This window comes from Metallosphaera tengchongensis, assembly GCF_013343295.1.
Taxonomy (GTDB): domain Archaea; phylum Thermoproteota; class Thermoprotei_A; order Sulfolobales; family Sulfolobaceae; genus Metallosphaera; species Metallosphaera tengchongensis.
Genome location: NZ_CP049074.1, coordinates 1,326,929 through 1,442,271, shown reverse-complemented (window position 1 = coordinate 1,442,271; position 115,343 = coordinate 1,326,929). Strand labels below are relative to the sequence as shown.

The 115,343-nt window shown below is 45.7% G+C and carries 114 protein-coding genes and 1 pseudogene (1 of these 115 cut by a window edge); 50 read left to right on the top strand and 65 right to left on the bottom strand.

The window, feature by feature from the left end:
• From GWK48_RS07840 to GWK48_RS07830, 3 genes are all read right to left on the bottom strand, one after another.
• Nucleotides 1-1,435 carry the 5' portion of an MFS transporter gene (locus GWK48_RS07840; RefSeq protein ID WP_174631141.1) on the bottom strand. Its footprint begins 5 nt before the window's first position, so the window shows 1,435 of its 1,440 coding nt (coding positions 1-1,435); the start codon lies at nt 1,433-1,435; the stop codon falls past the left edge of the window.
• A gap of 245 nt (nt 1,436-1,680) precedes the next feature.
• Nucleotides 1,681-1,941, bottom strand: a complete 261-nt coding sequence (locus GWK48_RS07835; protein ID WP_174631139.1) for a hypothetical protein — start codon at nt 1,939-1,941, stop codon at nt 1,681-1,683.
• Nucleotides 1,938-3,038 (bottom strand): MFS transporter, encoded by a 1,101-nt coding sequence (locus GWK48_RS07830; protein ID WP_174631137.1) that lies wholly within the window; start codon nt 3,036-3,038, stop codon nt 1,938-1,940. The genes GWK48_RS07835 and GWK48_RS07830 overlap by 4 nt, the downstream gene beginning before the upstream one ends.
• Before the next feature lie 244 nt (nt 3,039-3,282).
• Between GWK48_RS07830 and GWK48_RS07825 the strand changes: the two genes are divergently transcribed.
• The 4 genes from GWK48_RS07825 to GWK48_RS07810 all read left to right on the top strand — a co-directional run bounded on the left by GWK48_RS07825 (nt 3,283) and on the right by GWK48_RS07810 (nt 4,862).
• The gene (locus tag GWK48_RS07825; protein ID WP_174631136.1) at nt 3,283-3,498 is read left to right on the top strand and encodes a hypothetical protein; all 216 of its coding nucleotides are present in this window, start codon (nt 3,283-3,285) and stop codon (nt 3,496-3,498) included.
• A gap of 58 nt (nt 3,499-3,556) precedes the next feature.
• Nucleotides 3,557-3,937 carry an IS200/IS605 family accessory protein TnpB-related protein gene (locus GWK48_RS07820; protein ID WP_174632681.1) on the top strand — a complete coding sequence of 127 codons (381 nt, stop codon included), beginning with the start codon at nt 3,557-3,559 and terminating at the stop codon, nt 3,935-3,937.
• Between the two features lie 285 nt (nt 3,938-4,222).
• Nucleotides 4,223-4,453 carry a type II toxin-antitoxin system VapB family antitoxin gene (vapB, locus tag GWK48_RS07815; RefSeq protein ID WP_174631134.1) on the top strand — a complete coding sequence of 77 codons (231 nt, stop codon included), beginning with the start codon at nt 4,223-4,225 and terminating at the stop codon, nt 4,451-4,453.
• Nucleotides 4,437-4,862 (top strand): type II toxin-antitoxin system VapC family toxin, encoded by a 426-nt coding sequence (locus GWK48_RS07810; RefSeq protein ID WP_174631133.1) that lies wholly within the window; start codon nt 4,437-4,439, stop codon nt 4,860-4,862. The genes vapB (GWK48_RS07815) and GWK48_RS07810 overlap by 17 nt, the downstream gene beginning before the upstream one ends.
• Nucleotides 4,863-5,134: 272 nt before the next feature.
• On the opposite strand, the gene GWK48_RS11695 is transcribed toward GWK48_RS07810, so the two are convergent.
• Nucleotides 5,135-5,257, bottom strand: a complete 123-nt coding sequence (locus tag GWK48_RS11695; RefSeq protein ID WP_281359966.1) for a hypothetical protein — start codon at nt 5,255-5,257, stop codon at nt 5,135-5,137.
• Between the two features lie 299 nt (nt 5,258-5,556).
• Here GWK48_RS11695 and GWK48_RS07805 point away from each other — a divergent pair, with 299 nt between their 5' ends.
• The gene (locus GWK48_RS07805; RefSeq protein WP_174631131.1) at nt 5,557-6,885 is read left to right on the top strand and encodes an ATP-binding protein; all 1,329 of its coding nucleotides are present in this window, start codon (nt 5,557-5,559) and stop codon (nt 6,883-6,885) included.
• Between the two features lie 193 nt (nt 6,886-7,078).
• Here GWK48_RS07805 and GWK48_RS07800 read toward each other — a convergent pair whose 3' ends face one another.
• The 3 genes from GWK48_RS07800 to GWK48_RS07790 all read right to left on the bottom strand — a co-directional run bounded on the left by GWK48_RS07800 (nt 7,079) and on the right by GWK48_RS07790 (nt 8,672).
• The gene (locus GWK48_RS07800; RefSeq protein WP_174631130.1) at nt 7,079-7,483 is read right to left on the bottom strand and encodes a type II toxin-antitoxin system VapC family toxin; all 405 of its coding nucleotides are present in this window, start codon (nt 7,481-7,483) and stop codon (nt 7,079-7,081) included.
• The gene (vapB, locus tag GWK48_RS07795; RefSeq protein WP_246263779.1) at nt 7,470-7,748 is read right to left on the bottom strand and encodes a type II toxin-antitoxin system VapB family antitoxin; all 279 of its coding nucleotides are present in this window, start codon (nt 7,746-7,748) and stop codon (nt 7,470-7,472) included. The genes GWK48_RS07800 and vapB (GWK48_RS07795) overlap by 14 nt, the downstream gene beginning before the upstream one ends.
• A gap of 723 nt (nt 7,749-8,471) precedes the next feature.
• Nucleotides 8,472-8,672, bottom strand: a complete 201-nt coding sequence (locus GWK48_RS07790; protein WP_174631128.1) for a DUF1059 domain-containing protein — start codon at nt 8,670-8,672, stop codon at nt 8,472-8,474.
• A gap of 92 nt (nt 8,673-8,764) precedes the next feature.
• Here GWK48_RS07790 and GWK48_RS07785 point away from each other — a divergent pair, with 92 nt between their 5' ends.
• Nucleotides 8,765-9,124, top strand: a complete 360-nt coding sequence (locus tag GWK48_RS07785) for a DUF1059 domain-containing protein (RefSeq protein WP_174631126.1) — start codon at nt 8,765-8,767, stop codon at nt 9,122-9,124.
• Between the two features lie 940 nt (nt 9,125-10,064).
• A complete protein-coding gene (locus tag GWK48_RS07780) occupies nt 10,065-11,387 on the top strand; it encodes an APC family permease (RefSeq protein ID WP_174631124.1) in 1,323 nt (440 codons plus the stop codon).
• A 25-nt stretch (nt 11,388-11,412) separates the two neighbouring features.
• Here the strand turns inward: GWK48_RS07780 and GWK48_RS07775 are convergent, their stop codons facing one another.
• From GWK48_RS07775 to GWK48_RS07760, 4 genes are all read right to left on the bottom strand, one after another.
• Nucleotides 11,413-11,976, bottom strand: a complete 564-nt coding sequence (locus GWK48_RS07775; RefSeq protein ID WP_174631122.1) for a hypothetical protein — start codon at nt 11,974-11,976, stop codon at nt 11,413-11,415.
• A complete protein-coding gene (locus GWK48_RS07770) occupies nt 11,948-13,642 on the bottom strand; it encodes a DNA polymerase domain-containing protein (protein ID WP_174631120.1) in 1,695 nt (564 codons plus the stop codon). Before GWK48_RS07770 ends, GWK48_RS07775 begins: the two co-directional genes overlap by 29 nt.
• A complete protein-coding gene (locus tag GWK48_RS07765) occupies nt 13,623-13,862 on the bottom strand; it encodes a DNA polymerase II (protein WP_174631119.1) in 240 nt (79 codons plus the stop codon). Before GWK48_RS07765 ends, GWK48_RS07770 begins: the two co-directional genes overlap by 20 nt.
• Before the next feature lie 192 nt (nt 13,863-14,054).
• A complete protein-coding gene (locus GWK48_RS07760; protein WP_174631117.1) occupies nt 14,055-14,570 on the bottom strand; it encodes a TRASH domain-containing protein in 516 nt (171 codons plus the stop codon).
• A 115-nt stretch (nt 14,571-14,685) separates the two neighbouring features.
• Here GWK48_RS07760 and GWK48_RS07755 point away from each other — a divergent pair, with 115 nt between their 5' ends.
• Genes GWK48_RS07755 through GWK48_RS11690 form a run of 3 tightly spaced genes read left to right on the top strand, consistent with a single transcriptional unit; the run spans nt 14,686 to nt 17,209 of the window.
• Nucleotides 14,686-14,847, top strand: a complete 162-nt coding sequence (locus tag GWK48_RS07755) for a YHS domain-containing protein (protein ID WP_174632677.1) — start codon at nt 14,686-14,688, stop codon at nt 14,845-14,847.
• Nucleotides 14,844-17,081 carry a heavy metal translocating P-type ATPase gene (locus GWK48_RS07750; RefSeq protein WP_174631115.1) on the top strand — a complete coding sequence of 746 codons (2,238 nt, stop codon included), beginning with the start codon at nt 14,844-14,846 and terminating at the stop codon, nt 17,079-17,081. Before GWK48_RS07755 ends, GWK48_RS07750 begins: the two co-directional genes overlap by 4 nt.
• Complete coding sequence (locus GWK48_RS11690) at nt 17,078-17,209, top strand: hypothetical protein (protein WP_281359965.1); 132 nt, start codon at nt 17,078-17,080, stop codon at nt 17,207-17,209. The genes GWK48_RS07750 and GWK48_RS11690 overlap by 4 nt, the downstream gene beginning before the upstream one ends.
• A 12-nt stretch (nt 17,210-17,221) precedes the next feature.
• Here GWK48_RS11690 and GWK48_RS11685 read toward each other — a convergent pair whose 3' ends face one another.
• On the bottom strand, nt 17,222-17,350 hold the full coding sequence (locus tag GWK48_RS11685; RefSeq protein ID WP_281359964.1) for a PIN domain-containing protein: 129 nt from the start codon (nt 17,348-17,350) through the stop codon (nt 17,222-17,224).
• A 169-nt stretch (nt 17,351-17,519) separates the two neighbouring features.
• Between GWK48_RS11685 and GWK48_RS07745 the strand changes: the two genes are divergently transcribed.
• Nucleotides 17,520-19,325, top strand: coding sequence for a S53 family peptidase (locus GWK48_RS07745; protein ID WP_174631114.1), 1,806 nt, complete (start codon nt 17,520-17,522; stop codon nt 19,323-19,325).
• Between the two features lie 159 nt (nt 19,326-19,484).
• Here the strand turns inward: GWK48_RS07745 and GWK48_RS07740 are convergent, their stop codons facing one another.
• The 6 genes from GWK48_RS07740 to GWK48_RS07715 all read right to left on the bottom strand — a co-directional run bounded on the left by GWK48_RS07740 (nt 19,485) and on the right by GWK48_RS07715 (nt 24,062).
• A complete protein-coding gene (locus tag GWK48_RS07740) occupies nt 19,485-20,222 on the bottom strand; it encodes a hypothetical protein (protein ID WP_174631112.1) in 738 nt (245 codons plus the stop codon).
• Nucleotides 20,223-20,234: 12 nt separating this feature from the next.
• Entirely contained in the window at nt 20,235-20,672 is a 438-nt protein-coding gene (locus GWK48_RS07735; protein ID WP_174631110.1) for a hypothetical protein, read from the bottom strand.
• 4 nt (nt 20,673-20,676) lie between these two features.
• Nucleotides 20,677-21,120 (bottom strand): cytochrome c oxidase subunit II, encoded by a 444-nt coding sequence (locus GWK48_RS07730; protein ID WP_174631108.1) that lies wholly within the window; start codon nt 21,118-21,120, stop codon nt 20,677-20,679.
• Entirely contained in the window at nt 21,117-22,643 is a 1,527-nt protein-coding gene (locus GWK48_RS07725; RefSeq protein ID WP_174631106.1) for a cytochrome b, read from the bottom strand. The genes GWK48_RS07730 and GWK48_RS07725 overlap by 4 nt, the downstream gene beginning before the upstream one ends.
• On the bottom strand, nt 22,643-23,410 hold the full coding sequence (locus tag GWK48_RS07720; RefSeq protein ID WP_174631104.1) for a Rieske 2Fe-2S domain-containing protein: 768 nt from the start codon (nt 23,408-23,410) through the stop codon (nt 22,643-22,645). Before GWK48_RS07720 ends, GWK48_RS07725 begins: the two co-directional genes overlap by 1 nt.
• Nucleotides 23,411-23,474: 64 nt before the next feature.
• Complete coding sequence (locus tag GWK48_RS07715; protein WP_174631095.1) at nt 23,475-24,062, bottom strand: sulfocyanin; 588 nt, start codon at nt 24,060-24,062, stop codon at nt 23,475-23,477.
• Nucleotides 24,063-24,504: 442 nt separating this feature from the next.
• Here GWK48_RS07715 and GWK48_RS07710 point away from each other — a divergent pair, with 442 nt between their 5' ends.
• Together GWK48_RS07710 and GWK48_RS07705 are read left to right on the top strand one after the other, a co-directional pair.
• Nucleotides 24,505-26,916: a cbb3-type cytochrome c oxidase subunit I gene (locus GWK48_RS07710; RefSeq protein ID WP_174631093.1), complete on the top strand. Its 2,412-nt coding sequence runs from the start codon at nt 24,505-24,507 to the stop codon at nt 26,914-26,916.
• A gap of 4 nt (nt 26,917-26,920) precedes the next feature.
• Entirely contained in the window at nt 26,921-27,460 is a 540-nt protein-coding gene (locus GWK48_RS07705; RefSeq protein WP_174631091.1) for a DUF1404 family protein, read from the top strand.
• A 33-nt stretch (nt 27,461-27,493) separates the two neighbouring features.
• Here the strand turns inward: GWK48_RS07705 and GWK48_RS07700 are convergent, their stop codons facing one another.
• Together GWK48_RS07700 and GWK48_RS07695 are read right to left on the bottom strand one after the other, a co-directional pair.
• Nucleotides 27,494-28,042: a DUF1404 domain-containing protein gene (locus tag GWK48_RS07700; protein ID WP_174631089.1), complete on the bottom strand. Its 549-nt coding sequence runs from the start codon at nt 28,040-28,042 to the stop codon at nt 27,494-27,496.
• Nucleotides 28,043-28,634: 592 nt separating this feature from the next.
• On the bottom strand, nt 28,635-28,916 hold the full coding sequence (locus GWK48_RS07695) for a DUF5658 family protein (protein WP_174631087.1): 282 nt from the start codon (nt 28,914-28,916) through the stop codon (nt 28,635-28,637).
• A gap of 130 nt (nt 28,917-29,046) precedes the next feature.
• Here GWK48_RS07695 and GWK48_RS07690 point away from each other — a divergent pair, with 130 nt between their 5' ends.
• On the top strand, nt 29,047-29,583 hold the full coding sequence (locus tag GWK48_RS07690; RefSeq protein ID WP_246263778.1) for a hypothetical protein: 537 nt from the start codon (nt 29,047-29,049) through the stop codon (nt 29,581-29,583).
• 55 nt (nt 29,584-29,638) lie between these two features.
• Here the strand turns inward: GWK48_RS07690 and GWK48_RS07685 are convergent, their stop codons facing one another.
• Nucleotides 29,639-29,968, bottom strand: coding sequence for a metal-sulfur cluster assembly factor (locus GWK48_RS07685; RefSeq protein ID WP_174632673.1), 330 nt, complete (start codon nt 29,966-29,968; stop codon nt 29,639-29,641).
• Between the two features lie 37 nt (nt 29,969-30,005).
• A complete protein-coding gene (locus GWK48_RS07680; protein ID WP_174631085.1) occupies nt 30,006-30,620 on the bottom strand; it encodes a DUF2249 domain-containing protein in 615 nt (204 codons plus the stop codon).
• A gap of 130 nt (nt 30,621-30,750) precedes the next feature.
• On the opposite strand from GWK48_RS07680, the gene GWK48_RS07675 reads away from it, so the two are divergent.
• Entirely contained in the window at nt 30,751-32,904 is a 2,154-nt protein-coding gene (locus tag GWK48_RS07675) for a hypothetical protein (protein ID WP_217451745.1), read from the top strand.
• Between the two features lie 36 nt (nt 32,905-32,940).
• Here GWK48_RS07675 and GWK48_RS07670 read toward each other — a convergent pair whose 3' ends face one another.
• Nucleotides 32,941-35,490, bottom strand: coding sequence for a protein kinase domain-containing protein (locus GWK48_RS07670; RefSeq protein ID WP_174631081.1), 2,550 nt, complete (start codon nt 35,488-35,490; stop codon nt 32,941-32,943).
• 280 nt (nt 35,491-35,770) lie between these two features.
• Between GWK48_RS07670 and GWK48_RS07665 the strand changes: the two genes are divergently transcribed.
• From GWK48_RS07665 to GWK48_RS07650, 4 genes are read left to right on the top strand one after another with little or no spacing between them, the layout of a single operon-like run.
• Nucleotides 35,771-36,493 carry an electron transfer flavoprotein subunit beta/FixA family protein gene (locus tag GWK48_RS07665; protein WP_174631079.1) on the top strand — a complete coding sequence of 241 codons (723 nt, stop codon included), beginning with the start codon at nt 35,771-35,773 and terminating at the stop codon, nt 36,491-36,493.
• Nucleotides 36,490-37,353 (top strand): electron transfer flavoprotein subunit alpha/FixB family protein, encoded by an 864-nt coding sequence (locus tag GWK48_RS07660; RefSeq protein ID WP_174631077.1) that lies wholly within the window; start codon nt 36,490-36,492, stop codon nt 37,351-37,353. Before GWK48_RS07665 ends, GWK48_RS07660 begins: the two co-directional genes overlap by 4 nt.
• Entirely contained in the window at nt 37,350-38,555 is a 1,206-nt protein-coding gene (locus GWK48_RS07655) for an FAD-dependent oxidoreductase (RefSeq protein WP_174631075.1), read from the top strand. Before GWK48_RS07660 ends, GWK48_RS07655 begins: the two co-directional genes overlap by 4 nt.
• Nucleotides 38,556-38,819: a ferredoxin family protein gene (locus GWK48_RS07650; RefSeq protein ID WP_174631073.1), complete on the top strand. Its 264-nt coding sequence runs from the start codon at nt 38,556-38,558 to the stop codon at nt 38,817-38,819.
• Nucleotides 38,820-39,002: 183 nt separating this feature from the next.
• Here GWK48_RS07650 and GWK48_RS07645 read toward each other — a convergent pair whose 3' ends face one another.
• Both GWK48_RS07645 and GWK48_RS07640 read right to left on the bottom strand, forming a co-directional pair.
• Complete coding sequence (locus tag GWK48_RS07645) at nt 39,003-39,581, bottom strand: alpha/beta hydrolase family protein (protein ID WP_174631071.1); 579 nt, start codon at nt 39,579-39,581, stop codon at nt 39,003-39,005.
• A gap of 175 nt (nt 39,582-39,756) precedes the next feature.
• Nucleotides 39,757-40,230 (bottom strand): STK_08120 family protein, encoded by a 474-nt coding sequence (locus GWK48_RS07640; protein ID WP_174631069.1) that lies wholly within the window; start codon nt 40,228-40,230, stop codon nt 39,757-39,759.
• A 227-nt stretch (nt 40,231-40,457) separates the two neighbouring features.
• Here GWK48_RS07640 and GWK48_RS07635 point away from each other — a divergent pair, with 227 nt between their 5' ends.
• From GWK48_RS07635 to GWK48_RS07620, 4 genes are all read left to right on the top strand, one after another.
• On the top strand, nt 40,458-40,826 hold the full coding sequence (locus GWK48_RS07635) for a hypothetical protein (protein ID WP_174631067.1): 369 nt from the start codon (nt 40,458-40,460) through the stop codon (nt 40,824-40,826).
• Nucleotides 40,798-41,022, top strand: a complete 225-nt coding sequence (locus tag GWK48_RS07630; RefSeq protein WP_174631065.1) for a hypothetical protein — start codon at nt 40,798-40,800, stop codon at nt 41,020-41,022. The genes GWK48_RS07635 and GWK48_RS07630 overlap by 29 nt, the downstream gene beginning before the upstream one ends.
• A gap of 400 nt (nt 41,023-41,422) precedes the next feature.
• Nucleotides 41,423-41,977 carry a DUF5591 domain-containing protein gene (locus tag GWK48_RS07625; protein ID WP_174631064.1) on the top strand — a complete coding sequence of 185 codons (555 nt, stop codon included), beginning with the start codon at nt 41,423-41,425 and terminating at the stop codon, nt 41,975-41,977.
• Nucleotides 41,978-42,647: 670 nt separating this feature from the next.
• Nucleotides 42,648-43,265 carry a Holliday junction resolvase-like protein gene (locus GWK48_RS07620; RefSeq protein WP_174631062.1) on the top strand — a complete coding sequence of 206 codons (618 nt, stop codon included), beginning with the start codon at nt 42,648-42,650 and terminating at the stop codon, nt 43,263-43,265.
• Between the two features lie 279 nt (nt 43,266-43,544).
• Here GWK48_RS07620 and GWK48_RS07615 read toward each other — a convergent pair whose 3' ends face one another.
• Both GWK48_RS07615 and GWK48_RS07610 read right to left on the bottom strand, forming a co-directional pair.
• Nucleotides 43,545-43,766 carry a hypothetical protein gene (locus GWK48_RS07615; protein ID WP_174631060.1) on the bottom strand — a complete coding sequence of 74 codons (222 nt, stop codon included), beginning with the start codon at nt 43,764-43,766 and terminating at the stop codon, nt 43,545-43,547.
• A 353-nt stretch (nt 43,767-44,119) separates the two neighbouring features.
• A complete protein-coding gene (locus tag GWK48_RS07610; RefSeq protein WP_174631058.1) occupies nt 44,120-45,124 on the bottom strand; it encodes a hypothetical protein in 1,005 nt (334 codons plus the stop codon).
• Between the two features lie 110 nt (nt 45,125-45,234).
• On the opposite strand from GWK48_RS07610, the gene GWK48_RS07605 reads away from it, so the two are divergent.
• Entirely contained in the window at nt 45,235-46,683 is a 1,449-nt protein-coding gene (locus tag GWK48_RS07605; RefSeq protein ID WP_174631056.1) for a carboxypeptidase M32, read from the top strand.
• Nucleotides 46,684-46,815: 132 nt separating this feature from the next.
• Here GWK48_RS07605 and GWK48_RS07600 read toward each other — a convergent pair whose 3' ends face one another.
• Both GWK48_RS07600 and GWK48_RS07595 read right to left on the bottom strand, forming a co-directional pair.
• The gene (locus tag GWK48_RS07600; RefSeq protein WP_174631055.1) at nt 46,816-48,156 is read right to left on the bottom strand and encodes a DUF711 family protein; all 1,341 of its coding nucleotides are present in this window, start codon (nt 48,154-48,156) and stop codon (nt 46,816-46,818) included.
• Nucleotides 48,157-48,429: an ACT domain-containing protein gene (locus GWK48_RS07595; RefSeq protein WP_174631053.1), complete on the bottom strand. Its 273-nt coding sequence runs from the start codon at nt 48,427-48,429 to the stop codon at nt 48,157-48,159. It lies immediately after the preceding gene.
• Between the two features lie 228 nt (nt 48,430-48,657).
• On the opposite strand from GWK48_RS07595, the gene GWK48_RS07590 reads away from it, so the two are divergent.
• Nucleotides 48,658-49,692, top strand: a complete 1,035-nt coding sequence (locus GWK48_RS07590) for a transporter (protein WP_174631051.1) — start codon at nt 48,658-48,660, stop codon at nt 49,690-49,692.
• Nucleotides 49,693-49,906: 214 nt separating this feature from the next.
• On the opposite strand, the gene GWK48_RS07585 is transcribed toward GWK48_RS07590, so the two are convergent.
• Nucleotides 49,907-50,662: an oxygen-binding di-iron domain-containing protein gene (locus GWK48_RS07585; protein ID WP_174631049.1), complete on the bottom strand. Its 756-nt coding sequence runs from the start codon at nt 50,660-50,662 to the stop codon at nt 49,907-49,909.
• Nucleotides 50,659-51,408 carry a hypothetical protein gene (locus GWK48_RS07580; protein WP_174631047.1) on the bottom strand — a complete coding sequence of 250 codons (750 nt, stop codon included), beginning with the start codon at nt 51,406-51,408 and terminating at the stop codon, nt 50,659-50,661. The genes GWK48_RS07585 and GWK48_RS07580 overlap by 4 nt, the downstream gene beginning before the upstream one ends.
• Before the next feature lie 297 nt (nt 51,409-51,705).
• On the opposite strand from GWK48_RS07580, the gene GWK48_RS07575 reads away from it, so the two are divergent.
• Entirely contained in the window at nt 51,706-52,542 is an 837-nt protein-coding gene (locus GWK48_RS07575) for a DMT family transporter (RefSeq protein WP_246263777.1), read from the top strand.
• On the opposite strand, the gene GWK48_RS07570 is transcribed toward GWK48_RS07575, so the two are convergent.
• On the bottom strand, nt 52,532-53,269 hold the full coding sequence (locus GWK48_RS07570; RefSeq protein WP_174631045.1) for an enoyl-CoA hydratase/isomerase family protein: 738 nt from the start codon (nt 53,267-53,269) through the stop codon (nt 52,532-52,534). The two genes, GWK48_RS07575 and GWK48_RS07570, sit on opposite strands and share 11 nt — an antisense overlap.
• Nucleotides 53,270-53,778: 509 nt before the next feature.
• Between GWK48_RS07570 and GWK48_RS07565 the strand changes: the two genes are divergently transcribed.
• Complete coding sequence (locus tag GWK48_RS07565) at nt 53,779-54,174, top strand: hypothetical protein (RefSeq protein WP_174631044.1); 396 nt, start codon at nt 53,779-53,781, stop codon at nt 54,172-54,174.
• 77 nt (nt 54,175-54,251) lie between these two features.
• Nucleotides 54,252-54,782, top strand: a complete 531-nt coding sequence (locus GWK48_RS07560) for a hypothetical protein (RefSeq protein ID WP_174631042.1) — start codon at nt 54,252-54,254, stop codon at nt 54,780-54,782.
• A gap of 97 nt (nt 54,783-54,879) precedes the next feature.
• On the opposite strand, the gene GWK48_RS07555 is transcribed toward GWK48_RS07560, so the two are convergent.
• From GWK48_RS07555 to GWK48_RS07545, 3 genes are all read right to left on the bottom strand, one after another.
• Entirely contained in the window at nt 54,880-55,602 is a 723-nt protein-coding gene (locus GWK48_RS07555; RefSeq protein WP_174631040.1) for an ABC transporter permease, read from the bottom strand.
• A complete protein-coding gene (locus GWK48_RS07550) occupies nt 55,599-56,420 on the bottom strand; it encodes an ABC transporter ATP-binding protein (RefSeq protein ID WP_174631038.1) in 822 nt (273 codons plus the stop codon). The genes GWK48_RS07555 and GWK48_RS07550 overlap by 4 nt, the downstream gene beginning before the upstream one ends.
• Before the next feature lie 385 nt (nt 56,421-56,805).
• A complete protein-coding gene (locus tag GWK48_RS07545) occupies nt 56,806-57,129 on the bottom strand; it encodes a hypothetical protein (protein ID WP_174631036.1) in 324 nt (107 codons plus the stop codon).
• 113 nt (nt 57,130-57,242) lie between these two features.
• Here GWK48_RS07545 and GWK48_RS07540 point away from each other — a divergent pair, with 113 nt between their 5' ends.
• From GWK48_RS07540 to GWK48_RS07525, 4 genes are all read left to right on the top strand, one after another.
• Complete coding sequence (locus GWK48_RS07540; protein WP_174632669.1) at nt 57,243-58,883, top strand: oxidoreductase; 1,641 nt, start codon at nt 57,243-57,245, stop codon at nt 58,881-58,883.
• 82 nt (nt 58,884-58,965) lie between these two features.
• Nucleotides 58,966-60,099, top strand: a complete 1,134-nt coding sequence (locus tag GWK48_RS07535) for an MFS transporter (protein WP_174631034.1) — start codon at nt 58,966-58,968, stop codon at nt 60,097-60,099.
• 22 nt (nt 60,100-60,121) lie between these two features.
• Nucleotides 60,122-60,358 (top strand): hypothetical protein, encoded by a 237-nt coding sequence (locus tag GWK48_RS07530; protein ID WP_174631033.1) that lies wholly within the window; start codon nt 60,122-60,124, stop codon nt 60,356-60,358.
• 231 nt (nt 60,359-60,589) lie between these two features.
• Complete coding sequence (locus GWK48_RS07525) at nt 60,590-61,261, top strand: sulfurtransferase TusA family protein (protein WP_174631031.1); 672 nt, start codon at nt 60,590-60,592, stop codon at nt 61,259-61,261.
• A gap of 16 nt (nt 61,262-61,277) precedes the next feature.
• On the opposite strand, the gene GWK48_RS07520 is transcribed toward GWK48_RS07525, so the two are convergent.
• The 3 genes from GWK48_RS07520 to GWK48_RS07510 form a co-directional block, all read right to left on the bottom strand.
• The gene (locus GWK48_RS07520) at nt 61,278-61,751 is read right to left on the bottom strand and encodes a hypothetical protein (protein ID WP_174631029.1); all 474 of its coding nucleotides are present in this window, start codon (nt 61,749-61,751) and stop codon (nt 61,278-61,280) included.
• Nucleotides 61,752-61,880: 129 nt separating this feature from the next.
• Nucleotides 61,881-63,125: an MFS transporter gene (locus GWK48_RS07515; protein WP_425487499.1), complete on the bottom strand. Its 1,245-nt coding sequence runs from the start codon at nt 63,123-63,125 to the stop codon at nt 61,881-61,883.
• A gap of 147 nt (nt 63,126-63,272) precedes the next feature.
• Entirely contained in the window at nt 63,273-65,033 is a 1,761-nt protein-coding gene (locus tag GWK48_RS07510) for a molybdopterin-dependent oxidoreductase (protein ID WP_174631026.1), read from the bottom strand.
• A gap of 51 nt (nt 65,034-65,084) precedes the next feature.
• Between GWK48_RS07510 and GWK48_RS07505 the strand changes: the two genes are divergently transcribed.
• Nucleotides 65,085-65,678, top strand: coding sequence for a 2-keto-4-pentenoate hydratase (locus GWK48_RS07505; RefSeq protein ID WP_174631024.1), 594 nt, complete (start codon nt 65,085-65,087; stop codon nt 65,676-65,678).
• 416 nt (nt 65,679-66,094) lie between these two features.
• Nucleotides 66,095-66,841, top strand: a complete 747-nt coding sequence (locus GWK48_RS07500) for a nucleotide-binding protein (protein ID WP_174631022.1) — start codon at nt 66,095-66,097, stop codon at nt 66,839-66,841.
• A gap of 77 nt (nt 66,842-66,918) precedes the next feature.
• Here GWK48_RS07500 and GWK48_RS07495 read toward each other — a convergent pair whose 3' ends face one another.
• Nucleotides 66,919-68,613, bottom strand: coding sequence for an acyl--CoA ligase (locus GWK48_RS07495; protein ID WP_174631020.1), 1,695 nt, complete (start codon nt 68,611-68,613; stop codon nt 66,919-66,921).
• Nucleotides 68,614-69,009: 396 nt separating this feature from the next.
• On the opposite strand from GWK48_RS07495, the gene GWK48_RS07490 reads away from it, so the two are divergent.
• The gene (locus GWK48_RS07490) at nt 69,010-70,380 is read left to right on the top strand and encodes a TldD/PmbA family protein (protein WP_174631018.1); all 1,371 of its coding nucleotides are present in this window, start codon (nt 69,010-69,012) and stop codon (nt 70,378-70,380) included.
• Nucleotides 70,381-71,619 (top strand): TldD/PmbA family protein, encoded by a 1,239-nt coding sequence (locus GWK48_RS07485; protein WP_174631016.1) that lies wholly within the window; start codon nt 70,381-70,383, stop codon nt 71,617-71,619.
• Between the two features lies 1 nt (nt 71,620).
• On the opposite strand, the gene GWK48_RS07480 is transcribed toward GWK48_RS07485, so the two are convergent.
• Nucleotides 71,621-73,225: a long-chain fatty acid--CoA ligase gene (locus GWK48_RS07480; RefSeq protein WP_174631014.1), complete on the bottom strand. Its 1,605-nt coding sequence runs from the start codon at nt 73,223-73,225 to the stop codon at nt 71,621-71,623.
• 350 nt (nt 73,226-73,575) lie between these two features.
• On the opposite strand from GWK48_RS07480, the gene GWK48_RS07475 reads away from it, so the two are divergent.
• Genes GWK48_RS07475 through GWK48_RS07465 form a run of 3 tightly spaced genes read left to right on the top strand, consistent with a single transcriptional unit; the run spans nt 73,576 to nt 77,698 of the window.
• The gene (locus GWK48_RS07475; protein WP_174631012.1) at nt 73,576-74,784 is read left to right on the top strand and encodes an acyl-CoA dehydrogenase family protein; all 1,209 of its coding nucleotides are present in this window, start codon (nt 73,576-73,578) and stop codon (nt 74,782-74,784) included.
• Nucleotides 74,785-74,799: 15 nt separating this feature from the next.
• A complete protein-coding gene (locus GWK48_RS07470) occupies nt 74,800-76,752 on the top strand; it encodes a 3-hydroxyacyl-CoA dehydrogenase/enoyl-CoA hydratase family protein (RefSeq protein WP_174631010.1) in 1,953 nt (650 codons plus the stop codon).
• A 1-nt stretch (nt 76,753) separates the two neighbouring features.
• A complete protein-coding gene (locus GWK48_RS07465; protein ID WP_174631008.1) occupies nt 76,754-77,698 on the top strand; it encodes an alcohol dehydrogenase catalytic domain-containing protein in 945 nt (314 codons plus the stop codon).
• Nucleotides 77,699-77,792: 94 nt separating this feature from the next.
• On the opposite strand, the gene GWK48_RS07460 is transcribed toward GWK48_RS07465, so the two are convergent.
• From GWK48_RS07460 to GWK48_RS07445, 4 genes are all read right to left on the bottom strand, one after another.
• Nucleotides 77,793-78,617 carry a hypothetical protein gene (locus GWK48_RS07460; RefSeq protein ID WP_246263776.1) on the bottom strand — a complete coding sequence of 275 codons (825 nt, stop codon included), beginning with the start codon at nt 78,615-78,617 and terminating at the stop codon, nt 77,793-77,795.
• Between the two features lie 80 nt (nt 78,618-78,697).
• The gene (locus GWK48_RS07455) at nt 78,698-79,111 is read right to left on the bottom strand and encodes a hypothetical protein (protein ID WP_174631004.1); all 414 of its coding nucleotides are present in this window, start codon (nt 79,109-79,111) and stop codon (nt 78,698-78,700) included.
• Between the two features lie 3 nt (nt 79,112-79,114).
• A complete protein-coding gene (locus GWK48_RS07450; protein WP_174631002.1) occupies nt 79,115-80,179 on the bottom strand; it encodes a S24/S26 family peptidase in 1,065 nt (354 codons plus the stop codon).
• 44 nt (nt 80,180-80,223) lie between these two features.
• Entirely contained in the window at nt 80,224-80,934 is a 711-nt protein-coding gene (locus GWK48_RS07445) for a hypothetical protein (RefSeq protein ID WP_246263775.1), read from the bottom strand.
• A 185-nt stretch (nt 80,935-81,119) separates the two neighbouring features.
• On the opposite strand from GWK48_RS07445, the gene GWK48_RS07440 reads away from it, so the two are divergent.
• On the top strand, nt 81,120-81,425 hold the full coding sequence (locus GWK48_RS07440; RefSeq protein WP_246263774.1) for a winged helix-turn-helix domain-containing protein: 306 nt from the start codon (nt 81,120-81,122) through the stop codon (nt 81,423-81,425).
• 145 nt (nt 81,426-81,570) lie between these two features.
• Complete coding sequence (locus tag GWK48_RS07435) at nt 81,571-82,092, top strand: hypothetical protein (protein WP_174631000.1); 522 nt, start codon at nt 81,571-81,573, stop codon at nt 82,090-82,092.
• 97 nt (nt 82,093-82,189) lie between these two features.
• Here the strand turns inward: GWK48_RS07435 and GWK48_RS07430 are convergent, their stop codons facing one another.
• Both GWK48_RS07430 and GWK48_RS07425 read right to left on the bottom strand, forming a co-directional pair.
• Complete coding sequence (locus tag GWK48_RS07430; RefSeq protein WP_174630998.1) at nt 82,190-82,723, bottom strand: Zn-ribbon domain-containing OB-fold protein; 534 nt, start codon at nt 82,721-82,723, stop codon at nt 82,190-82,192.
• Nucleotides 82,720-83,910 (bottom strand): thiolase domain-containing protein, encoded by a 1,191-nt coding sequence (locus tag GWK48_RS07425; protein WP_174630996.1) that lies wholly within the window; start codon nt 83,908-83,910, stop codon nt 82,720-82,722. Before GWK48_RS07425 ends, GWK48_RS07430 begins: the two co-directional genes overlap by 4 nt.
• 236 nt (nt 83,911-84,146) lie before the next feature.
• On the opposite strand from GWK48_RS07425, the gene GWK48_RS07420 reads away from it, so the two are divergent.
• From GWK48_RS07420 to GWK48_RS07405, 4 genes are all read left to right on the top strand, one after another.
• Nucleotides 84,147-84,692, top strand: a complete 546-nt coding sequence (locus GWK48_RS07420; RefSeq protein WP_174630994.1) for a hypothetical protein — start codon at nt 84,147-84,149, stop codon at nt 84,690-84,692.
• A gap of 229 nt (nt 84,693-84,921) precedes the next feature.
• Nucleotides 84,922-85,266: a winged helix-turn-helix domain-containing protein gene (locus tag GWK48_RS07415; protein WP_174630992.1), complete on the top strand. Its 345-nt coding sequence runs from the start codon at nt 84,922-84,924 to the stop codon at nt 85,264-85,266.
• 167 nt (nt 85,267-85,433) lie between these two features.
• A complete protein-coding gene (locus tag GWK48_RS07410) occupies nt 85,434-87,140 on the top strand; it encodes a hypothetical protein (RefSeq protein WP_174630990.1) in 1,707 nt (568 codons plus the stop codon).
• A gap of 315 nt (nt 87,141-87,455) precedes the next feature.
• Nucleotides 87,456-89,225 carry an alpha/beta hydrolase family protein gene (locus tag GWK48_RS07405; RefSeq protein WP_174630988.1) on the top strand — a complete coding sequence of 590 codons (1,770 nt, stop codon included), beginning with the start codon at nt 87,456-87,458 and terminating at the stop codon, nt 89,223-89,225.
• On the opposite strand, the gene GWK48_RS07400 is transcribed toward GWK48_RS07405, so the two are convergent.
• The 14 genes from GWK48_RS07400 to GWK48_RS07335 form a co-directional block, all read right to left on the bottom strand.
• Nucleotides 89,215-90,831, bottom strand: coding sequence for an acyl--CoA ligase family protein (locus GWK48_RS07400; protein ID WP_174630986.1), 1,617 nt, complete (start codon nt 90,829-90,831; stop codon nt 89,215-89,217). The two genes, GWK48_RS07405 and GWK48_RS07400, sit on opposite strands and share 11 nt — an antisense overlap.
• 60 nt (nt 90,832-90,891) lie before the next feature.
• On the bottom strand, nt 90,892-92,481 hold the full coding sequence (locus GWK48_RS07395) for an APC family permease (RefSeq protein ID WP_174630984.1): 1,590 nt from the start codon (nt 92,479-92,481) through the stop codon (nt 90,892-90,894).
• 370 nt (nt 92,482-92,851) lie between these two features.
• Nucleotides 92,852-93,415 carry a carbonic anhydrase gene (locus GWK48_RS07390; RefSeq protein WP_174630982.1) on the bottom strand — a complete coding sequence of 188 codons (564 nt, stop codon included), beginning with the start codon at nt 93,413-93,415 and terminating at the stop codon, nt 92,852-92,854.
• An 89-nt stretch (nt 93,416-93,504) separates the two neighbouring features.
• Nucleotides 93,505-94,512: a 3-hydroxyacyl-CoA dehydrogenase family protein gene (locus GWK48_RS07385; protein WP_174630980.1), complete on the bottom strand. Its 1,008-nt coding sequence runs from the start codon at nt 94,510-94,512 to the stop codon at nt 93,505-93,507.
• Nucleotides 94,509-95,795 carry a phenylacetate--CoA ligase family protein gene (locus GWK48_RS07380; RefSeq protein WP_174630978.1) on the bottom strand — a complete coding sequence of 429 codons (1,287 nt, stop codon included), beginning with the start codon at nt 95,793-95,795 and terminating at the stop codon, nt 94,509-94,511. Before GWK48_RS07380 ends, GWK48_RS07385 begins: the two co-directional genes overlap by 4 nt.
• A complete protein-coding gene (locus GWK48_RS07375) occupies nt 95,785-96,171 on the bottom strand; it encodes a Zn-ribbon domain-containing OB-fold protein (protein WP_174630977.1) in 387 nt (128 codons plus the stop codon). The genes GWK48_RS07380 and GWK48_RS07375 overlap by 11 nt, the downstream gene beginning before the upstream one ends.
• A gap of 6 nt (nt 96,172-96,177) precedes the next feature.
• Nucleotides 96,178-97,341: a thiolase domain-containing protein gene (locus GWK48_RS07370; RefSeq protein WP_174632663.1), complete on the bottom strand. Its 1,164-nt coding sequence runs from the start codon at nt 97,339-97,341 to the stop codon at nt 96,178-96,180.
• A gap of 440 nt (nt 97,342-97,781) precedes the next feature.
• Entirely contained in the window at nt 97,782-98,240 is a 459-nt protein-coding gene (locus GWK48_RS07365; protein ID WP_174630975.1) for an Lrp/AsnC family transcriptional regulator, read from the bottom strand.
• A 202-nt stretch (nt 98,241-98,442) separates the two neighbouring features.
• On the bottom strand, nt 98,443-98,688 hold the full coding sequence (locus GWK48_RS07360) for a hypothetical protein (RefSeq protein ID WP_174630973.1): 246 nt from the start codon (nt 98,686-98,688) through the stop codon (nt 98,443-98,445).
• Nucleotides 98,689-98,693: 5 nt separating this feature from the next.
• Complete coding sequence (locus GWK48_RS07355; protein ID WP_174630972.1) at nt 98,694-100,202, bottom strand: MFS transporter; 1,509 nt, start codon at nt 100,200-100,202, stop codon at nt 98,694-98,696.
• A gap of 340 nt (nt 100,203-100,542) precedes the next feature.
• The gene (locus GWK48_RS07350) at nt 100,543-101,661 is read right to left on the bottom strand and encodes an MFS transporter (RefSeq protein WP_174630970.1); all 1,119 of its coding nucleotides are present in this window, start codon (nt 101,659-101,661) and stop codon (nt 100,543-100,545) included.
• An 88-nt stretch (nt 101,662-101,749) separates the two neighbouring features.
• Nucleotides 101,750-102,724: a thiamine pyrophosphate-dependent enzyme gene (locus GWK48_RS07345; RefSeq protein ID WP_425487498.1), complete on the bottom strand. Its 975-nt coding sequence runs from the start codon at nt 102,722-102,724 to the stop codon at nt 101,750-101,752.
• A 45-nt stretch (nt 102,725-102,769) separates the two neighbouring features.
• On the bottom strand, nt 102,770-104,008 hold the full coding sequence (locus GWK48_RS07340; RefSeq protein ID WP_174630966.1) for a pyruvate ferredoxin oxidoreductase: 1,239 nt from the start codon (nt 104,006-104,008) through the stop codon (nt 102,770-102,772).
• Nucleotides 104,005-105,102 carry a 4Fe-4S dicluster-binding protein gene (locus tag GWK48_RS07335; protein WP_174630965.1) on the bottom strand — a complete coding sequence of 366 codons (1,098 nt, stop codon included), beginning with the start codon at nt 105,100-105,102 and terminating at the stop codon, nt 104,005-104,007. Before GWK48_RS07335 ends, GWK48_RS07340 begins: the two co-directional genes overlap by 4 nt.
• Before the next feature lie 617 nt (nt 105,103-105,719).
• Between GWK48_RS07335 and GWK48_RS07330 the strand changes: the two are divergent.
• The 4 genes and pseudogenes from GWK48_RS07330 to GWK48_RS07320 all read left to right on the top strand — a co-directional run.
• Nucleotides 105,720-106,079 (top strand): annotated as a pseudogene (locus GWK48_RS07330) (malate dehydrogenase); the annotation flags it as partial.
• Nucleotides 106,080-106,638: 559 nt separating this feature from the next.
• Nucleotides 106,639-107,961, top strand: coding sequence for an RNA-guided endonuclease InsQ/TnpB family protein (locus GWK48_RS07325; protein WP_174630963.1), 1,323 nt, complete (start codon nt 106,639-106,641; stop codon nt 107,959-107,961).
• Nucleotides 107,962-108,000: 39 nt separating this feature from the next.
• Entirely contained in the window at nt 108,001-108,123 is a 123-nt protein-coding gene (locus tag GWK48_RS11680; RefSeq protein WP_281359963.1) for a hypothetical protein, read from the top strand.
• Entirely contained in the window at nt 108,113-108,580 is a 468-nt protein-coding gene (locus GWK48_RS07320) for a GNAT family N-acetyltransferase (RefSeq protein WP_174630961.1), read from the top strand. Before GWK48_RS11680 ends, GWK48_RS07320 begins: the two co-directional genes overlap by 11 nt.
• A gap of 221 nt (nt 108,581-108,801) precedes the next feature.
• On the opposite strand, the gene GWK48_RS07315 is transcribed toward GWK48_RS07320, so the two are convergent.
• From GWK48_RS07315 to GWK48_RS07295, 5 genes are all read right to left on the bottom strand, one after another.
• Complete coding sequence (locus tag GWK48_RS07315) at nt 108,802-109,938, bottom strand: M20 family metallopeptidase (protein ID WP_246263773.1); 1,137 nt, start codon at nt 109,936-109,938, stop codon at nt 108,802-108,804.
• A 5-nt stretch (nt 109,939-109,943) separates the two neighbouring features.
• Nucleotides 109,944-110,831, bottom strand: a complete 888-nt coding sequence (locus GWK48_RS07310; RefSeq protein ID WP_174630959.1) for a DUF1177 domain-containing protein — start codon at nt 110,829-110,831, stop codon at nt 109,944-109,946.
• Nucleotides 110,828-112,057, bottom strand: a complete 1,230-nt coding sequence (locus tag GWK48_RS07305; protein WP_425487473.1) for an FAD-binding oxidoreductase — start codon at nt 112,055-112,057, stop codon at nt 110,828-110,830. The genes GWK48_RS07310 and GWK48_RS07305 overlap by 4 nt, the downstream gene beginning before the upstream one ends.
• A 212-nt stretch (nt 112,058-112,269) precedes the next feature.
• Nucleotides 112,270-112,794: a type 1 glutamine amidotransferase domain-containing protein gene (locus GWK48_RS07300; RefSeq protein WP_174630958.1), complete on the bottom strand. Its 525-nt coding sequence runs from the start codon at nt 112,792-112,794 to the stop codon at nt 112,270-112,272.
• A 291-nt stretch (nt 112,795-113,085) separates the two neighbouring features.
• Nucleotides 113,086-114,255 carry an MFS transporter gene (locus GWK48_RS07295; RefSeq protein WP_174630956.1) on the bottom strand — a complete coding sequence of 390 codons (1,170 nt, stop codon included), beginning with the start codon at nt 114,253-114,255 and terminating at the stop codon, nt 113,086-113,088.
• Nucleotides 114,256-114,718: 463 nt separating this feature from the next.
• Here GWK48_RS07295 and GWK48_RS07290 point away from each other — a divergent pair, with 463 nt between their 5' ends.
• On the top strand, nt 114,719-115,330 hold the full coding sequence (locus GWK48_RS07290) for a helix-turn-helix domain-containing protein (protein ID WP_174630954.1): 612 nt from the start codon (nt 114,719-114,721) through the stop codon (nt 115,328-115,330).
• Nucleotides 115,331-115,343 lie beyond the last annotated feature (13 nt).

Genomic DNA, 115,343 nt, shown 5'->3' with positions numbered 1-115,343 from the left:
TGCTCCTGACGTCCGCCTCGATCTTTCCTCTCTTCTCCCTAAGCCTATAGTTTTTAGTTGCTAGAGATATCCCTAGATTGACGACTATTACCAATATGGCGACCTCAAACATCACGTCGAAAGCAGTTCTGCTCGGGTAGAACGAAATGCTCAAAATTTTTCCGTTAAGCATGAACACGTATGGGTCCTTGTAGGAAGTCATTATGGAGGTTGCCAGAACAGGCCCTATTGAAGCTCCAAGATTTCTGAGGAGAGTATTTACGCCTAACCCGATTCCCCTGGCAGTTTCAGGTAGGGATACGGCTATCATGTTTATCAACGGAATGATTATTGAGATCATCCCTGTCCCTGCGACTATCACGTCCTCAACCAAGGCTTGGGACGAAGACCTATTGGAGATGAGCAGGAGAAAGCCCATGACTGAGATCACTGAGCCCACTAACAGGAGGGGTTTAGGACCTATGTCCCCCGTCAATTTTCCAACTATGGGTCCAACTATCAACATCACCACAGTGGCAGGGGCTAGGGTTAGCCCTGCAGAAAATATGTCCAGGCCCAACCCAAAGGGTGGAGGGAGCTGAGCGTAGTATATGATCCCGAAGTACATAATCATTAGAGCGATACTACTAACTATGCCCACTAAGTTGGAGACCATTACATTCCTTATCCTCATCAGCCTCATGTCAACTAATGGGTCTCTTACCCTCAGCTCTACTGGAATGAACGCCAAGACCAGAAGCAGACCAAGGGTAAGCATTGTCAGGTTCTCATAGTTTAGCCAGCCTAAGGAAGGACCTTCAGTTATGTAGACTAGGATGAGGACCATACCTAGGGTTATCAGCGTCGCCCCCACGTAATCAATGCTCTGTTTCACTCTAGTTCCCGTATCCTTTAGCCCGAGCAGTATTACTACAAAGAAAGCCAGAGATAGAAAGAACGCCGTGTGGAACGCGTACTGCCAGCCTAAGTTCTGATCAATGTACGCTCCCACGATCAAACCTAGTGCCGTTCCTATTCCAACTGAACCTGAGAGGAGCCCTTGAGCAGTAGCTACGTCCTCTGGAGGGAGCACGTCAGTTATAATTGCTAGACCCACGGGAAATATTCCGTACCCTAACCCCTGGATAGCCCTAGCCCCAATGAGGGTGTAAATGGTCGGAGAGAAACCAGCCAATCCCACAGCTATCAAGTAGGAGCCTAAAGATATCAAGTACATTTTCTTTCTACCATAGAGGTCAGCGAGCTTTCCGAAAATGGGCGAAACGACTGCGCCGACTATTATGAAGGCCGAGGTTATCCAGGAAGCTAGAGTTGAGCTGATTGAGAAGTCGTTCTGAATGGTAGGTATGGCTGGGACAACCATGGTCTCAACGTAGTTTATCAGTAGGTCTCCCCATACGAGAAGAAGCAGTACCTCACGACCCCTTGAATCCATATATAAATTTTGGAATGGGAGGATATAAACTTAAAGATATATCTTTTTATCATCAACTTTGTTTTCTCCCGGTTCACATTTGGTGAATAAGGTCTGCGAGGAGACCAGACGATCTAGAGACACCTAACCTTAGTCGATGAGATTTACAAAGTACGGAAAGCTTCGCCTCTTAGCGCGGGGAGGAAGTCAGCGAAAGAAATCAACCCCCAACCTTAGGCAGGGAGAGGGTCAGCAATAGGAGAAGGTCAATTTCTCGAATAAGACCTCACGCAGTCTTGTATCCTCAAGGCGAGCATTTCTATTTCTTCCTCAGGTAGGCTTGGAGCGAAGAACCTCCACGACTCGTCATTTAGCCAAGGCATCACCTTCACTGCCCTTAATATCTCCTCGCACTCCTTTGATGGGTTCTCTACGGGGTTGTCCTCCACGTACTGCTTAATCATCATCAAGGCTTGTAAAGGTTTGTCAACCCTTATTAACCCCTTAACCTCCTCTACTAACGTCATCCTCTCACCATGAAGTATATTATCAGAGCTGAAGTTAAAGCTACGAGGGATGCGAAACCATAAGCGTAAGCGTAACTAAAGGTATATAGTACTCCCATCACCGTATTTCCGATGAAGTATCCAACGCCCCTCGACAGGGAGAGAACACCCATACCAGTACCTACTTTACCTCCAGATACTTTGGAAATCATGTTAGGTTCAAAGGTCTCAGCGAAGGCACTCCCTATCCCAAGCATTACCACAAGAGGGTAGAGACCAACTTCCCTAAAGGAGAAGAGTGGGATGAAACCTGCACTGGCAACTGCCGTAACCAGGTAACCGGAGATAAGCCCTACATTGTCCTTAACGTTTAGTCTAGACAGAAGCATGGCGAAGCCTGAGGAAGCCCCCAAGTAGAAACCGTACGTTAGGGTACCCAAGTAGGTTTGGGCAGTGGACTGCGTAACAGTTATGATGGGAAAACCTGGACTGTAGGTACTAATTCCGAAAAGCATTGAAGCTAAGGCAACGCTTCCAATGACCCTAGTTTTAGGCTTACTCCCTGAGGTCTTGTCCCCTACTTTCGTCAGGAAGAGGAAGAGAGAGCTAATGAGTATTGGGATTGCAGTCATAGGTAAGATCAAATAGAAGGGTAAGTGAAGATAGAGGGATGTTGAGAGGTAAACTACAGCTATGAGGCCTCCTAGGAAGTCCAAGGAATGAAGGGTGGCAAAGGCTCTGCCCCTCTCTCCCTCCTGCGTAACTTGGACCAGCATCGTTCTCCTGGCTGGACTGCGGAAGTTCCTCATGAACCATCCTGATAGGAAGAAACCTATAGCCTCTAAGCTGTTCTGGGCTAACCCAGTAAATGACAGAAGTGTAACTAGGAGGTTCCCGAATATGGCTATTCTCTTACTTCCGTACTTGTCAGACAAGTATCCCCCAAGAAAGGAGAATATCAGTCCCACACCATATGAAAAGCTCTCCACTATACCGTAAATGTATATTGGCAAGTGAAACTGGAATACCAAAATGATAGGAAACGAGGCTACAACAGCCTGGTATCCTAGATCCGCAAAGAATGCTGAGAAGGATATCTTATAGACTTCAGAGTTCATGAAAACTTTTGGAGAATTTAATGTAAAAACGTTTTCTGAAGACAACTGCAGAAACGTATTCTGGCCTCTTCCCCGCATAAATTGCGAGATTCACCGTTCTTTTTATTAATACTTCTAGGTAATTTGCTAGAATTGACCACTTATTTTTTAAATCACTTTTTAGAAAAGAAAAGGTTATATAAACATATACTAGGTTATCCAAGGAGTCTGTCACTCTATAAGGACTGGGGAGAGAGAGGCTAGGTTGTTGCTAAAGGACGGCAAGAGATTTCTAAAGGTCACTCTCCAAAAGAGCTGGAAGAAACCAGAGGCTAAGGACGGTGTCGCCGTAGACGCTAACATGGCTGAGGTCGTCGTAGGTAAAGACGATAGGTACTTCAGGGTACCAATCCGACAAGATCACGCTCACTACTACAAGTCACTGGCCGAGGACCTACAGAAGGAGGACGAGAAGAGGTGAAAGAGAATGAGAGGATTCTTAACAGGATAAAGTCGTACCATAAGAAGGCTAGGAACATCTGGAGGACTCATCAAGAAAAGTCAGGAAGTGGGTTGTAGTCACAGCTAAGTCCTTTGACGCCTCAGACATCTTCTTAGAGGACTTAAACAACCTCATCAAGAGGGTGAAGGAGCTGCCAACACAGTTCAGGGATAGGCTCTACTTCATGCAGTACCGTAGGCTCCAGTACTGGATTGGATGGGAGGCTAAGAAACACAGGCTAAAGGTAATCTACGTCGACCCACACTACTCCTCCACTTCATGCCCAAAATATAGTAAAGAAATGGAGGAAGTAGGACATAGATATTTTCGTTATTCATGCGGTTATGAGAACCGTGACGTAATCGCGGTCATGGACTTGTATGGGGGGTCTCTTCCCTCTCGACTGTCCTCCACATGAGATATGTAACTCCGAACCCATGAGGGGAACCCGCGCAATGGCGGTAAGGAGGTCAGTTGGTAAACAACAATCCTAGAAGGTATGATAACTTCAACGGTTTCATGAAAATTTCAACACCAAGAGGCTGAATTTAAAAGTATTCACTTTTGATGAGAAGCTTAAAAGAAAATACCGAAAATGAACTTATTTCCTCTCGCCCTTAGAGGTTTCCCTTACTCTTTAAAGTCACAAATGCTTCAAAGACGTTGAGTGTAAACCTTTTATGTTTGCAGTCAAGTAAACCTTATGAGTGAAGTAATATCAATAAGGGTTAGTAGGAAGCTTAAGGAGGACCTGGAGGAGCTGAACATAAACTACTCTGAGCTGGTGAGGCAATACTTAGAACAAGTAGTGAGGAAGGAGAAGATGAAGAGGCTTTTACAGAACGCTGACACAATTAGGGAAGAGTTAAGGGATAGGAATTTTATACCCTCATATGAGTTAGTAAGGCAAGACAGAGATGAGGACAGTCGTTGATACATCTGCTTTAGTGGCATTACACATACCTGAAAAGTTAAGTGAATACATCAGAGACCAAATAGAAAAGAGCGAAGAATACCACTTTTTGGACCTCATATACTATGAGTTTACTAATGTCATAAGAAAGAGGGTTGCTAGAGGAGAAATAAGCGAAAGGGAAGCAAAGGAGATTCTAAAAAACGGATACGAGTTAATATCTAATTCTACAGTTCATGAGGGTAAGGAAGTTATCATCGAAGCATATGAGATGGGGTTAAAATATAGTATAACAGTCTATGACGCTTCTCTGGTAGCCTTGGCTAATAAGATAAATGGGAAGGTCCTCACTACTGATTTGAAATTGTTGAGTTCTCTTAAAAATACTCAACTATATAGCATATTTCTAGTGGGTGATGAGGTATCGTAGTTTGGCTATTTTGATAGGTCATGTGGACCGGAGAACTCTGTGGACATTTTAACTTGGATAAGTTAAATATTATTTGGATAATGAGATCATAAGAGGTCTTAGGCTTACCTCAAGGTCAATCAGTGAGTGCTCTACGAATAACGTTGCAGGACACACGGGTCTAATATTTTTAATGCAGCAAATGATTTCTTTAAAACTAGATTCTCCTGATAAGAGGGCATAGGTTGATATCAACCCCCAACCCTAGTCACAGGAGTCGAGCGGGTTTTCCTTCATCCCCCCATTAGCGGGGTAACCCCGACCCACTTAGACGGGATACAGTCTAAGTGGGGGAACCTGCACCTCTCAGGCTGTCCATATCCAAGCCTTTCGGGATACATACCCACATTTGGCATCACGCAAAAACACTAGATGGAGTTATATAGACTTAATCCTCTCACTGAAACTTCTTACTACGGATGCGATTTTGTCAGTCTGGAAATGAACTATGACCGTGGGACCGCCTTCGCTATAAGGCTGGAGACGCGGTCATGACTTCTGACCATCCCGCTGCCCAAAAGGGGAAAATGAAATTATTGTCCACACGTCAAAACATTTGCCTTAATCACGGAGCTTAACCTCCCAGCTTTTTAAAGGGTTGTGGAGTCAAAGTAAACAGAGTTTTTAAACACTTGTTGAGTATGATTACACATCAATGATAGAGGAGTTTAACCCTTGGTGGATGTCTAAAGAACTGGTAAAACATAACGAGTACTATAAGAAGTATGAAAGTTCACCAGTAAAATGGGATGTCGACCTCAACCTGTCCCTGGAGCCCTTCTCCCTAAACTTCTTGTTTGGACCTAGACAAGTAGGAAAATCCACTGCACTCGTACTCTTGATCAAGAAGCTACTGAACGTTGTGGATAGTCCGAAAGCAATCTTCTACTTCTCTTGTGATAAACTGGCAGACTACAAGGAGCTTGACGACGTAATTTCAACATACTTGAAGTTGAAAGAGCGTGAGAGAATAAATACATCCTACATAATACTAGACGAAGTCACGTTCCCCAAGGAGTGGTATAGGACAATAAAGTCAAGAATTGACAATGGAGACTTCAAAAACGACGTCTTAATACTCACGGGGTCGCTATCCATGAAGGCCAAGGGGGAAATAGAGACCTTTCCAGGTAGAAGGGGTAAGGGAAAGACCTTGATAATGTATCCCCTACCTTTCTCAGAGTACGTTAGACTCTTTGGAGTAGATATTCCCCAAGGTGACTTAGATTATGTGATAGAGGAGTACTACAAATACGTACCCTACTTACCAGAACTTAGTAAACTGTTTGAGACTTACTTGGTAGTTGGTGGATTTCCTAACGCTTTAAAGGACTTCTTTTCTACGGGGAGTGTCAGCCTTACTACGACTTCTGACATGATAAGTTTTATCGTGAGCGATATAAACAAGTTGAGGAGGAGTGAGAGGTTCTTTAAGACCACTGTTAAAGCCATAATTGATAGATCTTCCAGCACTTTCAGCTTTCACACACTGTCCAAAGACTTCAGTGTCGGTACAGTGAAGACTGCGATAAGCTACGTCGAGTTACTGGAAAAGCTCTTTTTGCTAAAAGTGGTTGAGGCTATTGACCCTAACAACGGGGCGTCGTTATTTAAGAAGGAGAAGAAGTTCTACCTCATTGACCCCACAATCTACTATGCCTTCTCCAAATGGACTATGACCAGAACGCCCGATGAGACTAAACTCGCTGAAGCTGTCGTAATTACTCATTTAGCTAGGCTGTTTGACGTCTATTACTTGAAAGCTAAAGACGAAGTAGACGCAGTCGTCAGAAAAGCGGATAGACTAATAGGTTTTGAGATAAAGTACGGCAGGGTTAGGGGAAGGGTAGTAAGGGTGGGAAAGGTTAAGGAGTTTTACTTCCTAAGTAAGGACACTGTTGACCGTGGAGTAATACCAATCCCACTATTCTTAGCAATGCTGAAAGTCCCCATAACAAGAGAGTTTGAGTTCCTACCCTCTTAAAGGATGTCCGTGTCATGGAGTAATTTTAGGACACATTATTGCAAATTAAATCATGAGTGTGAATTTGAGGTAAGAGAGGAACGAGGAGCAATAGTACTCTGGTTTACCCTTCATAAACTCTCTGACACTTTTCCCCGGCTCCTGGTGCTTTCCCTCTTCAGTCTCTCCAGCTCTCCTGCCATGCCCGCTACGCTTAAACGGTAATGACTTGCACGTCCAACTTCTCAGCTATTTTTGCCTGCTTTACGTCCGTGGTTATGAGCTGTGCGCCGCGTTTTAAACACGCTGATATGTATAGGGAGTCGTAAAGCGTCAAGTCGTTGTTGATAGCTATCTGGAACGCGTCCTCCAAGTAGTCCATTTCGTTTAACAGTATCAAAGTCCTCTCCTTCAAGACGTCAAACAGTATCTTCTTCATCCCGAGAGCGGTATTGTCGTCTATGGCCCTCTTCACATTCTTCATCTTCCATATGGCGTTCATCACCTCTTTTGTAACGTGGTCTACAGAGTACGCTGGAACTAAGAGGCTTATGATCTTCTCCCACCCATCTTCCTTTAATACCACAGCAGTTAGCGCTGATGCGTCAACTATCCTCATCCCTATCTTCCCTTATTAACTGGGTCGAAGTGCCCCTAGGGAAGCTCCAGTTGGCCTCTTTCAATTCCTTCATTACTTTCTCAACGGCTTCCTTTGCCTCAATTTCGGCAATCCTTTGCTCCACAAACCTCCTCAACTCCTCTGACCAGATAACCTTGTCCTTGTACAACTCCATCTTCTCCTTTATCTCCTTTCTGACCTTAAAGCTAACAACTTTGGATACGCTAACTATCATACCGTAAGGTAGATCTATAAAGTTTACCACCTCGTCATCTCTGACCTCCTCCCCGCCCTGCGAGGCTTGTCCTTCCTTTGCAAGTTTGCGTAAACAAAGCGGATCGCCTGTGAGAAAGGGTAAAGGTTTAACCAAGACTGTGTTGATGGAGAGCAGCTCGCCCCATTCCCCCAGTTATCACGCCCCGAGATTGAGTCGGTCGACTGGAGATTTTCCTAGATGAACTAACTCCTCAGGACTTAAAGCGGTCAGGCAACCCTTTCGTAACATGAGGCTTAAATTAGAATGAGTAGGTAGAAATAGTCTAGTTTATCTTACCCTCTCCTTGGAGTACACAGTCTCACGAGGGTTAAATCTCTATTAACCGTAACCCATACTTTCGAAATAATAGTGGTTTACAGCACGTCCCTAGTGGATGCTACGAACCTTTATCTTAACTTTGACCACGACGTGTGGAAAAAGGACTATAGTTTATCGCCCTGACGTGCTATCTTCACCTAATCAGTAAAGACCAATTAGCTCATCAACATTGTGGTGGAAAGAAACGCTTTAAGATTTTCTTCAAGGTTCAGCTGGTCTTCAAGACGCATTTACCCTCGAGGATCCACTCCAGTCCGTGGTCTTAGAACTTGGTTCAATGTCACAAAACGAGACCCACGACAATGTACCTGACATCTGAGAAAGAGTCTCCAACTTAAACACGTGCCTCTCCCCGCTCCCCTCGCTCCATAAAAAACGAAATTATAGACCAGGCTAGACTTTCTTTATGTTTTCCTTGATCTTATTTAAAGTGTCTTCAGGTATATTAGACAGGTTATGGGCTACCTTGGCGTGAACCTTTAAAATTTCCAATAGTTCCTCCTCCGAGGACGCTTTCTTCACGGCGAAACCGCAGTTCATACCTATACTTTGACATGAGAACTCAAACTTCTTCTTCCCTAAACCGAACACCATAATCTCTAATCTATAATTTAGTTGAATATATAAAAATCTTCCTGAGATTTCTTTTTCGAAATCCTTATATTGTTCTAACCTAAATAATATTAATGACAAAATATTCCTTCAGTTGTGCGAGCGTGGGAATGAACTGCGGATTTGAAATAACTAACGCAGGGACTGAGGATGAGCTTCTGGAGATGCTGAAAGTGCACGCCAAGGCAAGCCATGGATTGACCTCAATCCCAGCAGATATGGTGGAGAAGATAAAGAGTAACATAAAGAAGTCTGGGAAATATTCCTTCAGTTGTGCGAGCGTGGGAATGAACTGCGGATTTGAAATAATGAATGCCTCCTCCGAAGATGAGCTCTTACATGAGCTCTCCATACATGCTAAGACATCTCATAACATGACCTCGATACCCCAAGACACTCTAAATAAGATAAAGCAGAACATCAAGGTATCGTGAAAAGGAAATCTCTTGTTTTTTACACCCTTCAAACTTTTCGTTTGACCTCCCTCCATAGGGAAAGACGTTCCTGAATCTTTAAGGAATTAACGTCTAAGTTGACCGGAGAAGGAATTTGGAATTCCTCCATTTGGAATCTAATATATGTACAAGGATTCAGGAAATTTTCTTAGGGGAAGCTTCGAGCGCTTGGTTTTGCCTCCCTTGCAGTCGTGACGAGAGTTTCAGCGAACTTGTTAAGTTTATATCATGATATCAGGTTACTCAACAATGCCCACCGCGAGAGGGATATGGTCTTCACTTTGTACACAAGTTCGTCAATTCCCTTCTTAGTCTATACCTTTACAATTTGCTGTTGAAAGACTGGACAAGCAGGGATGTTCAGGGACGATAACAACTCTCTGTCAAAGGTATCGAAGACCGTGTAGAGTACACTGCATGGAGTGCCCAAGTACAAGGTACCTATCTTTAACCCATGCGTAGTTGAGGTGAACCTACCTCTACTAACGGCTTGCCCCAGATGTGGTATCTATCCAGAAAGGTAGGTAAGGTATTCGAGTCTTCAAGGTGTTGGTTCAAACTAGATAAACAACTGAACGCGTCCTTAAACATCTACCTAAAGATGCGTAGTTTCCCCACCTGGACAGCGTACCATCTAGGTCGGTCGGGGTTACCCAAAAGGGGACTAGCGTGAGAGGATATCCCCTCGACTCAAGTGAAGCCCAGGGTTGAGGTTAATGTCAACCATGAAACTCGATGAGACCAAAACCCCTCTTTCTAGCCCTTCTTAAGGAACCCTTAAATATGGATCGATAACGGTCTAGTCAAGCTAATCTTCCTCTTGATCAATTGCACAGGTGTCGATCCGTGTTCGGAAAGTCTGTCTTGCCCGGAAAGAGCTGGAAGGTAATTTTTATTAATCACGTGTGAAACCCTGCTCATGTCAAAGAAGATAAACGTTGCCTACGCAACAGCGGTTAGTTTAGGGGCTATAATAGGTTCAGGAATTTTCGTCTTAAGCGGGACCGTGATTTCCTTGGCAGGAATCCTCTCATTAGTAGCTTTCGCCTTCGTGGGCTTCGTATCCCTAATACTCGCCTTTGAACTAGGTGAACTTACTTCCCTCTTCCCGGAACTCAAGGGTTCATCCTACTCGTTTGCGTATGAAGCCTTCGGGAGCCACATAGGTTTCGTGACCGGGATTTTGCTCTATTTCAGCTATGCCTCCAGCATATCAGCGATAGCTTTGGGATTTGGGGCTTATCTAAGCTCCATTTTGGGGTTGGGTAATCCCATAGTGTTTGCTATTCTTCTAATCCTAGTTCTCACCGTACTCAACCTCATGGGAGTTGAGAAGGCCGCTGAAGCCGACTTCTACCTTGTATTGCTCAAGGTAGCTATTCTGATAATTTTCTCTGCCTTCGCCATACTAACGATAGGCAGGACAAATTTACCCTCTCACTTTACAGTACCACCAAACGCATCTTACGGCTTCTTTGAGTCAATGCAGGGCATAATCTTTGCCTATTCTGGGTTCCAAAGCGTTTCCACAATAGCTTCTGACGTTGAAGGGGGAGGTAAGGGAGCTGCCAAGGCCATAGTTTACTCCGTGGTCATTAGTTTAGTCCTTTACGTCCTAGTAGACGTTTCCCTTATGATACTTGCCCCAGTCACAGCCTACAAGATAAGCGCTGACCCCCTGTCCTTCGCCCTCTCCTATGCCAAGGCACCATCCTCACTTTTCCTTGTGGTTGGGGTCGGCGCTCTCATTGCCACGACGTCAGCTACCTTGGCTATGATATTGACCTCCTCCAGGATGCTCTATCAGATAGGAGCTGACGGTCTTCTACCCAAGTTCGTAACGAAATACGATAAATCTAGGGACGTTGCAGTCAACGGAGTCTTAATATCTTCCCTCATAGGAGTCGCGACACTCTTTGCAGGGAACGTTTACGTAATAGCTGCAATAAGCAACTTTGGTTTACTCTTCTCTTATCTGGTCACATCCTTGGCGGTAATGCACTTTAGGAGGAAGAACGCGAACCCTCAGTTTAAGACACCAGGCTACCCCTACCTTCCAGCGTTTTCGGTGATAGCGATAGTCCTCTTCTTCATTGGTATGCCCCAGGAGGCCCTCCTCATAGGTGCTGTGACCACCATAGTCCTCCTCATCGCCTACTCCGTAATAAGGGAGGGCATGAGGGAAAGCCCAGAGAAGGTCAGGATTTTTGAGTACTTCAGGACGAGGGACAGGAAAAGCTAGAGCTATGTGTGATCGTAGGAATAGTTTAGAGCCATCTCACCAATCCCTCCTCGGACCTCCCGAATATTTCCCAGGTCCCAAAGGGTATCTCAATGTTCTCCACACTGACGCTCTTCAATATCTTTGCTCTGAACCCAGACCCGGTACCCTCCAGTTTAATCAAGGAGTGGGCTGTGTGAAGACCGAAGACGGACCCCTCCCTCTCCCTGTCCATGAAGCTGAATATGAACTTCCTCCCCTGCGCTCTCCTTATTCCGGAGACTATTTCGGTGTATTTTTTCCTGTGGTGGTACGGGTCTACCAACACGAACTCTCCCCCCATGGCCTCAATGGTAGGTCTCACGTCCTCGACCTTGAACGCTCTTCTGATATATATTTCGTCGTATTTTTGAAATATCCTCCTGAACCTCTCTATAAGCAATGGGTCTATTCCACCCCTTTCTGAGACCAATATGACCTTGACGGGAGACGAGAGGACTATGGCCCTGTGGTACAGGGTGTAGAGCAGGTTCCTGTCAGTGGAGAAGAACTCCACTACTTCGTCCTCGCTAACTAGCCTATCAATTGCCTGAAAACCCGTGATAAGCATCAATCAACACCTGTCTCTCCCTTTCCAGGTAGTCCAAGTAGTAGTACACGTCCCTTCCCCTGTAACCTCTGGAGGGGTCGTAGAACCCTCTGACCCCTCTTATCAAAGGTTTACCCTTAACCCAAATAACGTAGTCCCTAGGATCCCCGTTCAGTATCCTCTCCCTATACTTCTTCGCTAGCAGGTTCAGGTCCTTAGTAATTTCCTCAAGGTCTTGGCAACTTTCTGCCCCCTCAGCCAGTCCCACAGCTTCCTCCACGAAGACCCTGACCACATTGGGCAAGTTCCTCCTGATCAGTCCCTTAACCTTCACCTCACCACTCTCCAGCTTCCCCATATACCTCATGGGGTACGGTCTCCCATCCCTTCTGGGGAAGAGCAGGATCCACTTCATCCTGTCCTCCTTGAGCCTGAGACCCGTCATCTCCTCAGCTGACCTCAGGAACTCCTGAACCCTCTCCCCCTTTAGTATCAGGGAGTCTATTATCCCGTGAAGCACCTCCAACCCGTACTCCCTCGCGAGAACCATGGTCTCCCTCAGGGTTTTCCTGGCGAAGTATGTGACCAGTTCGTAGGCCTCGATCTTCCCGAACTTGGAGTTCCTGTACCCTAGGTAACCGAACGAGGCTACCAGGATCCACTTTATGGCTTCAGCCCTCTCCTCATCTACCCTCTTGAGCTCCTCCTTTCTCTTTATTAACCATCTCAGGGCTTCCGGGACTATCCCGGTCTCCCTCATGCAAATGGAGTGGCCTATTTCAGTCTCCAGGTCGTTGCACACGTCCACGGTCTCAGCTGATATGTTGTACTTCACTATGAGGGAAGGGTACATAGAGGAGAAGTCCACCTGGGACACCTGGTCAAAACATCCTACCCTGGGGAAGAGGACCAATCCTCCTTTGTCCACTGCCCTTATTTCATCTAAGGTCCTCATCTTCTCCACCCTGGGAACCACCCTGGGGATAAGGACCCTTCTAGAGAAGGCAACCCAAGCCTCGTTGGTAGTGAGCACTTTTCCTATGGTGGAGCCCTCCAGCTCCCTGATCAAGGTCCTGCTAACCAGGGACCACTCGATCATCCCCCTCACGGACACCGGAGCCCTCTTCCTCCTTATTTTGACCGAAGCAGTAACCTTTTGGCAGGCTATCCCGAAGCATTCAGCTACGTCCACCTTCAGGTCTAGGTCATCGATCCGACCTTGCAACTTCTCCCCGTTGACGTTCGCCACGAACCTCCTCCCCTTTGGCGATGGGCCGTACCAGTCCTCAGTGACTACGGTAGCGAAGGATACCTTAGGGAACTCCTCAGGGTACATTTCCACCCCTTTCCCTACCCTGACCTTCCTGAAGGGATAGGCGTTAATCCTGTGCAGGACCTGTGACATCACCGTAGGTATCTCGTTAACTGTCTCAACCCTCCTCCTAATGTAGTTGTAAGCTTCCATGTCCTCCAGCTCGAACCTGTAGAGGTCGACCTCCTTACCGTCAAGGTCCCTCCAGACCTCCTGCTCATAGTGCAAGACTGAAGGGTGTTCAGCTATTCTCTCCGGGCTATCTGTGATCACGTAGATCGGGAAGGTAGTGTTGACCTTGACCTTCCTAAATCCGTCCAGGACTAGAACCACGCCGCCTCTAGTGGGAAGGGCGTCAACTACGTAACCTTCCATTACACCTCCCCTCAGCTATCACAGAGATCAGAGTTAGGAGGAGGATCTCCTGTGGGTCAGTGACCTCGTCGTAGAGTGCACTTTGAAATTCCCTCACCCTCTTTGAAGCCTCAAGCACTACCTCCTGGAAACATGGGTAACCAACCCTCTTGCTCAGCCTTAGCAACTTCTCCAGCTCCGCGTCCACCGATCTAGTGAAGGAAGGTTGAGTTCTACCCATGGTATTTAATACTAAACCAAAACGAATAAGTCTTTAGACAGATAATCGAAAGTATTTACTTAAACTTTAGGTATTATCTTACAAGATATTATATATTACACCTATATAGAGCCTGTGTGGGGCTTCTGACCTCCTCTAGACCCTGCGAGGTTTGATACATTATTAGTTCGGACTGGGTACTCTGCCCTATGGTCAGGTGGTCTCCTTAAGCCTCAGCCTCTTGGTTAACTGGGTCTTGCAACTCTTGCAACAGGCGTAGTAAACCCTCCTCCCAGCCTTGACAACGTAGGGCTCCCCTAGGATCTTCTCCCCGCAGTAATCGCATGAGAGTTCTCTCCTCTTGAGTTTAGGCTTGCCTACCTTCTCCACAGCCAGGAAGTATTGCGTGCTCCCGATTTTGCTCAGCGCGTTACTTAACTCCTCCAAGTTCCCCCTTATCACCGCCATGTACCTTCCGTCCAGTAGCTTGAAACAGTCATCAAGCCCTTCGCATGAGTTCACCAAAGCGAAGGCTACGAGTTCATCCTTCTCGTAGTATTCGACGCAGTACTTCACTCCCTTTTCCTCCAAGGACCTTATGACCTTGGAGACCAGGGCTCTGCTAACCTTGAGCTCCTTCGCTATGTCGCTCGCGCTCCTCCTGGAGTTCTTCCTTAGAAGCTGTAGCACTTTGTACTCCACCTCCGTGATCTCTTTTTCATTTGTCATTACCTAACTCATGAATTACGGAAAGAAAAACTATTTGTTCAAAGCTAAGGGAGGCAACGTACAGAATTAACACAGAGTATTTTTACTACAAGTGAGATATATGTACTTGATAAAAATGATGGATCCGGTCTGCGGTATGGAAGTGAAAGAGACCTCTAAGTTTAAGTCAATGTATAAAGGAAAGGTGTATTACTTCTGCAGTCATCACTGTAAGGTCGCTTTCGATAAGGACCCAGAGGTCTACCTGAAAGGTGGACCAAAAGGGATGCCTACATGAGCGGGGAGACCAAGTCCCTGAGGTTAAGGAGCGAAGAGATCAAAGTCCTAGGGATGCACTGCGCCACGTGCGAGATTACTGTAAGTAAAGCAATTTCCAGCGTTAAGGGAGTAAAGGAGACCAACGTCAACCTAGCCTCCGGGAACGCCAGGGTAGTCATAGAAGGGGGAAAATTAGGCGACGTAGTGAAGGCAGTCAGAAGCGCTGGGTACGACGTGGCTACTCAGAAGTTCACAGCGAGGGTGAAGGTCAGTGAGGAGGAGGCCCATAAACTGACAGCTCTCCTAGAGAGCATGGACGGGGTGATATCAGCGAAGGTGAACGCCAGTTCTGGGATAGCTATAGTCGAGATAAACCCGTTAACTACCTCAGCGGAGACGGTACTTGAGAAGATGAAAGAGAGGGGCTACCCCCTAGAGCTGGAAAGGGAAGAGATGGGTAAGTCTGGAGACTTCAGGGACCTGTTGCTCAGGTTAATCGTTGGAGCTTTGATATCTCCCTTCACCCTGATTCAAGTCCCATTTCTTCAACTAGTCCTCTCCTTACCTGTGGTGTTCTTCTCTGGAATGAGGTTCCACAGGGGAGCCTACAGGGCTCTCAAGAACAGGACCACCAACATGGACGTCCTTGTGTCCCTATCGTCGCTCACAGCTTGGACCTACAGCTTAGTCTCCCTGTTTTACCTCCACTCAGGGTACTTCTTCGACGCGTCCTCGCTATTGATAACCTTCATCTTGGCTGGGAAGACCCTGGAGGCCTACATAAAGGAGAGGACAAGTGATGAGGTCCTAAACCTCCAGTCCACTAAAGCTAGGTTAGTGAGCGGAGAGACCGTGGACTCCAGGAAGCTTAAGGTAGGAGATCTAGTAGTGGTGAAATCAGGAGAGGTGGTTCCAGCTGACGGAGTTGTGGATGAGGGAGAGGGGTTTGTGGACGAGTCAATTTACACGGGGGAGAGCCTTCCCGTAAAGAAGGTGAAGGGAGACCCGTTAGTTGGGGGCTCAGTGCTCTCCTCAGGTTTTCTAAAGGTCTACGTTACCAGGAGCGGTGAGAGGACCTACATCTCGCAAGTGGTTCAGGCGCTTAAGGAGGCGGAGACAGTGAGGCTCCCAATTCAATCCATTGCCGACAGGATATCCTCGATTTTCGTCCCAGTCATAATCGCTATCTCCATCTTCTCCTTCTTAGCCTGGGTTCTACTCCTCCACCAGCCAGAGACATTCGGGATACTGATAGCTGTAGCGATTCTAGCCTCCGCATGCCCCTGTGGTTTCGGCCTTGCGACCCCAATGGCGGTCATGGTAGGGATAAGGAAGTTGCTCAAAAAGGGCATCGTGGTGAGAAATGGAGAAAGCCTACAAAAGTTGAGGGAGGTGAAAGTGATAGTCTTTGATAAGACGGGTACTCTAACCAAGGGGGAGATGAGCGTGAGGGAGTTTAGGGAATACCAGGATGGGGCAATCGAGCTAGCTTCGTCCCTGGAGAAGTTAAGCAGTCATCCGGTAGGAAGGGTGATCGCGAACATGAGCGGTGAAAAGCTCAAGGTTGAGGACTTCACTGAGCTGGAGGGGGGAGTATACGGTAAGGTAGAGGGTAGAGAAGTTCTAGTTGGGAAGAAGGAGTTGGTCACAAAGAATTGTGATGGTGAACCGAAGGGGGACGTATCTGTCTGTGTGGACTGGAAGGTGGCCGGGGACATATGGTTAGAGGACAAACTGAGGGATGGAGTTAAGGAACTGGTTGATGAGTTGAAGAGGAAGTATAGGGTAATAATTGCAACGGGAGACTCCAGCGTTTACGCAGATAGGGTAGCTCAAGACCTAGGGGTGGAGATTAGGAAAGGGCTGTCCCCTGATGGCAAGGTCGAGCTAGTGAGGGAGTTGAAAAGGGAAGGGGTTGTGTGCTTCGTAGGGGATGGAGTCAACGATGCCCTTTCCTTGAGGGAAGCTGACATAGGGGTGGCCGTTTCATCGGGTACTGACATAGCTAAATATGCAGGGGACGTGGTTGTACCGAGCGTCCTCTCGCTAAAGTTGTTACTAGAGAGATCCAAGAGGACCGTAAGGAAGATAAAGGAAAACATTGCCTGGGCGCTGGCTTACAACGCTGTGCTCGTCCCCATCTCGGCCGGAGTACTTTTCCCTTCTCTAGGTCTGGTCTTGCCCCCTGAGTACGCAGCCCTAGGTATGGCCATGAACAGCGTTAGTGTAGCGCTCTGGAGCTTCGTGCAGTGATGACTGGAGTAATGGAACCAGATCAGTTAGAACTTGAGTTAGGCACTGGGTCAAGTCTAGAGCTGAGGGTTAGGAAAAGATCCGTTGAGACCTTTAAGATACTGGCATTTCCAGTTGCTGACCTTTAACCCCTTGATCCTCTAGAAATACTTCACGTTACCGTTGACGATCTCGCAATTGTTGAGTAGAGCTGTACTACCAACGAGTTCCCTTATTTCAGTGGTTTCTCCCCTGTCCCCCAGTTCAGCTAGAATTTTACTAGCGACCACGCAAAGTCAAAGTCCAGGCCCAACACGCTTAACGTCCTCAAGGACTCCACTGCCTCCTCCATGCTCCAGAGGAAAAGGTTTACAGTTCTTTTATCACGTAAAATGGATAGCGTCTGCGGTACTTTTCATAAAATATGTTTATAACTCATTTTTTACTTACTGAACATTAATGAAGAAACCTATCGTTTTAATTTTATTATTGATACTATCTCTCTCCCCACTGATAGGAATTTTAGGGCCTATAGCAGAGGCCCAAAGTTCCTCAATCTACATACAAACATCATCGCCGCAGTACTCCGTACTCCCTGGATCACAGTTTGTAGAGCCGTTGAACTCGACCATGTACCTACCCTTCGCCATCCTCCTAAACTTCTCCAACTACTCTTCTCTAAACCAAGAGCTCTCTTACGTTATATCTCACCCAGGGAGTTATCTAACCCCGTCTCAGTTCAGGGAATACTATTATCCGTCTACCTCCTACGTGAATTCCTTAGTGAGCTACTTGGGACATTACGGGATTAGTTACGAAGGAGACTATGGACTAATATTAGTTTTTAACGGTACAGTAGGACAAATTGAGAGAGCGTTTAATACCTATATAAACGTATACTACTATCCTTACAAGGACATCTACTGGTTCGGAAAGGTAGGTATTGAGAACATAGGTCCCTTCTACTATTTCACCAATAACGTTACCCCATCCCTTCCATACCAAGTTGGGAAGTACGTTCTTGGAATAGTAGGGATAGACAGCGTAGACCCTCGAGTTTTCTCAGCGTTAAGGTATGCTTGGTCTATACCCATGATGGACGGAAGGGGACCCTCAGGTAAGGGGTTGATATCGTCGGCAGTTATATCTCCAGTTACGATCCAGGGTTACTTTAACTTCACTGAGGCCTACAACAAAGGAATTACAGGTTCAGGATCTACCATAGCCATAGAGGGAGTCCCAGAGTGCTACATCAACCAGAGCGACGTTAAGTACTTCTGGTCCCTATACGGAATACCTAGAACGGGATCACTTAACGTAGTCCAATTGGGGACTGACACCTCTGGGGGTCAATCTGGAGAGAACGAGCTGGACGCTGAGTACTCAGGTGCCTTCGCGCCCGGTGCCAACATAGACGTAGTCTTTAGTGACGGATACGTTGGTGGGACTGCCCTCGTCGGAAACTCCCTGAACTACTACTATGAATATTACTACATGGCGAACTACATCAACCCTGATGTAGTGTCCATATCGGTCACTCTACCTGAAAGCTTTCTAGCTTCATATTACCCTGCCATGCTTTACATGATACATAATATTATGGTTCAGCTCTCAGTTCAGGGGACATCTGTGTTGGCAGCTTCCGGCGACTGGGGATTTGAAAGTGACCATCCGCCACCTAACTTCCACATCGGAGTCTATAACACGATTTGGTATCCAGAGTCGGACCCGTTGGTTACCTCAGTAGGTGGAATATTCCTTAACGCTACCTCATCTGGGGGAATATACAGTATTTCTGGATGGGACTACAGTACTGGAGGGAATAGTGTGGTATTCCCGGTTCAAACCTACGAGCTAACGTCTCTAATTCCGTTCACTCCTCAGACCGTAAGGACTTACCCTGACGTTGCCTTCGTCTCCGCTGGAGGATATAACATACCTGAATTCGGCTTCGGCCTACCGTTAGTATTCCAAGGTCAGCTGTTTCTATGGTATGGTACCAGCGGAGCAGCGCCGATGACCGCTGCTATGGTCTCCCTTGTGGGTCACAGGATTGGTCCTCTAAATTACGCCCTATATCATATCTCTTACACTGGAAATGTTAAACTACCTGATGGGAATGACGTTCAGGGGTACGTAGCGTGGGTGCCCATTACTTCAGGAAACAATCCGCTTCCAGCCCATTACGGGTGGAATTACGTTACTGGACCTGGAACCTTTAATGCCTACTACATGGTCGAAGATCTTGGTATATATTCTAGCTAGATAAAGATAAGTTAAACCTTTTTTGTTTACCTTAAGCTTATAAAAATATAACCTGCTATTACCGTAGCTCGTACTATCCAATATCTAATGTAGAATAGTTCCAAAAGTTTCAATATACAGATTCCCCACACGTTTATAACGATGATACTTGAAATATATTCATTTATCTACTTTTACTTCCGGGTTCTTTTTAACGATTTTACCGTGAAATCCCATTAAGGTTCTCAGATTTAACCAGAGGAAAATGGCTGTAATTATGGGCAAGCTAAAGTAGGTAAAGTTCAGTAGAATGCTTGCAACAGCCAAGGAGAGCGATATTAGCGGAACGTAGTAATACACTACGGTTGCTATTGACACGCAACAAGTACTTCCGGTAATTATCCCTGCCATGGGAATACCGATCAAGGAAGCCTCTCTCTTTGCCCCTCGGAGGTATTTAAGTTCCTCTAGGTTCGCTGTTACCAAGGTCCCTATGACTAACCCCATCAAGATCGAGAACAAACTGAGATCAACGTAAATTCCACCCCATCCTGCAGATAAGGAAGGAGAGAAGAGTATACCCAGGAGGTTCTGGAGATCAACAGTACTCATTGGGGCGTACGTGAGTCCTAAGGTCTTTTCTACAGGTAGGTCTGTTAATCTACTCAAAAGGAGGCTGTAAGCTAGGTAGTGGGCCATGAGGTAGAGGATAAGGACCCCGAAACTAGTCCTTCCTCCGCTCCTAACCCTTGAGATGGCGTTCTTTAAGGGATATTTCATGAGAAGGTAACCCAAACCTAACCAAAACGCCAAACTACCCAAAAACTGAACCGCGAACTGATTTGGATAGAGTGGGGAAATTACGAAAAAGGCTATGCCCACGACGCATACAAATGTGAAAAAAAGAGGTGTCTTCAATTTTACACTCACCTAGTCCTTGAAGTACTCCTTATATATAACGAAGATAAACGATGAGAACAGAAGAATCATTAGACCAACTAGGAGACCTAAGTCGAACTGGTTCAGCAACAGATCAAAGAAGTACTGGGAAATTGCGTACACTAGCGCTACCCCTGAGACCAATAGGGTTGGGACTACTATCTTGGACAGATCTACCTCTCTCTTTACCTCTCTCGGTGCCTCTACATACCTAAACTTAATGGAGAAGAATATTAGAGACCCCATGAAAACTCCAAACACACCGGACGCGCTTATGTACATGAGCCTCCATAGGTTCTCCACGTAGCTGGATATGGGCGATTGCGCAAGGTATCCTAGAGTGCCGAAGTCGCCAACCCAGAGGAATATGAGCGCCATGGAGACCATTGTAAATAGCCAGGCGACTACGTCAAGGGGTTTCATTTTCATCATATCACCCTGTAGAGTTGGTAACTATCATGATCCCTTTCATGGTGTAGTGACCTGGACCGCAAAACTCCGCACACCAAATATTGTAAACTCCTGGCTGATTGACAAGCACGTAAAGGTTGTAGGTGTATCCAGGGATGGCTTGCATCTTTAATCCAAGTTGGACTATGTAGAACGCGTGTATTACGTCAGCTGAAGTGACCTCAAAGACGTACGGCTTTCCAGCCTGTATTACTACCTTGTCGTAGGAGACTGTACCGTTGGGGTATATGAACTCCCACACGTACTGCTTGGCAATCACCTTTATGGGAATGGGTGTCTCATTACTGGGAATATATGAGCCGTGATCTATAGCTCCAAGGTACACAAACGATAAAGCCCCCAAAAAAACAAGGATGGCAATTGCAAACACTATTGTTGAAATTTCAGCTATCCTTTCAGCGTTCATTTTCCATCACCCTTTAGAGTGTAGATTAGAACCAGGTAGGACAGGAGGAACATGTTTATCCCAGCTAGGAGTCCCAGCTGGAACTGGTCTAGGAATAGGTTAGTCAACGTGAGCATCTTAGCTGAAGTATAGGCTATGAGACCCAACGTAAACAGAATGCTAAGATCCACAGTCAAGGAGACCGGTCTGGACAAGGATATCTCTTGGGTCTGCTGGAGGCTATTGGCGAAACCAAGCCTCTTCCCCAAGTTAAAGGAGTCTTCCCCTCCTTCTTGAACCCTCCCCTGAAGTAGCCTCAGAGTTGGAAACACGACCAAGAAGGACGCCAGGAAAGCTGCCCCGTCGACCTCAACTCCTATCGGTCCTATATCCCTACCTGGAGTTACGTATGCCCAGACGCTGTTAACAATGAAGGATATTATGAAGCCCGTACCGAGCGCCATCGATGCAGGTCTCATGACTGGATGAGGTGACTTATGCCTGAACACGTACTGGTCTATGAAGGGGAATAGTACAGTTACCGCCCCCCAAGCTAAGAAAATCATGGATGCGTTGGAAGGTGAAACGGACTTATAGAAGAAGTAAATGAAAAGGAAGTACCAGTCCGGTATGGGCGGGGTTTGAGCCGCAAGAGCTGGGTTATATTCAGGCATAATGTACTTCACTGTAGCTCCATCAATGGCTATTTGGAAGGGGAAGGCTGAGGAAATAAGGAAGATCGCCCCAAAAGTCATCAGGAAGGTGACCACTATAATCCCAAAGGTCCTAGTCAAAGGTTGAAGTTTCCAGTTAGGGTCGTTCCTTAGTTTCTCTGGGTAGTCATCAATGAGCTCCGACCTATCCTTAGCCTTACTTAGGGGAGGAGTTATACCGTGCTTTTCAAAGATATACAGGTGGAGGCCCAACACCATTGCTATGAGCGCTCCCACTATCCAATGGAAGATGAAGAACCTGTCAACTAAAGGATCAACTCCGCTGGCAATTCCAGGTAACTGTGGCAGCAAGGTCATTGCTGCTATTAGGTTGCTCAACCCGAAGGGCATATATGTGAACAAGTTTAGTCCAGTTGTCGTTGCTGTCCAAGAGATCAGGTTGTAAGGTAAGGAGTACCCCAGGTAAGCTTCCGTTAGTGTTAACCCAGCCAGGAGAGTACCAACTACCCACATTATTTCCCTAGGTTTTCTGTAAGCCCCCACCAGGAAGTTCCTCGTCATGTGCACTATGAGCAGGAAGATCATTGCGTAAGCCCCCCAACTATGCAGGCTAAATAGCAGAGCCCCCAGGGGCACGTTGGATATCAAGTATGACGTAGAGGCGTATGGATCTGCTGGGACGTAGTAGAGGGCTATCAACATACCAGTAAAGACCTCAAAAAGGAAGGAGGCTAAGACGAAGGAGCCCAACCAGAAATCCAGCCTATAGGCGTATCTTGGGGCTTGTCTTAATGTGTGCCCATAGAGTCCAGTCCTATCATCCAACCACTGTAGTACTTTATCTAACCACGTCCTCTCCTCTTGCTCCATTAGCTCACCCTCACGCAGGCAGGGTTGGAGGGCACTGAGTAACTGTACCTAGGATCGTATATCAGGTTGTCCCTGGGTCTCCTTCTAGGTACTGCCTCTGAGAAGTAAGGAGCGTTAGTTCCAAGAGCGTATATATCCCCTGTGCTCTCATCGTACTCCAGAAGGACGATTGGAAGAGGTCTTGGGGCTGGACCGCCAACCACTATACCTCCTTGGTCGAGCTGATACATTGAACCATGACATGGGCAATGCAAAATGGAACTGGACGGGTTCAGTCCGGGGTCGTTGGAGCTCGGCACTATTGCCTGAGCTGGTAACTGACAGCCCAAGTGGACGCAAACCGCCGAGAAAGCGCAGATCGATCCCTTTGGACCTACACCCATTATGTTCTTAAAGTTGGTGTTAATTCTAAACTGGTTCCCGTAGGGGTTCTTAAATTCCACGTTGGTCATCCCATTTAGCTTGCTGAAATCCACCAAAAAGCAAGGTTCATCAGTGAGAGGATAGGCAAAGAAATAAACTGGGCAACTCCCCTGAAGCTGTTTGATATTTGCGACCTTGTATTTTGGGAACCCCTCCAGTCCCTGCGAGTTGTTGGCAACCAAGTACTTTGGCGACAAACTCTTGAGCTCCCCGTAGTAGTACCCCATGTAATCAAGAACAGGAGTGACTAATGGAGAGACCGCTATGGCCCCTCCCAAGACTAAGCTTAGTCTTAGAAAATCCCTTCTGTCCAATTCGCTCCCTCTAATTACTTTAACGCTCATTCACGATTATATATATCATTATAAAAGGTTAGAAAATAGATTTTTAAAATAAAAATAATAAAAATTAACCCGTAACGTAAGGCGAGGTGATGTTTGAGGACACTACTAGGTTAACCCACATGCCAGACTCAGCATGTCCTGATATCCCGCAGGCTAGCCAATAGGTTCCTGAGGACAGGGGACCGTATACGCCTACAGCGGTTTGACCTGAAGAGAGCCCTTGGATGGTATACGAAGAGGAGGAGGTACCCACATACATTAGGATCTTACCATCTGAGGAGAGATCTGCCGCATTTGGGGTAGGAGTGTCGTTCATCACAAGCAAAAGGTTGTGTTGAAGAGATTCCTGGTTGGTGAACTTAACTTCTATGTTATCTCCTGATGGAACGTAAATGGTCATTTGCCCGAAGGAAGTACCGTTTAAATTGAATGTAGAGGCAGACGAAAGCGCTACAAGGTACACCACTACAGTCTTATTTGAGGAGATTACCGGGAGCGTGACCCTACTGGGCGTAGTACTGGTTGAAGTGGTGTTGGTTGGAGCTGACAGGGAGTGATATTGATAAATTGATATTATTGCTGCTGATAACACTACCACAGCAACTATGAATGCAACTACGTAGCTAAAGACGGGAGATACAGCTTTTCTCATTATAAATCAAGTTAGTATGAGACTTCACTTTTATAAGCCTTGTTTCATAACCTGTGAAACCTTGAATATTTAAAGAGGACAACTTCTATTCTTGTAAGTTTCGCACATCTGAGAACCTCCCATTACCTCCGGGCAACTTACAAAGTGAGGAAAGCCTCGCCCTTTGTGCAGGGAGAAAGTCAGTAGGTAATTCAACCTAAAATAGCATATGGGGCGGTGTGTATCTGTTCTAATCGTTTCTACACGAAATAAGTATATAAGCAAGCTTAATCGATAAAGTTAATTTAATTATAAAATTCTTCTGAACAATAAAACTATTAAAAATTTCTAAAAGAATTTATAAAAAAGTTTCTACTCAATCTTATATTTTTTTTGAAATATATTGAAAAGTATATGTTTAAGAAATTAAACCCCGTTCAAGTACTTTATCATGTAGAATAACATGTCCAAAGTGGAAAAGGTTAAAGAGACCCTTAAGATAGCCCTAACCACTACCAGTGCCCACGACATAGGGATAATGTACATAGTCCTGGGAATAATAAGTCTTATCACAGGATCATTTTATGCCTCTATGATAAGGGATCAGCTCACGTTAAATAACTTAGGGGCAACGGAATATTACAATGCGGTCTCACTCCACGGTATTTTTATGATATTCTTCATGGTCATGCCAATCTCAACGGGTTTCGCTAACTACCTCATTCCAAGAATGATCGGTGCGAACGATCTTTACTGGCCCAAGATAAACGCTCTCTCTTTCTGGATATTGGTCCCGGCCGTGGCCATGAGTATAGTCGCCCCACTTTTTGGCCCGATAAATACTGGGTGGTACATGTATGCCCCCCTCAGCACAGATCTCCAAGTCAACGGAGGTTTCGGGGTCACCTTAATAGAAGTGGCCCTAATGGTAGCTGGGGTTTCCTCAACCCTTACTGGGATAAACTTTTTGATGACCATACTGAGACTTAGAAAAATACCTTTCTTTAAGATGTCCCTATTCACCTGGTCCTTCTTCGCCACTGCCATACTACTCATGGTGGCTCTACCACCGCTGACAGCAGGTCTCGCCATGGCATTTCTGGAAAGAATGTGGAACATTCCCTTCTTCAACGCAGCTCTAGGGGGTAACCCTCTACTTTGGCAAAACGTTTTCTGGTTCTTCGGGCACCCAGAGGTATATATCCTAATATTACCCGCCATGGGGCTGGTTGGTGAAGTGTTACCGAGGGCTGTGGGGAGACAGATATATGGATATAAAGCCCTAGCTTTGTCGTCCATGGCAATCGCGTTTTTATCGGTGTTAGGAGTTTGGATGCACCACATGTTCACAGCAATAGACAGCGACGTTGTCAGGGAGATAGCTGCTGCCACGACAATGGCAATAGCCATTCCCTCAGGAGTGAAGGTAGTTAACTGGACAATAACTTTCTACGGGGGTAAAGTTAAGTTCTCAGCTCTGACTATAGGCATGATCGGTTTCATCTCGCTATTCCTGGTTGGAGGAATAACGGGAGTCTTCTTCCCCCTGATCCCTGTAGATCTCGCCTTCAACGGGACTTACCTCGTAGTGGGCCACTTCCACTATATGGTGTTCGCAATACTTGTTGGGTTGCTGAGCGGTTTAGTTTACTACTTCCCGTACTTCACAGGAAAGTGGTTCGATCAGGAGTTAGCCAGGAGCTCTATGCTCATGATTGTTGTTGGTGCCTTTGTGGTAGCAACTGGAATGAGTATAGACGGAGTGCTGGGCATGCCAAGGAGATATGCGGTAGTTCCAGCTCCTTTCTATCAACCGTTCCAGAACCTGGTCACAGTGGGAGGGTTTGTAGAAGGTATAGGAATGTTAACGATGTTTGCGACCCTACTTTACGCTTGGGTTAGGGGTCCACCAGTTACTACAATGGACCCGTGGAACTCCGAACAGCTGATAGGTATACCAGACTTTACCATAAAGCCGATCGCCTTGCCCCTGTCCTTCGGGAGGGAAATGGATGGAACCAAGTCTGAGCATAGGCATGGATCTTACTTCCCCTCTATCCTTGGAATGTTGTTGTGTTTCCCTCCACTGGGGTTCATGCTCATATTGGCAGGAATAACTATTCCTGGGGCGTTAATGGTTCTGACGTTCATAGGTGTGGGAACAGCTTGGCTGTACAACGATTACTTCAGACCAGTGAGGGGTATTCCTGGAAGCTTTGGAGGGTTCGGCATAGGTAAAGTAGCTAACGCAACAGGAGCGACAGGTTCGTCAGCTGTAAGTAGTAACACTGGGGAACCCATAATTCAAGAGAGCGGTATAGAGATGTCTAGAAGGGCGAAGACCCCAGTATTGTTCTTCATCATAGCAGAGATCTTCCTATTCGGTAGCTTCATAGGAGGGTACATTTACGATATAAACGAAACACCAACAGTGGCTACTCTTCCCAGACTTCCAGTAGACTGGTATCCCCTCCCCCTGGTTATGACAGTGATACTGCTCTCCAGTTCCATTCCAGCTCACTTGGCATATCATAACTTCCTCAAGGGGAAAATGAGGCTCTTTAAGATCTTGGGAGGTCTTACAGCGGCCATGGGGTTCACGTTCTTGATGGGCCAGGTCTACGAATTCACTCATATAGTTAAGTTCATACCCCAAGAGAACGTTTACACAGGGTTCTTCTTCACAATAGTGTCGCTGCATGCGTTTCACGTTATAATGGGACTTGTCCTCTGGGCAATAACGCTTCTAAGAACCAAAGTAGCCGTACCATATCAACTGTCAACGGGTGCTTCGTATTACTGGCACTTCGTGGACGCCGTCTGGGTTGTAGTTTTCACGATGTTATATCTTCAGCTTCCCATATACCACCCGTGAGCCTATGGAGTTAAAAAGGGGAAATTTTTTAATATTTCTCATTTCTATTTTATTCTTAATTAATCCTATTACTGAGAATCTATACGAAAATAATGCCGTTGCGTTCATGGCGTCTCATTACGCCCTCTTTGCTTCAGGTTTTTGGTTTGGCACCAAGAGAATGAGGATCCAGTCAATACCATGGATTATCCTAGGGTCTATAATCGTCGTTGCTTCTCATGTGCCATTTGTTTTTGACCTCACCTCTAGGTTTGAGTTCTGGAGGATTGTTGTGGAGATACTACTTGCCCTCTCAGGTTTTCTCATGGGGTCATCATTGAGGTTAGGCAGTAAGCTCAGTTACAGTCTCTTCGGAGGGTGGATGGCTGGAGATACATCCCTCTCTGCAGCGTTCATGCTTGGCGATAAAGCTTACGTATATCCCCTATCTACATACCCGGACTGGCAGATCAAAGACGCAGGAATATTCATGTTCCTTTTCATGAACATCGTAGCGTTCTTTATAATCATGAAAGTATTGATAAAGGTTTTCGAGTCCGAGTGAATTGAACCTGAAAGGGTTAATGAGTCGAGTCCTTCAATCTTCAGACTCCCATCTCAGGATCGACTTGAAGGACAAGTAAACTACAATTGCTACAACCACGTTCATCACTAAGATCATGGCTACACCCACTATTGGGAGCGAAGATGGAGGGTAGAGAAGGAAATGGAAGTCCTTTTGGCTGTATAACGGATCTGCTATTATGAAGATCACGCTGAGGACAGTATCTCCCAACATGTAGAGTGACAGTAGCGTTATCTTTACCCATTGAGGGACGCTGTGTATCGTGGAGCCCACTAACAGTCCTCCCAAGAACAATGAGACGTCTGTCATTACCCTAAAAAGTAAGAAGGAGGCACCTAGAGCGAAAGGAAAAGGAAGGTGCCAGAATGCTATTGGGACAGCCCCTACGATTAAGTTGTACCAACTGGATCTCAAAAGAGCAAACCCGATGAGGAAGCCAGAAGACACGAGAGAGTAGTGAGACAACATATAAACGAGAGCAACCCTGAATTCAAGCTCCTCAGTTATTGGATTCACTGAAAGGAGAAGGAGAACTACGCCGACCAGTACAAGCTTATTCATGTCCATCTATACCTCATTGGGTTTTATACCTTAAAGGTCTCTATCCCCATTCCGTGTTCAGGATGAGCTCTAATTGAGATGCCACCTTCGCTCAAGGGTAATAGGGTTTGACAACGCTCAGAGTCTGACCCTACACCATGGCTCTCGCCATTAAGGTAAAGCGGTCTCACACAACTGGACTTAACCTCTGAACCCAGGTTGGTAGGGAAGCGTATTGCTCTAACGAATTCCTGTAGAAACTAACCTGCACTCTCTAAATCATTTAGATATACATGTGTATTAATTAAATGTTATTCAGTCTCCTCAACATCCTTGTCTAAGTCGTTATAAGTAAATGAAAGTGGAGTATCCTTTCCGTAAACTATATCATCTGATAGGCTTTTCATATTCTAATTAAAAGGCTTCAATATTATAAGCTAAACCTTACGTCTAGATAAATAGTTTTTAACAATTTATATGATTTCGCTTTATCTAACTTCTAGCTGTCAGGAAAATGCTAACTAGGAGAAAAATCCACCGTCAAGCAGTACGCGTGCCCAGTAACTATACATCCCAACTTACCACCGACTAGGCTTCCAAAAACTCGTTGGGCTCAATGTAGAAGAAGTAAAAGGTTGGAAATGTCAGCTAACCCAAACAACCCGATAAGGACCAAGGAGGGTAACGTTATCGACCTCCTTGCCAACAAGACTGACACAACTATCGCGAAAACCTTCAGTACGGACATAATGGACACAAGCAAGAGCGGATTATCTTGAAAGGAGCTGAGGAAGAAGTTCTGTTCAGTGTAACCTTGAGTTACGCCCAAGAATGTGGTTACAACGTCCATAAGCCCCAAACCGCTAAGTATTGGCAATATTACTTTCTCTTTCATATGGTTAACTTACTTAATAAAACTTATAAGTTTCATATGTTTAAGTTTATCCTGATATATTAAAAAAATTATAATCTAACAGGATTGCATACTAATGCACACATATGAACACAAAGTTTATTATGCAATTTTGATTAATAGATATATTAAGGGAATATACATGAGATTTGATCTAAAAGTGGGTGAGGTTATAGCCATAGTCCTAATCGCGGGAGCTCTATCCTTGGGATTCCTGGGCGGAAACCCCTCTGCTCAAGTCCCCTCCGTACCTTCTCTCTCTACCTTAGACCACTTCACTGGTGTGACGTGGTCGGTGGTTAACTCATTCTCTGGAGTGGCTGACAGTTCGCCAACCTCATTTCTGCAGAGCTTCGGTTCTGACGCTATATCTTACGTAAACCTAACCGACGCTGCGGGAGACTTGATGACCGTACTGGAGGTGAACTTCCCATCGGCTAACTCTGCGCTAAGCTACTTGAATTCAGTTTCCCCCATATCCCCACAGATGATGAACGGAGTTTGGGTATCCACTTACTCCTTGGGGCAGGTTGAGATAGTATACCTCGTATCTGGAAGCCACTTCGTGCAGATATCTTACGTTGGGAGCTCAGGTGCACTACCAAGCCTTACCTCAATGGAACAACTAGGACTCTCCTTAATAAGGTAGACCTTTTTAGATAAGTCAGTTGTTTTTCCCCTTCGTGCAAGTGTCTATTTTTGTTTTACTGATCCCCCTGTTGGAGTCTCCACATCTCCACAATATCATAGCCGTACTTGCGCTTAAAGGTCTCTCTACCTTCTTCAGTCATCATTAGGGGTGTCCACCCAGTTTCCAGGTCTAGGTCCACCTTAACGCTCTTGGCATTAACGCTCTCCTTGATGACCTGCTCAATGGTGTAGACAAGGTCGTCAGTGACCGGACAGGACGGGGTAGTTGCACCTACCCTAATGTAAACTTCTCCCGCATCGTTTATAGTAAGTTCATAAATCAGACCTAAGTTCACTATGTCAATTGGGATCTCAGGGTCATAGACTTCCCTTAGTCCGTCCATTATCTTCGCTTTCCACCTTTCTGCGTCCACAATTTCCTTAGCCTCCAAACCTCCCTACCTCCAGCCCCTTCTCAACCTGTTCGTGATCTTTCTCAGAGGGAGGCGGAGAAACTATGTGGAGCACCTCCATTTCCGTGTCGGCCTGGACACCCCTCTTCACTCCTCTAGGGACAACAACAATATCCCCCTCAGAGACCTCGAACTTCTCCTCTCCTGCAACGACTTTACCCCTGCCCTTTCTAACGTAAAGTATCAGGTCTATGTCTGGACTATGCACAGGTATGAATTGACCTGGCTTAAAGTAGGCCAGAATCACTGCGTAGGTTGAGGTCTTGTAGACCTGGACAGGTGTAAAGGAGCTGTCAGAGAACTTCTTATTCTTGTCAAAATCAGTATAAAGCACCTTTCTATCCACCTGAGAGGTTTTCTTTTTAAGGTAGGCCAACCACCTGCCTTCTCCCTCCTCCTTAGCGTAATAGGCGTCCATATCGAAGTCGTCCCTATGGGATAAGAAATGTATCAGATGGACCGGTTCGTGGTCGTTTAATATGAACATTCCATCTCCAGGTTTAAGCTTCTCGAACTCCTGAAGTATTAAGCTATGCCTGGTGGAAGGGGGATACTTCCTTACATCTAAAACTTTCTGCTCCATGATATCCCTTCCCTTCAAGTTTTCAAAAGGGTGTACCCTTATTGTTAAGGGTGTTTACTTACCTAGTTCTAAAGACGCCCTTTGGCCAGAAGCTCCAAGAGCGCTTACGTTATGAAAAAGTTATTAACTTATGTACGGAGATCCTACTGTGGAGGATAAGGTTGCTGTTCTACTTTTGTTGCTCTTCGTCTTATCAACGATCGGGGTCATCAAGGCCCAGAGCTCCGTAGAACCCTTGTTTCAAATTAGTAATGTCTCCAGAGTCTACGGGATATTCCTCAATAACTACACTACCTACGTCGTTGGGGCCCAGGAAGGCGAGATTTACGTCTGGAAAAACAGTACTGGCTACTTCATTGGAGATGGAACCGTTAACAAGACCGCCTCATTTCAGAACTTGATCGTAATAGTGGGAGAGAGACTCGTCAACGGGAGTAAGTACCCCACTATGTGGATATTCAACGAGAGCCTAGATAGGAACACGTCAGTTAATATAAATTCCATACCGATCGCCGTAGGATTTTTGAGGAATTTCGTATTGCTTGTGGACGTAGTTCGCGAGGGGAACGCTCAAGGAATTTATTTATATGCGTATGCGGAGAGTAATACAAAAGGACCGTCAACAACTTATCAGATAGTTAGTAACGTAGAACCGGGAAATTACGGGGCTGTTTTCCTCAATTACACAATCTCTCCGAGTTATACAACTACATACCTTTTGACATGGTATCAAGTGAATGGGGAGTTACAAGTGAGTTTAACGCAAATCGGCCTGGAAAGAAATGGTGTGATTACAGGCATTCCACAGCTCGTGAACGTAACTCAAGGGATAGCTACTGTTATCTCAACGCCCGACGAGGAAATATTATGGGTGAACCCAGGTCATCTCTATTTCGCGTATGGAAAGTATAATGTAAGTGGTTCCCTTAATCTTCCTAACTCGACCCAGTACCTGAATCCCGTAGATGTCTCGGTTGGTGAAGGATATCTATGCGTGCTCTTTCCCTCCACGTTAGTGAAAATAAACGGGCAGGGCGTGACTTACCACAACCTGAGTGGGAATTGGAGCTCAGTAGTGCCTGGACCCTTGAACTCAACGTTCCTTTTTGGTCACGGAAAGGTCGGAGTCTATGAGGAAGATACTCTGAACACTTCGAAAGGTCCCTCCGTCACTCAAGTCCTCTACGCGGCTAACGGGACTGCTTACCTTTACGGGAATGGAGAGATCTACACTTTCAACATGTTTACCGGAGACTTCACGTCTTTTCAGATCGGGAACTTAGTGGGTTACCTGCTGACATCAGATGGGATAGAGTACGCGTCCATGTCTGGTAATACCCTAAACTTTGACCTCTTACCATACGTGCCTTATTATGAGGCTTCCATATCTCTACGTAACTACAGCGGGAATTGGACCATTGAGTTGGGGTTAGTGAAGGATGAGGTATCAGGGACCCTACTTCTTGTGCTGCCGACCAATAACGCTTCGTATCAATTTAAGGTATACCCGGCCCCAGGGTACAAACCGTTAACAGGGGTCTTGACTCAAGTTAATAGTACTCTATCGCTGAACGTTGTGCCTAAGTCCTTCAGGGTTGTCTTCCTGGAGACAGGGCTCAACCAATCCAGTGGAGAGTCATGGGGGGTTCAGATAGGGTCCCAGGAGTTCAAGACCAACTCCACGTTCCTTGTCGTTAACGAGACTATAGGGGTCCATAACTTTACGATTATTCCCCCCAAGTACTTCAAGTATACAGTGAACGTAACCACAGCTGGCTTGGTGAAGGTGACCCCAACTACCTTTTCGGTTAATCTGCCTAACGGAACCAAACTTGGTGGGATCTCGGTACTGGTCTTAATAAAGTTTAAGGAGGACCAGTTCAGGGTGAACCTGTCGGAGAATGGGGTTAAGGAATGGAGCGTGCTCATAAACAACACGAGATATAACCTAACGGGAAACAGCTCCGTTCTCCTGTACCCAGGAACCTATTTGGTCCGTGTTCTTTCCATCCCAAACTACAGCGTATTACCTAGCAGCGTTTCCCTTGAGGTACCGCAGAATGCGTCAGTGTACTTCAACTTTACAAGAAATCAAAACGTTACGCGAGAAACTAATCAGACCACAGGTGTAACCAAAACCAATTCGACTACTACAGGTACATCTAACGTTACCTCCTCTGGTACAACACCAAAAGGTATTTTCTCAAGTTACTATTCAAGGGTAGTATCTTTCGTAATAGTTCTGGTCATCGCTATCCTAGTGGCCTATAGGCTCAGGAGATGAGACTTAGTGGAGTTAAGATCCACCACGGGTTAGGTATTATTTACTCAAGCCGTGTAACTGGTCCAAGACCTCCTTAATGGACGGTCTCCTGGTGTGATCCCAGTGGGTCATGGATTTCACAAGAGGCTCAATTTCCTTAAACCTCGATAGTTGGATTGAAGCGTGTGCGACCTTGTAGGCTTCCCTTGCCTTCTGTAGGCTGGACCTATAATCTCCGCGTCTTAGGAAGAGGTCTACTGCAGTGTCCATCTCTCTGACCATCTCAACGGGGTTAAGTGGGGACCCGTTCACAAGCTTATATATGGTTGCACCCAAAGCGTAAACGTCCATATCAGGCCTAGCGCCCTCCCCTCGTAGCATAGCCTCAACTTGATCCACAGGGCAATATTCACCTGTGTACTCGCTTATCCTCTCCCCAGTTCTCCTGGCTGAGCCAAGGTCTCCAAGCTTCACCTTAGTCTTCCCAGACCTCAACCTATCTAACACCTCACTCCCCACCGAACCCGGATCTTCGCTGAAAAAGACGTTCCTGGGCTTTACGTCTAGGTGTACGTAGTCCTCACTGTGTACCACGTAAAGGGCCTTCGCGATATTTATGAAGACCGTCTTGACTATCTCCGGCCAGTTGGACGACAGAAACACAGCCTGCTTGGAGGTCAAATCCTCAGCGGTTCCACCAGTCATGAGCTCCATCACGATGGCAGGGGGGTTGGTGAGGTATAGGAGGGTCTTTCCGCTAAGGATTTCGGCTATGGTGTTGACGTCAGCGTAAATGCCGTAAAGCTTTACTATCTCCTCCGACCTTTCTGAGATCTCCTGGAGCTTGGAGGACTCCCTGCTCAGGTCGGAAAAGGTTGAGAGCCCGATCCTTGTCTGCGATCCTGATGAGGACGGGAAGATATTTACTACCTTGATGGCGTACCTCTTCTTCTCCCTGCTACCGAGAAGCACGAAGGACGTACCCCCAATCCCCAATATACCCTCTACCTCATAGCCGTAGATTGACCTGCCTACCCAGGACTTAGGATCCCACGACCTCAATGAGGGAATAGAGACCGCGACCTCTTTTCTCTCAGTCTTGGAAAGCTTATCCTTTACCGCTTCCACCACAATCTCATACTTTCCCTCCTTGTTAGTAGGTACCATGGCCGTGTAGATGCCAGGGTCGGGGTTGCTAAAGGGCACCAGCTCGCCGTTCACCTTTATGTCTATCTTGTCCACTGAAGACCTTACACCGTCCACGTAAGTTTCAACAGTAATTAAAAGATCTGGCCAACGCTGTTCCACCTTCATCTCTATCGTCATTTCTAGGGATTTGACCTCCACCTCCTTAGTGTAGGACTCTGAGGACCCCTTGGAAAGCCTATTGACCTCCACTAAGTATTTCCCTGGTGATTTGAGGGGGTACTCGGCTTCGTATAGTGTACTGTTCACTCTCCTAGTTTGGATCACTTCGTTGTTTACCTTCAGCTCAAAGGAACCTGTTTTCTTGGAGAAGTTGAGCTTAATTATCATTTTCTTCCCCTGCACTTCAGTGCTTATGGTCAAAGGGGAGGCCTTATTGCCCACGGACAACGGTACAGTCTTTGGCTGGTTTACCATCACCTTTCTGGACGTGCACTCGTTCCCTATACACAGTTTGACAACGTGCTCACCAGGGCTCACCTTTGAAGTGGATACGCACGTTTCACTGCTGCACGAAAATTTTAGGGGTTTGGAGTCAAGGAACAGGGACTCCTTTCCAGTCGACTTAAACTTTACCTCCAACGATTCTCCTAGAACCTTTAGTTCCATCTCCAGGTTTCTCCAGGGGAGTGAACTTGATCCGACTAAGAGGGGCGCAAAAACAAAGTTCAGGGTTGAGGCAGGTGGTACGGATGATGGAAGAAGAAAGATCAGGGCTGAGAAAGCAAGGAAGACTAAGCTAGGTATCTTCTCTCTTCCTAGCAGTATTAAAATCAAGGAGATCACGGTTATGTACGTTATCCAGGTCTCAGGTGAACTGATGGTCAAGATAAGACCATTTAACGGGAATGCGGCGGATGAAAAGACTAAATCATAAGAGATCAGAGTGGACAATAGAGAGAGAATAACGGAGACAGCAAGCCCCCAGGCCCTCCTAGTGGCTTTAAGGGGTGGAATTAGAAATAGAGGTACCCCTGCAAGCAAAGTTAGTGAGTTCCCTGGTAGGAAATAGGAGAAGCTGTAGGAGACTAGGAATGCAGTTACCGACGCTATGAACGGGACTAACATGGGTTCACTGACGTTCCTCCCAGTAATGGAAACCCCTAAAGACGACGCCATCATGACTGAGCCAAGGATAAGGGATAACGGAGAGGGGTTTAAGGAAAACTGAGAAGAGCTTGACAGGAGACTTAAAGCTACCCCAGGTATGGAGAACGCTGGGACTACGAAGAAGTTTGGTTTATAATACGAGAGCGAAATCGCTGATAGAAAGATTGCTACGAAGAGGTAAAGATTACTTAAGTCCTCCTGGGTAACCATCACTTGGGTTATCAGGTAGAGCATAAAGTAGATTGACAGGATGATGTAAACTACAGAGATCGCCTTGTTACTTATGACCATGGTACTCGTAACCCACCTTGAGTTCTTGAATTATGGTTATCATTTACTGATAATATAGCTTTTCCCATAGGGGTTTTGCACTGGCTAGAAAGTCCAGAAGGTCTGTCAACTATCAAGGTGCAACTACTTCCCATGGCGTCTCTTTACCACATAGAGAGATGATCCCGTCGAAGTAATAAATGTTGTCGAGGCATATATTACAATACAACGATTAATTATAGAATCCATGTAGTAATTTAGATGAAGATAGTAATTTATGTTCCCACACAAAGTTATGGACATGTCTGTAGTTTCCTGTTTTAAGATAGTCCCTGATGACACTTTAATCAGACCCGTAGGGGGGAAACTTGAGACAAACGTACAGGTCAAGATAAGCACCTACGACAAGAACGCCATTGAGGAAGCTGTGAGGATCAAGGAAAAAACAGGGTGGAAGGCGATCGGTATCACAGTGGGGAACACAGATAGAAAGAGCGTAAGGGAGGCCCTTTCAATGGGTCTCGATGAGGTCATTTCAGTGAGCTCGCCTTACCTGGACGTACCTGGAACGGCCATGGCTGTGGCTGAAGCCATCAAGGGGCTCTCCCCTAAGATAGTGCTCACCGCCGAGACGACTACGGACAGTAGCACTTCAGCTTTCCCTCCCTACTTGTCTCAGGTCCTGGGGTACACCCTTGTTTCCTTCGCGAGGTCCATCGCCGTTCAGGGAGATAAGGTGAAGGTTGAGAGGAGCGTCGGAGACATTGAGGTTATTGAGGCTCCTCTCCCCGCAGTAATATCCGTCACAGGGGAGATAAACACTCCCAGGACGCCCTCTGTGAGACAGATCATGGAGTCCTCCAAGAAACCAGTCAAGCAGGTTGAGTTCTCCCAAGTACCCTTGACCGAGCTAGTGGAGGTTAAGCCTTTCGTGGTAAACAGGAAGAGGGTCATAATTGAAAAACCAATGGAGGAGGCAGTGGAGCAACTCCTAAGCTACCTCAAGGGGGAGGGTATACTGTGAGAGTCCTAGTCATGTCTGAAGACCCGGAGTTCTTTAGGTCCGCGTCGGCAATGGCACAGAAGCTTGGAGGAGAACTCCTGGGCATTCACCCGTCTGAAAGCAAATACGTTGATGTATTGTACGTACCGGACCTCCACGATGGCTGGGAAGTACCACTGGCCGATTTCGCCTCCACGTTGACCCCAGACGTGGTCGTAACAGGTGGGACTAGAAGGGACAAGACCTTTGCCTTCTCGCTTGCAGGGAAGCTTAGGTCATCTGTGGCGTCGGACGTAACTGAACTCTCTCTGGGTGATTCATTCCTGCTCGCTAAAAGGGTAGTGTACAGCGGGATGGGAATAGCAACGCTAAAGCTCAAGCTCCCCGCAGTGGTGACCGTTCAGAAGAACGTCATGGAGCCTGATATAAGGAAGGGAGAAGTGAAGAAGGTCCAACTACCAGAGTCCAACGTAAAGGTCCTGAGCAGGACACCGGCTCAGCAGTCGGTCAGCCTGGATAAAGCCAAGATAATTGTGTCCGTAGGTAGGGGCATGGGCTCAAAAGAGAACGTCAAGTACGCAGAGGACTTGGCCAAAGTCTTGAACGGAGCGGTAGGTGGTAGCAGACCCGTCACAGCTGAGATGGGCTGGCTCCCTGAGGACAGGCAGATAGGCCTCTCCGGTAATAAGGTAAGACCACAGCTCTACATTGCCTTAGGAATTTCAGGTCAGCCTCAGCACATAGCTGGGATTAGGGATTCCAGGGTAATAGTAGCTGTAAACAAGGACAAGAACGCTCCCATAACTGAAAACGCAGATTACACCGTGGTGGGAGACGCTATCGAGTTTTGTAAGGTTATGGTGAGGAGGCTAAGCAAATGAGCTTTGACGCTGATGTGATTGTGGTAGGAGGGGGACTCGCAGGGCTTTCCGCTGGGATAGTGAGCAACAGGGAGGGCCTCTCAACCCTAGTCCTGGAGAGAGGCGAGTACTCAGGCTCAAAGAACGTCAGCGGAGGGAGGATGTACGTACATGCCCTCAAGAAGTTAGTGGACATACAGGACGCTCCCCTCGAGAGACCTATTGTCAGGGAGACCTACCTTTTCAGGTGTGGGTCAAAGGAGGTGACGTTTTCGTTCTATGACCCAGACTCCAGGAACAGCTACTCAGTCCTAAGGGCTAAGTTTGACCCTTGGTTGGCAAAGAAGGCTGAGGAAGAGGGGGTCCTAATCTCCTACGAGACCTTGGTGTACGACGCTGTGAGGGAAGGGGGAGGGGTCACACTAAGGACTAATAGGGGCGATTTAAGGGCTAAACTAGTCATAGAGGCTGACGGTGTTACAGCAGGGGTCTCGAGATACCTCGGAGTGAGAAGATTGGACCCGGACTTCCTAATGCTAGGGGTTAAGGAAGTGGTCAGGCCAGAGGTGTTACCAGAGGAGGGAGAGGCTAAGGTTCTCGTCGGGTTCTTGAACGGACTCCTGGGTGGAGGTTTCGTGTACGTTAATAAGGACACCCTATCCATAGGTGCTACGGTGAAAGTGAGCTCTCTCCAAAAGGAAAAAGTCCTAGCCAGGGAAATAACTGAAGACTTAAGGGAGAAGATGGGAATTAAGGGAGAGGTACTGGAGTACTCTGCCCATCTAATCCCCTACTACGGGTTCGATAACCTCCCTCCACTTTATGCCCCTAACCTCCTGGTCACGGGGGACGCTGCAGGTCTCCTAATTAACGACGGTTTCGTAATAAGGGGTATGGATCTGGCTATAGGGTCAGGTATGGTAGCCGGTCAGGCAGCAAAGAAGGTGCTGGAGAGTGGAGATGCGACTAAAACCCAAGTGTACGAGGAGATGTTGAAGGAGTCCTTTGTCATGAAGGACATGATGACGGCGAGGAGGGCTTTTCAGCTCATGAACTCTGAGAGGTTATTTAAGACCTACCCAGACCTACTCTGCAGGGTCATGTCCAGGATGTTCACAGTGGAAGGTGAGAGAAGGAGACTAATGGACGTAGTTAGAGAGGAACTGGCTGGATATAACTTGACCCTCTCCCAGGTGTTGAGGGATCTCATCAAGGTGATGTGAATGGACCTACTGAAAAGACTGGGACTGAACAAGTACAGGATAGACAAGAGCTCCCACATCCAGGTTAACCTGGATATATGCAGAACATGCGTTGAGAAACCGTGCATCAAGGTGTGCCCTGCAGGGACATACGAGAGGTCTGGAGACGTTATAGAAGTGCACTATGAGAGATGTCTAGAGTGTGGAGCAGCGCTTGTGGCATGTCCTTTTGGCGCGATTTCCTTCAGGTTTCCCGAAGGAGGGGTAAGTTTCAGGTATGGCTAGCGTTGGTAAAAGAACGGCTGACCTCACCTTTTAGGAGATGGGAAGGTAAGGTAAAGTTTTAGAGATATCCTGCTTAGGTCTAGAGAGCTAGATTCCAAGTGACCCGCGTTGAGAGGAAGCGACTCCTACTTATTCCTTGTCCTAACCTGAAGATCTAAACGTGGGTCCACTTACACCTTCCCGCTATCTCATCAAGGTTTTCTCTACCCAAGCTTGTATTACCTTGGAAATCTCCCCATACATGTGCTTAGGCGGAGAGTGCCTCATTTCAAGGATCACCAATTCGCATTTGTTCCCCTTTGATCTCACCTCCTTACATAACAACTCTGAGTGCTCCTTAGGGACTACTTCGTCGTGCTCACCGTGAATTAGTAAAACATCCCTCAGGCAGCTTGAGTACGTAACGGGTGAGGTCTCCACGAGCTTTTCCTGGGGGACTGAAGACAGAAACGAGTAAAGCCTCCTCTGTTCACTCCCTTCTGGGAACTTGGACAAGTGTGATAACTGGAGGAGTCTGTCACTTGGGGCTGACACTGCTATGACTGGAACGCCCTTTTTAGCAGCTGCAAGGAGAGCTATCGTCCCACCCCTGGAGTGACCTGCTATGATATCGAAATTCATTGAGAGTGCAACCCTCAGTCCATCCTCTACGTCATACTCAAACTGGGGAACCTTGACGTCCCCGAATCTCTTTAAGGGCTGAGCCAGCCAATCTACTTTGTCTGGAGAAGAGCCCCTTCCGTGTAAGACTAATGATAGCATGGGGATGCGTCTCAAATTGAGGTAAAAAACTCACTCCTTGATGGACGGGTTGATTCATCTCATCATCTGCGTTGAAGTATCCCCTTCCTTTTGAGCTTTAAGTCCTTTACCATTGAGGAAGTCCTAGCTGAGACAGGAAGGAGGTCAGAAGTGAAGACAAGACGTAAAATCCACCTTAAAGGCGTCTCCTTATCCTCTCCATGTTTACAATATTATCGAAATTCTTTATTTGTTTTTTCATTCTATTTGAAATGAAATTAACGATAGGCTTCTCCCTGTCCCCTGAATAGTCTATAGCAATGCCTATTTCCTCTAACAAGTGACTAATGGTAATTTTACCGTTTCCCTTGGGGGGAACCCCCTTGAAGGAACTATCAATTGACTTGGATGAGGACTCTTGTATCAAGCCAGGTTCCACAACTAAAACGTAAATCACCGAGTCCTTGGACACGTATTTTCTCACTCTAGCCTCCACATCAAAGGACGAAAACATTGTGTAAAAGTCCCCGTATAGGTAGAATACGCTGTCGTCCTCTTCCTTGACTATGGTGAACGGCGTGAAATTGGAGAAGAAGAACCTTTGATCAGAGAAGAGTTTTAAAAATACGTCCTTTTCCATCTTTACTGGAACCGCTAACTTGGTCTCCACGATGTATCAATCGACATTACATGGATAAATTATTAACTTTCATTTTTTGGTCAGTGCTATGCTTTTAATTAATCAGTATATAGGTCACAAAGTCTGCGTTTGAGTTCGCTCCAAGGAAAATCTAGTGATATAAATCCAGGCTTTCCTCAGACAGCTTGCAAAGTAGGGAAAACCTCGCCTTTAAGGTGGGTTTTAAAGGCGTTTAATCCCCTTTTCACGTTCTACTTATGGGCAGGAGGGCCAAAAAGAGCGGGAACCAGATCAGGGGCACTATCTCTACAAAGATTTCCCAACGCCCCCATCCCTGGTTGAAAGGTATGAAAAAGATCTACGTTTCGTCCTCCCATGGTTGCGAGAGGACATACCAAGAAGTTGCTGAAACGCACGAGGGTAACTCACGAAACACTAAGGCAAAAGTTTGGCTCTCCAAGTTAGCTGTGAACTGCTGTATGTACCCCATCGCAAAGTCCGAGTCCCGGTCGAACAGCCTATGCGGTAGGTACCCTACTGTAGACAACGTGTATGTCTGGCTAACACCAGTACAATCCTACTCTATTTATTACCAAGATGAGCCTGAGGATAGCTGGAGTTGGTGAGTTACCGATACTAGGTTATCTAAAGAACTTATCGTGTGCAGCATACGATGGCTTTTACACAGCTGGAAGGGACCAGCAAATGAAGGAGTATATGGAGGATGTAAAGAAACACCAGGAGGAAATAATGAACACACTCAACATCAAATGTGAAGAATTTAACAAGTTCATCGAGGACAGGGAGTTCCTAGAGCTCTAAGGGAATCTGCTGAAAATGGCGATATCTTGACTTCCTTCTTGAAATAGAAGTGAGTCTTTACTCAATTTTTTGAAGACTAAACCCGCTCACTATTGTTTAACCAGGGAGTTTATTAAAACAAAAGAAAACCCGCCCCTTTCAAGGCGGGAGGAAGCCATTTAACAACAGTATTGGCTACACGATTTAACGGTTTTAAAAATGTTTAAATGCTCAAACTTCAAAATTAAAGTCAGAATGAGAAACATATTAAGATTAAACTATTGGGTAAGTAGAGCATTGATAAACGCGCGGGTACTCTTACACTCAGAATACGAAAAGGATCATCCATTAATGAGGTACGCTAAAAGTATAATAGAAGATCTAACAGAGGAAGTAAATAAATTGTGTGGGGCGAGGCGAAATGAATTGTAATGAGTTATATAATTTCTTAAATGTTAAGGAATTTATTGAAATAAAGAAGGAAAGAGATATTGACCTATTTAATCACCCTGTGGTTAAGAAATGGCATCAGTATTTTATGGAATTTTGGAGTTCAGACAAAAAGATCGCTCTACTATTGCCATGTACTTCAGTAAAGCCTTACTCTAGGTCAGCTACCCACAGATTAGCATACTCGCTATCGAGAAAATATAAGCTAGATGACGTAATTCAAGTTTATTCAGTATCTGAGCCCATGTTGCTAGTCCCCAGGGAGATAGAGGAGTGCTACCCCTTTAACTCTTATGACTACCCTCCCTCCTTAATGAGTGAGGAGGAAAAAGAAGAGTTTATGAGACTACTAATTAATCCTTTAATGAAGATATCCAAACTTCATGAAAAAATAGTGGGGGTTTTGCCTAAGCATCATTATAATATAGTTAAGAGGGCTAGCGAGCTGGCTGGGATTAAAATTGAATTACACCCACGCGGGCGCTTAATGTTCAGGACTATAAGCGAGGTTATTAAAAGTTTATAGAAATGCCGATATGTTACGTTTGCAAAGATTGTAGAAATATATCATAAATGAAAATGAAAACCACCCCCTTTAGGGTGAGGAAGTCAGTCAGAGTGAGGGTCGTAGTCTATCCATATAGTTTACATTATTTTTTGTTTGTTTATTTTTCCCTCTTATGTTTCAAATTAGAGTCACGTGAAACAATACTATGTTCCACTGATTAATGAGAACTGGATAAAGCAGAAACACCAAACCTTATCCGAAAGGGCTGAAGATTTACCAAATAACGTTGAGGGTTTGCTTAATACCTTAGAGCGGAGCATCAATAGTCTTAAGTTAACCTTACAGAGCGTTAGGTAGAAGCTGCTAATTCTCTAAACCTCCTCTGTTTCCTCAAAAGTTAATATTTTCCTTAATGAAATACACTAGGAAAAGCCTTTTTTACCTACGGGGTAAGATAGGAAAACTAGGGAGTGGGGTCAGTCCCACAAGGGTTCTTCACCTCTCTGTGTGTCAAGCGTTCATCATCCCCCACTCCCTAATTCTACTTCTGCAATAACTTATTTAAATACTTATCGTTTTGTACGTTATAATCGTTAGTATCGCAATTGGAATATTATGACAAAACAGTAAATCTCGCCCTAAAGGGGAAGGCCTTCATCTTTTTTAGGCGGTATTACGTAAAGAAATCATGGCAGTCGATATTGGTAGCGTCTTAGCCCTCGTCCTCTTTCTCGTGTTAGTGGCGACCGTTATATACTATTCCAGGAAGACGAGGCAGATCCAACAAGAGGCCCAGCAACAGGCCCGCATACAGGCCCAGCAGCAGGCCCAGGCCCAGTTCGAGCAGTGGGTCAGACAGCATACCGATCAGCTCAGGACGCAGATAGAACAGGTTGCCCGGGATAAGTTTCAGGCTGAACTCGAGAAGTGGAAGAACGAGGCTGAGAGACAAATACGGAAGGACGCCCTATCGAAGTCGGCTAACACGGTCTTAGGGAGGATTGGCGAGGAGTTTGCACCCTTCCTCGTCGCTGGCCGTTATAACGTAAATCCGAAAGACTTCAGGCACCTTGGATCCCCTGTGGACTTCATAGCTTTCAAGGGACTGTCTGACGACAAGGAGGTAGAGATAATCTTCTTCGAGGTGAAGACTGGGAACCAGAACCTGAACACAAACGAGAGGAAAGTGAGGGATGCCATAAACATGAAGAGGGTCAGGTATGAGGTCATAAACTTCAGTGAAGTCCTGGAGGAAACGAAGAAGAGGTTGAGGGAGGAAGTGGAAAGAGAGGTTGAAGAGAGTTAGTCTTTTTCGTTTAACTGATTGCGGAAATATTCTTCTAGAGTTTCGAAAAACTCTGAGAGCCTCCTGTCCTCGATGAACTTGTTAAATTCTTCACCAATGTTGTTGAGTATGTTCATTATTTCCTCTTGGTGTTTCCTTATACCTCCATATACTCTTCCATTTGCTGGTCCATTCCAGCTATGTAAAAGCCTTCGTTTACTGCATGCGATAAATAGTGGGCTGTGATTAGGAGGTCTAAAAACTTTATAATCAGGTATCTAACGAAAGGGATAAATCGGTCTACGTGTTTTTCTTTAACCCAATTTGTGGGATAGATCTTGGTAAGGGGTCTATAATAGGGACAATTAAATTGACGAATCCTCCAGCCGTGCTGAGTGCCTTGCTCCTTACATCATTATATTTTTCATACCTTATATTAATCGCATCATTATCTAGATATTTTGAGATATACTCGAAAGTCTTAGCCAGATCCTTCTCTTGAATCTTATCCGTGAATTCCACAATAGATTTGATCGATCATGATATGTCAGAGTTTTTGGCCGGGTAAGCCCAGGTCTACTCGTAACTATTTCTCAAGGAGGAAAAAGGTCTTCGGAGTTTTATCGCGACTACTCCAGCCTTTTCCTGCCTAGCGACCTTAAGGAGTGCCAGAATTTAGTCTTCTACATTTTCTGTTTATATTGCAGTATATTCTATTTTTATTTCAAACTATATTATAAACGGAGGAAAAGAAAGCCACGCCTTTTAAGGTAGGTAGGGAGCAACCAAAAGGAAAACTGCTGAAAAAGGTTCACTTCAGCAAGGATAGGAAGTCCGTGCCAGCATCAATTTTAAGGACTTGTGACAGGCCAATTTCAAGACCCCCTAACCCACCTAGTCCCGAGAAGAAGGGAGAACACAACCACCAGGAGGAATCCCACTGCGATCTCCAGTACTTGCGTTGGATCCCCCACGACAACCGATTGGTAGAGCCCGTACCCCATCACCACGGCTGTGACTAGGGAGAACAATCTGAAGTATCCCCTTAACTTCATGGAGACAAAGGCTATTAGAAGGGAAAGGTAAAGCAAGAAGACGGAAGGCGCTATGGTGAGGTTGTAGTAGGTCAAGGGGGAAATTAAACTGATTAAAGATGTCCCCAGGAAAGCCCCCACTGCCCATTCTCCCCTTATCCTCATGGCTTTAGAGACCCTTCCAACTGCAATGGCCTCTAGAGCCACCAAGCCCAACATGGAGACACCTTGGTAAAGGTCGGAGTTATTGGTCTCCAGAAAGGAGCCTATGGTAAGGAATAGGAGCCCAGTTACCAAGGAAAGAGGAATGATGGACGCTGAACCCCTCTCCACTTTTAAGTAGGGTATCAACGTGACGCATACTAAGAGGAGGGAAGAGTTAAGGAGATCGGTGAAATTTGGGAGCGAGACCCCAGGAAAGGACGCATGCCAACCAAAAAACACTAGGATGACCTGAAGGGCAGCAAGGGGAATTAGGATGCCTTGAAACCTCTGGAGAAGGAGGGTAGAGGTCATGACCAGTAGGAGGACTAAGGTCGCGTATCGCACAAGAGCCCCCCCTGGGAAGTCGTAAAACACAGCGTAGTCTATGGTGTAAGACAAGTAAAGGAAGTAACTGGCGAACCAGGAGATAAGCTGTAGGTTACCCAGCCTAGAGTCCTTTACAACATCGTAAAGACCTAGTTCAGGCCACCCACCCTTCAAGAAGATGTAGAGCGAGACCCCTAAAGGGAGCAAGACCAGAGCTGTAAGAATAGAACCTGTAAGGCTCTCGTGTAGAGTGGCTAAAGAGAGGGGTGCACTAGCGTTCAACGCAATGGCGAGGAACTGGGCTCTCCTTTTCAACAGTCTAGTCTAGTTCCGCTCCGCTTTAAGCGTTTTCCAAGATCTGTATGTGGACTAAGTACTCACCGAGGGGATGCCAACGTTAAAATATCACCAAGTGTAACAATGTTATGCTTCAGCAAATTCTTGAGAAGTATAGGAAAGTCTGGTCCCTAAATCATTCCCTTTCGCTCATGAGCTGGGACTTGGAGACCTACATGCCTGAGCAGGGATCTAGCCTGAGGGGAGAGGCAATTGCGAACATCTCCACCATGGTCCGTGAGCTAGTGCTTTCCTTAAAGGACGACGTCAACAGGGTGGACGAGTCCAGCCTAGACGATTTTGGCAAGGGGGTGATAAGGGTCCTCAGGAGGAGCTTGAAATTTTATACTGCAGTTCCCAAGGAGATCACTGAGGAGCTCGATAGACTGACCTCCAAGGCAGTAGTAGTCTGGAGGAAGTCCAAAAGGGACTCGGACTTCCCGTCCTTTAGACCCTACTTGGAGAAGATAGTGGAACTTCAGCGCCAAGTAGCTGAGAAGCTCGGCTACAGTAGGGAGCCATACGACGCCCTAGTGGACCTTTACGAGGAAGGGATTACCACACAGGACCTGGACAGGGTCTTCTCCTACCTCGTCCCAAACATTAAAAAGGTGTTAGATAAGGTGGAGGACGAAGGTTATTTCCCAAGCTCTCATCCGCTCCAAGACTATAAATACGATAGCTCATTGATGCAGAGGGTCAACGAGGAGGTCCTCAAGATCCTAAAGATGCCCACTGACTCCTTTAGGATGGACGTCTCAGCTCATCCCTTTACCATAAGGATTTCCTCCAAGGACGTCAGGATCACCACGAGGTACGAGGGGGTTGACTTCAGGAACACCTTATTCTCTGTAATCCACGAGTCCGGTCACGCCATGTACGAATTAATGGTCGACCCTTCATACGAGATGACTCCGGTTGCTGGGGGAGCGTCCACGGGCATTCACGAATCGCAGTCCCGTTTTTGGGAGAACGTGGTAGGCAGGAGTAGAGAGTTCGTGAAGGTGATATACCCATTGGTCAAGAGGTACCTTAACCTTGAGGTTGACGAGGAGTCCCTGTTTAAGTACTTTAACTTAGTTAGGCCCAGTTTGATCAGGGTGGACGCGGACGAGGTGACGTACAACCTTCACATAGCCCTCAGATATGAAATAGAGAAGGGTCTAATCTCTGGAAAGCTCGAGGTCAACGACCTTCCTTCTCTGTGGAACGACTTTATGGATAAGTACCTCGGAGTTAGACCAAGGAGTGACGGCGAAGGGGTATTGCAGGACATCCATTGGTCTCAGGGGAGCTTCGGGTACTTCCCCACGTATACCCTCGGCAACGTTCTCTCAGCAACGCTTTACCACGGTATGGGGGACTTACCCTCTAGGGTTGAGAATAAGGACATTGACGGGATCAAAAGCTTCCTCTCCCAGAAGATTTGTAAGTACGGTGCAGTGTACTCACCTAGGGAGCTGTTGGCTAAGTCCTTCGGGGAGGTCTATAATCCTGAGAGGTTAGTGGACTACTTGGAGAGGAAGTACACTAGTTAGTGAATATAACCAACAGGGTTATACCCCTGGTTTTTCAGATTCTTCAATAAAAGAGAAACTTAATATTTGGTTTAGAACTGACAGGAATTAATCCAGCCTTAGACAACTTAATCAAGGTCCCTAATTCACCTATTAGCCCGTCTCTAACCTCTTCACTGGAGTTGGCATGAAACCGGTCTTTGAAGTAAAATCCCTCACGTCCACTGGCTTAAGCCTAGCAATCACCACCTTTCCCAGGAGCCCTCCAAGGTCAACCTCATCCCCGGGCTTCCCGTCGAGTGGTATTACCCTTACGCCAAGTATCTTATTTAGTATCAAACCCATGGAGAGCACGTCTAGGATCAGAGCAGTCACCTTGTCGTGTCCCTCATCTCTACTCACTCCAACCATGTCGATGCCACTGTTGCATACCGCTGACATGGCCAGCAGGTCATTAACCTCTAGGTAACCTTCTTTCATTCTATTGGCCATGATGGAGTCCTCACTTACAGGAATGAATGCGCTGCTTAGTCCACCCACCAGATTTGTCGCCATGGAGCCTCCCTTCTTCACAGCGTCCATGAGAAGGGCCAACGCTGTGACCGAGCCGTGACCTCCTATCTTGGAGATACCCATGCTCTCCACAATCTCCGCGACGCTATCCCTCACTGCAGGTGAGGGAGCCAAGGAGAGATCCACCGACCCCATTTGAACTCCAAGTTCCTCGGAGACGGTCCTTCCTACCAGTTCCCCTAGTCTAGTTACTTTGAACGACGCTTTCTTGACCACTTCGTAGAGCTCCTGGAAGGTTGAGGGTCGGCTCCTCCTAATCGCTCCGACTATCGCACCAGGACCACTGACAGCAATGTTTATGGAGGCGTTGGGCATGCCCCTCCCGTGATGGGCGGACGGGACAAAGGGCGAGTCTTGAGGAGAGTTTGCCATTATCGCAACCCTAGAGGAGGCGTAGGGGGACATTTTCATGATTTCGTCCACGAACATCTTCACAGCGTCAACGTTAAGTCCTTCTTGAGTGGAGGCTGAGTTAAGCATTCCAGAGAGTCTCTGGGTAGAGTTCATGACCTCGTGGAGGGATAGAAGAAGTACGTAAGATCCCCTCCCCAGACCCCTGTCAGCGTAGGCTGAGAACCCGCCTATGTAGTCTATCCTAGACTTAAATGCGATCTCATCTAATTTCCTTCCTAGTCTTAACGCGTATTCGGTGTCTGGTATAGGCTCTAGGAAGTACTGGACCGGAGACACCGCAACTCGTTTAGTCACAATCTTTACTCCTAGTTTCTCCTGTACGTGGTCCACAGCCTCAGAGAACCTAGTTAGTGGACCTTGAAGGTACGAGAGTTTCTCCAAAGACCTCTCTGGGGAGTCGGAGACAGCGTAAAGCGTGTTAACGCTGAGAGTCACTGACCTGATATCGAGATCCTCCCAGCTGAGCATGTTTATTACTTCTCCCATCTCATCTGCGGTGTACTTCAATTAGACCCTCTCCATGAATTTGAAAACTTCCCCGTGGTATACCAGCACCTCCACCCCCAACTCCTTGCCTTTTGCCTGAAGCTCCTCCCTTAACTTTCCTATCCCAACATTACCTGTATCTAGATCGACTACCATTATCATGGTGAAAATTCCGCGAAGGACGGTCTGAGTAATGTCTATGATGTTCACGTTCCTCTCCGCTAGCTTAGAAGAGATCCCAGCCACAATTCCAGGCTTGTCGGCCCCTATGACTACAACTATTGCTGTCTCCATCTATTTTGGATTTAGTTCTTGTGTTTTTAAGTTGATGTCTGGATGCGGAGCTAAGGGAGACATCATCCCCTCCCTTATCCTGAAAGGAGGGGTCTCGAGAGTAGAGGTTTATTCCATTATCCTAAGACTGTACAAAAAGATAATAACAGATCTCCAAAGCTTAAAATAATATGCACAAAATCAATGTTTTGCTTAAATTCTAACTTTAAAGCTTAAATTTAGGTTGAAATGTCTAAGCAGACCTCCATGACAAGTAACGTGTTACTTCCGATAATCGGGTTTTCCCTCTCCTCCTACACCGTGATGAATTTTATATTCTACTTAAACTATTTAAATTACAACAACCCCTTGAGCTATATCCTGATCGGAGCCCCGTTCATAGGAAGGATCTTCACCCCCATAACGTATAACTTGCTGTACAGGTTTGGAACCAACAGGTTGATGTTTGGTACGCTGGGACTGTTGGGCTCAGTTAACCTAGTGGAGAGCTTTACAGGAAACTTCGACGTTCTGCTCGCGCTTAGGGTTATCTCTGGGATCTTATTTGGTTTAACTACATCAGAGTCCATGAGGTTAGCAAGCGAAAGTGGGAGCAACGTTGTAGTGGGACTAACGATGGGAGGATGGGCCCTTGGATGGGTCTTGTCAGCTGTGAGCGACTCTCTCCTTGGGAAATACATGTTACTACCAAGCTCTGCTCTCTTGGCTTCATTTTTATTCGTTGGGAGAGCGGAAAATAGGGTAGCAGTGAAGGGGAGTAGGATAGCCCTTTCAGCAAAGGCATTACTGGTCTTTCTTTTAGGCTTAGAACCAGCCTACATCCTCCAGGTAATCCCCTCTATTCTAGGTTCCGAGTCAGTTATGGAGACAATTGCGTCTTACTCCGTCTCTTTTCTAGCGTATATTGGAATGTCTTTCGTGAGGAGGATAAGGTACGTTGCCTTATTCGTTTTACCCTTGGTTGGAGGCTTAGGCTTCGTGGCCTTCATCTCGTCCTACCCCTGGTTGCTCGCCGCTTTCACAGTTCTAGGGTTAGGTATAAACGCAGTGTTGCCCATCATGGTCAGATCAATGGGGGTGGAACCTAGGAAAATAGGACCTTCAATGAACTTGGCGTCAATATCAGGTTTTCTCATACCAGTGCTTGTTGGCCTAGGAAACGTAAGGATAAATTCCGCCTTGTTGACATTATTGATGTTAACTGTGCTCTCTTCGATAGTTTTCATAGAACTCAGAGATAACTCTAAGGTAAGCGGAAAGTGATGGTGTCTAAACGGGGTCAATCGCCAAACCGCTCTGACCTTCCCTATAAAGGGCGAGATTTTCCGTCTCTTTATCACGGAAACTTTTCTCCGGTTCGTACATTGAACCTCTACAGTTACTGGGCTACACGCTCTTCTTGATGACTAGATACAACTGACATTACAACTCGGTTTGAACTAGGGCTCGGTGGCCAAAGTTGATAGATTTTAAGCAGTTACTCCATTAGATCTAAGCCCACCTTATCCAGACTTGCAAGCCAGTTCAAGAACTTCTTGGCATTCTCCCCCTCAAATATCGAACCGTGCTGAGGGGCTATGGTCTCAATGTCAAGTTTAGATATCTTTTTGAGCCAGATTTCGATGGCCTTTTTCGTTGCTATATATCTCCTATGAAATCCCTCCATATACTTCACGTGCTCCTCAAAGTTTTCAACTGTGAGGTACCATTTACCTTCAGGAAAGACTGCAGCACCCAGATCGCCGGAGAAGTAAATTTTAGATTTAGTATCATAGAAGTGGAAATTTCCAGGAGAATGCATGAAATGGGCAGGTACAGCCTTAATAACATTACTATCGATTGGTATATCCATACCCTGATCCGGTATGTCCACAATCCTGCCTGAGGCCTCAAATCCTAGATGAGGCAGAAATCTCTCCCACAATTCAGACGCATATACCTTAGCGTTAGGGGTTACATCTAACCATAGGTTAAGTCCACCTATTACGTCTGGATCCTGATGGGAGTAAAGTAAAGCAACCACGTTCTCTGGTCTTACGAATTCCTTAACGTTTTCGTAGACCCTTTCAAAAACAAAGTATCCGCCTGGATCTAGGATAGCGCCCTTATCTCCGTCCACTATAAGATACTGGTTGGTTAGGACTCCCTTCTCGTGCTCGGATTCGTCCAGACCTAACCAGACGAATCTGTGATCCTTTTCTTCAAATAGGACATAAGGTCTGTGTAACTTCATGAGATCACCTCTAGAGCTTTGGGGGATAGAGCTGTGTAGACGTGTACTTTGAAGGTACCACTTAACGCGTTAAGGATTTCCTCGTCAAAATATTCCTTACCGTCCTTCATCAAGTACACACCTGAAATGTTTCCGTTAACTATGAGTAGCCTGAAGGACGAAGACCCACTCCCTGAAATGTAGATAATTGGATACTCCGAAAACTCTGAAATTAACTGTTGCAAATAATCTATAACCTCACCTTGATTTAAGGTGACCTCTTGACTACTAACTAATTTGGATTTAAGTATCAACTTTGATAGAAAAGAAATCTTAGAAAGATTCGCGGAATAGTCTATCCTCCTTTCCTCTACCCTTGCCCTGGAAAGCTCCTTATTAACTCCACGAATTATCTCCCCAAGGATTGCGGGGAGGCTTTTACTCACAATCCACTCCTTCTCCCCCTGATAGGACAGGGAGATCTTTACCTTATCCCTATCCTCGGCAACGAAAATTATCTTAAAATTATCGTTATTCCCGTTAACTAGCTTGTACTCTATAAGCCCACTACCAACGTATGAAGGGTTTATCGTAAAGGAGGACTCATAGGAGAAGAACATCATCCTAGTGAACTTCAGCTTAACGGTATTACCATTAACACTTACAACGTTTGGGATGACAGATATGACGTTATCAACGGATTTAGCCCAAGTTAGAACATCAGCGCTTCTCTTCTTTTCTATCTCCGTTGAAGTAACTTTGGTCATTTAAATCACGTTGGCATTTACGCAATTTTAAGTATTTGTTTCCAATATCACAGGAATAGAACTTAAACCGTGTTAATTCTATTGATTTTAAAAAGATATAAATGCATGCTATACGATTTAATCTTCGTGAATTTATATTGATTATAATAAATTAATGATGAAAAATTTTATTTGGGGGATTTTGCCCAGAGTATCCAGAACTGCTGATAACGGACGTCCACTCACTACTGAGTACGGGAAGAAATTCTTCAATGTCTGAAAGTTAATCTTTTAAATAAAGCTGAAAGAGTATGGAAAGTGTCTAACTGGAAGCAGTTTGTGAGTTTAGCCCTACTCATATCGTTCTGGGGCTCAGCGTTCCCACTGATAAAGATAATATTGGATTTCATGTCACCATTCCTCATAGCCTTAATAAGGGTTCTCGTGGGGGGGACAGTGCTCCTCCTGGTGTCCAGGAGATTTATTTACGGAGTAAAGGAATCAATCTCCGCAATACTTAACATCGGACTCTTTCTGATCCTTTTAAACTTAGGTATCGAGTTCTCCCCAAACCCAGGTTTAGCTTCCACCTTGATCTACACGCAGCCCATATTCGTTCTCATCCTGTCAAGGGTGATCCTCAAGGAGAAGATCAACCTTCTCCAGGCTATGGGAATACTCACTGCTTTTCTAGGGATTTTCGCCTCAGTGGGGGGAGGAGGTTTCGATCTAGGCAGTTTGATCTCCTTGGGCGGAGGACTGACATGGGCTTTAGGGACAATATATTACAGGGTAAACTTGAGGGATAGGGACGTATTAGCTCTAAACTCGTATATGTCCCTGTTCTCCTCGCTCATCATATTTCCGGTCTCTCTTCTGAATTTCAAGATTGAGTGGAACGCTGAGGGGATTGGTTTAGCCCTGCTGGTCTCAATAACTGCCCAAGCTTTAGGTTTCATCCTGTGGTTCTCGACAGTGAGATCGATCGGACCAGTTAAGGCGAGTAGCGCAGTGTTATTGGTCCCAGTGTCCTCCTACCTGTTCTCTTACCTTCTCCTGGGTGAGATCCCGTCAGTCATAGAGATAATTGGGTCCGCAGTTACGTTGACTGGAGTCTTTCTGACCTTTTTGCCAGGCATCGGGGTCAGGAAGTAGAGAAGAATTTCTCCATTCTCCTCTTTGCCTCGGACGAGAGCGAGAGGAGCGTCAGCTCCCTAATTGCGTCCCTAACGTCCTGGCTGTTCCTCCTAATCCACTTCTTCATTACCTTGATGGAGTTGGGGTCTATCCTTGACAACTTCTCCAAGGTTCTCTGGACCTCGCTCTGTAACTGGTCTTCCTCCACCACGATGTCCACAAGTCCCAGTTCCCTAGCCCTCAGACTATCCACAACGTCTCCAGTGAGAGCCAGCCAGGATACAGCCCTTCCCAACCCCCTTACACCAGCGGTAATGGCCATGGGCGGTATGAGTCCGAGTTTACCCTCAGGTATGGAGAAAGTTGCGCTTTTAACTGCTATGACCACATCCATGAATAGAAGGATTTCACAACCTCCTCCGTAGGCTAACCCGTTAACTGCAGCAATAATTGGCTTCTCCGTTTGGATCATACCCTCTACAGCGTAGAGCAGGGAGTCGAAAAAACCCACCGCGTCCTCCTGACCTTTCAACTGGAGCATAGCCCTTATGTCGTCCCCTGAGGAGAACGCCCTTCCCTTACCTGTAATAACAATTGCCTTAGAGTGAGACGAGTTTGCCTTCCTAATGAAGTCCCCCAATAGCCTCCAACTCTCCTCGTCCAAAGCGTTGAGTTTCTCAGGTCTGTTAAAAGTGATGACCGAGACTTCATTCTCCTCGTAAAGGACTTTCTGATCCTGTGGCATAACTACGGTTATTCTTAAAGTTCTAAAATGGTTTTTGTTGAGTTAGACTAACTGTCCCCTCTTAGTCTTAAAGGAATGGGTTTGCCGAAGTCTTGGGTACTCCTCCCTTTAAGGTTATCAAGCATGACGGTCTTAAAGTGGTCGTTGATCCACACTATCCATTAGCTCGTTGCGCTAAGTGTGGGGAAAAAGGAAGAGTCGCAATAGGTACTTCCGCTGTCCCTCTGGTTATGAAAACCACCGTGACGTTATCGCAATCATGGATCTGTATGGGAGTCCTCTTCCTCCTAGGCTACCCCGAAACGAGAGATGTGGACCCGAACCCATGAGAGGAACCCTCCCTTGGCTGGAAGGAGGTCAGATGGACTGGTAATACCCCCATTCGTCACCTCCTTGGAAGTCCTCATAACTAAAACAGTCTATTAATTTAAATTGAAAATATATGATCGAATTAAAAATCTGAAATGTATTTGGAAAAGATTTTTTAACTTCCAAGTTTTATTAAAGACATGAATCCTTTTAAAAAAGAAAAAATCTATAAAGTAAATGGAGATCTTCAGCAGATTGCCAACCGTTTCTCTCAATATCTGCAGATGGATGGGTGGAAGGTCCAATCCAGGGTAGAGGGTGATAAGGTCATACTACAGGCACAAAAGGGAGGAATCTTGAGGGATATAATAGCTGCTGACAGGGCTCTCACGTTCGTTATGGAAAAAACTACGGAGGGTATAAAGGTTACTGTGGGCGTAGGGAAGTGGAAACAGAACTTAGCTGTCACTGCGATAGAGACCATATTATTATCGGAGTTGTTCTTAGTCGTAGACGTACCTGAGATGCTCTGGAACTCCCACATAGAGGACAAATTACTTAAGGAACTGGACAACATTGTGGGTATATCGACTTAATCTCTTTTTCTTTTCTAACAAGGCTTTTTTCAGACTTTTCCAATAAGGTTAAAATCATGGACTCTGATAATAGCTCTATGAGATCCCTCAAATACTCTATCCCAATAGCCTTGGCGGTGTGGTGGTTGCCAATTCTTAACGGCGTCATTGTTGGGCTTGTGACAGGTTTCTCTGAAAGGCGCAGGGACGTGGCTCTGATATCTGCGTCAGTTTCGTCAGTGCTAGCTACGGCTGTGTACGTATTCCTAGCCTACAAGGTTCTCGACGTTCCGCTACTGGGGAACCTCCTCCCAGTTTTCACTGTTATATTCTCGTTGATAGGCATCTCATTGAGCGTAACTATTTCCTATTTGGTTTCCAATAGGACTACGTTTTCAGTTATTACTCCTGAAGGAGCAGATATGGAATTCTATGTAAAAGATAACTCAGAAATTGAGCAGAGGTTGAGTTCATTGACTGCTGGGTGTGGTGAGCCTTCCTACAACATCCTTGACGAGAATAACGTGACTGTTACTAGGAAGTGCAACGGATACGAGATAGAGTATAACGTGAAGAAAGAAGGTAGGATGTACAAGGTCAACGTACACGTTAAGACCCACTTCGAGTAACCTGGTTGAGAGGAAGATCAGGTAAGGACCTTGAAGTGGAACTTAGAAAAGGGTAATCTCGTCCTTGACCTTAAGACCCTTCTCCTGTCCTCTTTCATTACTTCTCCCTCCACCTAGCAAGTTTGACGGCGAGGGCGATAAAAAACGGTCCTTCTATGAAAAATAGGAGGGTAGCCAACGGGTTAGCCTGCGTCAATCCAGCTACGCTCTGCGATAGAACTGATGCTGGAGATGAAGGGATTGCTAGGGAGAGGTACTCCACTATGCCCTTCAGTACGGAAAATGGGTAGTACACAGGAGGTATTATTGTGAGGACGGTTCCCATAACGCCTGAGACCGCCCAGGAATGCCTAGTGTAGGGGATCAGGGTACCTATGATGAACGCTAAACCAGTCAAGGAATAGTTTAGATACACAGCTATCAGAAAGTCCAACAGAGCCGAGAGTGGAGTAAACACTCCTAAGAGTAACCCAAGCGCTACGTAGGCTAGCATCCCAACGGAAGAGAAGATCAGGTTTGCTGTTGATAGGCCTAGCATGTACTCAGCGGGTCCGACCTTAGTCGCAATTAACATGTCCTGGATCCTCATCTCCTTCCTCAACATCACAACGTCTGCTAAACTTACGACCGAGTTAGTGCTCACAACTGCAATAAGCCCGCCCACAATCGCGTACTGGAGAAGGGAGCCCCTGGAGAGGACGTACACCAGGAAGAGGATAGACAAGGGAGTTATTAGGTAACTAAAGACGTATGAGTAACCCCTCCTAAGGAAGGAATAACCGTAAAACCACGCAAAGGTAAATATGAACTTCCAGTTCAATTCATTTCCTCCCCGTTGATTATGAAGAGGTCCTCAAGAGAGACCGGCTTTATTACAGCTTTACCAACTATTTCCCTGGCACTCTCCTTATCCATGTAGGTTATTTGAGTCCTTCCAATGACCCTATCTCCAATTCCCTCTACCCTGACCTTTCCCTTCAATGGAGCTAATAGCTCCTCTTTAGTCCCCTTCGCTATGACCTTACCCTTCCCTAGCATTACTATCTCTTGGGACAGCTCCTCTGCCTCCTCCATGTAGTGAGTGGTTAGGACGACCTTGGATCTGATAGTCCTTATGACCGACCAAACCTCCAACCTAGAGATGGGATCTAGACCTGTGGTGGGTTCATCAAGGAAGATAAGCTCCGCGTTTGACGCCAAAGCCATTGCCACGAACACCTTCCTTTTCATTCCACCAGACAGGTCATCGCACGGCTTGTCCTTAACTTCCCAGAGGCCTATCTCTTTAAGGGCTCTCCTCGAGTCCTCCAAGGCGTTGCTGATTGAACTCCCCCTAGCGGTAAGGAACATGGTCAAATGCTCCAAGGGACTAGCGAAGCCCACAGGCTTGGCCTCCTGAGGAATTGAAACTATCAGGTCCCGCAATCTCCTATCTTCCTTGACAACGTCCAGGCCTAGGATCCTTGCCACCCCTTTGGTTGGTAATAACTGGGTGGAAAGAATTCTCATTAAAGTAGTTTTACCTGCTCCGTTCCTACCCAGAACTGAAAGGACCTTTGAGTAGGAAGAAAAGGTCACACCGTTCAACGCGACAGTTCCGTCCCTGTAGATCTTGGTCAGATCTTCAACCTCTATCATGTTAGTAGAGTCGAACCATAGCCTAATATAACTTAAGTTAAGGGAATAAATTTTGGGGGCAGGACGCCCTCTGATCAACCTCTTTATGGTTTCATCCCCGTTCAACTTTAGGAGCTGCAGCAACTCTTCATGGCTAAGACAATCTCTTAAGGGTAAAGGTCACGCTGGACATAAGCCCTACGCGTTGTCGAACTAGAGAAAGGAGGACCTTGCCCTTAAGGGCGTGAAGCAGGCCAGATTCAGGGTAAACATTGCTCAGAAGGTTAAAGCTCGGACCGTGGAATGAACCTACGGGCTTCAGGAAAAGTACTTCGATTTCCCTTAGTCCGCCCGTAAGCTCGCGTTTGCGGGTAGTTAATACAATATATCCTAGATCTCTATATCCTCACTCCACCTTAAAATCCTTGAGTATGTCCATAAATTTGTCATATACTTCCTTTTTGTCCCTCACTTTTTCCAAGATTTCCAACAATCCCTTCACAATGTTTCTTGGGTCATCTATTAAGTTCTCCCCAAAGGGGGAGACCAAGAACGCCTTTCCGTCTCTTAATACCACTTGTAAATTTGACAGAACGGAGTTTGTTGTGACCTCGTAGGTTATCTCCTCAGCTATGCGTATCTCGTTCTGCACCCTCCTAACAATCACCGAAACGTTGTTGAAGCAGAACTCTATCCCGCTTTTTTCCACGCTAACAGATTTGACTCTCATGAGAGTATATAGAGATATAAAAATTTAAATGTTATTAACATTTTCAACAATATCACGAAAATATTTAGTAATATTAAACTTAAGGTGTTAATCTTAATTTTTCAGCCTAAACTATTTACCTTATGAAACTTCTGGAGCCTTTCCAAATAAAAGATGTCGAGATAAGGAACAGGGTCGTCATGTCCCCCATGATATCGAACCTTGCTACTCCACAGGGGTATCCTACAGACGAGCACATTGCCTACCTCTCTAGAAGGACATCTTCAGCTGGCCTCATAATCACGGAGTACACCTACGTAAATAAGCGTGACGCGAGGGGTTCCCCTAACGAGATGGGCCTTTACGATGACGAGCTGCTTCCCAAGTTTTCAAGGCTCACGGATGCAATCCACGGTAGGGGTTCAAAGATATTCGTCCAGTTGGTCCACGTCGGTAGGAAAACTAGGTCAAACCTAATCTGGGGGAATTCACCCATAGCTCCGTCACCTATACCCATACTAGATCCTGTGAAGGAAATGACTCAGGACGACATAAACAGGGTCATTAACGATTTCGCTAGAGCCTCTGAGAGGGCGGAAAGGGCAGGATTCGACGGTATAGAAATTCACGGCGCTCACGGATACCTAGTAGCTCAGTTCCTCTCTCCAGCTACCAATAAGAGGAAGGACAAGTACTCAGACGGAGTGGCTTTCCTGGAGGAACTGCTGACTGAAGTTAGAAGGAACGTCTCCATCCCAGTGGGTCTGAGGATAAGCGTCACGGAGTTTGATGACGAAGGACTTAACCCTGAGTTGGTGTCAAAGATAGTGGGAAGAGTCCAGAACAAGTTAGACTACGTCCATCTATCTGCTGGTAGAGATGGTCCTTTGGGAGCATCCATGCCAATGTATTGGAGGAGACCAGCGTTTTTGGAATACGCTAAGCAGTTCAAGAGACCTTCCATTCCGGTGATGTTAGCCGGTTCCATAATCACACTAAAGGAGGCTGAAGAGGCTCTCGAGGTTGCAGACGCTGTGGTCTTGGGGAGGCAATTGCTAGCAGATCCGGATTGGCTACCAAGGAGCGTTAGGGGAGAACCAGTTAGGTTCTGTATAAGGTGCAACCAGTCGTGCAGGGGGTTCGCTTCTAGGGAGGTTAGATGTGATATAAACCCAGAGTTGGGCTGGGAGGTCTTGCCGCTGAGACCAGGGTCGGGCAGGGTAACAGTCGTAGGAGGTGGCCTAATGGGACTTGAGGCGTCTAGAGTACTTGCAATAAGGGGCTTTAGGGTGACCTTACTTGAGCAAGAGGACAAGTTAGGGGGTCAACTTAACTGGATAAAGGACCCGTGGAAAAAGGAGTTTCTATCCCTATTGGAGTACTATGAGAGAGAGCTGTCCAGACTGAAGGTAGAAATACGCTTAGGCGAGAAGGGTAGCAGGAATGAGGGAATATGGGCCGTCCCTGACTCGACCCAGCCCAGGTTCCAATCTATGAGCGGAAAGGAGATCCTGATCGACTCCAACCTTTTCGCCTATCACGACTACGCCTTCGCTTGGTCCGAGAGCAATAAAGTAGCAATAACTGAGAGGAGTCTAAGGGGTCTTGACAGGACTAGAAAACACCTGTTACAAGAGGCGTACAAGGAGAGGGGTATACAGGTGGTGGAGGACGGTCGCGGACAGGTTGAGATCAGGGACTTTCGTAGGACACAGCCGACCATAGGGATGGCAGTGGCAAGGGGGTACTTCATGGCCCTTGACTATTCACCCTAACTCCCTAAATTCACGGTAACTTATCGAACCAGGTACCAATCTGAGTAGGAAGGTTTAAATAGTATAAGTAAACTTTTCTCTCATGAACTGGAAACTAATAATTTTGTCCTTGGGCATGGCGTTAACTTTTTGGGACATATTTAATGTACCTTACATTATTAATTACGCGAGCTCACAGTTTCACGTCAACATCCTGGTCTCCAGCTTACCTCTCTCCGCCGAAATGGTGGGGTACGCTGTGGGAGGTGCAGTGAACGGGCTTTTGTCTTCCATTAAGGGGAGGAAACCAGGCCTAATGCTGTCCATGGGCCTAGTCTCTGCAGGCTCCCTCCTAGGTCTTCTATCACCCTCATTCTTCTGGTTAATCCCGGCAGAGTTCATAATAGGGCTCGGGATAGAGGGTGAGTTAAGCGTTGTCCCAGCCTACATCTCTGAGACGGTCTCCCCTGAAAATCGCGGTAAGTCAGTGGGGATGGTGACTGCCTCAGGGTTCCTGACTACCCTAATAGTTGGTCCAGTGGCGGTTCTACTCGGAGGAGACTGGAGACTCCTCTTCTTAGCAGGCCTGTTGGTGTCCTTAGTCGCATTAGTCTCTAGAGTCAGGCTCCCGGAGTCCAAGTTGTGGAGTCAGAAGAAAGAAGGTTTGAAGTGGGACTGGTGGATAGCCCTGATGACTGCTGTCTGGTTCTTAAGCTACTTTACAGGCTATGCCCTATTCTCGGACCCCATGTTTCAATTCATAACATTCCACGGCTTTCAGAACTCTTCCCTCTACTTCACTTACGTGTTGTACGGGGACCCCTTGGGAGTTCTAGTTGCGTCCTTCCTGAACGATAAAATTGAAAGGAAGTACAGTTCTGCAGCTGTTAACATTTTTGCAGGTTTAATTTTAGTTATATGGCCCCTATTCTCAGGTATCCCATTTCTCGCCTTAGGTTTCGCCGAGATGTTCCTGCAGGGATTCAAGTTTCCGGTAATGTACTCGTACACCTCGGAGGTATTTCGGACCAGGATCAGAACCTTAGGCTACGGTATTGCCGACGGTATAGGACACTTAGGAGGAGCTGTAGGTCCGATCATCTTCTCCTACATCTACTCTGGAGACCAGTATTTAGCCATGCTCGCCATAGGGGTCGTAGCGTCCTTAGCCGGTGTGCTAATTCTAAGGTGGGGGGTTAAGACGACTGGGATACCTCTCGAACAGATAAGAAGGTAAGGGTAAAGGTTTATGGGATTTCATGACGTTTGACATCAGCTCTCACCCTTGGGCTTCACTGAAGTTGGGAGCATTTTCCACTTTCGCTCCTCCCCCTAGAGAACCAGGTCCATCTAGCAGCAGGAGAACCCGCACACCCTGGCTTGGACTATCCATAGGTCTCGACAACCCTTCGGGGTACAGACCCGTACCTGTGGTGAGAACCTACAGCTTGTTCCCAACCCTTGCCACACCTCCCTTAGTCTCAGCGTATTTTTAGTCTTGGTACTAAATTACATATCTAGGAATAAGCGAGACTCTGACAACGGCTAAAACTACCTATCCAGTTATTTTCAAAATAAATAGTTTTATTTAACATACGTTGATTGATTTATAGACTAAAAGTCAGCTAAATAAGGTATTATCATTAAAAGGTTTATGTTTTTTAGAATACATAAGTTTAATAATCTCCAAAACATTAGGATTATAGAACAGTAGAGGTAAATGTTCTATGGCATCCACAGCCAATAAGGAATATATATTGGACGTAAGGGGAGAGGAGTGCCCCATTCCTGAAATGAAAGCTGCAAAGGAGTTGCAGAAGATAGATTCAGGGAAACTAATAGTATTCACTGACCATGAACCGGCCATAGATGTTACTTTACCTTCCCTATGCAAAAGTTTGGGCTTAAAGTACGAGGTAGTGAAAGACGGGGAGTACGTTAAGTTCGTTATATATAAGGAGAAGGGTTCAGTCAAAGTTGAAGAGCTAGAGGGGGTCTCTGAGACCGAAAGGATATACCTTAGACCAATTGACATCAGGGAAAAGCTGGCAAATCCTGCTCTGCTCATGTCCTTCGTCCCTCAGGTGAAGGCTGTGGATTCAGTAGCGCCAGGTAGCTACATACTTCACATGAAATGGTTCATTAATTGGGAGACTCCCCTTTTCGTGACATTTAATCCACTCCCTAGAGGGGATATAGTTTATTACACTGCATATCAGAAGTTGCCCTTAACACGTATAAGCTTCGGGTGGAGGTTTGTATCAAATAGAACGGGGAACGAGCTAGTTATAGACATAACCGAGTGGTATAAAGGACCTTTCTCTGGTCAAGCTAGGAAGTCAATAAAGAAGCATATGGAAAAGGCCGGGGAAGTATTGCCTAGAGTACTACAAGCCTAAGTTTATCCTTTTTAGTTTACCTTTTCCTCACGAATCCCAGTATGGCTACTATTATTCCAACTACTATCAGAGGAATACCTGCTAAGATAAGATAACCTATGATTGGGTTCACATTAGGGGTATAGTAGATGGATGAAACGTTTAGTTGAGCTGGTCTACTCCAGTTGTTGAGAATGGATAAAACACCAGATCCGTTGGAGATGACTAAAAATGCTCCAGAACTGGTCAGGGAGGACGTGTTGGGGGGAACACCGGCTATTGAAAGTGGGAAGGGAGTAGAGTTGTAATACAGTATGAAAATACTTTTCCCGTTTGAGGTATAGGGTACCGTGATTGAACCATTCGGGGGTAAGATCTTGCTGGTCAGGTTACCCTGGATATTTCTATCTATTTGAGCTCCTACTTGCGAGGAAATAAACGGATAAACCCCAAATACCAGGACTAAACCCAAAACGAGCAGGACTAGGCCCGTAATTAGTAAAACTCTCATCAGCATCTTTAACAAGGATGAGTTAAAACTTTTTTCCAATGGTCTAGATAACTTCTCCATACCCTTGCCGAGGTATTACGTGAATGACCCTTACCTTCTTGAGATAGCTGGAAACTAAGTACTTGAAGATCAGCCCTCCTCCAAGTACTTAAATACCCATGCGGACACGTACAGCATGATACCAGCTGTGATGAAAGTTCCAGTAAACCCAATGACCTTCGAGAGGAACCCAGACACTAGGGAGCCAGCGAAGAGGGCTATACCTACCAACGTACTGTACACTCCCAGGGTAGTCCCCTGCCTTCTACCTCCTACTATCTTGAATATCAGCGTGTTGGACGCTGCGTAAAAGGAAGAGTAGGCTACGCCTGCAGATAGGGGATAGAGGATCAACCCTGTTGCCTCAGCTATCAACGGTGTAATTAACGATATCCCCATTCCTATGTAACCGCTGCCCCTCAACAGTAAGGCCCTAAATGACACCTCTTTCTCGTCCCTATCCTCAAGGTAATGACCAACGAAATGGAAGGTAATTATTTGGAAAAGCATTCCGACTGTAACTATCCCCAAAACAACGCTCTTGTCTAAACCAATGCTGTAGAGGCTGGCTGGGTACAGGGTGTTAAAGAGACCACTGGAGACGTAAAAGATGGAAATTGCGATGTAAAGCAACGGAATGTAATTAATGGGCTTCTTGGTAAGTCGGTTTAAGCTGAACATTTTAAAGGAGGTTTTCCTTGGAAAATGGAGAAATATTAAGGGTAACATCTTCAGCCTTACAGCGAAGGACTCTATACTATGCAGCATTGATATCCTTTCCACAATTATGGACCTTGGAGTGAAAATCGACGAAAGGACAAATGCTGCTGCTGCGAACAGAGAGAGAACCAAGTATATCTCAGTTATCCTGATGAACAGGACGAGGAAAGTGGAAATCAGAAGCCCCACGAGGTAGCCGACGGAAGACAACATGGATAAGGTAGAGAAGGCCGAAGACCACCTCTTCTTATCCACGTTCTCCATGATAATTAAGTTCATTGGTGTGCTGTAAGCCGTTGAGAAGAACGTAAACCCCGCATAATTCAAGTCAAGTTGAGGTATGCTGTGGCTCATCGACGCCAGGAGGAGAAATAGGGTAGAGAAACCGAATCCAGCCATAACCAACTTCTTTCTATCTATCCTGTCAGCCATAAACCCCCAAAAGATGGAGGCTGGGATGAGTATGACGTTAGACAGGGTAATTGCGTAAGCGACCATGACTGGTCCTCCACCCATGTCAATGATGTTAAGGGTGATTAGGGTGGAGAGGGGACCGTTGGCGACTCCGAACAGTAACGCTGACCACATCCACCGAAAAGATCTGCTCAGCATAATAGAGACCTCTAGTTACCTCAACAAGTGCAGCCTTCCCCTAGACGCCAAAGCTAACGCCAGTGAAGGCTTAGTCTCAAAAAAGTTTATACTCTGCATAAAACCTGTGTGTGCGTTCACAGGAGCATATGAAATCTGGATATTAAAAATTTAATATTCAGATAATTCTCCTTTCTCACCATTTACTACCACGTAGACTTTGTCATTTAGCCTAGGTCCTCCAAATCTGTTCCTCACAGGTCTAATTACCGAGTTTACGCTCTTTCCGAGGCTGACTAGTCCGCTCTTATACATGAAGAGAACTCCCTCTGGAAGGTCAGCTCTCTTAAAGACTACCTTCATCCTTCCTCCATCTCCCACCAGGTAACCTATCCCTTCATATTTGGACGAGTAGACTACTCCCTCGCGCTTACCGTAAACCTCCGAGAACTGGGAGTTCGTGTAGTTTGGGTGCGCCGAGAAGACCAGGACGTCCCCCTCTTGGACCTTTAGGTCTTGGGGGGTAGGAAAACTATCCAAATTTACCTCTTCAGCCTCTACTTTAGGTCTCAACTTTACTATCCCTTTAGTCCTCAGCTCATCCACTGTTACGTTGGTTCTCCTCAACGCCACGTCAACTGCACGCCAAGGATCCTCCTCCAGGAGAGAGTGACTCACTCCCAGTGCCTTCCCTAATTTAATCATGAGCTCGACTTCACTCAGACCCCTCTTTGGTCTAATAGGTTTGTTGTAAACTAGATAGGGATGCCAGTAACTGTAAACTACGTCCTCCTTCTCTAGGAACGTCGGTGCTGGTATCACGACGTTAGCTACTTTCGCCGTCTCCGACCAGAAGGGATCGTGGACTATGAGGAAGAGTCTTCCCTCATCTACAGCCTCAACTATCCTGTCTCCTCCAGGCAATGTGACCACTGGGTTGGAGTTCCATACAAACAGTAGCTTAAACTCATCAATCCTAGAACCTACTTCTCCCATACCTATCGTCTTTGGATGCACAGCATGGGTGCCCCTTAGATATGAGAAGTCTATCCCCCAACCCCCGGAGTTGGAGTAATAGAAACCTCTCCTCAGCCCTAACAAGGCTGGTATGAGGGATATTAGACCGGTTGAATATCCACCGTTGAGAGCTCTACCTAGGGCGAACCCTATGATGGAGAGGGGTCTGTAGTAAGCGTAGAGGTCCGCTAGTTCTCTGACCTCATCCTCGCTCAACCCGGTTGCAGAAATGAGGTAATCCATGTCAAATTTCTTCAACTTATCCTTAAGCACTTCTAAATTAACCAGATCTGGCTTCGCGTAACCTTGCTCCACCAAGATCTTCATGATCGCTATGGCAAGGAACGCATCACTTCCAGGTCTGATTATGTAAGACTTCTCGCTCCTCTTTGCGGTCTCACTCTTCCTAACGTCTATGGCGATCTTGTATTTGTCCTTAAAAAGTCGCCATCCGTGTATAAAGCTGTAGACAGCCTCGCTCCCCCAAAAGGCTACCGCGCTGTACTTCTCCATCTCCTCCGGTAGCGCACCCATACTTGATCCGTGAAACGCCTTTATTCCCTCATGTCCCTCTAAGCTACAGATCGAGTAGTCAGTGCTCACAGAACCTAAAACGTTCCACAGTCTTGCAGGAAAGTACCACGTCAATAGGCCCTGATTGCCGTCATATTCCACATGCAACATGTCACTCCCCTTCAGACCCTTCATCTTCTCAGCTACGTACAGGATCGCCTCTTCAACGGAGACCTCCTTCCCTTCGACGTAGGCTGAACCTACCCTATTTCTCTCGTTTCTGGCTAAATCCTTGAGCCCCCTAGAGCAAGTGAAACCTGAGGTTGGCTCGGCCTTTAATGGCACGTAATTATCATCAAAAATACAGGTGTCATAACAGTCTCTGGTGCACGCTATTACCATGTACTATAGTGGCTGGTGAGATTTTTAAACCTCTTTTTGAATGAAGAGACTATGGATAAGGCTGAACTTCTATTGGAGGCTTACCTCTCAAGGAGAGAGATTGACCCATTTGACTTAACTGAGGATGAGGCTAAAGCCGTGGGTGAAAAATTCGCTCAACTTCTAATCGAAAAGGAGGGTTTAGGGGGTTACAAGATTACCAAGTCAGGCTTGTGGGGGGTTCTTACCAACAAGATGATAACCAAGCATGAACTGGAGCTTTGGTTTAAGACCCACAAACTTGAAGTTGAGATCATAGCCCTCGTGAAGAACGGAGAGGTCGAGAAAACTTTCATAGGGCTTGAGGTACCTGCCACAAGGTTCAAGACTTGGGACGTTCCTAAATACTACATGATAGCTGATAATGCTTTCGCTGGTAGGCTTTATGTGGGGAAGGAGATAGAACCGCCCTACGGTCACTTCAAGCTGTTCATTAATGGAGAGCTTGTGGGCGAGGGGTCACCTAACTATAACCCGTCTAAAGTCGTAAGACCAGATCAGACGGGATATGTGGCTTGCGGTGCCTTCATAGGACCGGTAAGTGTGGCTAAGGGTGACCTGATCAGGGTAGAAGGCAAAAAGACTTTCCAAGTGAAGGCTATTTGAAAGCCTTAGTCAACAGTTTCAGTGAGACCATCGTGATTATATAATCTGGACTGTTGAGGACTTTCTATACTGCAGATGGGTCTTGCCATAGGTGTGGACTGCCCCCCAAAGGCTTGTAAGACATATAAACAGTCCAAGGTGTGAAAGTTCTCCCACCGTCTAGGTGGGTTTTGGTTACCCCTTGGGGGGAGGTGAGGGCGAGCCCCCCGCACGACTCCAGTGAAACCCAAGGGTTGAGGATCAACACCTAGGATCGCGAACCCTAAATCCTGGTCTATTACCGATCCTCTACGCGCTAAAGGGCGAGGCTTTCATTAACTTTGTAAAATTCCGTATGATAACGATGAACTGAGAATCACGCAGACTATGATCAAAAATCAATGAAAATTTTAAACCACTAAAGTTACATATATATTATGAGAGTGCTAATTTTAGGAGCTAAGGGAGGGGTTGGGAAATCTGTCATATCACTCTTAGTATCGATTTCACTAGCCAAGGAAGGCAAGAAGGTTCTAGTTGTAGATAGGGATATAAATGGCTATATTTCCTATCTAGCTGGTATAAGGGGATACGGCCTCCTCTCCAGCGTTATCGACAACGTCGAAAGCGAATATCTAGTTGACGTAACTCTCGACGATTTCTCCTTTTCAGTCTTGAAGTTCTACGGGGATGGGGTCAGACTCTTCGAGGATGTAAAAAAACTGGAGGCCCACGAAGTTAGGAGTGAGATATCAAGGAGGTACCGTGAGATCTTAGGTCAGGGTTTCGAGTACGTAATCTACGATAATAGAGGGATGGTCTTTCCATCCGACCTTGACATGAAACTAGAGATAGAGACATATCGTTCACTCAATCCCATGGATCCATCGCAGTGGATCTTCGTGAGTTCTGCTATTAAACCGGATTTAGATGTTACAATGGATTACAGCAAGAGACTTTGGGAAAAGTGGAGAGAAAAACTTCAGGTATTGAGTAAATATCTAGTTATTAATATGTTTTCACAGGTTGAAAATATCAAAATAGATTTCAATAGACTTGAAGAAGAGTATGAATTAGTTACAGTTTTTCCGTTTATAGAGGAGCTCTTCCAATTTTCTGGAGAAATTAAAAATATACCTAGAGAAGAGCACCGTTTAACGGAACTGGTAAAGAAATTAATCTAGGAGGACTAATTACCTATTAACACAATAGGGATCGAAGATTATTTGGAGAAACACAAAAACTGATATACTTTGGAATCCTAAGGGAGGAAATACTCGTATTTACCCCTTTCACCTCTCCTCTTTCTATCTTCTTCCGTTTTCCTTAACTCCACCCTTCTGATTTTCCCGCTTATCGTTTTGGGTAGCTCATCGACGAACTCTATTACTCTAGGGATCTTATAGGGAGACAATATGGTCTTGACCTTATCTCTTATGGCCAAGGCGAGCTCCTCGCTCGGCGAATAACCCTTTTTTAGAACAACGAAAGCCTTCACCAATTGCCACCGAACTGGATCTGAAACTCCAATCACAGCAGCCTCGGCTACCGCCTCGTGCTCCAGAAGTGCGCTCTCTACCTCGAAGGGACCTACCCTGTAGTCAGAGGTCTTTATCACATCGTCTCCCCTCCCAACGAAGTAGAAGTAGCCCTCATCATCTACGTACGCCTTATCTCCTGTGTAATACAGGCCATTCCTAAAGGATTCGGCGTTCTTCCTCTCGTCAGAGTATCCCATGAATAGGCCTATGGGTCTAGGGTTGATCCTTATCGCTATATGTCCAGTCTCGTAAGGTTTAGAGATCTCCTTTCCCTCATCGTCTACTAGAACAACATTATAGAGAGGGTGAGGTTTCCCCATTGAGCCCGGTTTGACTTTCATGAAGGGAAAGTTCCCTATAATTGCTGTGGTTTCAGTTTGTCCGTAGAAGTCCCTTATAGTAGTCCCAAACTTATCTCTCCAAGTCTTTATGACCTCTGGGTTGAGCGGTTCGCCGGCGCTAACCACGGACCTTAGCTTCTCTAACTTGAACTGACTGAGATCCAACGTCACGAACTGCCTCCAAGCTGTGGGGGGAGCACAGAAGCTAGTAACGCCAAGGCTCTCAACTTCAGCTAAGTATTTCTTGGCGTCTAGCTTACCTTCATAATTTATTGCCACTACGGTGGCCCCTACTAGGAGTGGCGAGAAGAAGGAACTCCAAGCGAATTTAGCCCAACCAGTAGCGCTTAAATTGAGGTGGTAATCCGACTCCTTTACTCCTATAATTGAGGCTGTGGTTATGGATCCCACTGGGTAGGAAACCGCTGTATGGATGACTCTCTTGGGCATCCCTGTAGTTCCTGAGGTAAAGTAGTTTATTATTACATCGTCCTTTTCAGTGTTCTCAGGCTCAGCGTTGGTTGACTCCTCCTCAAGATCGTTCCAACCTTCCCTCTTACCGTTTATGAGGAACTTAGGTACCTTGAGGGAGCCTAGAGAGTCATCTACTACCCCTGATCTCTCCAGATCTGCTATTATAGCTGAGGGTCTAAGATCCGAGAACCTGTACTTGAGCTCCGCAGAGGTGAGGTTTGTGGCTGTTGGCACAATTATCATTCCACCCTTGACTAAGGCTAGGAACGACGCCCAGTGTAGAGGGTGAACCTTGGTCATAAGGTATACCGGATCTCCCTTCTTTAGACCATGCTTTCTAAGAACGTTTAAAACCTTATTTGCCATCACATCCATTTCTAGGTAGGTGACGGAGAGCTCCTCATCAGTGTTCATGTCCTTCCAGATTAGCACGTTCTTGTGACCCCTCTCCTTGACGTGAATTTCTTCAAAAACGTCCCTAACCCAGTTAAAATACCTAAAATCTCCGGATTCAACCATTGTGGTCAGAGCTCTTAACTTCTCGTCATCTAAACCCTCTCCCTGGAAAGAAATGAAGGACTTGAAGAGTTCTTTCACCATGTATAGTAATTTACCATTATTGCCTATTAAACATCTCTCAACGACCTCAATTCCATTTATTTTTAACCTCTTACATAAAGGCGCCCAGCAAACTCCCTCAGTTTCCTTCGTTGGTATTTAACCTAGAATACTCCAATTAAGGCCGTTCTCACATCCCCTCTTTTATCGTGGGAGTAACAGGGAAGATAGGGAATAAGCTCGCATATTACTCTGCAGATATACCGTAAAGCTCGCACACTAATGAGATTGTCATATGCTCCACTTCAGGTATTTCACAGTCATAAAGCAGGAGCTCCCTATTTACTAGCTTCAGGTCAAGAACTCTCGTTACTCCGGGCCTTGACTCTCCAAATATTTTCTAGAAGCATTCATTAGTCACTGGTACTGTATTAGTATATGCTAGACGAACTTCAAAAAATTCGTGAAAAATTTCCATTCAGGTACGTTGAGGTAAGGAAACACGTCGTTAACTCTAGGGTAATATCCCTCATGAACGGAGAGTTATTAGGAGTCTACGGAGAGGAGGAGAAGGGTTACTCCGTCAGGTACTTTAACGGTTCTTTGTTCTTCACTTCTTCTCAGGATCCCGAGGACCTGAAACCTTCAGGTGAGGTACTCGAGGGTTGGAGTAAGGAACTAATTGATTCTGAACCATCAGCTGGTCATTACGAAGTTGAGGAGAAGGCAGCTCTGAACTCCATGGGCTTAAAGGAAAAAATACAACTGCTAAAGGAAATGTCCAAGGAGGTCCTTTCCTCGGATATAAGGTCCAAAATCAACAACTTCGTATTGACCTACTCTGAGAGCGTGGAAAGCAAGGAACTGGTAGTGAACGAGGCCGAAATAACCGGGAGAGTCCCAAGGGTTCTCATCTCTTACAACATAGTGATGAGCGGTAACGGGAGGACTGTTAACGCTTGGTCAGAGTTGGGAGAGAGTGGAGGGTTGGAGAAATTGAAAGATCTCAAGGTTCAGGACCATTTACTTGAGCGAGTGAAGTCCCTGGATGAGGTCCTACAGAGGGGAAAGGGCGTAACTCCAGGGAAGAAAGACGTAGTCCTTAGTCCTGTCCTATCTGGAATAATGGCTCACGAATCAGTTGGGCATCCTTTTGAGGCTGACAGAGTTTTGGGAAGGGAGTTCGCACAGGCGGGAACCAGCTACCTTGCAGTTCAGGAGATTAGAGACGTAGGGAGCTCAGTAGTCAACGTCGCCGACGATCCGACTATAACTGGAAGCCTAGGATTTTACTTAATAGACGATGAGGGAGTGAGGGCAAGGAGGAAGCTACTCATAAAGGAGGGCGAGGTAAACGAACTCCTTCAGGACAGGTTCTCTGCTAGAAAGTTTAACACCACGAGTAACGGCTCCGCCAGAGCTTCAGGCTACGACAGGGAACCGTTAGTGAGGATGTCAAACACTTTCTTCGTGCCGGGGGAGATGAACCTTAGGGAACTTATGGAGGACGTAAAGGACGGGATCTACTTTAAGACCTACATGGAGTGGAACATAGACGATATGAGGCTTGGGCAAAGGTATATCGCCCTTGAGGCCTATGAGATAAGGGACGGGGAACTCGGGGGTCCTCTTCTTTTCCCAGTTCTGGAGGGGAAGACAACAGATTTCCTGAGGGCTATTGACGGAGTTGACGACTCCTTAGAGTTGTTCCCTGGGACATGTGGAAAGGGGGATCCGGATCAGGGGATACCGGTATCCATGGGGGGACCAAACATGAGACTGAGGAATGTCCATATCAAGGTGATCTAAATGGACGCTCTGAAGAACGTGGACCAATACGCTATCCTAGAGATCTCCTCAACAAGTCTAGTAGTAAAGGTAGTTGAAAGTAAGGTCGAAGCGGTCCAGAGGTTAAAGGACAGGTACTTCAACGTCCTTCTAAGGAAAGGGAGGAAGTTCCTTGTAACCAAAGTAACCTCCATGGATAACCTAGAGGGAAACCTGGCGATCTTGGACAATCTACCCGACTCTAAGGTCGTCCCCTCTGTTCTGGAGAGGTCAGGTAAGTTCTCGTTCAGTAAGACTGATCAGGGGATAATGAACTTCATGGGTGACGCCTCTAGGGTTGCTCCGCTGTTAAACTCCAGGTTCCCCATTTACGGGACTTTAACATCCACTGTAATTACCAAGAGGCTTGTAACCTCCAGTGGGTTTGAAGGAGAGGAGACCAGGACTTGGTTCCAAGGTTACTTTAGGGCAAAGAATGGGGACTACAGCGGACAGTGGGCGTTTGCCTCAACCGACTACGACGAAAGGAAAATTAAGGCTTCCCTGGAGAGGGCGGAGGAATTTGCAAGCTACACTGGCAAAATAGACGTATCTGACGGGGTCTATGACGTGATTCTCTCCCCACTTACCATGGGGAACCTCATGATGTCCACTGCGTACCTGGCTTCAGGCTACTCCATCATAACGGGTAATAGTTTTCTATCCAACAAAAGAATTGGAGAACAAGTGGCGAGCGAGAAGTTCACCTTGAGGGACATACCCAAGGGGGAGGAGCTCAACTCCTGGGAGTTCGACGACGAGGCTGTCCCAACTATGAACAAATCAATCGTAGAGAGGGGGAAGTACGTTTCCCCACTCCTAAACCTGGAAGTTGCTGAGGTAATGGATATGAAGAGCACAGGTAACGCAGGTTGGGTTTACCCGAGACCTTGGACTTTAGAGGTCTCTCCTGGCGAGGTGGGGGAAGGCTCGCTTATGGACGGAAACGTAATCCTGTTCAATAACAATTGGTACACAAGGTTTCAGAACAGGACGGAAGGTCAGTTCTCCACTGTAGGTAGAGATGCGACTCTAGTCATAAGGAACGGAAAGCCAGTGGGCGTAGCAGGTAGGGTTAGAATTGCTGACAAGCTCGGTAACTTGCTCTCCAACATCTACGAACTTTCCAAGGAGAGGTACTCTGTAGCTTGGTGGGATGCACCCCTCCCTGGAGTGTACCCGTACGCGTTGATAAAAAACGTCCATCTTTCTAAGGCATAAATCAACTGGACAAAGTCTGTCTCAACGCTTTTTTATCTATCTTGTTTGTTGAGGTCTTAGGGAACTCCTTCACGAAGATGAACTTGTCTGGGATCCACCACTTTTGGAGCTTCCCCTCGTTCACATGCTTAATTAGGTACTCCCTTAACTCCTCCTCCTTCACATCTCCCTTGGGGACTACGAAAGCGACTGGTCTCTCTCCCCATTTCTCGTCCTTGACCCCTACAACTGCAACTTCGCCCACTTTAGGATGGTTTGATATAATGTCCTCTAAGATCAGGGAGGGAATGAACTCACCACCGCTCTTTATGGAGTCCTTATCCCTGTCCACTATCCTTATGTACCCTAGCTTGTCCACTATGGCTAGATCCCCTGTGTGCAACCAGTCTCCTTTCCACAGCTTCTCAGTCCTCTCAGGGTCCTTGTAGTACGACCTAGTTAGCCAAGGGGCTCTGGCAACTATCTCACCCACAGTTTTCTCGTCCCTGGGTACTTCCTTACCGTTTTCGTCTATTACTTTCACTTGAGCCAAAGGTATGGGAACCCCTGTCTTTATCTGTTGAAGGAATCTTTCCTCTTCGCCCAGCTTCTCCACCTCTGGGGTGTAATAGGCTACTGTGAGAACTGGGGCTGTTTCCGACATGCCGTAGCCCACAGCGATATTTATTCCAGACTTCCTGGCCATGTAAGCCAACCCGCTAGGCAGCGCTGAGCCCCCTATCATGACCTTCCACCCCTTGAACACGTCCTGGTTCCTTGCAGCTTCTGGGTGGGAAAGTATCATGTAAAGGATTGTTGGGACCATGGCGGAAAACGTGACCTTCTCCCTTTTCATTAAGTTAATTTCCATCGCAGGGTCGTAACGACCTGGCAATACGTAATTTGAACCGACCAGCATAGTTACGTAAGGGAAGCCCCACTGGTGTACGTGGAACATTGGTACCAAAATCATGAAGACGTCGTCCTGGGAAGTCTTGAGAGGTGGTTTGCTCGTGGTGAGCGCGACGCTCATGGAGTGGAGGACCAGGTCTCTATGGGTGAACCAGACTCCCTTGGGGTCGCCTGTAGTACCAGACGTGTAAAATATAGTCGCCTGAGCGTCCTCCCTGACGTCGACTGGCTTTACCTCTTCCCCAGAGTTTTGGAGTTCCCAGAAGTCGAAGGTAGAGAACGAAGTCTTCACCTTCTCTTTATTGTCGCTGTAGGTTATCACTCCCTTGATGTTTGTGAGGAAACTCTTCCCCTTTTCCAGAAGGGGCACAAACTCGTCCCTAACTATTGCCCATCTGTCCTCAGCGTGAATCACGGTCTTTAGCATCACTTCAGGAGGATATCTTATGTTTACTGTGTGAAGTACTGCACCAATCATGGGAACCGCATAATAGGCTGTCATGTAAACGTCAGTGTCCCAGTCCACGACTGCTACCTTATCTCCAGGTTTTACGCCGATTTTCTGAAGCGATGACGCTAAGGACTCTACGTTCTTTCTAAACGAGGAAAAGGTGTACTTCCTCAAGTCCCTATACACTATCTCCTTGTTCCCGTATACCGTGGAGCCGTAGTCCAAGATCTTATCTATGGTTAAATTGTAGTTATAGAATCCCATATGTTATGATGGTTCCTTTATAATTTAAGTTTAGTTATGAACTTTTCTACATATAGTAAGGGCGATGAGCAACCCGTTGGACCAGCTGCGTCTAGCCTCTGTAGTATAAAGAGTCACCTCCTTTTACAAAATAGGGAAGCCTCGCCCCTTTAGGACAGGGAAGAGGTCAGCTCCTAGATTAGTTCTATGATCGGATCAACTAGCTAGGGCATGAGTGAGCTCTAGCTGACCCACCATTGCCAACCCCCTCTGGTCACGTGAGTGTTTTAGAGTCCAACAAAACTGTACCAGCATTACAACGTCCCGGCTAAATTTTAAATCCTGTTAGATATATCTATACGTGATCTAATTTGTTTCCATTCGAAAATTTACAAGATTTTGAAATAAAAATATCTGAAGACCATGAACTTTTCAGGAGAACAGTGAAAGAGTTTGCTGAGAAGGAGTTACTCCCCAACGTTATGAAGATCGAGAGGTCGAACGAAATCCCTGAGGAGATATACCAAAAAGCAAAGGAGATGGGTCTCATGGGTATAGGCATACCAGAGATATATGGAGGACAAGGAGGTGATATGATGATGACCACAATAGCCAACGAAGAGCTCTCCAGAGTCTCTCCAGCGTTTATGGTAAGGATAGGCGCAAACCAGCTTTTCACAATTCCAGTTCTCATTTTTGGCACGGAGGAGCAGAAGAGGAAGTACGTTCCTCCCGTGGCAAAGGGAGATGTTTTCGCAGCTCACGCTAACACGGAGCCTGGTGCAGGGAGCGACGTTGCCGGGATAAGGACCACTGCACGTAAGGAGAATGGAAAGTGGGTAATAAACGGAAGAAAGTACTTTATCACGGGCTCGGACAGGGCATCCTTCCTAGTGGTTTCTGCAAGGACAAGCCCTCCACCTAGTAAAGCTGAGAGGTGGAAGGGAATAACTTTCTTCATTGTGGAGAGGGACTGGCCAGGAGTCAAAGTAGGCTCTAAGATAAACGTAATGGGGTTAAGGGGCGAGCAACCCAACGAGGTTATATTGGACAACGTAGCGGTTCCTGAGGAAAACGTCTTGGGGAAAGTCGACGAAGGTTTCAAGGTAGCAGTAACGACCTACGACAGGGGAAGGGTAGGAGTGGCAGCCCAGGCTGTGGGTATAGCTCAGGGAGCCTTTGAAAGGGCGTTCAACTACTCTCTGCAAAGACAAGCCTTTGAGAGACCTCTTATCTCGTTCGAGGGAATAGCCTTCAAGTTGGCGGACATGTTGGCTCGCCTGCAGTCGGCTAGGTTACTAACTTATTGGGCAGCGACCATGGCGGAAAAGAATAGCAATTACGCTGTGATGGCGGCGTCCCTCGCCAAAATGATCGCTACTGAGGTTGCAGAGGAAGTTTCGTCAACCGCAATAAAGATCCACGGCGGGGCGGGAGTGGAGGTTCAAACTGGAGTTGAGAGGTATCTAAGAGATGCAATGATCACGACCATTTATGAGGGAGCTAATGACATACAGAGACTCATGGTGATACGGGATCTAGTCAGGAAAGTTGTAGGGAAGAACCTGGAGCTCGCATAACTAGGTGTTCAGGCCTTGAAAGTAACCGTGATAGGATCGGGGGTAATGGGACACGGAATTGCCGAGCTCGCTGCCATAGCAGGGAACGAGGTTTGGATAAACGACGTATCAAAGGAAATCCTTGAGCAAGCACTCTCAAGAGTAAGGTGGAGCCTTTCCAAGCTTAAGGAGTCTGGGGGAGTTAAGGAGGACGTGGAAAAGATAATGTCCAGGATAACTGCGGAGGTGAACCAGGACGAAGCCCTGAGGGGATCGGATTTCGTAATTGAGGCCGTTAAGGAGGATCTTGAACTTAAGAGAGGCATCTTCAAGAAAGCTGAGGTATTAGCTCCCAACGCGGTGTTAGCTACTAACACAAGCTCCTTGCCCATAGAGGAGATAGCCTCGCCCTTAAACTCCAAGGAAAGAGCCATTGGTATGCACTTCTTCAACCCTCCAGTCATCATGCCGTTAGTGGAGGTCGTGAGGAGTAAGGACACATCAGACCAGACCGTGAACAGAACCGTGGAAATGGCAAGATCCATGGGAAAGGAGACCATAGTCGTTAGGGACGTTCCAGGCTTCTTCGTGAACAGAGTTCTACTAAGGATTATGGAAGCTGGATGTTTCCTGGTCGAGAGCGGAAGGGCTACGGTGGAGGAAGTAGACTCGTCCGCAATGGAGGAGTTAGGTTTCCCTATGGGCGTGTTCCTTCTCGCGGACTACACAGGTCTTGACATTGGGTATAGCGTATGGAAAGCAGTTACCTCAAGAGGTTTTGAGGCGTTTCCCTGCAAGTCTACGGAAAAGTTGGTCCTTGCAGGTAACCTGGGAGTTAAGAGCGGAAGTGGATACTACAAGTATCCCTCCCCTGGAAAATTCTCTAGGCCAGCTTTGCCTCAGTCCACGAAGAAGCTAGGAAGGTACCTCTTATCTCCAGCTGTAAACGAGGTAACTTCCCTAATTGAAGGAGGAGTTGTGAGTAAAGAGGACGCAGAGAGGGGTTGCATTCTTGGCCTGGGCCTACCCAAGGGGATTCTATCTTACGCTGACGAGATCGGAATAGATCAGGTCGTAAACACTCTTGAGGAAATAGCTAAGGAGACTGGAATGTCCCATTTCAGGCCCAGTCACGTTCTGACAGATATGGTTAGAGAAGGGAAGCTCGGCGTGAAGACTGGAGAAGGCTTCTACAAGTATAAGAGGGAGGAGAGGAGCTTTTCAACTATCATTGTAAGGGTAGATCCACCCATAGGCTGGATTGTCTTGAACAGGCCAACTAGGTATAACGCGATTAACGAGGCTATGATGAGGGAGATAAACTCCGCCTTGGATGAGCTGGAGACAGATGACAGGGTGAGGGTAATAGTATTCACTGGTCAAGGAAAGTTCTTCAGCGCTGGGGCAGATGTTACCGAGTTTCAGGGTCTTACGCCCATAAAGGCCATGATAGCCTCCAGGAAGTTCCACGAGGTCTTCCTCAAGGTGCAGTTCCTCACTAAGCCAGTCATTGCCGCAATTAACGGCATGGCCTTGGGAGGAGGATTGGAGTTAGCCTTGTCAGCCGATCTGAGAGTAGCCTCGAGGGGAGTTGAAATAGGTCAACCGGAGATAAATTTAGGTCTGATTCCAGGGGGTGGTGGTACCCAAAGGCTCCCCAGGCTCGCTGGAAAGAGGGGGTTGGAAATAGTCCTTACAGGGAGAAGGGTGAAAAGCGAGGAAGCTAAGGAGATTGGAATAGTAGACGAGGTAGTAGATCCTGAGAAGATGGAGGAGGAGGTGAGGAAGTTAGCTCTAGCCATAGCCGAGAAGTCCCCAATAGCTGTCGCTTTGGCCAAATTGGCCTATAACATGGGGATGGAGTCCTCGATCTGGACTGGGGCTGCATATGAGGCTAGTCTATTCGGTCTTATGTTCTCGACTAAGGATTTCAGAGAAGGACTTAAGGCCTTTATGGAGAGAAGGAGACCAGAGTTTAGGGGAGAGTAAGTTGAAGGCTAAAGCGGCTGTCTTGAGGGCCTTCGGTGAGCCTTTGGAGGTCACCGAAGTGGACGTGGGCGAGGGAAGTCCAGTGAGGGTCAAGGCTTCTGGGATGTGTGGGAGAGATCTGGTAATATGGAAGGGCGGTTTCAGAAACCTGAATCCACCTTTAATACTAGGTCATGAAATTTACGGGGAGCTCTATGGAAAACCTGTAGGCGTGTACGGCATGGAGACCTGCGGAGATTGCAAATATTGTAAGTCTGGTAAAGAGAACCTCTGTGAGCGTGCCAGGTTTTTTGGTGAGGGAAGACCTGGAGGTTACTCTGAGATCGTGGCTGTGGATGAAAGGAGCATTTTCCCGTTACCTGACGGGAGTTACGAAAAATATGCTGCAGCAGTTTGTCCACTGGCCACCGCTATCCACGCGAGTAAGGTTGCCCACATCAGAAAAGGAAGCCGGGTTCTGGTCACGGGTGCAGGAGGAGGAGTGGGCATTCATACCATCCAATACTTGAAAGAAATAGGGGCTGAGGTCATCTCCGTAACCTCCCCACCTAAGAGAGAGATAGTCTCCAAATTTTCAGATAGGGTAGTAACACTTGAGAACTTTTCCCGGGAAGTAGGTAAAGTGGAATACGTCCTGGAGCTAGTGGGGGCTGAAACGATAAACGAGAGCCTTAGGACTCTAGAGCCTGAAGGTACTCTGGTGCTAGTTGGAAACCTTTCCGGGAAACCCATCTCCCTGATCAGACCAGCCATGAATATAATGAGGGAGTTGAAGGTCATAGGGTCAGCATCCTATACCAGGGATGAGATCAGACAAGCCGTTGATATGATACACAAGGGACGTATAGAACCAGTGTACACTAAGTTTAGGCTAGAGGAAGTTAATCAGGCCCTGGAACTCCTTAAATCTGGTAAGGTTGTGGGAAGAGCAGTTTTATCATTATAAAAAAGTGGCAGTGACTTCCTTTGAATCCCACAACATGACAGTGATCACTGTCTCGAAAAAGAGAAATTTCAAGGCCCTTTCTAAAAAGTTTAACTTAAGTCTCCCTTACGTGATAAATGTACGCTAAGTTTTCATGGACAATGTAGAAACCGTCTTCGTAGGAAATGGGTTTCGTGTTGTACTGCTTCATCAACCTAAGCATGTCCTGCGGTCTCTTCAGTTCTATACTTGTGAGGTTAGCTGGGGGGGCTGACCCTTGAATTGAGTTCCTCGCTATGACCCTCTTTATGTCAGGCTTCCTTATGAAGAAGTACTCTATCGGTCCTGCAAATATCAGTACAGCTGCTGCATAGAAGTAGGAGTAGTTGTAACCAGTTTTTGTAGGAACCGTGATAAAAGTGTAGAAGTTCCCGCTTTCCCTGGAATCCTGTCCAATAATAACGGAAACGTTATAGGAGCTGTTCCTTATAAGGAACCCATCGGTGAGGTAAAATGGTACGGTTCCGTTTTGATACTTAGCGTTACCCTCAACGGTTATGTTTACCTCCAGCTCGTAACCGAAATCTCTTATTTTCAGTTCCTTATTTATCTCGCTCACAAGTTTACCTATGGAAGTGAAGTTAGGTGTGTATGAAAAGAACTTTTCGGTCAAGTTTCCCCTCTCAATTATCCCAAGGGACTTGGTCCACACTGGGGTCATCACGGTCTCGTTTACAGTGTAGTTCCCCGTGTAAGACAGAGCGTTTGTAATAAACGTTCCGTTCACATTCAACTTCTCCACCAATGCTGTGAACATTGAACTGGAGTTGATCACAGTTTTATTGTTGAAAAGGATCGAGTTATTTATGTAAAACGTTGTCGCATACTTAGTTTCTTCGAAGTAAGATCCAGTTACCACCTTATGCGGTACGTAAACCAAAGAGTTGGACCTCACACCAAAATAAATTAGTATAGAGCCGATCACGAGAAAGGCCAGAAGCAGGCCGAACCTAATTTTCTTTAATTTATAGTTAAACTTAATGATCCAACACCTTTACCTATATAGTATAAAGTAATCTGAGCTTTAATATTCTGTGTAGAGTTACAATAAAATTTTACTAAAAATGGATAGTAACCTGACGTGAAAACCTGTAACTCATTACCGAAATTGATATAACTCCCTGGAGTGGACACGTTGTTGGTTTGACAGTAAATGGTAATCGAAATGTGGCTAATGATGGAGGAGTAATATGGATTAATGAACATTTCCACCACTTCAGTTCCGTTTACATAGTATGTGGAATAACTTATCATGTTGTTTGTTATAACGTTCCTCCCAAAATTATTGGATACGTAGAACCCAGGAGAGAAGGAACTTACAAAGGCCAGGGAAAGTATTAGCGTTCCAAGGCCTATGATAAGGAGCATTTTCACTTTCTAGTCACCTCTTAAAATGGGTATAGCGATGAAGGCGAGGAGTAAAAGATCGCTCAATGCTGAGTAGATAAACATTGAGTACAGTGAACTTGAGATGTTTAGGATAATTGGGAGAAGTGTATACATACTGTAACTCTTTATAATTAGTGTGTGCAGTCCTTGGCTACCTTGTCCTACCACAGTCAAGTTGACCATCTTTGTTTGATGAGGATACAAGATGAAGGTCGTTGGAGTAATATTGAAGCCATTTCCCCCTAGTACGTCTATTTCGACCACCTCGGGGAATATTAACTTGTCTGTAACGTTGAAAGTATAGCTCTTGGTCTGGTTGTAGAGTAAGACTTGTAAGTTTACCGAGGGAGACGTGAGCGTTCCGCCAAACAGGTAACCTGGAGACGAGGAAACAGAGTAAACAGTAGTGAAGGAGGACGTTGAAGTGCTGGACATAATGACGAATGCCGAAAAGATGAAAAGGCCTATGAAGAATACAATGACCCCTTTTGAAGTCACGATCCTGTTATTCTTCTTGTTCATAGAACCGATTACGATAGCTATTAGGGTTAATCCTGAAAATGAGATTAGGAGGTTTGACCTTACAGTTTCCAGGACTTGGCCTAAATATGGTAATACCACCGGATTACCATTGATTGTTACCACTTCTGCATATATTTGTGAATTATTCAATGGAGGCATATATATTTGGTCTACAAAGTTGTCATTGATACCCTTGGTGATGTAGGTTCCGTTTGGAAGTATATCTACTACTTGATGGCTTATGTATGGCGGATAGCCAGGGATCTTCCCGTAATCGGGATCTCTGAACACTATAATGCTCCCATTGCTTACTTTTCCAACTAAAGGTTCAGGAATAGTTAATACCAATTCTCCAGGTTTTAAAACCGGGAACATGCTGTAACCGTAACTTACCGCGAGGAAGGTAGGTCTACCCAGTAGGTTAGCAGTCGCTATAAAGACTGAAAATAAAAAGATGAGTAGAACGACGACCTTTGTAAATATCTTGACAGCTTTTGTGAAGTACCACGAAAATGCAATTAGATACGTCATAAAAAATCCTCTTTTATCTTTTCACCCTTTAGCCTTCAGGAGATTTATGGAGAAGATACCTGATAGCCGTATAGGTTCAGAGCTGCACTGAAGGTACCTGTAGTGGCGTTTGCTGGCAAGAGAACTAACATGTAGATCAATTCTCCAGCTGCTGCTCCACTTCCTATCGTCACGCTTCCCTGACCTAACTGAGATGCTCCTGGACCATATCCTCCAAGGACTGCGAACGTCATGCCATTAACGTTCACTTGACCGTATCCACACTCTGAAACAGTTATTGAGTTGTTTGGGAAATTAGTTATAGCTGAGAAGGAACTAGGAGAGGAACCCAGGATCAATATTGTCGCATTTGGATCCAAACCCATGACGTGTTCCAATGATGCTGACAGGTTAGCACGTATGTAAGAATTGTTGGGATAATTGAATTCGGCTTCGACTAACGCAAACAAATAAGCTGCGGAGAAATCATACGTATTACCAGAAGTAGTATGGATAAATGCGCCATAGTTAACAGAGCCAGGTGCAATAGCTGGAAGAGATATAGTTAAACCACCATTGTTCTGAACTGCAGAGAACTCTATTGGATCTATTTGCAGCAAAGCGTTTTCACTGTCTATCGATACTACGCTTCCTTGAGCTAGGTTGCTCACTACAAATCCCGCCACGAAGGCTTGGTAGACAAGCAATGTCGACAGCACTAGAGCTATTGACATTGCCACTACCAGTTTTAAATTTAGGTTCATTTTTTCATTCACTGAAAGACTCTTCTCCTAACCTTTATTTAAGTATATAAGGAAAAAAACTTAAAAAAACATATGCGTTAATTAATTTTAGCATCTATGTCTTTCTATGACGAAAGTTGCTATGGACAGAGATGTACATAGAACGTTAAGGTAGGATCTTCTACTGAAAGCTAAAATCTATAGAAAGAAAGTTTAAATTGTCAGATATAGTTGATGTAATAGATTCTACAATGGGGCAACAAAAAAGAAATGATATAGAGATTAAGGTAAAGTTGCTAGAGTCATGTAAAGAAGGGATAAAGAGAACCAGATTAATGTATTTATCAAATCTGAGTTACAGGACGTTCTGCAAATACGTTGATTTCCTTATAGACTCAGGCTTTATTACGTATGAAGAAAAAGAATATAGAATAACTAAGAAGGGGCAACAGTATCTTCGAAGTGCTAAGGAGTATTTAGAGTTGAAAGAGAAACTGAAAAAACTAAGGGAAGAGGTATCTTAATGATATCCTAAATGAGTTCATGGTCTTTTAACTGAGTTATGGATTTACCCAGAGGTTTTCATTTTTGGTTAGTTTACTGGTTTTATTATCCTTTATTTTGAGCCTGTTTTTGGTAATTTCTATACGACCTTCCACACAGAACTTCATGAGGAGGATTGAGGATAGAAAGAAAGAGGCGAATATGAAGAAAACTTTAGACTTTCTTATAGAGCTCACCCAATTAATGGGGGACAGTGAAACAGCAAGTCTAGTTGAGGAAGTCATGACATATATTACAAACATGAGAGGTAAGGATTGGGAGGAGATTTATGAAGCCACTGCCAAGAGGATAAAACCTATAGAGAGACAACTGAGTGCATTGGCTAAGAAAGCAAGAGAGATCAGCGAAATCGAGAAAACATCCGATAAAATTCGCCTCTATTACAGAATCCTTAATGGTGTGTCCATTGCTCTCCTGTCAAGTGCCGGTTTCTTAATTGTTTTAGCTGTAGTTTTCCCTCAGTTAAATAACTTATATCTTCCATTCATATTATCAGCTGAGCTTATAGAGAGTCAGATAATATTAGTCGCGTTTGTTTTATTAGCAAGGGAATATAGAAAGATAGACATAAACATTTTCTACAAAAATAAAGATCCTCTCAATAGATTAGGAAACCCAAACCCCTGATAGATGGAATGACCAATTGGGGGGAGCAGTTTAACGGATTCATCACTAAAGCTGTTTATGTGGTATAGAAATCGTAAAAATAGCTAAGATCCAAAAATTAGACTGGAACTAGCTTATAGGTTAAGTAACCTTCAGGTTCTCTCTTGACTATCTCCAACCTGACCTTTCCGCCGACCTTAATCTTCTCCCTTGGCCCATCTATCCAAGCAGTGACATTAGTTTCCTTAAATTTAGCTATCCCTACCACGTAGTCAGGGTAGTGGGCGAACGAAGGTGGTTTTACTGATATTACGGTGTAAGTGACTATTTCCCCTTCCCCTACTATTTCCATCCACTCCAGATCAGTAACCTTGCACTTGGGACAGTCGTTCTGTGGAGGGAAGTAGACTGAACCGCATTTACCGCACTTGGTAGCTAGAATCTTACCGTTCCTTAACCCTTCGAAGAACTTAGAGATCTTTTTGACTGGAATTTGGTATCTCAGGTCTAACTCCCTCACATCAGCCCAAAGTAGGTTACCAGTCTTGGGCTCGGGATAGATGGGTAAGCCCGTCATTTTAGTTATAGCGTCCAACTGCCTTAGGGCTTCTCTAATGTCCCTCTGCTTAGCCTCTCTCACATCCTCAATCATGCTGACGGCCTCCTTGTGGAAAATAGGGTGACGTAGGCGTAATGCCCAGTTCCACCCACATTATGTGCTAGAGCCCTTCCGTTCTTGATTTCAGCCTGCATTGCTTTGTTAGGAGCTCTATAGAGGAGTTGTCTGGTCATGGATACAGCCATGCTTACCCCAGTGGCACCTATGGGGTGACCCTTGGCCTTGAGCCCGCCATCAACGTTTACAGGAATTCTTCCACCCACGTAAGTCTGATCCTCCCTCGCCAAAAGCATACCTTCACCTCTCTTCGCGAACTTTAGGTCCTCATATGCCACAATCTCAGCGATGGTGAAGCAGTCGTGGACATCAGCCACGTCAATAGCCCTCCAGGGCGAGTCGGTATCTATCTTTGCCCTTCTATAAACCTGTTCGGCTGCAAGCCTAGCGGCCTCGATGGTGGTAAAGTCCGTCCTTCTAGACAGGTTAGCTGTTCCGGAGGCAGTACCTTGGGCCTCAATCCAAACTGGGGAATCGGTCAGCTTCCTTGCTAGTTCCTCAGAGGCCAATACCACAGCGGCAGCACCGTCCGTGATTGGGGATGAGTCCAGGAGCTTTAGAGGCCACGCAACTGGTCTGGAGCTTAGGTACTCTTGCATGGTTATCTCCTTCTGGAAATGGGCGTAAGGGTTCATGGCTCCGTAATGGTGGGCCTTTATGGCAACCTTACCTAGATCTTCCTCCTTCATTCCGTACTTGTTCATATACGCAGTAGCGTAGAGAGCATAATACCCTGGAAAAGTAAGTCCAAAGTTCTCAAATTCCCAAAAGTAGTTCCCTGCTCTTCCTATCATTTCAACTACGTTAGGATTGGGAGATTGATGCATTTGTTCCACCCCCACCGCCATGGCTAGGTCAACCTCACCAGACTTCACAGCAAGGAACGCGTCCCTCAACGCTGCGCTACCTGATGCACATGCTGCCTCAACCCTCATGGTTCCGCCAGGTGTTAGATCACAATACTCTCCTACTACCACTGCAGGTAAGGGTTCGGCGCTCCACGTTCCCACATTACCAACAGAGAAGTATTTAATATCTCTTTGTTCTACGTTGGCCTCCTCCAAAGCTTGTTTAACGGCCTCCCACGCAAGCTCCTGGAGGTTCACATCTGTTCTAGAGCCGAACTTGGAATGTCCGGTTCCAATTATGGCGACACTTGTCATATTACAATATTCACGTTAAGGGTTTTAAAACTAAGATATGGATCTAAAGAGGGGGCTATCATATGGAATTTGTTAAAATGAAGAGACTAGCTCCTAAGTGGTGAGGTCGCTGAGGAAGGTAGCATAGTCATTCTCAACGACCCCAACTATGCCTGCTGAACCCCATAAAGAAAAGGCAACATAAAAAACATTAGACAGGAAAAATATATTAGTTGAGAAAGTTAAAATAATAAACCGTGGCTTACGAGACCAAATTCATATCGCCTTACTCTTTCATAACTCTCCTTGTTCCAATATTCGCGTTAGTAATTGTCCTGACCCTGAGAAATCTGGTGTGGTTGAATTATATTCACGTTTTAACTGGAGGAACGTGGACTGGAGTGGATCTCTTCATGGGACTCGTCATGAGTAGGGTATTAAGATCACTGGACCCAAAAAGCAGGGCTGAGATAATAAAGAGATTGGTCCCAATGATGCTTTTCTTCATGCCTTCGTTGGCAGCAGTGGCAACTACTGCAGGTTTCTTTCTCGCCTCATGGTTAGGCATATTTAGTTTCAAGAACATTCTAATCCTCCTTTCTGGGGTAATAGTGTTAATCCTGATCATACAAGGTTTCGGAGTAATAGTGCCCAATGAAGTGAGGATAGTCCTGGAGCTCAGGAAGGAGGAACCGGATTTAAATAAAGTTGTGAAATTGGGGATGAGGAACATCTACGTATCAGGAAGTCAGGTTGTATTTCAGATAGTTATTATTTTCATAATGGCAAACTTGGTTTTATAAGTATCATCAATATTGCTATCACTCGTGATGAAAAGGAAATAGCAACGATCAATCGCGATAGGATTCCGAGGGGAGACTACAAGAGGGGTCACAACTCCCTTGAGAGGAGCCCTGTAGAGGCGAAAATCGCAACACTATTCTATAAAGAGATTTAATTATTGTCCAGTTTCTCAAGATCTATATATAAAAGCTTAAATAGCATAGATTCTAACTATAGATAGGGAAATAGATGAAAAGTTACGACCTAGACCCTAAGTCAACCGATGTAGAGATTCTAGAGTACCTCGAGCGGAGGGGAAGGGATAGGGCGTCCAACATATCAAAGGCAACTAATCTTAACCCAAAGACAGTATGGCAATCCCTTCAGCGTCTAACAGAGGCATCCCTCGTGACTAAGGATGAGTTTGATATCTATTATGTGACTGATGAAGGGAAAAAGATTGTGGATAAAGTAAGGAGCGACAGGAAAATGAAGATGAAGTATCTGGCAGCAAAAATTGCAAGGCATGTGGAAGAGCTGGACGAGAGTGAGATAGACACTTTGGAGAAGCTCGAGAAAGAGATTAGTAAGTAAATTAAATTTCAAAGTCCGTTACCCTCAGGATTCCTATATAATTACTTGATAGTTTTAATAGGGTAAATAAGAATATTTATATATACAAAAATTTTTAATGGGATCTAACCATATTTATTTGTGGTTTTATCCGGAGAACTAATATGAAAACTTTCAAGAATTTTAATATGAAAGCTTACTCGTTCTTTTACGTTGGCTTGGGTAACGTAGTCTTTAAGCTGAACTATAGGATAATAAACGCTATGCCAGCGAGGACCAAGAGGTATCTCGTGGAGAGAATGTTGGGTGGCCTATGGACTGACGAAAACTCCCTAGACTTAACCCACACGATAACCAGTACCGGAGAGATTCGTAATATTAACGACGCAAACTTGAAGTCAGAAGCTGGGGTTTTCACAGGAGAGTCGGTTATAATGACGAAGGGCGTCAACCTTGGGGAATTGGGGATACCCACGGATAGTCTCGGATCTATGAGGAGAGGATTTCGTAATTGGTTCACAAATGGAGGGATAGATCTCATGGAGGCTGTGGAAGACGGTAATCCAAGGGCTCTGGAGTTAAGCAGGAAATTGGGTACCAATTTGGAAGCGAGGACCTTAAGGACTCTTGTTCACGAGTATATTCATTGGAGATCCTTGAAGGAGACCTCCATGGCGACCATTATTGACGCAGTGTCTTGGAGGGTGGAATTAGATCAGTCGGTTTTCGCCGAGGCCTCGCATAGGGTAGGTGGCATAGGCAGGAGACTGAATGAGGACACAATAAATTACATCTCGGAAAATAAAGATGAAATAGTAAAGAATATGAGCGAGGCTCAAGGTGCGGAGTCCATCCTTTATGATCTTGCTACGCATGGATATTTCCTATCGTTGTATTACCCTGCCATGATATCCGTTTTAATGGAACCGGTGGCGTGGGCTCTGGTGGAAGACGACTTAGTTAAGGAAAAGGAGAAGTACCTCGACTATTACTTTTCTTACCTATCTGCGAAGTCCAGGCACATAGCTGAAGAAATATTGGATAGAAGCGTAGAGTACCTTAAAGATGGCACCAGGACATCCCTCGTGGAGGCCTGTAGGAGGGCTTTGGACTTTCCACTTAAGGAGGCTGAGTCCGAGAGGTTAATTGGCGAGGTCAACCCGTCAGAGGCTACCTCGCAGTTAGAAAGGGCTCACGGGTTACTCAGGGATAGATTCCTCAAATCCCTGGAGGGTAGAGTGGAAGTTGAGACAAGGAGGAACAAGTCCTTTAGGAAGTCCATAGTCTACGCTACCAAAAAGACGGCTCACAACCCTTTCAGTTTAGACATTGTGATGGAGAACCTTGAGCCAGCCATTTACGGTCTTTCCATGATGACATCGAGGTTCGCAAAGCTAGCATTAGATAGACCTTCGTTTCTGGTTTACTCTAGATCTCCAGATGGAGATCCAGTAATTCTAGTGTACGACATTTCCTCCCCACACATTATGTCAAAGGATAGTTACACCAAGGGAGGTTTCTTCTCAACACAAGTTGGTAAACCTATTTACAGGCTCATGGATATGGTAGGTGATGTCGGTTACACTTTAGTCCCTTCTCTCCTCATACTTTACTACTCATCCTTTGTTGGAAAAGTGGACGACGAGATCATCTTGAAACAGTTGGTGAACCTGGGTTTTCCCATAAGGTTTTTTGACCCAAGTGGATACAAGTCCTACCTGAGGCTAGTGAAGAAAATTCTAGACGGATCCTTCTCTGAGTGGAAGTCCCTTTACTCTTCCCTGATTACAGAGGGGAACGGCTTTCAGGACTTCATGGACTATTGGCTTTCCTTGATAGAGGAGTTGGGCCCAGCTTCTAGGTTCCTATACTCAGAGCAGGGGATGCAGAGTTAATTAGATATCCATTTCCCGCTAGGAGGACCTTTTTCCAATTCATGATGTTAACCATTGAAAGTCAACCTGAAAAGCAGGGATTTCATCTTTCAACTCAATTCGGGTGAAACCATTTAGACAACTAAAATTATTTTTCTAAACAAGCAATAGAGGATGTGAAAGTAGAACTTATTACCAATGTAAATCCCTAGCCTGCCTTGGGTACCAGACCACCTAAGTCTACTGTAATGGTATCTCCATCTTCCAGTCCTTCAGAACAAGCTAGTTCTTCCCAACCTTAGCTTAGTTTTAAAATCCTGGATAACCCTTCCCCATATGGAACCTTCAAAAGCCTACTCATATAGAGTAATTTCAGATATAAGGTTAGAAAGGCTTGGTCTATTTCATGTGGAGACCTGGATCCAAGGGAACTCCTACTTCAGCTCAATCTTCTTGGAGAAAAAGCCCATAACCAAAGGTAAGGAGAGCGCTCCAAAGATAATCAATGACGAGCTTTACTACATTAAAACCGAAAGCTCCGCGAAACTAATAGCTCAGGGCATATATGGGGAACCTAGGGAAGTCCTTGAGATGGGAAAGATAATGAAGTTCGACAAGCATGAGAAGGGGATTCTCGTTCTGGGCGAGGAGGTTGTGAAGGAGAAGGACGCCCCATTTGTTACGAGAAAGAGGAAGTACAGGTTTGATGGTAGAGGTCTACTAAGGTCCAGAACGTCACTTTACCTGTTGGAAAGGGATAAGTTTAGGAAAGTTTTAGGTGGGGACTTCGACGTAACTGATTTCGCCACAAACGGAAAGAGAGTGGTGGTAGCTACCTCTGAACCCGACGATGAAATGAACATCCAGTCAGTCTTTGAGCTAGATGTAAACAACGGTGACACCAAAAGGCTGGCGGGGGAAGGCTTAGTCTCCTCCCTAGCTATGAACTTAAGGGGAGATGTGGTGTATATAGGACATAATAGGGGAAAGACCCCTTGGGCAGTTAAGGAGGTCATATTTCCAGAGGAGGGAAAGAGCTACATGTGCGGAAAGACTTGTGGCTCATACGTGCTAACGGACGTGTTTGATGGATCTAAGGACAGAGTGGTATACGTAAACGATGAGGTTATATCCATGGGCCAGGAAGGTGGATCTACCAACCTCTTTAGGATTGTTGACGGAAAGGTGGAAAGGATGACCAGTGGAAATCATGTTGTGAGGTTTTTCGACTATGACGGAGTTTCCTTGGCTTATAGCGTGACTACTCCAGAGAAGCCTTCCCTCCTCTATCACGAGGAGGGAGTGTATGACCCTAACCCAGAACTAAAGGGGTTTTCTCCAGTGGAAGTTAAATCTGAAATACAGGGATGGGGTATAATCACAGGAGAGGGCAACCCAACTATCCTCTTCATTCACGGCGGTCCACACATGGCCTACGGTTACTCCTACTTCACGGAGTTTCAGTTCTTCGCCTCCCAAGGGTTTAACGTCCTTTACGCTAACCCTGCAGGTAGTCAAGGGTATGGTGAAGAGTTCGCGAGGAGATGTGTAGGGAACTGGGGTGGAGAGGACATGAGGCAGCTCCTCCAGTTCCTCAATGACGCAAAGAAGCAGTTTAATCTAAGCGGAAAGTTCGGTGTCACTGGAGGGTCTTACGGAGGCTTCATGACCAACTGGATCGTAACGCAGACCGACGTCTTCTCTGCAGCCGTAAGTGAGAGGAGCATATCTAACCTAGTTAGCATGTGCGGAACCAGCGACATAGGCTTTTGGTTCAATGCCGTAGAGTCAGGTATAGAGGACCCATGGACTGAAGAGAGCATTGAGAAGCTCACTAAGATGTCACCCATCTATTACGTGAAAAGGGTCAAAACTCCCATCATGCTCATTCACGGGGAGGACGACTTCAGGTGTCCAGTAGAGCAGGCTGAGCAGTTTCATGTTGCATTGAGGTCCAATAACGTTGAAAGCGTATTGGTCAGGTACCCTGGGGAGGGCCACGAACACGCTAGGAAGGGGAAGCCAGAAAACATGGTTCATAGGCTGAGTAAGAAACTTGAGTGGTTTGAAGAGCACCTAAAAAAGGGGGATAGCTCTACTTCTTAGAGGCCTCTCTCCTTAGAACGTATTTCTGCATTTTTCCTGTCGCTGTCATGGGTATAGTACCAAACTCCACTATCTTGGGGCACTCGAAGTGGGCAAGTCTCTTTTTGCAGAACTCTATTACCTCTTCTGCCGACAACCTTGCTCCGTCCTTGAGCTCTATCCTTGCAGTGACCACTTCTCCCCATTTGGGATCTGGAGTCCCATAGACCGCCACTGCCTTAACCCCATCCAGCTCCATTAGAGTCTTTTCGACCAACTGGCTGGATACCTTCTCTCCTCCAGTGTTAATGAGATCCTTAAACCTATCCACTATCTCTATGTAACCGTCAGGGTGAACAACTGCTGCGTCTCCGGAGTGGAACCACCCATCCCTAAAGGACTCCAAGGTTTTCTCCGTGTTCTTGTAGTAACCCAAAGCGACGTTATGTCCCCTCATGACTACCTCCCCTATTGTTTTTCCGTCCCAGGGTACCGGTTTACCCTCAGGGTCAAATACGTCCATTTCAAACCCCACGTAAGGGATGCCTTGTCTGGCCTTTAGTCTGGCCCTCTCCTCCAGAGGTAGTTCATTCCATTCGTCCCTCCACTCACAGATTGAGTGTGGACCGTAAGTCTCGGTCAGACCATATACGTGACTCATCTCTCCTCCTACTTCCTCCACTGACCTCAATACAGCCGGAGCTGGTGCGGCGCCAGCCACAACCATGTGGACTTTCCGCTTGAACTTTAACGCGTTCCTCTTCATATGATCAACCAAGTTCACGTATACGGTAGGTGCAGCACACATGTGTGTGACCTTCTCTCTATCAATCAGTTGGTAAATGAGGGGATAATCGACCTTATCCAGGCAGACGTTGGTCGCCCCCACAGCTACCGTAGCCCAAGGGAAACCCCAACCCGCAGCGTGGAACATTGGCAATGTCCAGAGATAGGCGGAATTTATACTCATCTGATGCTCAAGGGCCTCTGCCATAGCGTTGAGGAATGCGCCCCTGTGGTGGTGCATGACACCCTTGGGAAGACCTGTAGTCCCTGAAGTATAGTAAAGGGTTATCATGGAGTATTCGTCCTCAACAGGTATTGGGAGTTTGTTCGGAGACCCATCCCTCACAAGTTCCTTATATGTAATAACGTCCTTTCTATCACTTTCCTTTAGAGTGGGGTTCTCCTCGTCCTCCAAGAGGATGATCTCAGCCTTAATCCTCTCCCTTACCTCATTGAGGGAACTAAGGAAAGGTTCGTCAACCACGACGTATCTGGACTCCGAGTGGTTAATGATGTACTCCATCTCCTTGGGGGAGAGCCTGAAGTTTATAGGTACTAGGACTCCTGCAGCGAAAGGAACCCCAAAGAAAGCTTCCAGGAACTCGGGTCTGTTCCGGGAAACGAAAGATACCTTGTCCTCCCTCTTTAAACCTCTCTTAAGGAAAGCGTTGGCCTGTAACATCACGTTCTCGTAGAACTTTTCGTAGCTGTATCTTCTGTCCCTATATACTACCGCTGTCTTATCCTTGAAATATTTGGTCCTATCCAAAAAAATCAACGGAGTAAGTACAGAGTACCAAGCTCCTGACTGGTCCACTCCCTCGTATTTAGGAGAGTTCATATTAGAGAATATAAAGGCTGAAAAATAAAGGTTAGCTTCACGAATACCCTATTAGACCTCCTACTCTGGTGGTATCTCTTGGAATAACACGTTAATGTCCAATCCCTTTTTCTTTGCCCTCCAGTTTGAGATTAAGTAAATCCCTAAACCGAGACCGTATATAATTATTAGGGAAGCTATGGTCTCAGCGTTTATGGGCAACAACACGGGGTTATTCCAAGTGTAGACCAAAAGGGCTATCACGAAGGCGAAGACAAGGGATCCAACTAAGGTAACGACGGGAATCCCTAAGATCTTTCTCCTACTAGGGAAAGAGGTCTCATAAACGTTTCTTCTTAAAAACGGCATAAGGGCAGCTGAAATCGCGAACACTCCGTAACCTATTTCAAACACCACTGTTACATCTACGAGGGATACTGGCGTGTTGAAGGCATAAAGGAGTAGTCCTACAACCCCCAGAACAGAAACTAGTAGCGTAGCTTTAACTGGGGCTCTGACCCTCTCGTTGACGTCCGCTAACCATTCCGGGGCTATCCTGTCGAACGACCATGAAAACAGATATCTTACCAAACCTGTCACGAGAGGAGGATTACTGTAGAAGTTCGGGAGCCAAAGTGCCAAGAACATTATAAGGAAGAGGGGAAGGCTGTGGGTAACCAGGAACGCGAAGTAAGGTGTGAAGTCGCCGATGCTTTGTAGGTTAGAGTAAACCGTATCATTGAGGCCCTGGTTGCTGATGTAGCTCCAAGATGTCAAGAACTCCCCTCCGAAAGCGTGGACATTTAGGAAGGTGAACAGGGTGTAGTAGGCGCCTATAATCAGGATTGACACTATGGTGGCATAGAGCACGTTCTTCCTCACGTTCTTCATCTCACCACTCCAGGATAGTGGGAGGTTATACCAGGTGTAGTAGTACCATATAACTGGCGCAGCTAGAAAGGTGGCATATATTGGGTCTCCAAACTTCAGTCCGTTGCTCTCGGCGTTATTTATTACCTCTTGGTACGCTCCGTTTATACCTGTAGAACTTGAGAGGGCGGTTGCGAACTGGGAGGGATGAATTTGGTATAAAGCAACGAACATAACCAAGGTGGACAGGAAAGTAATTATGCCAGCTGTTGTCACAAACTTCCACTGGGCTCTTGGAACTGAAGCCAGGACTGAGGATATGGCGACAATTATAACCCCCACTATTATGCTCCCCTGAGTTCCAGAGAACCAGCTACCCAGGTTCATTAACGCCTGGTTTCCATACGCTAAGCCAAGTCCAGAGAACAAGTACCCAAACCACTGAGCACCTAGGTAGCTGTAGTAACCTAAGGATAGACCGAACCCCACGAAAAGTCCGAAGTAGTTCACGAAACCCACGATCGGGTTAACTGCCCTGCTGTTGAACACGTAATCACCACCTGCTCTCGGCATCGCGATCCCCGCTAGGTAAAATAGATACGCCATGCCTAACGTAGGTGGTAAGGTAAAGAGAAACGCTAAGGGCCAATTTGCCCCAGGAGCTGTAAAAAGCCAAGTTAGTATAAGTATAGGAACTCCTCCGGTGACAAGCCCGAAGGTTGCGAACATGGAAGACCAAGGACTTACTTCTCTAACTAAACCGGAGGACTCCCTTATGAAAAGGGTCTTCTTCTCTTCCATTTCCATGAAAGGGAAGAGAATCTAAATTTAAGCTTAACTACTATTTATAATTATAAAATATCCCTTAATGTTATAGTGCGCGAACAACAGTTCTATCCACTCCCATAAAATTCAATTTTATTATGACTCCGCTCAGGAATCCCTAGAGGAGTTGGTAGAAAGCCAAAGGATCTCAAACGCTCCTTGAAGTGTTGTTGGGTTTTATAAAAGAGCCCTCATAACTTTCTACTTGGTTTTCAGATCTAATAAGCTTAGATATCTAAAAGTTTGATATTAAATGGTATATACTTTGATCGTGTAATTCGTTTGAGGGAAAGTGGAAAAATCATCACTTTACAACAAAATACAAAAATAGCATCTAGTTTCCGTCTTAAACCTTCCTCACTTCTTTTACCTTTAGGAACTCCTTAGCAATGAACTGGTCTATCTCACCATCATCTCCTAGGTTTTGTATTACGAAGGTTCTATAGATAAAATCTTGGGGGATGAACTCTGAGTATCTCCTGGTAGACGGTGCTGTGACTATAGCTAAATTATCTGAGCTAGCGGGGGCATTCAGTTCCTCAGTCCTTATCAGCCTTGAGCTCACCCTTGCCTTAGTGACCTTCCTGGCCAACTCCTCTTGAACCCTAGTGTTTAAGGTCTCTAACTCGGCCCTGTTGGATACCCTCAGGTTCTGAAAGGGTGTAATCAGTGGTTTCAACAAATTAGGTAAGGTCTCCCCTCTCAATGCCTTTTCCACTACCCCCATGGCCCCGCAGTCGGTGTGGGGAAGTATCACGATCTCCTCTGCCTCCTTTAGCAACCTGAGGGTCTCCTTTAACGAACCGATATTTGCTCCAGCATTCCTTACGAAAGTGGTTTTACCATCGTTGTACTCTTTTTCAAGGAAGTGGTTTAACCTCCTGTCCATACAGGATATTACCAACCTCATGGATACTACATCTAGTCTAAGACTTAAATTTTTATTTTTTAAACATACATTTAGATTTCTAAATTTTTTTAAATAAATAAAATGATAGTTTATACCTCAATATTAAACTTCCTTCCTAGGTAGACCAGTCCCTCCCTAATCCCTAATCCTAGCTTCACCCCAGTCTCGATTTCATCTCTAGATGCCACTCCATTGTCCTCTAGCCATTTCACCTCAGCTAGAGCGTCACGTAATAGCTCCCTAGGGTCTGGCCCTGCGTTAGCTGTAATCTCTGGTCTCCCCTTACTCCAGTCGTAGAACCCTAGGTTAGATTTCCTCCCCAACTTACCTGCTTTCACCATGGCTTCCAGGACTGAACACCTGAACGGGAAGCCTCTCCTCTCCGCCTCCTTAGTTATGTAATAGTTGACGTCTAATCCGGTGTAATCCAATAACATGAAGAGGCCCATGGGCATGCCCAATTCCCTCATAGCTACATAATCGACCTCTTGGGGTGAATACCTCTCAAGTAGGCTGCACGCTGATGTGAAGAGCCTGAAAAGTATTCTGTTAACTACGAAGCCGAAGACGTCCTTCCTGACCGGGAGCGGGTACTTACCCAACGAGTTCATCAATGATACGGTATGGTTAAAGGTTTCCTCTGAGGTGAGATCCCCCTTAATGACCTCAACTAGCTTCATGAGGACCGGTGGATTGAAGAAGTGAGTTCCTAGAAACCTCTCTGGGATCACCACATAACGGGATAGCTCTGTAATTGGTAGAGAGCTGGTGTTGCTACCTATTACGGCGTCCTTCTCGAGGGCCGATACCGCCCTGAGGGCATCTCCCTTAACCTTTAGGTCTTCGTAAACTGCCTCTATTATGGTAGAGGACCCTTTAGCCTCCTGAAGGTTCGTCGTGGTACTGATCCTCTTCATGACCTCATCTGGGTTCACTCCCTTACTCGCCAACTTGCCTAAGGACCATCCTATGGACTCCATCCCTTTCTTAAGTGCATCTTCCCTTACATCGTACAAGGTCACCTCATGCCCAGCCATGGCAAAGACTTGTCCAATACCGCTCCCCATTACTCCTGAGCCTAGGATGAAGATCTTCACTTTAGGACCACCCTTTTGGACTTACCCTCATATCTAGGCAAGGTACCGGGGTTGACGAACTCGACATCTGGGTTAACGAACGTCGTGTTCTTAATGTCAGTGACTATCTTCCTCCTCAAATCCTCTGACGGATTGTTGGTCTCTACCAGTAGGAGGAATTTTTGCGGTTCTTTAGTTATGACCATCTGGTACTCCAGCACCTCAGGGTAACCCATTAAAACTTCATTAACTGCAGTGGGGTACAACTTGACACCTTTATAAAATATGACGTCATCTGATCTGCCCTTCATTATCTCCACCTTAGGGTAGGGTATATCGTCGTCGCTCTCCACGAGTTTGGTTAGATCTCTGGTCCTGTATCTGATGAGAGGCATTCCCTCTCTTGTGAGGTGGGTGAAAACCATTTCCCCTTCCTCTCCCTCGTCAACATTTTCTCCTGTCTCAGGGTCAATTATCTCTACCAGAAAGTGGTCAGTCCATACGTGCATGAACTCATGGGAATCGTGGGGACACTCCTGAGCCATCCCAGGGCCAATTGCCTCTGTAAGCCCGTAAATTTCCCTGGCTCCACCCCCTCTACTCAGTAGGGAGAGTTCCTTCTCGATCCTTCTCAACATCTCCGGCGTCATTGACTCGGCCCCTGGAACCGCTATGGTCAAGTTCAGGTCCCTTTCCGGGTCAAGTCCAGCTTCCCTAATCTTTTCAGCTACTACTAACTCGTATGAGGGAGTTCCAGTAATTACCGTTGCCTTGAAGTCCTTTAGCGTCTTCACGAGGGCTTCAGTCCTCCCTGTGCTCCAGGGTATCACCTTAGCACCTATCTTCTGGGCGCCTATGTGCAATCCCAGACCTCCAGTGAACAGACCGTATCCGTAAATGTTTGCGATTATGTCCTTCCTGGATACGCCAGCTGTCCTCAGGCTCCTGGCTACTAGATTAGCCCATAGCTCAACGTCATTTGCTGTGTAAGCTCCGACTGTGGGAACGCCAGTTGTCCCACTCGTCATGTGCCAGCCCACTATTTCATCTAGGTTGACAGTTAGGAACTCTCCACCGTAGGGGTACCCCCTCTCCCTTAAATCTCCCTTAGTGGTAAACGGTAGCTTCCTCAAGTCCTCCCTGGTCTTAACGTCATCTGGTGTCAAGTTCTTCTCCTTGAAGAGCTTCCTGTAAAACGGACTAAACTCGTAAGCCCTCTTTACGGCTCTCCTTAGTCTAAATAACTGAACCTGTTCTATCTCCTCTCTTGTTAAAGCCCTGGGATCTGTCTCGTCATAGAGCATTGGTCTCACCTATGACTCTCATTCCATCTGTGGTTAAGGTAACGGTATCATTTACCTTCGGTCTCCCTTTAATCCAACACATCAAGTCCACTCCCTCCTCCGTTTTCACAATTCCTATGACGTAGTCCTCCAATTTGTCGTAACCTTGAGGTTTCGCCTTCACGACAGTGTAGGTCATGATCTTGCCTTTATTCCCCAGTTTAACCCATTCCGTTTTTGTCATGCAGTTGGTGCAGTCAACTTGGGGCGGGTAGTACACTACTCCACATTTATCGCACTTCGTCGCCCATATTTCTCCCCTTTTTAACCCCTCCCAGAACCTCTCATATCCTTTCTCTGGGAGAGAATACCTTAGCTCCAGGGGTATTCCGTCCATTTCACATCACCTTGAAAGGACTGTTACGTACGCGTAATGTCCAGTCCCCCCTACGTTGTGGGTAAGGGCTACGTAATTCTTGAACTGGTGTTGAACAGGGCCCGCTTCCTCCCTTAACTGTTTAGTTACCTCATATAGCATCGCCAATCCAGTGGCTCCTAAGGGATGACCCTTTGCTTTCAACCCACCAAAGAGATTTACAGCTACCCTACCGTCCTTCTCCGTCTGTCCTTCCCTTAAGAGAGAGGCGCCCTTGCCCCTCTCCGCGAAACCTAGGTCTTCGTAAGCCATTATTTCAGCAATGGTAAAACAGTCATGAACAGTTGCGTACTCTATCTCAGTGGGAGACCTTCCGCTTCTAGAGTAAGCCATGGCCGCCGCATCCCTCGAGGCTCTGAGGCTGGTCCACTCCCCCCTTCTGGCAATGGAGGAGGTATCGCTCCCATAACCTATGGCCTCAATCCAAACTGGGGTATCTATTTTGAGCTCCCTTATCTTCTCCTCCGACGCAAATATGACCGCGGAGGAACCGTCGCTTATGGGGGACGAGTCCAGGAGCTTTATGGGCCAGGATATAACCCTAGATTTAAGCACGTCTTCGACTGTAACCCTATTTCTTAGGTGAGCCTTTTCGTTCAGCGAAGCGTACTTATGCGCCTTAACAGATGCTAAGGCCATGTCCTCCTCTGTGGTTCCGTAAACTGCCATGTGTCTTGTAGCGTAAAGCGCATAATACGAAGGGAAAGTCGTCCCGTACATATGAAACTCCCACTGATAGTTTCCTCCCCTCCCTCCTATGGCTAACGAAGTGGCAGTGTCAACTTCAGTCATCTTATCGAATCCTACAGCCAGGGCTACATCAGCAACCCCGGATGCCACAGCGTTTACAGCGGAGAAAGATGCGGCAGATCCAGTGGCACATGCTGCCTCAACTCTAATCGGAGTTTTCCCAAGCAGGGATGAGTACTCAGACACTGGTGGAGCAGGATACAGTTCTACTCCTCTATACGCTGTGCTGCCAGCCACAACCAGTTGAACGTCTCTCTGCGTCACACCTGCATCCTCCATTGCTTCCTTTATGGACTCCCACGCCAGTTCTCTAACTGATACGTCATCCCTCCTACCAAACTTGGAGGCTCCTACACCAATTATTCCTACTCTTTTCATGATTATCCATCTTCATATTGGAACTATATATGTTTTCTTTATAATTTATATAGCTTGATTTTCATGTAGATTTTAAATGTTAAAGTCCAGGAGTGAAGAAAAGTTTTAACTCTCTAGAAGCTCCTATCCTAGTTGATTTTAACTTGGAGGTGAGGAGATCACCTATTCCCCATTTTCCTCATTCTCTGAAATCAATTCTTCCGACTCTGAATCAACTCATGAATGTAGTTAGGGATTGGAAGAAGGATTTGAATGTGATTGAAACATTTAAGGTCAAGACTCACAGCTGACTTCTTCCCACCCTAAAGGGCGAGGTTTGTCGTTCTCTCCTACGAGAAGGGAAAAGTTTCCTACACCGCTTTTTATCAAAGCCTAAAGGCTATTAATTTTTAGTAGAAGACTTCTGTCATTGAGGCAGGTACGTACCCCGTATTCTTATCTCACTACAGAAGTATTGATGGATCGATTTTGTACCTTCTAATGATCTTGGATGTGTCCACTGAATTGATGCCCTTTATATTATATAGTCTATTTGAGATAAAACTGTAAGCTTCCTCCTCTTCCTTAAACACTGCATGGACGTGCAGCCTAGGGCCGCTATCCATCCCGTATACCCTTACTATGGAGGGGAATTGAGATATCTCATTCACTACCTTGTCCATGTACTTCGGAATAGCGTCTATTTCCATGACTATGGAGACCTTGTAACCTAGATTGAGCCTATCAATAAGCGGGACGTACCCCTTAATGATCTCGTTTTCTTCGAGCTTCTTTATTCTATATCTTATGGTACTTACAGGTAGACCTATTTCCTTAGACAACGCCGTGAGGGTATACTTAGCGTTGTACCTCAGTCTGCCCAAGATTTTCAGGTCAATTTCATCCACCTTTCCATCTTGCATATATTATAAATATATTGTCCTCCACATATTAAAGTTTCTTAATATTTTCTCAAAAGAATTCCATTATTATTGGATAAATCTGCAACTACCCATCGACTCAGCTGAAAATTTTTACAAGTAGCGAAACGGTGAAAAGGTAAATATGATTTCATTTATATAAAATGAAAAAAGTTTATCTTTAATAATTTTAGTATTCTCTACATCAATGAGCAGAATATCCTTCGGGTATTTTCCTGTTGCCTATAACCCCGCTGAATAGGCCCAGTATTATGCCCACCCAGTTTATGGCAATCCCTACAGCAACTACAGGCGCCGAATGAAGGTTAACCCCTATTGCATCCACACCTAAACCAAAAAGTAGCATAACCCAGCCTAGGACATAGATTATAGTATCTGAAACGTTTATGAGCCCTTTATGAATAACGTACCCTTCATCTTTCTCGGTCATCTAATTTAACCTCCTTTCACTCTTTGTTGGATTTCAGGAGGTATTGGCTCTCCGAGCTTTTGCCTGACTTTAATGTATTGCTCCAGTGTTGGAGGTTTCTCAACGAAGAACACTAAGGCCGCAGCTATCAAAGAGAAAGCCGCGCCAATCCAGAACACCACAGACCAAGCGAAGTTTGTTATGGTTATTGGGGCGCTAGTGACTACGTCAGCCCACGTTCCACCAGAGACTAGAGTTAGGATGACAGCGGCAATAATTCCACCGAAAGCCCCTCCAACTACTTTTAGTGCATATGGGATGCTCCAGTTTCTCCCAATGTAGTTCTCACCGAAGTAGTCTGCTATTACTAACCAGTCGAAAACGAAACATGCACCGGACACAGCACCCGTCGCTACAGCCAATATTGCCCAGAGCCAAGCAATGTGAGCAAGACCTGCGTAAAGTACACCTAAGCCTCCCAACCCCATAAATGAGTAGAATATAGTTAGAGCCTTTCTTCTACCTATGATACTTGAAATAAATCCTTGAGTAGGCCTTCCAAGACCGTCAGTTAGGGCAAAACCAGCAGCACCCACAGCAAACGCTATACCTCCCCCGAATCCCATGGCAGCTCCGAAGGGTGCATAGAAGGACACATTGAACAGAGATGCAGCTAAGGCAAGCGTGAACGAGATCATCTGAGCTTTACCCTGAGGTGTAGCCAGCATCTCTCTAGCTGTCCACTGGGCTACAGCTGGCGGATTTGCCTTTAGCTCCCTTGACTTTAACTTCGCCTCTCTTGCCGCTATGGGATCTACGTTCTTTGGCCACCAATACTTGGGTGGATCAGCTACAATTAGTCCTGCTATCATTAGACCTATTCCTATGGTAAGACCCGTAATATACAGAATAGTCTGGAAGTCGCTCTGGTTAAATGCAAATATATATAATAAAATGTAAGGGACGGCCCCATAAGCCCACGCGCCGTTGGCAAGCCCTAGCCTCCATCCTCTTTTCTCTGGGAACCATTTGTTTACGATAGCACCTCCAGTAGCGTAACCTAATCCAGCTCCGATACCACCTATAGCTGCATATCCAGCATAAGCTATCCAAGGCTGAAAGGAGTTAGCGAAGAGGTAGTAAGCTACCATTAACATTGCTCCACCGAAGAGTAGAGATCTCCTTAGACTTATTAGACCCCTCTCCCTGAGCCATTGGAAAATAGTTGCGCATATTGTGGCTTGGAAAAATACATAAGCCGTGTAGTTGAAGAACCCCTCAGCCAGTGACCAACCGTAATGAGAGATAACAGTAGTTGATGCTGTTCCCCACCCATACTCTAACACGCTCCCAAAGAAGAATGACATCCAAGCGCCCAGAAGCAGTAGCCTCCTGCCTACTGGATAGCCCAATATCTTCTTCGTTATGTCCTTTACATCCTCCCCTACCCTATACTTTCTCCCTGCGCTATCTACCACTATTGTGTATTCCCCGTAAGGGGATCTAAATCTACTACTTTCTACCATTTTTTCCATTTTATTATCGTGTATACCTAATAAATATCTTTGGAAACGATAGTTACCTAAATCTCTTAAGATTTTATAATATAAGAACATTAAACAGTTGCATAAGGTTCATATTAACGTTAAATCTATAATTATAATAGGCAATATCATTTGAGGGCGAATTGTAAAATGACTAAATTTTAGATTAATGCCCCAGTGGAATATCTAGAATCTCGTTAACATGTGAACTAGGTCTTTGCAAAAAAATTAACCGTGTGAGTTTTAGCCAGGTGCTGCTGGAAAAACCTAGAGACTTATGGTGCTTTTTCCATCAATTTAGGTTCCCCCAGAGGACGAATTAATGGTATCATTAACCCCGTAAGCTCTTCCCTCCTCGACTTGGAAAGACGGGCAGAAGGGCAAGAACTCCTATAAAAGCAGTGAGGACTAGGTAGATATCAGAAATTTCTGAATTTATCGAATATAGGATGGCGAAGAGAGTGCTACCTAGCACTCCTCCCAACGCCTTTCCAGTGTAAAGAATTCCACTGTTAACTGTAGAGAATCTGGTTCCAAATATCTCTCCTGCGACATTGAAGTATAGGGTTATCATTGAACCTCCAGCGAAACCAATTAAAATGGAGGAGATCGCGATCTCCTTTAACAGAAGGAGAACCGATCCCAATGTCAGGATCGTGTTGAGGATCAACGTGGTCCTGACTATTCCCACTCGGTCCGCTATTCTCCCAAAAAATGGTCTCATGACACCACTGAGTAACGGGAAAATCGAAATTAAAGTGACCAATTCGGTATGGGGTAACGACTCCCCCAGGACAGCCAACTGGGAAGACAGTGTTGTTAGAGGAATAACGGCTCCGACGAAGGAGACGTATATTAGCCAAAACTTAGAGCTGAAGATCACCTTTCCGGGTGGTCTCCCTCCGGTTGACTTAGGATATGAGGAGAGGAACATGAGTGAAGTTATTACGACAAGCTCAGCTATCCCTATGGTCAATGTCACCACTCTATAGTTATTTACGTAGAGGATAAGGGGATTTGCGATCACCGAACCAAGCCCAAATCCCATGGAAACCAAACCTGTTGCGAAGCCCATCCTATCAAGAAACCATTTTATAGCCAGGTTGGCGGCTATCCCATAAAGTATTCCCTCACCTATACTACCTATGGACCAAAATGCGTAAAACGATAAAATGGTTGGGGAAAGGTAAGTTCCAAGGAAACCCAACGAGGCTAGAACAGAAGCTATAATTCCTATCGTCCTCGGTCCGTTTTTGTCAGCGAAATGTCCCCCTATTGGCTGAAAAAAGGAGGAGAAGATGCTAAACAGAGTAAATCCTAAGGAAATCTGTACTAGAGAGGCGTTAAAACCCGCCTTAAGAAGTGGCTCGAGAGCGTTCCAAGAGTACTGGTATAGTGAGTTAAAGCACATCGTCACAAATCCTATTATAATGAAATTTTCTCTCCTCATAATGGAGGTAAAATTACTCCCCAATTAAAAGCTTTTGAACAAAGATAAAATAAAATATAACTTAAAAATTTATTTGATATTATTCTGTTTACTTTATTACCGACTTAATTGGCATCACACCTGGTATTTCCCATGAGGTGTACATCTCATCGACCATCTTCTGGAAATATTCATAGTCCTCTTCAGTAAAGTGGGAGAACCTACCCTGCTTTTCCAGATACTCCCTTACGGGCTTTCTCTTCACCCTGCCCTCTACTATACCCTTTGTAGGTTCGTTATAGATGAGCTTACCGTCCACAAATTCGTATAGAGGCCATAAGCCAGTCTCCACAGATAGCGTTCCCAACTCGTGAGAGTACATTGGATCGTAATCCCATCCTTTTGGACAGGGATCTAGTGAGTGTATGAACGTTGGTCCTCCTATCTCTAAGGCCTTCTTTATTTTGTTCATCGTATCCAATGGATAAGCAGGTGTGGTAGTTGCAGCGTATCTAATGTTTCGGTGTCCTGCAATTATCATGGGGACTACGCTTTTCTTCCATCTTCTCTTCATGATCCTTCTGGCTGTACCCGGTCTGCTGAAGGATGTTTGTGCTCCGTATGGCGTCATACTGGTCTCCTGGATGTCGGTGTTTGCCGAGGACTCATTGTCGTAGAGCACTATGAGTAAGTTATAGTCATATGTCATAGCATTGGATACTCCAGACAGACCCATGTCTGCGCACCCCAGGTCTCCGCAGAACACTATTACGTTGATGGGTTCCTCCTTAATTTTACCCTTCCTCATTAAGGCTCTAAGGGCTGCTGATGTACCCAAGGCTGCTGCACCAGATCCACCCAACTGAGTGTGCACCCAAGGTACCACCCATGACGTAGTATAATATGTGGTGTTGGCTACATACATACACCCTGTTGCACCGACCACTATGGTTCTAGGGCCGGCAACCTTAGCTAGATACCTCATCACCATAGCGGACTCGCATCCCTGGCAGGTCCTGTGACCTGACGTATAAAATTCCTCCAGCGGGACGTCTTTCATCGTTTTTATGATAGATTTATACATTTTTTCCTCTTTTTCTGCCTGACTCACGTGAATTCACCCCCATAATTACCAGGGATCCCCCCTCACGTTAATCCAATAGGTGTGCCTTGTTATTGGAGTATCCCTCGCTTCCAAGCCTATCTTTATAACCTTCTCAGCGTCCTGGACGGTTATTTCCCTTCCGCCTAGCCCACCTATGAAGCTTAGGATCTTAGGTCTCTCGTCTAAATCGTAGAGGGAGGATCTCACTTCATGATAGACCACTCCGCCTCTGAAAGGGGAACCCAGGGAATAGTCCCTATCCACAACGCAGACAACTTTAGCTCCGGATAGATACTTCATGACCTCCTGAGTAGGGAATGGTCTGAACCACCTTATTCTCAACATTCCTACCTTTATTCCCTGTTCCCTCATTTTGTTAATGGCCACCTTTATGGGCTTCGACACTGTCCCCATTCCCACAAGAATGACTTCTGCGTCATCTGTCATATAGGGTTCAACGAATGGATTCTCAAACATCTTAATGTCTCTCGTGGTTCCTGGATAACGTCCAAATACCTTCTTGAACGATTCGTACGCCTCGGAGATGACTGTCCTGGCCCTTTCCATGCCTTCGTCGTGCTGTCTCCTTATCTCACTTACCCAATCTTCGTTCACTTGTGGTGCAACGGATATTGGATTGTCAGGATGGACTAAGTATTTTCCCCTGTTGTATGCTGGAAGGAAGTCCTTTACCAACTCCCTAGGAGGTAGCCTAACTATCTGTTCAGAGTGGGTTAGAAATCCACCGTCCATGGAAACCCCCACAGGCATTAAGACTCTACTATCCTCTCCAACCCTATAGGCTATTAGAGCCGTATCGAAAGCCTCCTGAGCTGTGTCGACCCACACCAGAAGCCAGCCTACATCCCTAACCATTAAGGCGTCGTTGTGCTCTACACCGTACGCTCCTGGATCGTCCAACGCTCTGTTACCTATTACAGCAACTACAGGTGCTCTATCTGTGGCTGTGACTACAATCGCCTCCATTCCGTAGAGCCAACCTACACCGCTGGTTCCCACCAGAGTCCTAGCTCCAGTGAGGGATGCATGCTTAACTATCTCGAACTGTCCGTGTTCCCCTTCGGCCACAATGAATTCCGCATCTAGCTGGCCATCTGCAATTAGTTTTGAAATGGTGTCCATAACCTCTGTATATGGCCTTATGGGATACGCAGCTGTTACGTCTACATCCGCATACATAGCGGCATAGGCGACTGCTTGCGTTCCGTTTAGAAGAATCTCCTTCTGAACTAGCTCAGTCATCTTCCCAACCCCGGAACTACTACTCTCTCCTTTACTCCTCCTTCTCTTACTTGCTTTAACCAGGACTTGTACGCAACCTTGTCCTCCTTCCACATCTCATAGGGCCTTCTGTAATCCTTAAACCTCCCCTCGTTTACCATGACTATGCAGTTCTTCACTGGGCAAACATCAGCGCATATTCCACACCCTACGCAATAATCATATGCTATATCGTAGTAGCCGTCCTTGGTTTCATCAAAGCACTCGTCAGGGCAGTAAACCCAGCACAGCTTACACTTTATACAAGTGTCGAAATCAACTGTAGGCCTCTCTGTCTTGGTGGTACCCCTCTTAAATTGTTCGTTCCTCCCTCCTCTAGGTACGGCAGGCACAGCAGCCCCCTCCATCATTTCCTGCCAGGTGAGTAACCTAGGTGGGCTGTACTTGAACTCGGCTCCCTCTTTCGGTGCCATGCTCTTAACGACAAGGGTCTCGTAGGCCTCTTCGACAGCGCTTAGCCTCTCATTTACCCTGTCCTTCTTGTGTTCCTTGACGTATGTCCTGACATGTTCGAGATCCACTATGTCAGGTCTCATTTTAGCTATGGCTCCCCACACCCTCTCCATTGTCATGTCATCCTTGAACGCCCATAGACCTGAGAACGATTTCTCCACGTTAATCCTGCCCATGTCCCACCTGAACTCCTTGGCAGGGGTTACCTTCACAAGTTCCTCCAAGTTTCTAGTTGACGTAACAATCATAGCTCCGCCTTCCTTCAACTTGAGGTTAATCGGTTGTACGCCCTGCCAGGCCCAGGACTCTACTCCCTTAAGCAGGGTATCATCTAGGACCACTATAACGTCAACAGTTTCCGGTTCAACCCTGGTGGAGTATCCTATTAGCTCCTCCTCGTTTAGGGATCCCAGAGCTACGTAATACTTGGCTGGAACTCCATTCCTCTCAGGAGAGTCCCCATACCTTCCGAAAGACACGGCTGACCTTCCCATTTCTCTCGCCATGTAAACTAGTCCCTCAGCGATGTATTTCGCCAACCTCTTCTGGAATATTCCCCTGTACGTTATCTCTACGTATTTTACGTCTTCTCCATGCGCCATTTTCCCATGATATATTATGCCGAGGCAATATTTATATTTTTACAAAAATTCTGCAATATTCTTAAGGTAAGAGTTATAGTAGCATTAAAACAGTCCCCATATAGTTTAAGAAAAATACAAGTTTTTGGCCAACTATAAGGGAAAATCCACAATAGTTTAAGGGTTTTCTTAGAAAAAAATGGCAAGTCCTTAGTAACAAGTTGCATGACAACCAAGGAGATTTGAGGCATCATCAGTTGTAGTATGTTGAAAATTCTTTAACCTAGAACCCTTGGACTAGAAAATTTATTCAAGCCTAAACTTGATCTTTACGTTCAAATAGGGTATGTTGTGGTACGTTAACCTTAGTTGATCCATGCTTTTACGCTAGTTATAATTTGACGTGTAGTTCATAAGAATTGGGATTATTAGATAAAGAAATTCGCTTCAATGATATTAAATTTCTCAGTTTCTGGGTAAATAGATAAACGGTTTATTTCGACTTTCCCTAATCAAGATGATGTTAATGACTGCAAACGGTAAAACGTATTTGACGTTCACTCACATGAATTTCATGAAGACATTGTCATGACGTTGTCAAAGGCAAAAGTTAAATTTGCACTTGCCGGTCTATCATTATGAATTCCGTGGAAGTTTCTTTAAAATATCAGGGGAAGATTCAGATACTTCCAAAGGTCCCAGTGAACAGTTATGACGACTTTTCTGTTGTTTATACTCCTGGCGTGGCGGAAGTGGTTAAAGAGATCTCCAAGGACAGGGAGAAGAGTTTCCAGCTGACCAGTAGGTGGAACTCCGTTGGAATAGTGACCGATGGTACTAGGGTCTTAGGTCTCGGGAACGTAGGTCCTGAGGCTTCAATGCCTGTGATGGAAGGGAAAGCATTACTTTTCAAGTACCTTGGAGGAGTCGACGCCTTTCCCTTACCGATAGCTGTTAAGGACCAGGATGCGATAGTATCTGTGGTGAAGGCTTTAGAGCCAGCCGTTGTCAACGGTTTCCGTTAACTCGTAAAATTTATATAATTCCATATCAATATCTTACACAGTGCTGAGAACAAAGGGAGTATGCGAAAGACTAGGAATGTCTTACTATACTCTTGGACTTAAGTTAAACAGGGTAAGGTAGAGCCAGTCGTCCTAGAGGGCGGTAAATGTTTAGGGAGGACGTGGGGAGGATAGTGGGAACAGTGAAAAAGGGGGAGGTCCTCTACGCTAGAGTGTCTCAGGTACACAAAAAGAAGGGCTAAGACAGGTCCCTTACCTGCAAGGAAAGGTGAAGGAATACGGCCTCACCGTCACTGATGTTGGTTAAAGCTTAGACGTGGAGAGGGAGGCCCCATAGACTGAGGGCCCTCTACGACTAGGTCTCTAAAGCCGCGTATAGGGACAGGCCAGTGGGTTTGGATTTGAGGTAGTGGAGGGGGTGTGTGAAGCACACAAATGCGGGGTCCAGGTCTTGAGGGAGAGGACAAGGCCTAGAGCATGAGCTGCTCGAGGGTCTAATCGCAATACTTTCGCCCTTCAGTGAGTGAGTTATATGGTACTAGGTAGTACGAGGAGGTGGAGGAGTGCGTCGAGGAGATTAAGGATTAACAGCTTCGCACCGCCAGAGGAGTCCATCTACCTGACTTACGCTGTCAAGAACGACAAGAAGGAAGAGACACTCCTCTTGATAAGGGAGTATAAGAAACTGTTGGGCAAAGCGCTAGACTACCTGTGGAACAAGACAAGGGTAGAAACAGAGAGTACCACAGTCAAGAGAGGTCGTCACAAGAGAGTGAAGGTGATTATACCAAAAAAGAAAGAGGTGTACAAGGGGTTGAGGGAAGGGCTAGAGGAGGTGAACCCACTGGCATCACACTACGTAGACAAGGCAATTAGCGACGCGTTCTCGGTCTTGAAGTCGTGGAGGAAGAGGGCGATAAAGGGTAGGGTGTCCCTAGGAAAGCCTAGGTTGAAGAGAGCTTACGTTAGGGTTAAGTCTACGCTCAGGAAGGTGGTCAACGACGAGGTAAGGGTCACGGTCAGACCTCACCAGTACTTGACCTTTTCGTGGGGGAAGGAATGGTTCAAGGACAGGGTTAATGGTCTAGAGCTCGGTGAGCCAGTGATCAAGGAGGACAAGGTGTACCTACCCTTCCGTTATAAAGCTCCTACACAGACCCCTTTAGACTTCCTAGCAGTAGACTCAAACCTCTCCACGCTAGACGCTTACGACGGTGAGAAGTTCGTGACCTTCTCCCTGAAGGGGCTATACTCCCTGAAGTATAGCATAGTAAAGAAGAAGGGGAAGGTACAGTCCTTCGCGTCAAAGCACGGTAAGAGGGGGAGAGAGCTGTTGAGGAAGTACTCCCACCGCGAGAGGCACAGGGTCCTGGACTATGTGCATAAGTTTGTCAACGCCCTACTTGAGCTATACCCCTTGACAACCTTCGCAGTCGAGAGACTGGACAAGCAGAGCATGTTTAAGGACGCTAGCGGTAAGCTGTCTAGGAAGATCTCGAGAACTGTGTGGAGGAGTATTCACAAGGTACTCAAGTACAAGGCTCCGCTTTATGGTTCTCGCGTCCTCGAGGTCAACCCATACCTTACCTCAAGGTCTTGCCCCAGATGTGGGTACGTATCCCGAAAGGTAGGTAAGACCTTCGTCTGTCAGAGGTGTGGGTTTAAGTTAGACAGGCAGTTGAACGCTTCCCTGAACATCTACCTGAAGATGTGCGGGTTCCCCCACCTAGACGGTATCCCATCTAGGTGGGTCGGGGTTACCCCGCTAATGGGGCGGAGGAGGATGAAGGAAGGCCCGCTCGACTCCCGTGAAGCCCAAGGGTTGAGGATTGATATCAAGTATGAGATCCGATGAGACCCAAACCCCTTCTACGACGTTGCTTCAGCAGTAGCCGTGAAGAGCGTGGAACTTGGATACGCAAGGGTTAGGACTAGTGCTGAGGAGTTTAAGTTAATGGCAAAGCGAAGGATAGAGGAATCAAGGAGGAAAATTAGGGCGATCCAAAGTGCTGATTAGGAAGGCTAGGCTTGACGACGTCAATATTATTGCTGAAATGTTTGAAAGGATGTACGCATTGAACTCAGAGTTCGACCCATTGCTTCAGGTACACGATGACGTGGAAGATAGGTTGAAGAAATCTCTCGACAGTGACGTAAATGGAAATGAAAGCGTTGTAGCAGTTGCTGAAGATGAGGGTAAAGTTATTGGAGCTGTCAGGGTAAGATTGCAGAAAAGGGAATACTACGTCCCTGAAAACATGGCAGTTATAGAGGAGATCTACGTCCTTCCTAGTTATAGGAGGAGAGGCGTAGGAGAAATGCTCTTGGACTTCGTTATCAAGGAGTTATCAAGGAAAGGCGTTAGGTCAATAATTGCCAGATTTCCTGCCAAGAACATTATTGCGGTTTCATTCTATGAGAAGAGGGGGTTTAGAGAAATACATTACGAATACATTAAAAAAATTGAATCTTAATAGAACCAGCGTCTTACTCCCATTTTTGTGGTTCTAGGTAGGATCTCAGTTTTAAGAGTACGGTTAGATATTTACAATAAAACTTGAAGGTCTATCTTCTTTATCAAGGTTAGTGAAAAATTTATTGGCGTTAGTGGACATAATTTGATTTACTATATTGCTCTATCCGATTAAAGTACTGTGTTAGAGAAAAGATAAAACTAGTTAGGGCTGGGATGAAGTCAGAAGGATTCAATTATACATTCGTAAATCTTTGACGTTTTTTCTATATTCTTAATACTAACACTCTCGTTTGGGATATGGGCTTGATCTGGCTCCCCAGGACCGATATTTACCGCTTCAGAGGATGGAAAGAAAACGGCATCATACCTAATGAGGGCTACACTTTTAGAGGGTTCGAAGCTTAGCTCTTTCCTAACGCATGACTCTGTGATCTTGACCAGCTTAGAGTCTAAGGAAGTCCTCTGACCTGGTACAAAGCTCCTAATTTCAAAATCATAACTAACTCCCATCTCTTTGGCTATCCTGTCCACTATTTCTCTGTCAACATTTTCATTTTCCCTATCCCCAGGAGGGGTAGTCCTGTAAAAACTAAATGAGAAGAGCCCGGGGACTAAGCTATCGCTGTTTCCGCCTATCGTGTACCCCCCTAAGTTAATCTCAGGCCTCTGCCCTTCTTTAGCCGACTGAAATAATCTGCTGTACTCGTCCTGAAGCCTCAGCGCAAATCTAGAGGCCTCGAGAAAGGCGTTCTGTCCTGTCGAGGCCATGCTGGCGTGCACCTGCTTTCCTTTGACCCTAATCAACCCTCGGAGAATGCCGAAATGTCCTATAAATATGTTGGGAAAACTGGGTTCCCCAAAAATCATGTATTTAGGATTCAAATGAAGTTCGTTAGCTAGGAATCTTGAACCTACTCCACCGCTCTCCTCATCCGGAACGAAGGAGACCTCCACCGAAACGTCCTTAACCCTAGACAAAGCCAAGTATAGGCTCACTATGGCTCCTTTCATATCAGCTGTGCCTCTACCGTAAGCCCTATCTCCTGAGACTCTCAAACTAAAGGGGTCACTGACCCACTGATCCCCTGCAGGAACAACGTCATAGTGGAAATTGAAATGGATTTTAGGATCTGGACCACTTCTCCCCACTAAGACAACTCTTTTTCTCCCCCTATGGCTGGGAGAATATATATAATTTTTATCTAAATAGTCTTCAGGTATTTCATGCAGACTCATCTTCAGACCAACATCAGAGAAGAGATCCCTTAGGGACTCTGCCATATCCGGATAATTTAACCCAGGTGGATTGATGGTCTCCACGGAGACTAAATTTGACAGAATCTTGATTATATCCATGATATTTACCCAATCCTCTGGATTTTTCTCAAATTAGACTCCCCCAATCTCTCCTTTAACTCCTCGAACTCCTTTTGGTCGTAAACTTTGCCACCCTTCTCCACGAACTTCAACAACTCAAGGCAGAACCTTGAAGCATGCTCTAACATTGTGATGTCGAGAACGCCTGTTTCATAACCTGGTATTACTTCCCTGGAGACTGTAGCTACACCAATAACTGGGGAGTGGGTGTAGAGCCAAGGAGAAACGAGAGTGCTTATATGGTACACTTTGTAGTCTAGAGGAGTAAGATCACCCGTTGTGAGGGGTACAAGGAATATCTCATGACCAGTGACTTTATTATAAATATTAATTACATCGTCATCTAATTTCATAATATACCCGTCCTTTACCACATGGGTCAGTGCGAAATCGTCGTACTTGGCTATCTTATTACCCTTTGTGGAGTCTACTGAAAGGACAAGGGAGGTCTCCTCATCCACTTCAATTTTCAGAGCGTCATCAAGCCCAACCGGAGGAACCATAAAGTCAAAGGGCTTGTGAGGGACTAATTTAGCGTCAGTGGAGAGGTTAGTGACGATCGATACTTCTACGTCCAGTTTGATCCCTTTCTCCATCAATTTCACTAGTTCCATGAGAAGGGCCAAGGACACCACTGCCCCGTCGGCGTCCGACACTAATCCCTTGTTAACTTTACGCATCTGAATGGCTCCCAGTCGTCCAATAACCCTTACCCTCTCCTTTCCCCCTCCATAAACTGCCTTCAGAAAGGGTACATCTTCTACGTTTATTTCTCTAAGTAGAATTTTTCCCTTCAGCATCGATTTTATTTGGTCCATAGGATCTGCCGACTCCAATATCTCCAGCACTTCCATCAAGGTCTTAAACATCATAGTCTCAACTTCCCTGGATTTAGTATATTGTGCGGGTCTACCTTTTGCTTGTACTTTTTCATCAATTCCAATCTGAAATCCTCGTCTACCCTATCGTTCACCTCCAAGGAGTGTATTTCAAAGGGGATGCCCTCCTTCAACATTATGGAATCTATCAAATCGAAGTTGCTCCTCTCTGACATGAAAACGGTATATACTATTGTCTCCCCCCTTAGGGTCATAACGTCCCCGTGTATCAATACCTTTGAACCCAAGGCCCTCTTGACTTGTTTTACAACTCGAAGGAAGCTTCCCAGAGATAATAACCTCACTTCGTAGAAGTACTGTTGGAACTTCGTCAATTTACTCATGGTAACGTATATCGCAGCAAAGGCTAATTCATCAAGAAACCTAAGTTCAACTTCCTCCCCAAAGTTTTGGGTACTGGAGATTATTACGTTCCAATCACCTGCCGTCACCCTATCCCTGGCTACGGTTGAAAGGGCATCCTTGTCCTCAACGGTAATTCTCCTTATTTTCTGCCTGTATCTTTCCAAGTCCTTGAGTAACGCTACTACATCCTCTATATCCCGAAATCTAATCAATTGGTCCTTCCAGTCTTCAAGATCCACCACAGCTAGCTCCGCTTCGGTTATGACTCCAGTTACACCTGCTGCCTGAGATACCGCTAAAGTCTCTATTCCACTCAAAACGTAAGTGCCGCTCGGTCCCACTACTCTGACAGACTTTACACCATCGTTGTGAAAATGATAACCATATTGGTAGGATCCGATCCCTACGTCCCCCCCGGCTATATACCCCCCAAGGGTGGATATGTAGAAACTACTGGGATATACCTGTAACTCTTTCCCCCTTTTCCTAAGATAGGCTAAGGCATCTAGAACCTTCACTCCTGGTGATATCCTTAGACTCTTATCGTACTCCATCTCACCTTTCAACTTCCTCATATCGAGCGCGATGGACGGGGTTATTGGTAGTACCTGGCCAATTGTAGACGTCCCTGCACCCCTCGCCAACAGCGGAATTCTGTTCTCGTCGCAAAACTTCACGGTATTTATTACGTCCTGCTCATCTGAAGCTGACACTACCCCTAAGACACGGCTCCCCATCTTTGAGAGGACGGGGGATACGAGGTAAGGAGAAGTTGAAAACTCAGTTATGGTACGGTCATCTATAATGAATTTATTTCCAAATTCTTTCTCTAATTTCTTTATAAACAACTCCATTTCGTAATAATATAGCCGTCAGCCTATTAAAGAATTCTCTTTTACTATGTAAAATCCTTTACGTCGGAGATCTAACTTCCGCCATAAAGGGCTAGGGCTCTCATTATCTTGTAAAAGCCTCACTTTAAGAGGAGAGCTTAGGAAAAATTTTGACTTTAACGAAAATAAATAGTACCTCCTGAATACTATAACAAGGAGCTAAAAAGCGTGGATCATCTCGTGACGCTCTTTAAGGTTTTAACTAAGGATGAAGCAAAGTATGGCAAGTCTCCTGGATGCCTAGATGATATCAAGTTCTCATCGACAACCACAGGCTCATCTAAATACATACCACCTGCAGCAATAACGTCATCCTTTATGGAATAGTAGGAAGTTAGTCTTCTCCCCTTAACTACGTTCGCAGAAATTAGGACTTGTGGTCCGTGGCATATGGCAGCAACTGGCTTTTTGGACTCGAAAAACCTTCTCGTCAATACCTTCAACTCCTCACTGTTTCTTATGTTCTCTGGCCCTCTTCCACCTGGAATGACTAACGCTATGTACTCCTCGGGTCTAGCTTCCTTGAAAGATATGTCTGAGACTACAGCGTAACTATGCTTACCAGTAACCTTAGCCTTAGCTTCCTTCCAAGCGATAACAGGCTTAAACCCCTCTTCGATCACCCTATAGTAAGGGTAGAGGAATTCAATATCTTCGAACTCCTCTCCTATCACAAAAAGTACTTGTTTTTCTGCCATACCTTAGTTTTTTTAGCGATAAAATAAAAGATTAACCGGTCCAGAGGCTTCCCTTAAGACATCCGTCATGTGAAGGATATGAAACTCTTTATGGATGAAATTAACCTGAGAATCTTAGCCTGGGAGCCTATAAGGTGGAGATCGACTTATCCTTCACAGAGGGATCTGATCTTTTATAGCTATCCCTCTAGTTCCTTAACGGTTATATAGCTTCGTGTTTGAGCGGGAGGCTTCACGTTAGAAATTGTAGTAATTCTGTTTTCATGATTAACCCGATTTCCCTCTAAGGTCTTAATTATCTAAGGTCTTCTTAACGTCTTCCTCCTTAAGGAGGAGAGCTTTCTTGAATAACGAATAGCTTAAAATTGATAATATTAGCATAACAAAACCTGTTATAATAAAGATATTCGTGACTTTCAGAAAAGTAGAAAGGGTTCCAAAGACAACGGCCATAAGTGGAGACGCCCCAGTGGTGAGTATGTTAGTAAGGGAGTTGAACTTACCTAAGATTTCGTTAGGTATTACTCTTATCAATAACGCAGATAAAGGGATATCAGCCAGTGACACCTCAACACCCATGGAAGCTGTGAAGAACGGTTCTATCATTGGATCTTGGAAGATCGTTATCCAGAAGAAGGATAAAGATACTAGAATTAGTAGAACGACTATCATAGTGGGATTCTCCAAGGACTTCCCTATTTTGCTAGCGATAATGCCCCCAATTAACGAGCCTAAGGAAAATCCTAGGATAAATATCGTGTAATAAATAGCAGTAGAATGTAAATAATAATAAAAGAATCCTGAACCTAAAGCATCTATGGAAACGAACAGACCATTAAACGCCGTGAGAAGGATGAGGAATAGGGAGACTGGTTTTATCACTCTTATAACGTCCTTATAGCCATATTTTGAAGACCTAACCCTAGTGTCATATTGTGGGATACTTAATATGGTACCTAAAAGGGAAAAGGTTAGGATCGCGTAGATAAAGTATCCTGGAAAGTATCCGGCAAAGACGCCCCCCAGTATACCCCCAAAAATCTCGGATATGGCCCTACCCATAGTTACTTTTGAGATTGCGTTAGTAAGGAGGGAAGGTTCTACTGCGTCCTTCACGTACGCGAAAAACGCGTCAGAGGACATCAATGAGAAAATTGATGAGAGGAGGTCTACAAAATATATTACTTGTAGATTATATATCATGAATAAGACAAAGTATGACATTAAGACTAGAAAATTTGAAAAGAAAAGGATCAACGTCCTATTTACCTTATCGAGCACGTAACCCTCAGGAAATATGACTAAGAAGTAGCCAAGAAGGGAAAATGTGGGGATTAGGCTTACGTCAAGTATGGAGTGGAATTTCTCTACAATTTCCCACATAAAGTACACAGAAAACATCAGAGAGGACAGTCTAATCATGTTACGAGCCATCCAGAACCTGTAAAAATTTTTTAGCATTGATCCAAGAGTCGTTTAAAAGTTAAATATTTTCTGCGACGTGTAATATATTTATTCTCAGTTTAAGATCGTCCTATATCCTCATTACATGCGGTCAATGTTATCCATACTATAGCGTAAACTGTATCGAGTTCATATCTTTTTTAGTTCATAGCCGAAAAGGGGATCTTTGGAGAGGTAGTCCACTTCTCTCTTTTTACTTTAATTGAGAAATACTAATTCTAGGACACGGAGACGAAACTAAATAGTATGGCTGAAAACAGTACGTTGTTGGATATTTGTATACTGAGTTTTTCCATGTTAATTCTAATATAACTCATGTGTTTATATAGAAACTTTTCAAGGATTTTGAAATTAATATGAAAATCTTTTGTCAGGACTGAACCTAGAGAACTTGACTTATTCATTGCTTTAAAAATTTGGGTAAGAGTATTTATAAAGTGGGAGCTAAAATGATGTTGGAATGAAAAGGATTTACAGGGCGAAGTTTTCAATTTTGCATAAGGGATGCTGGACAGAGAAGGTGGGATCAAAAGTTTTGACCCTTAGAATATCACAATATAATAGGAAAAAAGTAAACGTGATGATTGCGTCCCCAGACTTGATAGTAAAAGATCTAAGTTCCTCCGAAAATGTGGATGAAGTATTGCGCTATAGAAAGATGAAAGGAGGTTATCTTATAGAGTTCTTGGAGGACTCTAAATCCTCGATTTCAGGAGTAGTGCTCGATGTCTCAAATAATCTTTTAGAATTTAGAAACAGAGTGTATAAGGGCGTAGAATCTTGGCAAATAACGTCTATAAGCAAGTCTGCAATTAATAATATAGTGGAAACGTTCAGGCCTGATACGTTTGCAATGGAGGAAATAGACCTCCAGGATATTCTGGGATATGGACTGACTGAAAAGGAAATGGAGACCCTAAGGGTAGCTCTTTCAATGGGGTACTTCAGTTATCCAAGGTCCGTCAAGGCCAGGGACGTAGCTAAGTCCATGGGTGTATCAAAACAGGACTTTCTCTATCATTTAAGGAACGCTATAAACAAAATGGTAACCTCATACAATTTTGACATGTGATAACCACCTTTGA

Bases quoted from the DNA above. Each gene is read 5' to 3' on its own strand.
- GWK48_RS07560 (WP_174631042.1), top strand. From the start codon at position 54,252: ATGAGATCCCTCAAATACTCTATCCCAATAGCCTTGGCGGTGTGGTGG.
- GWK48_RS07380 (WP_174630978.1), bottom strand. From the start codon at position 95,795: ATGCTCTATGACGAGACAGATCCCAGGGCTTTAACAAGAGAGGAGATA.
- GWK48_RS07625 (WP_174631064.1), top strand. From the start codon at position 41,423: ATGAATTGTAATGAGTTATATAATTTCTTAAATGTTAAGGAATTTATT.
- GWK48_RS11695 (WP_281359966.1), bottom strand. From the start codon at position 5,257: ATGCCAAATGTGGGTATGTATCCCGAAAGGCTTGGATATGGACAGCCT.
- GWK48_RS07665 (WP_174631079.1), top strand. From the start codon at position 35,771: ATGTCTGTAGTTTCCTGTTTTAAGATAGTCCCTGATGACACTTTAATC.
- GWK48_RS07335 (WP_174630965.1), bottom strand. From the start codon at position 105,102: ATGGCGCATGGAGAAGACGTAAAATACGTAGAGATAACGTACAGGGGA.
- GWK48_RS07430 (WP_174630998.1), bottom strand. From the start codon at position 82,723: ATGATTGAGGATGTGAGAGAGGCTAAGCAGAGGGACATTAGAGAAGCC.
- GWK48_RS07325 (WP_174630963.1), top strand. From the start codon at position 106,639: ATGGTACTAGGTAGTACGAGGAGGTGGAGGAGTGCGTCGAGGAGATTA.
- GWK48_RS07595 (WP_174631053.1), bottom strand. From the start codon at position 48,429: ATGGAGACAGCAATAGTTGTAGTCATAGGGGCCGACAAGCCTGGAATT.
- GWK48_RS07305 (WP_425487473.1), bottom strand. From the start codon at position 112,057: ATGGAGTTGTTTATAAAGAAATTAGAGAAAGAATTTGGAAATAAATTC.
- GWK48_RS07655 (WP_174631075.1), top strand. From the start codon at position 37,350: ATGAGCTTTGACGCTGATGTGATTGTGGTAGGAGGGGGACTCGCAGGG.
- GWK48_RS07375 (WP_174630977.1), bottom strand. From the start codon at position 96,171: ATGGACGGAATACCCCTGGAGCTAAGGTATTCTCTCCCAGAGAAAGGA.
- GWK48_RS07780 (WP_174631124.1), top strand. From the start codon at position 10,065: ATGTCAAAGAAGATAAACGTTGCCTACGCAACAGCGGTTAGTTTAGGG.
- GWK48_RS07300 (WP_174630958.1), bottom strand. From the start codon at position 112,794: ATGGCAGAAAAACAAGTACTTTTTGTGATAGGAGAGGAGTTCGAAGAT.
- GWK48_RS07500 (WP_174631022.1), top strand. From the start codon at position 66,095: ATGAGAGTGCTAATTTTAGGAGCTAAGGGAGGGGTTGGGAAATCTGTC.
- GWK48_RS07435 (WP_174631000.1), top strand. From the start codon at position 81,571: ATGAGGAGGATTGAGGATAGAAAGAAAGAGGCGAATATGAAGAAAACT.
- GWK48_RS07750 (WP_174631115.1), top strand. From the start codon at position 14,844: ATGAGCGGGGAGACCAAGTCCCTGAGGTTAAGGAGCGAAGAGATCAAA.
- GWK48_RS07365 (WP_174630975.1), bottom strand. From the start codon at position 98,240: ATGCAAGATGGAAAGGTGGATGAAATTGACCTGAAAATCTTGGGCAGA.
- GWK48_RS07405 (WP_174630988.1), top strand. From the start codon at position 87,456: ATGGAACCTTCAAAAGCCTACTCATATAGAGTAATTTCAGATATAAGG.
- GWK48_RS07580 (WP_174631047.1), bottom strand. From the start codon at position 51,408: ATGACCAAAGTTACTTCAACGGAGATAGAAAAGAAGAGAAGCGCTGAT.
- GWK48_RS07530 (WP_174631033.1), top strand. From the start codon at position 60,122: ATGACGTTTGACATCAGCTCTCACCCTTGGGCTTCACTGAAGTTGGGA.
- GWK48_RS07490 (WP_174631018.1), top strand. From the start codon at position 69,010: ATGCTAGACGAACTTCAAAAAATTCGTGAAAAATTTCCATTCAGGTAC.
- GWK48_RS07520 (WP_174631029.1), bottom strand. From the start codon at position 61,751: ATGAGAGTTTTACTAATTACGGGCCTAGTCCTGCTCGTTTTGGGTTTA.
- GWK48_RS07630 (WP_174631065.1), top strand. From the start codon at position 40,798: ATGAGCCTGAGGATAGCTGGAGTTGGTGAGTTACCGATACTAGGTTAT.
- GWK48_RS07680 (WP_174631085.1), bottom strand. From the start codon at position 30,620: ATGGAGCAGAAAGTTTTAGATGTAAGGAAGTATCCCCCTTCCACCAGG.
- GWK48_RS07645 (WP_174631071.1), bottom strand. From the start codon at position 39,581: ATGCTATCATTAGTCTTACACGGAAGGGGCTCTTCTCCAGACAAAGTA.
- GWK48_RS07525 (WP_174631031.1), top strand. From the start codon at position 60,590: ATGGCATCCACAGCCAATAAGGAATATATATTGGACGTAAGGGGAGAG.
- GWK48_RS07760 (WP_174631117.1), bottom strand. From the start codon at position 14,570: ATGACAAATGAAAAAGAGATCACGGAGGTGGAGTACAAAGTGCTACAG.
- GWK48_RS07310 (WP_174630959.1), bottom strand. From the start codon at position 110,831: ATGATGTTTAAGACCTTGATGGAAGTGCTGGAGATATTGGAGTCGGCA.
- GWK48_RS07295 (WP_174630956.1), bottom strand. From the start codon at position 114,255: ATGCTAAAAAATTTTTACAGGTTCTGGATGGCTCGTAACATGATTAGA.
- GWK48_RS07425 (WP_174630996.1), bottom strand. From the start codon at position 83,910: ATGACAAGTGTCGCCATAATTGGAACCGGACATTCCAAGTTCGGCTCT.
- GWK48_RS07390 (WP_174630982.1), bottom strand. From the start codon at position 93,415: ATGAGGTTGGTAATATCCTGTATGGACAGGAGGTTAAACCACTTCCTT.
- GWK48_RS07340 (WP_174630966.1), bottom strand. From the start codon at position 104,008: ATGACTGAGCTAGTTCAGAAGGAGATTCTTCTAAACGGAACGCAAGCA.
- GWK48_RS07790 (WP_174631128.1), bottom strand. From the start codon at position 8,672: ATGGTGTTCGGTTTAGGGAAGAAGAAGTTTGAGTTCTCATGTCAAAGT.
- GWK48_RS07450 (WP_174631002.1), bottom strand. From the start codon at position 80,179: ATGACGTATCTAATTGCATTTTCGTGGTACTTCACAAAAGCTGTCAAG.
- GWK48_RS07775 (WP_174631122.1), bottom strand. From the start codon at position 11,976: ATGCTTATCACGGGTTTTCAGGCAATTGATAGGCTAGTTAGCGAGGAC.
- GWK48_RS07710 (WP_174631093.1), top strand. From the start codon at position 24,505: ATGTCCAAAGTGGAAAAGGTTAAAGAGACCCTTAAGATAGCCCTAACC.
- GWK48_RS07565 (WP_174631044.1), top strand. From the start codon at position 53,779: ATGAATCCTTTTAAAAAAGAAAAAATCTATAAAGTAAATGGAGATCTT.
- GWK48_RS07590 (WP_174631051.1), top strand. From the start codon at position 48,658: ATGTCTAAGCAGACCTCCATGACAAGTAACGTGTTACTTCCGATAATC.
- GWK48_RS07360 (WP_174630973.1), bottom strand. From the start codon at position 98,688: ATGACCGAGAAAGATGAAGGGTACGTTATTCATAAAGGGCTCATAAAC.
- GWK48_RS07350 (WP_174630970.1), bottom strand. From the start codon at position 101,661: ATGAGGAGAGAAAATTTCATTATAATAGGATTTGTGACGATGTGCTTT.
- GWK48_RS07765 (WP_174631119.1), bottom strand. From the start codon at position 13,862: ATGGGTAGAACTCAACCTTCCTTCACTAGATCGGTGGACGCGGAGCTG.
- GWK48_RS07415 (WP_174630992.1), top strand. From the start codon at position 84,922: ATGAAAAGTTACGACCTAGACCCTAAGTCAACCGATGTAGAGATTCTA.
- GWK48_RS07505 (WP_174631024.1), top strand. From the start codon at position 65,085: ATGGATAAGGCTGAACTTCTATTGGAGGCTTACCTCTCAAGGAGAGAG.
- GWK48_RS07550 (WP_174631038.1), bottom strand. From the start codon at position 56,420: ATGATAGAGGTTGAAGATCTGACCAAGATCTACAGGGACGGAACTGTC.
- GWK48_RS07495 (WP_174631020.1), bottom strand. From the start codon at position 68,613: ATGGTGAAAGAACTCTTCAAGTCCTTCATTTCTTTCCAGGGAGAGGGT.
- GWK48_RS07620 (WP_174631062.1), top strand. From the start codon at position 42,648: ATGGCAGTCGATATTGGTAGCGTCTTAGCCCTCGTCCTCTTTCTCGTG.
- GWK48_RS07585 (WP_174631049.1), bottom strand. From the start codon at position 50,662: ATGAAGTTACACAGACCTTATGTCCTATTTGAAGAAAAGGATCACAGA.
- GWK48_RS07725 (WP_174631106.1), bottom strand. From the start codon at position 22,643: ATGGAGCAAGAGGAGAGGACGTGGTTAGATAAAGTACTACAGTGGTTG.
- GWK48_RS07770 (WP_174631120.1), bottom strand. From the start codon at position 13,642: ATGGAAGGTTACGTAGTTGACGCCCTTCCCACTAGAGGCGGCGTGGTT.
- GWK48_RS07670 (WP_174631081.1), bottom strand. From the start codon at position 35,490: ATGGTCATAAGTAACAAGGCGATCTCTGTAGTTTACATCATCCTGTCA.
- GWK48_RS07685 (WP_174632673.1), bottom strand. From the start codon at position 29,968: ATGGACGGACTAAGGGAAGTCTATGACCCTGAGATCCCAATTGACATA.
- GWK48_RS07695 (WP_174631087.1), bottom strand. From the start codon at position 28,916: ATGAAAGAGAAAGTAATATTGCCAATACTTAGCGGTTTGGGGCTTATG.
- GWK48_RS07800 (WP_174631130.1), bottom strand. From the start codon at position 7,483: ATGAGGATAGTTGACGCATCAGCGCTAACTGCTGTGGTATTAAAGGAA.
- GWK48_RS07605 (WP_174631056.1), top strand. From the start codon at position 45,235: ATGCTTCAGCAAATTCTTGAGAAGTATAGGAAAGTCTGGTCCCTAAAT.
- GWK48_RS07535 (WP_174631034.1), top strand. From the start codon at position 58,966: ATGAACTGGAAACTAATAATTTTGTCCTTGGGCATGGCGTTAACTTTT.
- GWK48_RS07830 (WP_174631137.1), bottom strand. From the start codon at position 3,038: ATGAACTCTGAAGTCTATAAGATATCCTTCTCAGCATTCTTTGCGGAT.
- GWK48_RS07730 (WP_174631108.1), bottom strand. From the start codon at position 21,120: ATGAACGCTGAAAGGATAGCTGAAATTTCAACAATAGTGTTTGCAATT.
- GWK48_RS07395 (WP_174630984.1), bottom strand. From the start codon at position 92,481: ATGGAAGAGAAGAAGACCCTTTTCATAAGGGAGTCCTCCGGTTTAGTT.
- GWK48_RS07700 (WP_174631089.1), bottom strand. From the start codon at position 28,042: ATGAATAAGCTTGTACTGGTCGGCGTAGTTCTCCTTCTCCTTTCAGTG.
- GWK48_RS07290 (WP_174630954.1), top strand. From the start codon at position 114,719: ATGAAAAGGATTTACAGGGCGAAGTTTTCAATTTTGCATAAGGGATGC.
- GWK48_RS07400 (WP_174630986.1), bottom strand. From the start codon at position 90,831: ATGAACTCTCCTAAATACGAGGGAGTGGACCAGTCAGGAGCTTGGTAC.
- GWK48_RS07570 (WP_174631045.1), bottom strand. From the start codon at position 53,269: ATGCCACAGGATCAGAAAGTCCTTTACGAGGAGAATGAAGTCTCGGTC.
- GWK48_RS07720 (WP_174631104.1), bottom strand. From the start codon at position 23,410: ATGAGCGTTAAAGTAATTAGAGGGAGCGAATTGGACAGAAGGGATTTT.
- GWK48_RS07715 (WP_174631095.1), bottom strand. From the start codon at position 24,062: ATGAGAAAAGCTGTATCTCCCGTCTTTAGCTACGTAGTTGCATTCATA.
- GWK48_RS07835 (WP_174631139.1), bottom strand. From the start codon at position 1,941: ATGACGTTAGTAGAGGAGGTTAAGGGGTTAATAAGGGTTGACAAACCT.
- GWK48_RS07735 (WP_174631110.1), bottom strand. From the start codon at position 20,672: ATGAAAATGAAACCCCTTGACGTAGTCGCCTGGCTATTTACAATGGTC.
- GWK48_RS07755 (WP_174632677.1), top strand. From the start codon at position 14,686: ATGATGGATCCGGTCTGCGGTATGGAAGTGAAAGAGACCTCTAAGTTT.
- GWK48_RS07635 (WP_174631067.1), top strand. From the start codon at position 40,458: ATGGGCAGGAGGGCCAAAAAGAGCGGGAACCAGATCAGGGGCACTATC.
- GWK48_RS07705 (WP_174631091.1), top strand. From the start codon at position 26,921: ATGGAGTTAAAAAGGGGAAATTTTTTAATATTTCTCATTTCTATTTTA.
- GWK48_RS07675 (WP_217451745.1), top strand. From the start codon at position 30,751: ATGTACGGAGATCCTACTGTGGAGGATAAGGTTGCTGTTCTACTTTTG.
- GWK48_RS07355 (WP_174630972.1), bottom strand. From the start codon at position 100,202: ATGGAAAAAATGGTAGAAAGTAGTAGATTTAGATCCCCTTACGGGGAA.
- GWK48_RS07805 (WP_174631131.1), top strand. From the start codon at position 5,557: ATGATAGAGGAGTTTAACCCTTGGTGGATGTCTAAAGAACTGGTAAAA.
- GWK48_RS07545 (WP_174631036.1), bottom strand. From the start codon at position 57,129: ATGAGAGTCAAATCTGTTAGCGTGGAAAAAAGCGGGATAGAGTTCTGC.
- GWK48_RS07650 (WP_174631073.1), top strand. From the start codon at position 38,556: ATGGACCTACTGAAAAGACTGGGACTGAACAAGTACAGGATAGACAAG.
- GWK48_RS07510 (WP_174631026.1), bottom strand. From the start codon at position 65,033: ATGGTAATAGCGTGCACCAGAGACTGTTATGACACCTGTATTTTTGAT.
- vapB (WP_174631134.1), top strand. From the start codon at position 4,223: ATGAGTGAAGTAATATCAATAAGGGTTAGTAGGAAGCTTAAGGAGGAC.
- GWK48_RS07745 (WP_174631114.1), top strand. From the start codon at position 17,520: ATGAAGAAACCTATCGTTTTAATTTTATTATTGATACTATCTCTCTCC.
- GWK48_RS07785 (WP_174631126.1), top strand. From the start codon at position 8,765: ATGACAAAATATTCCTTCAGTTGTGCGAGCGTGGGAATGAACTGCGGA.
- GWK48_RS07315 (WP_246263773.1), bottom strand. From the start codon at position 109,938: ATGGATATAATCAAGATTCTGTCAAATTTAGTCTCCGTGGAGACCATC.
- GWK48_RS07480 (WP_174631014.1), bottom strand. From the start codon at position 73,225: ATGGGATTCTATAACTACAATTTAACCATAGATAAGATCTTGGACTAC.
- GWK48_RS07345 (WP_425487498.1), bottom strand. From the start codon at position 102,724: ATGTATAAATCTATCATAAAAACGATGAAAGACGTCCCGCTGGAGGAA.
- GWK48_RS07485 (WP_174631016.1), top strand. From the start codon at position 70,381: ATGGACGCTCTGAAGAACGTGGACCAATACGCTATCCTAGAGATCTCC.
- GWK48_RS07810 (WP_174631133.1), top strand. From the start codon at position 4,437: ATGAGGACAGTCGTTGATACATCTGCTTTAGTGGCATTACACATACCT.
- GWK48_RS07410 (WP_174630990.1), top strand. From the start codon at position 85,434: ATGAAAGCTTACTCGTTCTTTTACGTTGGCTTGGGTAACGTAGTCTTT.